The organism is Bradyrhizobium sp. CIR18 (assembly GCF_014198295.1).
Classification (GTDB): domain Bacteria; phylum Pseudomonadota; class Alphaproteobacteria; order Rhizobiales; family Xanthobacteraceae; genus Bradyrhizobium.
Genome location: NZ_JACIHF010000004.1, coordinates 55,456 through 169,489 on the forward strand (window position 1 = coordinate 55,456; position 114,034 = coordinate 169,489).

General features: G+C 63.5%; 111 protein-coding genes and 2 pseudogenes (2 of these 113 running past the window's edge). 37 read left to right on the forward strand and 76 right to left on the reverse strand.

The features are described 5' to 3' along the window. The 7 genes from GGD65_RS16130 to GGD65_RS16160 all read right to left on the reverse strand — a co-directional run. Positions 1–78, reverse strand: the 5' end (the start) of a protein-coding gene (locus GGD65_RS16130) for an aminotransferase (protein ID WP_183235899.1). 1,104 nt of this gene lie to the left of the window's left edge; the window shows 78 of its 1,182 coding nt (coding positions 1–78); its start codon is at positions 76–78; its stop codon lies beyond the left edge, outside the window. Positions 79–85: 7 nt separating this feature from the next. After that, the gene (locus tag GGD65_RS16135; RefSeq protein WP_008139644.1) at positions 86–412 is read right to left on the reverse strand and encodes a rhodanese-like domain-containing protein; all 327 of its coding nucleotides are present in this window, start codon (positions 410–412) and stop codon (positions 86–88) included. Between the two features lie 158 nt (positions 413–570). Continuing rightward, on the reverse strand, positions 571–2,499 hold the full coding sequence (locus tag GGD65_RS16140) for a potassium transporter Kup (RefSeq protein ID WP_018320944.1): 1,929 nt from the start codon (positions 2,497–2,499) through the stop codon (positions 571–573). A 140-nt stretch (positions 2,500–2,639) separates the two neighbouring features. Continuing rightward, on the reverse strand, positions 2,640–4,538 hold the full coding sequence (locus GGD65_RS16145) for a potassium transporter Kup (RefSeq protein WP_018320943.1): 1,899 nt from the start codon (positions 4,536–4,538) through the stop codon (positions 2,640–2,642). A 173-nt stretch (positions 4,539–4,711) separates the two neighbouring features. Beyond that, entirely contained in the window at positions 4,712–5,542 is an 831-nt protein-coding gene (locus tag GGD65_RS16150; protein ID WP_018320942.1) for a flagellar motor protein MotB, read from the reverse strand. A gap of 24 nt (positions 5,543–5,566) precedes the next feature. Next, positions 5,567–6,340: a motility protein A gene (locus tag GGD65_RS16155; protein ID WP_018320941.1), complete on the reverse strand. Its 774-nt coding sequence runs from the start codon at positions 6,338–6,340 to the stop codon at positions 5,567–5,569. Positions 6,341–6,553: 213 nt separating this feature from the next. After that, complete coding sequence (locus GGD65_RS16160; RefSeq protein WP_183235900.1) at positions 6,554–7,378, reverse strand: SDR family NAD(P)-dependent oxidoreductase; 825 nt, start codon at positions 7,376–7,378, stop codon at positions 6,554–6,556. 99 nt (positions 7,379–7,477) lie between these two features. Here GGD65_RS16160 and GGD65_RS16165 point away from each other — a divergent pair, with 99 nt between their 5' ends. Beyond that, the gene (locus tag GGD65_RS16165) at positions 7,478–7,771 is read left to right on the forward strand and encodes a hypothetical protein (protein WP_018320938.1); all 294 of its coding nucleotides are present in this window, start codon (positions 7,478–7,480) and stop codon (positions 7,769–7,771) included. 15 nt (positions 7,772–7,786) lie between these two features. Here GGD65_RS16165 and GGD65_RS16170 read toward each other — a convergent pair whose 3' ends face one another. The 4 genes from GGD65_RS16170 to GGD65_RS16185 form a co-directional block, all read right to left on the reverse strand. Then, positions 7,787–8,506: an RraA family protein gene (locus GGD65_RS16170; protein ID WP_028145264.1), complete on the reverse strand. Its 720-nt coding sequence runs from the start codon at positions 8,504–8,506 to the stop codon at positions 7,787–7,789. Between the two features lie 122 nt (positions 8,507–8,628). Beyond that, on the reverse strand, positions 8,629–9,513 hold the full coding sequence (locus GGD65_RS16175; protein ID WP_018320936.1) for a phosphatidylcholine/phosphatidylserine synthase: 885 nt from the start codon (positions 9,511–9,513) through the stop codon (positions 8,629–8,631). An 87-nt stretch (positions 9,514–9,600) separates the two neighbouring features. Continuing rightward, entirely contained in the window at positions 9,601–10,323 is a 723-nt protein-coding gene (locus tag GGD65_RS16180; protein ID WP_312017716.1) for a phosphatidylserine decarboxylase, read from the reverse strand. Positions 10,324–10,378: 55 nt separating this feature from the next. Beyond that, a complete protein-coding gene (locus GGD65_RS16185) occupies positions 10,379–12,337 on the reverse strand; it encodes an ABC transporter ATP-binding protein/permease (protein ID WP_183235902.1) in 1,959 nt (652 codons plus the stop codon). A 201-nt stretch (positions 12,338–12,538) separates the two neighbouring features. On the opposite strand from GGD65_RS16185, the gene GGD65_RS16190 reads away from it, so the two are divergent. Then, a complete protein-coding gene (locus GGD65_RS16190) occupies positions 12,539–13,144 on the forward strand; it encodes a TIGR00730 family Rossman fold protein (protein ID WP_026202462.1) in 606 nt (201 codons plus the stop codon). A 4-nt stretch (positions 13,145–13,148) separates the two neighbouring features. On the opposite strand, the gene GGD65_RS16195 is transcribed toward GGD65_RS16190, so the two are convergent. From GGD65_RS16195 to cysS, 4 genes are all read right to left on the reverse strand, one after another. Beyond that, entirely contained in the window at positions 13,149–13,526 is a 378-nt protein-coding gene (locus GGD65_RS16195; RefSeq protein WP_018320932.1) for a VOC family protein, read from the reverse strand. Positions 13,527–13,663: 137 nt separating this feature from the next. After that, the gene (cimA, locus tag GGD65_RS16200; RefSeq protein ID WP_183235903.1) at positions 13,664–15,271 is read right to left on the reverse strand and encodes a citramalate synthase; all 1,608 of its coding nucleotides are present in this window, start codon (positions 15,269–15,271) and stop codon (positions 13,664–13,666) included. A 178-nt stretch (positions 15,272–15,449) separates the two neighbouring features. Continuing rightward, positions 15,450–15,941 carry a GNAT family N-acetyltransferase gene (locus GGD65_RS16205; RefSeq protein WP_177236916.1) on the reverse strand — a complete coding sequence of 164 codons (492 nt, stop codon included), beginning with the start codon at positions 15,939–15,941 and terminating at the stop codon, positions 15,450–15,452. 115 nt (positions 15,942–16,056) lie between these two features. Beyond that, complete coding sequence (gene cysS, locus GGD65_RS16210; protein ID WP_018320928.1) at positions 16,057–17,439, reverse strand: cysteine--tRNA ligase; 1,383 nt, start codon at positions 17,437–17,439, stop codon at positions 16,057–16,059. Positions 17,440–17,731: 292 nt separating this feature from the next. Between cysS and GGD65_RS16215 the strand changes: the two genes are divergently transcribed. Beyond that, complete coding sequence (locus GGD65_RS16215) at positions 17,732–18,037, forward strand: hypothetical protein (RefSeq protein WP_018320927.1); 306 nt, start codon at positions 17,732–17,734, stop codon at positions 18,035–18,037. Between the two features lie 178 nt (positions 18,038–18,215). Further along, a complete protein-coding gene (locus GGD65_RS16220) occupies positions 18,216–19,397 on the forward strand; it encodes a DUF2865 domain-containing protein (RefSeq protein WP_183235904.1) in 1,182 nt (393 codons plus the stop codon). 216 nt (positions 19,398–19,613) lie between these two features. Here the strand turns inward: GGD65_RS16220 and GGD65_RS16225 are convergent, their stop codons facing one another. Continuing rightward, positions 19,614–20,519, reverse strand: coding sequence for a DUF2189 domain-containing protein (locus GGD65_RS16225; protein WP_183236117.1), 906 nt, complete (start codon positions 20,517–20,519; stop codon positions 19,614–19,616). A 532-nt stretch (positions 20,520–21,051) separates the two neighbouring features. Between GGD65_RS16225 and GGD65_RS16230 the strand changes: the two genes are divergently transcribed. From GGD65_RS16230 to GGD65_RS16250, 5 genes are all read left to right on the forward strand, one after another. Next, on the forward strand, positions 21,052–21,885 hold the full coding sequence (locus tag GGD65_RS16230) for a cytochrome c oxidase subunit II (RefSeq protein ID WP_018320924.1): 834 nt from the start codon (positions 21,052–21,054) through the stop codon (positions 21,883–21,885). 79 nt (positions 21,886–21,964) lie between these two features. Then, positions 21,965–23,743 (forward strand): cbb3-type cytochrome c oxidase subunit I, encoded by a 1,779-nt coding sequence (locus GGD65_RS16235; protein WP_018320923.1) that lies wholly within the window; start codon positions 21,965–21,967, stop codon positions 23,741–23,743. Continuing rightward, positions 23,740–24,444 (forward strand): cytochrome c oxidase subunit 3, encoded by a 705-nt coding sequence (locus tag GGD65_RS16240; RefSeq protein WP_018320922.1) that lies wholly within the window; start codon positions 23,740–23,742, stop codon positions 24,442–24,444. Before GGD65_RS16235 ends, GGD65_RS16240 begins: the two co-directional genes overlap by 4 nt. Before the next feature lie 14 nt (positions 24,445–24,458). Beyond that, positions 24,459–25,181, forward strand: coding sequence for a heme-copper oxidase subunit III family protein (locus GGD65_RS16245; RefSeq protein ID WP_018320921.1), 723 nt, complete (start codon positions 24,459–24,461; stop codon positions 25,179–25,181). A gap of 9 nt (positions 25,182–25,190) precedes the next feature. After that, positions 25,191–25,583: a cytochrome C oxidase subunit IV family protein gene (locus tag GGD65_RS16250; RefSeq protein WP_183235905.1), complete on the forward strand. Its 393-nt coding sequence runs from the start codon at positions 25,191–25,193 to the stop codon at positions 25,581–25,583. Between the two features lie 48 nt (positions 25,584–25,631). Here GGD65_RS16250 and GGD65_RS16255 read toward each other — a convergent pair whose 3' ends face one another. The 4 genes from GGD65_RS16255 to GGD65_RS16270 all read right to left on the reverse strand — a co-directional run bounded on the left by GGD65_RS16255 (position 25,632) and on the right by GGD65_RS16270 (position 29,842). Further along, positions 25,632–26,165, reverse strand: coding sequence for a putative immunity protein (locus tag GGD65_RS16255; protein ID WP_183235906.1), 534 nt, complete (start codon positions 26,163–26,165; stop codon positions 25,632–25,634). A 156-nt stretch (positions 26,166–26,321) separates the two neighbouring features. After that, positions 26,322–28,079 carry an NAD+ synthase gene (locus GGD65_RS16260; protein WP_179730977.1) on the reverse strand — a complete coding sequence of 586 codons (1,758 nt, stop codon included), beginning with the start codon at positions 28,077–28,079 and terminating at the stop codon, positions 26,322–26,324. A gap of 16 nt (positions 28,080–28,095) precedes the next feature. After that, on the reverse strand, positions 28,096–28,449 hold the full coding sequence (locus GGD65_RS16265) for a diacylglycerol kinase (protein WP_018320918.1): 354 nt from the start codon (positions 28,447–28,449) through the stop codon (positions 28,096–28,098). Between the two features lie 4 nt (positions 28,450–28,453). After that, positions 28,454–29,842, reverse strand: coding sequence for a class II 3-deoxy-7-phosphoheptulonate synthase (locus tag GGD65_RS16270; protein ID WP_183235907.1), 1,389 nt, complete (start codon positions 29,840–29,842; stop codon positions 28,454–28,456). 180 nt (positions 29,843–30,022) lie between these two features. On the opposite strand from GGD65_RS16270, the gene GGD65_RS16275 reads away from it, so the two are divergent. Both GGD65_RS16275 and GGD65_RS16280 read left to right on the forward strand, forming a co-directional pair. Then, a complete protein-coding gene (locus tag GGD65_RS16275; protein WP_183235908.1) occupies positions 30,023–30,919 on the forward strand; it encodes an alpha/beta fold hydrolase in 897 nt (298 codons plus the stop codon). Positions 30,920–32,362: 1,443 nt separating this feature from the next. Then, positions 32,363–32,530 (forward strand): hypothetical protein, encoded by a 168-nt coding sequence (locus tag GGD65_RS16280; RefSeq protein WP_018319998.1) that lies wholly within the window; start codon positions 32,363–32,365, stop codon positions 32,528–32,530. A 164-nt stretch (positions 32,531–32,694) separates the two neighbouring features. On the opposite strand, the gene GGD65_RS16285 is transcribed toward GGD65_RS16280, so the two are convergent. From GGD65_RS16285 to GGD65_RS16305, 5 genes are all read right to left on the reverse strand, one after another. Next, complete coding sequence (locus GGD65_RS16285; protein ID WP_026202291.1) at positions 32,695–32,958, reverse strand: hypothetical protein; 264 nt, start codon at positions 32,956–32,958, stop codon at positions 32,695–32,697. A gap of 202 nt (positions 32,959–33,160) precedes the next feature. Beyond that, positions 33,161–33,742: a TIGR00645 family protein gene (locus GGD65_RS16290; RefSeq protein ID WP_018319997.1), complete on the reverse strand. Its 582-nt coding sequence runs from the start codon at positions 33,740–33,742 to the stop codon at positions 33,161–33,163. A gap of 33 nt (positions 33,743–33,775) precedes the next feature. Beyond that, positions 33,776–34,411, reverse strand: a complete 636-nt coding sequence (locus tag GGD65_RS16295) for a TerC family protein (RefSeq protein WP_018319996.1) — start codon at positions 34,409–34,411, stop codon at positions 33,776–33,778. After that, positions 34,408–34,770, reverse strand: coding sequence for a hypothetical protein (locus GGD65_RS16300; protein ID WP_183235909.1), 363 nt, complete (start codon positions 34,768–34,770; stop codon positions 34,408–34,410). The genes GGD65_RS16295 and GGD65_RS16300 overlap by 4 nt, the downstream gene beginning before the upstream one ends. 2 nt (positions 34,771–34,772) lie before the next feature. After that, positions 34,773–35,246, reverse strand: a complete 474-nt coding sequence (locus GGD65_RS16305) for a tellurite resistance TerB family protein (protein ID WP_183235910.1) — start codon at positions 35,244–35,246, stop codon at positions 34,773–34,775. A gap of 499 nt (positions 35,247–35,745) precedes the next feature. Here GGD65_RS16305 and GGD65_RS16310 point away from each other — a divergent pair, with 499 nt between their 5' ends. The 3 genes from GGD65_RS16310 (at position 35,746) to GGD65_RS16320 (ending at position 38,071) form a co-directional block, all read left to right on the forward strand. Further along, complete coding sequence (locus GGD65_RS16310) at positions 35,746–36,573, forward strand: class II glutamine amidotransferase (RefSeq protein ID WP_183236118.1); 828 nt, start codon at positions 35,746–35,748, stop codon at positions 36,571–36,573. A gap of 19 nt (positions 36,574–36,592) precedes the next feature. Beyond that, positions 36,593–37,822, forward strand: a complete 1,230-nt coding sequence (locus tag GGD65_RS16315) for a carboxylate-amine ligase (RefSeq protein ID WP_018319992.1) — start codon at positions 36,593–36,595, stop codon at positions 37,820–37,822. A gap of 63 nt (positions 37,823–37,885) precedes the next feature. After that, positions 37,886–38,071: a hypothetical protein gene (locus tag GGD65_RS16320; RefSeq protein ID WP_018319991.1), complete on the forward strand. Its 186-nt coding sequence runs from the start codon at positions 37,886–37,888 to the stop codon at positions 38,069–38,071. A gap of 13 nt (positions 38,072–38,084) precedes the next feature. On the opposite strand, the gene GGD65_RS16325 is transcribed toward GGD65_RS16320, so the two are convergent. Beyond that, a complete protein-coding gene (locus GGD65_RS16325) occupies positions 38,085–38,393 on the reverse strand; it encodes a hypothetical protein (protein WP_246783299.1) in 309 nt (102 codons plus the stop codon). A 378-nt stretch (positions 38,394–38,771) separates the two neighbouring features. On the opposite strand from GGD65_RS16325, the gene GGD65_RS16330 reads away from it, so the two are divergent. Then, positions 38,772–39,911, forward strand: a complete 1,140-nt coding sequence (locus GGD65_RS16330) for a hypothetical protein (protein ID WP_183235911.1) — start codon at positions 38,772–38,774, stop codon at positions 39,909–39,911. 8 nt (positions 39,912–39,919) lie between these two features. On the opposite strand, the gene gor is transcribed toward GGD65_RS16330, so the two are convergent. From gor to rpiA, 3 genes are read right to left on the reverse strand one after another with little or no spacing between them, the layout of a single operon-like run. Then, complete coding sequence (gene gor, locus GGD65_RS16335) at positions 39,920–41,308, reverse strand: glutathione-disulfide reductase (RefSeq protein ID WP_183235912.1); 1,389 nt, start codon at positions 41,306–41,308, stop codon at positions 39,920–39,922. Between the two features lie 46 nt (positions 41,309–41,354). Further along, complete coding sequence (locus GGD65_RS16340; protein WP_092252385.1) at positions 41,355–41,897, reverse strand: DUF2059 domain-containing protein; 543 nt, start codon at positions 41,895–41,897, stop codon at positions 41,355–41,357. A gap of 2 nt (positions 41,898–41,899) precedes the next feature. Beyond that, positions 41,900–42,613 carry a ribose-5-phosphate isomerase RpiA gene (gene rpiA, locus GGD65_RS16345; protein WP_092253038.1) on the reverse strand — a complete coding sequence of 238 codons (714 nt, stop codon included), beginning with the start codon at positions 42,611–42,613 and terminating at the stop codon, positions 41,900–41,902. Between the two features lie 168 nt (positions 42,614–42,781). Between rpiA and GGD65_RS16350 the strand changes: the two genes are divergently transcribed. From GGD65_RS16350 to GGD65_RS16370, 5 genes are all read left to right on the forward strand, one after another. Continuing rightward, positions 42,782–43,456, forward strand: a complete 675-nt coding sequence (locus tag GGD65_RS16350) for an HAD family hydrolase (protein WP_183235913.1) — start codon at positions 42,782–42,784, stop codon at positions 43,454–43,456. A gap of 340 nt (positions 43,457–43,796) precedes the next feature. Continuing rightward, positions 43,797–44,816, forward strand: a complete 1,020-nt coding sequence (moaA, locus tag GGD65_RS16355; protein ID WP_183235914.1) for a GTP 3',8-cyclase MoaA — start codon at positions 43,797–43,799, stop codon at positions 44,814–44,816. Between the two features lie 169 nt (positions 44,817–44,985). Further along, positions 44,986–45,567: a TRAP transporter small permease subunit gene (locus GGD65_RS16360; RefSeq protein WP_092252375.1), complete on the forward strand. Its 582-nt coding sequence runs from the start codon at positions 44,986–44,988 to the stop codon at positions 45,565–45,567. A gap of 26 nt (positions 45,568–45,593) precedes the next feature. Then, positions 45,594–47,249, forward strand: a complete 1,656-nt coding sequence (locus tag GGD65_RS16365) for a TRAP transporter large permease subunit (protein ID WP_183231566.1) — start codon at positions 45,594–45,596, stop codon at positions 47,247–47,249. Positions 47,250–47,367: 118 nt separating this feature from the next. Further along, positions 47,368–48,657: a M20/M25/M40 family metallo-hydrolase gene (locus GGD65_RS16370; RefSeq protein ID WP_183235915.1), complete on the forward strand. Its 1,290-nt coding sequence runs from the start codon at positions 47,368–47,370 to the stop codon at positions 48,655–48,657. Between the two features lie 21 nt (positions 48,658–48,678). Here GGD65_RS16370 and GGD65_RS16375 read toward each other — a convergent pair whose 3' ends face one another. From GGD65_RS16375 to GGD65_RS16410, 8 genes are all read right to left on the reverse strand, one after another. Continuing rightward, on the reverse strand, positions 48,679–50,100 hold the full coding sequence (locus tag GGD65_RS16375) for an ATP-binding protein (protein ID WP_183235916.1): 1,422 nt from the start codon (positions 50,098–50,100) through the stop codon (positions 48,679–48,681). 1 nt (position 50,101) lies between these two features. Continuing rightward, positions 50,102–50,776: a response regulator transcription factor gene (locus GGD65_RS16380; RefSeq protein ID WP_092252367.1), complete on the reverse strand. Its 675-nt coding sequence runs from the start codon at positions 50,774–50,776 to the stop codon at positions 50,102–50,104. A 197-nt stretch (positions 50,777–50,973) separates the two neighbouring features. After that, positions 50,974–51,537: a MarR family winged helix-turn-helix transcriptional regulator gene (locus GGD65_RS16385; protein WP_183235917.1), complete on the reverse strand. Its 564-nt coding sequence runs from the start codon at positions 51,535–51,537 to the stop codon at positions 50,974–50,976. A 478-nt stretch (positions 51,538–52,015) separates the two neighbouring features. Next, entirely contained in the window at positions 52,016–52,366 is a 351-nt protein-coding gene (locus GGD65_RS16390; protein ID WP_179731000.1) for a hypothetical protein, read from the reverse strand. A 186-nt stretch (positions 52,367–52,552) separates the two neighbouring features. Next, positions 52,553–53,641, reverse strand: coding sequence for a TRAP transporter substrate-binding protein (locus GGD65_RS16395; protein ID WP_018319977.1), 1,089 nt, complete (start codon positions 53,639–53,641; stop codon positions 52,553–52,555). A 168-nt stretch (positions 53,642–53,809) separates the two neighbouring features. Continuing rightward, positions 53,810–54,898, reverse strand: a complete 1,089-nt coding sequence (locus tag GGD65_RS16400; RefSeq protein ID WP_018319976.1) for a TRAP transporter substrate-binding protein — start codon at positions 54,896–54,898, stop codon at positions 53,810–53,812. Between the two features lie 194 nt (positions 54,899–55,092). Next, positions 55,093–56,235 carry an Mrp/NBP35 family ATP-binding protein gene (locus tag GGD65_RS16405; RefSeq protein WP_183235918.1) on the reverse strand — a complete coding sequence of 381 codons (1,143 nt, stop codon included), beginning with the start codon at positions 56,233–56,235 and terminating at the stop codon, positions 55,093–55,095. A 129-nt stretch (positions 56,236–56,364) separates the two neighbouring features. Further along, positions 56,365–56,802 (reverse strand): VOC family protein, encoded by a 438-nt coding sequence (locus tag GGD65_RS16410; RefSeq protein WP_183235919.1) that lies wholly within the window; start codon positions 56,800–56,802, stop codon positions 56,365–56,367. 197 nt (positions 56,803–56,999) lie between these two features. On the opposite strand from GGD65_RS16410, the gene GGD65_RS16415 reads away from it, so the two are divergent. From GGD65_RS16415 to GGD65_RS16435, 5 genes are all read left to right on the forward strand, one after another. After that, complete coding sequence (locus GGD65_RS16415) at positions 57,000–57,872, forward strand: NAD(P)-dependent oxidoreductase (protein ID WP_183235920.1); 873 nt, start codon at positions 57,000–57,002, stop codon at positions 57,870–57,872. 235 nt (positions 57,873–58,107) lie between these two features. Next, complete coding sequence (locus tag GGD65_RS16420; RefSeq protein WP_183235921.1) at positions 58,108–59,508, forward strand: sodium:proton antiporter; 1,401 nt, start codon at positions 58,108–58,110, stop codon at positions 59,506–59,508. 150 nt (positions 59,509–59,658) lie between these two features. Beyond that, positions 59,659–61,254: a HAMP domain-containing sensor histidine kinase gene (locus GGD65_RS16425; RefSeq protein WP_183235922.1), complete on the forward strand. Its 1,596-nt coding sequence runs from the start codon at positions 59,659–59,661 to the stop codon at positions 61,252–61,254. 45 nt (positions 61,255–61,299) lie between these two features. After that, positions 61,300–61,503, forward strand: coding sequence for a DUF1289 domain-containing protein (locus tag GGD65_RS16430; RefSeq protein WP_026202286.1), 204 nt, complete (start codon positions 61,300–61,302; stop codon positions 61,501–61,503). 28 nt (positions 61,504–61,531) lie between these two features. Then, the gene (locus GGD65_RS16435) at positions 61,532–62,086 is read left to right on the forward strand and encodes a TIGR02281 family clan AA aspartic protease (RefSeq protein ID WP_018319969.1); all 555 of its coding nucleotides are present in this window, start codon (positions 61,532–61,534) and stop codon (positions 62,084–62,086) included. A gap of 337 nt (positions 62,087–62,423) precedes the next feature. On the opposite strand, the gene dusA is transcribed toward GGD65_RS16435, so the two are convergent. From dusA to GGD65_RS16515, 16 genes are all read right to left on the reverse strand, one after another. After that, positions 62,424–63,422 carry a tRNA dihydrouridine(20/20a) synthase DusA gene (dusA, locus tag GGD65_RS16440; protein ID WP_183235923.1) on the reverse strand — a complete coding sequence of 333 codons (999 nt, stop codon included), beginning with the start codon at positions 63,420–63,422 and terminating at the stop codon, positions 62,424–62,426. Positions 63,423–63,474: 52 nt separating this feature from the next. Next, positions 63,475–63,711, reverse strand: a complete 237-nt coding sequence (locus GGD65_RS16445; RefSeq protein ID WP_246783300.1) for a hypothetical protein — start codon at positions 63,709–63,711, stop codon at positions 63,475–63,477. 50 nt (positions 63,712–63,761) lie between these two features. After that, positions 63,762–63,944: a hypothetical protein gene (locus GGD65_RS16450; protein ID WP_092252105.1), complete on the reverse strand. Its 183-nt coding sequence runs from the start codon at positions 63,942–63,944 to the stop codon at positions 63,762–63,764. Positions 63,945–63,991: 47 nt separating this feature from the next. Continuing rightward, positions 63,992–65,107 (reverse strand): WD40 repeat domain-containing protein, encoded by a 1,116-nt coding sequence (locus tag GGD65_RS16455; RefSeq protein WP_246783301.1) that lies wholly within the window; start codon positions 65,105–65,107, stop codon positions 63,992–63,994. Positions 65,108–65,115: 8 nt separating this feature from the next. After that, complete coding sequence (locus GGD65_RS16460) at positions 65,116–65,424, reverse strand: hypothetical protein (RefSeq protein ID WP_018319964.1); 309 nt, start codon at positions 65,422–65,424, stop codon at positions 65,116–65,118. After that, the gene (locus tag GGD65_RS16465; RefSeq protein WP_018319963.1) at positions 65,421–65,870 is read right to left on the reverse strand and encodes a hypothetical protein; all 450 of its coding nucleotides are present in this window, start codon (positions 65,868–65,870) and stop codon (positions 65,421–65,423) included. The genes GGD65_RS16460 and GGD65_RS16465 overlap by 4 nt, the downstream gene beginning before the upstream one ends. Before the next feature lie 17 nt (positions 65,871–65,887). Further along, positions 65,888–67,954: a sigma-54-dependent Fis family transcriptional regulator gene (locus GGD65_RS16470; RefSeq protein WP_018319962.1), complete on the reverse strand. Its 2,067-nt coding sequence runs from the start codon at positions 67,952–67,954 to the stop codon at positions 65,888–65,890. Between the two features lie 103 nt (positions 67,955–68,057). Continuing rightward, the gene (locus tag GGD65_RS16475; protein ID WP_183235924.1) at positions 68,058–68,552 is read right to left on the reverse strand and encodes a hypothetical protein; all 495 of its coding nucleotides are present in this window, start codon (positions 68,550–68,552) and stop codon (positions 68,058–68,060) included. 175 nt (positions 68,553–68,727) lie between these two features. Beyond that, the gene (locus GGD65_RS16480) at positions 68,728–70,359 is read right to left on the reverse strand and encodes a molecular chaperone GroEL (RefSeq protein ID WP_183235925.1); all 1,632 of its coding nucleotides are present in this window, start codon (positions 70,357–70,359) and stop codon (positions 68,728–68,730) included. A 104-nt stretch (positions 70,360–70,463) separates the two neighbouring features. Continuing rightward, positions 70,464–71,300, reverse strand: coding sequence for a metal-sulfur cluster assembly factor (locus GGD65_RS16485; RefSeq protein WP_183235926.1), 837 nt, complete (start codon positions 71,298–71,300; stop codon positions 70,464–70,466). A gap of 5 nt (positions 71,301–71,305) precedes the next feature. Continuing rightward, positions 71,306–72,328 carry an amidohydrolase family protein gene (locus tag GGD65_RS16490; RefSeq protein WP_092252091.1) on the reverse strand — a complete coding sequence of 341 codons (1,023 nt, stop codon included), beginning with the start codon at positions 72,326–72,328 and terminating at the stop codon, positions 71,306–71,308. 122 nt (positions 72,329–72,450) lie between these two features. Then, positions 72,451–72,822 (reverse strand): MmoB/DmpM family protein, encoded by a 372-nt coding sequence (locus tag GGD65_RS16495; RefSeq protein ID WP_018319956.1) that lies wholly within the window; start codon positions 72,820–72,822, stop codon positions 72,451–72,453. Positions 72,823–72,828: 6 nt separating this feature from the next. Beyond that, the gene (locus GGD65_RS16500; protein ID WP_018319955.1) at positions 72,829–73,899 is read right to left on the reverse strand and encodes an aromatic/alkene monooxygenase hydroxylase subunit beta; all 1,071 of its coding nucleotides are present in this window, start codon (positions 73,897–73,899) and stop codon (positions 72,829–72,831) included. A gap of 61 nt (positions 73,900–73,960) precedes the next feature. Further along, the gene (locus GGD65_RS16505) at positions 73,961–75,001 is read right to left on the reverse strand and encodes a 2Fe-2S iron-sulfur cluster-binding protein (protein ID WP_092252087.1); all 1,041 of its coding nucleotides are present in this window, start codon (positions 74,999–75,001) and stop codon (positions 73,961–73,963) included. An 84-nt stretch (positions 75,002–75,085) separates the two neighbouring features. Then, positions 75,086–76,756, reverse strand: coding sequence for an aromatic/alkene/methane monooxygenase hydroxylase/oxygenase subunit alpha (locus tag GGD65_RS16510; protein ID WP_091960700.1), 1,671 nt, complete (start codon positions 76,754–76,756; stop codon positions 75,086–75,088). A gap of 1,133 nt (positions 76,757–77,889) precedes the next feature. Continuing rightward, positions 77,890–78,942, reverse strand: a complete 1,053-nt coding sequence (locus GGD65_RS16515) for an NAD(P)-dependent alcohol dehydrogenase (RefSeq protein WP_179731021.1) — start codon at positions 78,940–78,942, stop codon at positions 77,890–77,892. A 176-nt stretch (positions 78,943–79,118) separates the two neighbouring features. Between GGD65_RS16515 and GGD65_RS16520 the strand changes: the two are divergent. After that, positions 79,119–79,589: pseudogene (locus GGD65_RS16520) on the forward strand (MFS transporter); the annotation flags it as partial. Positions 79,590–79,650: 61 nt separating this feature from the next. Here the strand turns inward: GGD65_RS16520 and GGD65_RS16525 are convergent. Continuing rightward, entirely contained in the window at positions 79,651–80,163 is a 513-nt protein-coding gene (locus GGD65_RS16525; protein WP_018319949.1) for an Lrp/AsnC family transcriptional regulator, read from the reverse strand. A gap of 135 nt (positions 80,164–80,298) precedes the next feature. On the opposite strand from GGD65_RS16525, the gene GGD65_RS16530 reads away from it, so the two are divergent. The 5 genes from GGD65_RS16530 to lpdA are packed head-to-tail and all read left to right on the forward strand — an operon-like array spanning position 80,299 to position 85,510. Further along, positions 80,299–80,562: a hypothetical protein gene (locus GGD65_RS16530; RefSeq protein WP_157644358.1), complete on the forward strand. Its 264-nt coding sequence runs from the start codon at positions 80,299–80,301 to the stop codon at positions 80,560–80,562. Continuing rightward, entirely contained in the window at positions 80,559–81,818 is a 1,260-nt protein-coding gene (locus tag GGD65_RS16535; RefSeq protein WP_183236120.1) for a 3-methyl-2-oxobutanoate dehydrogenase (2-methylpropanoyl-transferring) subunit alpha, read from the forward strand. The genes GGD65_RS16530 and GGD65_RS16535 overlap by 4 nt, the downstream gene beginning before the upstream one ends. A 3-nt stretch (positions 81,819–81,821) precedes the next feature. After that, a complete protein-coding gene (locus GGD65_RS16540) occupies positions 81,822–82,835 on the forward strand; it encodes an alpha-ketoacid dehydrogenase subunit beta (protein ID WP_018319947.1) in 1,014 nt (337 codons plus the stop codon). Between the two features lies 1 nt (position 82,836). Next, complete coding sequence (locus GGD65_RS16545) at positions 82,837–84,108, forward strand: dihydrolipoamide acetyltransferase family protein (protein ID WP_183235927.1); 1,272 nt, start codon at positions 82,837–82,839, stop codon at positions 84,106–84,108. Positions 84,109–84,112: 4 nt separating this feature from the next. Then, on the forward strand, positions 84,113–85,510 hold the full coding sequence (lpdA, locus tag GGD65_RS16550; RefSeq protein ID WP_183235928.1) for a dihydrolipoyl dehydrogenase: 1,398 nt from the start codon (positions 84,113–84,115) through the stop codon (positions 85,508–85,510). A 182-nt stretch (positions 85,511–85,692) separates the two neighbouring features. Here lpdA and GGD65_RS16555 read toward each other — a convergent pair whose 3' ends face one another. The 7 genes and pseudogenes from GGD65_RS16555 to GGD65_RS16585 form a co-directional block, all read right to left on the reverse strand. Next, the gene (locus GGD65_RS16555; protein ID WP_244550579.1) at positions 85,693–86,139 is read right to left on the reverse strand and encodes a hypothetical protein; all 447 of its coding nucleotides are present in this window, start codon (positions 86,137–86,139) and stop codon (positions 85,693–85,695) included. A gap of 7 nt (positions 86,140–86,146) precedes the next feature. After that, positions 86,147–87,064 (reverse strand): DUF2950 domain-containing protein, encoded by a 918-nt coding sequence (locus GGD65_RS16560; protein ID WP_183235929.1) that lies wholly within the window; start codon positions 87,062–87,064, stop codon positions 86,147–86,149. After that, positions 87,061–88,764: a DUF3300 domain-containing protein gene (locus GGD65_RS16565; RefSeq protein ID WP_183235930.1), complete on the reverse strand. Its 1,704-nt coding sequence runs from the start codon at positions 88,762–88,764 to the stop codon at positions 87,061–87,063. The genes GGD65_RS16560 and GGD65_RS16565 overlap by 4 nt, the downstream gene beginning before the upstream one ends. Before the next feature lie 113 nt (positions 88,765–88,877). Further along, positions 88,878–89,879: pseudogene (locus GGD65_RS16570) on the reverse strand (ABC transporter substrate-binding protein). 87 nt (positions 89,880–89,966) lie between these two features. Next, the gene (locus GGD65_RS16575; RefSeq protein WP_049814963.1) at positions 89,967–91,859 is read right to left on the reverse strand and encodes a HAMP domain-containing sensor histidine kinase; all 1,893 of its coding nucleotides are present in this window, start codon (positions 91,857–91,859) and stop codon (positions 89,967–89,969) included. Positions 91,860–91,949: 90 nt separating this feature from the next. Further along, the gene (locus tag GGD65_RS16580; protein ID WP_183235931.1) at positions 91,950–93,182 is read right to left on the reverse strand and encodes an HlyD family secretion protein; all 1,233 of its coding nucleotides are present in this window, start codon (positions 93,180–93,182) and stop codon (positions 91,950–91,952) included. Then, positions 93,175–93,591 carry a hypothetical protein gene (locus GGD65_RS16585; RefSeq protein WP_049814962.1) on the reverse strand — a complete coding sequence of 139 codons (417 nt, stop codon included), beginning with the start codon at positions 93,589–93,591 and terminating at the stop codon, positions 93,175–93,177. Before GGD65_RS16585 ends, GGD65_RS16580 begins: the two co-directional genes overlap by 8 nt. Before the next feature lie 163 nt (positions 93,592–93,754). Between GGD65_RS16585 and GGD65_RS16590 the strand changes: the two genes are divergently transcribed. Both GGD65_RS16590 and ppk2 read left to right on the forward strand, forming a co-directional pair. Next, a complete protein-coding gene (locus GGD65_RS16590) occupies positions 93,755–94,207 on the forward strand; it encodes a hypothetical protein (protein WP_183235932.1) in 453 nt (150 codons plus the stop codon). A gap of 40 nt (positions 94,208–94,247) precedes the next feature. Then, positions 94,248–95,048 carry a polyphosphate kinase 2 gene (ppk2, locus tag GGD65_RS16595; protein WP_183235933.1) on the forward strand — a complete coding sequence of 267 codons (801 nt, stop codon included), beginning with the start codon at positions 94,248–94,250 and terminating at the stop codon, positions 95,046–95,048. A 54-nt stretch (positions 95,049–95,102) separates the two neighbouring features. Here the strand turns inward: ppk2 and GGD65_RS16600 are convergent, their stop codons facing one another. The 5 genes from GGD65_RS16600 to GGD65_RS16620 form a co-directional block, all read right to left on the reverse strand. Then, entirely contained in the window at positions 95,103–95,537 is a 435-nt protein-coding gene (locus GGD65_RS16600; RefSeq protein ID WP_183235934.1) for a hypothetical protein, read from the reverse strand. Between the two features lie 20 nt (positions 95,538–95,557). Next, positions 95,558–97,258 (reverse strand): aspartate:alanine exchanger family transporter, encoded by a 1,701-nt coding sequence (locus GGD65_RS16605; protein ID WP_183235935.1) that lies wholly within the window; start codon positions 97,256–97,258, stop codon positions 95,558–95,560. A 12-nt stretch (positions 97,259–97,270) separates the two neighbouring features. Further along, the gene (locus tag GGD65_RS16610) at positions 97,271–100,024 is read right to left on the reverse strand and encodes a decarboxylase (RefSeq protein ID WP_183235936.1); all 2,754 of its coding nucleotides are present in this window, start codon (positions 100,022–100,024) and stop codon (positions 97,271–97,273) included. 183 nt (positions 100,025–100,207) lie between these two features. Continuing rightward, complete coding sequence (locus GGD65_RS16615; protein WP_183235937.1) at positions 100,208–101,911, reverse strand: SulP family inorganic anion transporter; 1,704 nt, start codon at positions 101,909–101,911, stop codon at positions 100,208–100,210. Further along, a complete protein-coding gene (locus GGD65_RS16620; RefSeq protein WP_183236121.1) occupies positions 101,908–102,588 on the reverse strand; it encodes a YoaK family protein in 681 nt (226 codons plus the stop codon). The genes GGD65_RS16615 and GGD65_RS16620 overlap by 4 nt, the downstream gene beginning before the upstream one ends. Before the next feature lie 136 nt (positions 102,589–102,724). Here GGD65_RS16620 and GGD65_RS16625 point away from each other — a divergent pair, with 136 nt between their 5' ends. Genes GGD65_RS16625 through GGD65_RS16635 form a run of 3 tightly spaced genes read left to right on the forward strand, consistent with a single transcriptional unit; the run spans position 102,725 to position 105,924 of the window. Beyond that, the gene (locus GGD65_RS16625) at positions 102,725–104,413 is read left to right on the forward strand and encodes an aspartate:alanine exchanger family transporter (protein ID WP_183235938.1); all 1,689 of its coding nucleotides are present in this window, start codon (positions 102,725–102,727) and stop codon (positions 104,411–104,413) included. Between the two features lie 12 nt (positions 104,414–104,425). Beyond that, complete coding sequence (locus tag GGD65_RS16630) at positions 104,426–105,313, forward strand: S9 family peptidase (RefSeq protein WP_183235939.1); 888 nt, start codon at positions 104,426–104,428, stop codon at positions 105,311–105,313. Positions 105,314–105,336: 23 nt separating this feature from the next. Continuing rightward, entirely contained in the window at positions 105,337–105,924 is a 588-nt protein-coding gene (locus GGD65_RS16635; protein ID WP_183235940.1) for an invasion associated locus B family protein, read from the forward strand. A gap of 15 nt (positions 105,925–105,939) precedes the next feature. Here GGD65_RS16635 and GGD65_RS16640 read toward each other — a convergent pair whose 3' ends face one another. Further along, positions 105,940–106,308 carry a response regulator gene (locus GGD65_RS16640; RefSeq protein WP_283813677.1) on the reverse strand — a complete coding sequence of 123 codons (369 nt, stop codon included), beginning with the start codon at positions 106,306–106,308 and terminating at the stop codon, positions 105,940–105,942. A 195-nt stretch (positions 106,309–106,503) separates the two neighbouring features. Next, positions 106,504–107,127 (reverse strand): response regulator transcription factor, encoded by a 624-nt coding sequence (locus GGD65_RS16645; RefSeq protein ID WP_183235942.1) that lies wholly within the window; start codon positions 107,125–107,127, stop codon positions 106,504–106,506. Between the two features lie 308 nt (positions 107,128–107,435). Between GGD65_RS16645 and GGD65_RS16650 the strand changes: the two genes are divergently transcribed. Next, complete coding sequence (locus tag GGD65_RS16650) at positions 107,436–108,119, forward strand: helix-turn-helix domain-containing protein (RefSeq protein ID WP_018319926.1); 684 nt, start codon at positions 107,436–107,438, stop codon at positions 108,117–108,119. Positions 108,120–108,376: 257 nt separating this feature from the next. On the opposite strand, the gene GGD65_RS16655 is transcribed toward GGD65_RS16650, so the two are convergent. From GGD65_RS16655 to GGD65_RS16690, 8 genes are all read right to left on the reverse strand, one after another. Next, positions 108,377–108,856, reverse strand: a complete 480-nt coding sequence (locus tag GGD65_RS16655) for a potassium channel family protein (protein WP_183235943.1) — start codon at positions 108,854–108,856, stop codon at positions 108,377–108,379. 364 nt (positions 108,857–109,220) lie between these two features. Further along, positions 109,221–109,646, reverse strand: a complete 426-nt coding sequence (locus tag GGD65_RS40175; RefSeq protein WP_246783302.1) for a hypothetical protein — start codon at positions 109,644–109,646, stop codon at positions 109,221–109,223. Between the two features lie 70 nt (positions 109,647–109,716). Then, entirely contained in the window at positions 109,717–110,184 is a 468-nt protein-coding gene (locus tag GGD65_RS16665; RefSeq protein ID WP_312017710.1) for a transglycosylase SLT domain-containing protein, read from the reverse strand. Between the two features lie 262 nt (positions 110,185–110,446). After that, positions 110,447–110,932, reverse strand: a complete 486-nt coding sequence (locus GGD65_RS16670; RefSeq protein ID WP_183235944.1) for a hypothetical protein — start codon at positions 110,930–110,932, stop codon at positions 110,447–110,449. Between the two features lie 66 nt (positions 110,933–110,998). Next, the gene (locus tag GGD65_RS16675; RefSeq protein ID WP_183235945.1) at positions 110,999–111,514 is read right to left on the reverse strand and encodes a YbjN domain-containing protein; all 516 of its coding nucleotides are present in this window, start codon (positions 111,512–111,514) and stop codon (positions 110,999–111,001) included. A gap of 18 nt (positions 111,515–111,532) precedes the next feature. After that, the gene (locus GGD65_RS16680; RefSeq protein WP_183235946.1) at positions 111,533–112,522 is read right to left on the reverse strand and encodes a peptidyl-prolyl cis-trans isomerase; all 990 of its coding nucleotides are present in this window, start codon (positions 112,520–112,522) and stop codon (positions 111,533–111,535) included. Between the two features lie 53 nt (positions 112,523–112,575). Next, on the reverse strand, positions 112,576–113,175 hold the full coding sequence (locus tag GGD65_RS16685; RefSeq protein WP_409362743.1) for a hypothetical protein: 600 nt from the start codon (positions 113,173–113,175) through the stop codon (positions 112,576–112,578). A 2-nt stretch (positions 113,176–113,177) separates the two neighbouring features. Continuing rightward, on the reverse strand, positions 113,178–114,034 hold the 3' portion of the coding sequence (locus GGD65_RS16690; protein WP_183235947.1) for a putative porin. Its footprint extends 982 nt past the window's final position; the window shows 857 of its 1,839 coding nt (coding positions 983–1,839); its start codon lies beyond the right edge, outside the window; its stop codon occupies positions 113,178–113,180.

A 114,034-nucleotide genomic window follows, 5' to 3' on the forward strand; every position in this document is an offset into this window, starting at 1 on the left:
GGCCTGCGACATCGCCTCAAAGATGGTGACGGGAAGGTCGGCGAAGACCTTGTTCAGCGAAGAGCTCTTGGTCGTCATCGCGAGGTCAGCCACCGACCTTGCTGGGAAGCCCCGCCGCCTTCCAGCCAAGCATTCCGCCGGCCAGATGCTTGTCGTAAGGCAGGCCCGCCGCCTGCGCCGCGAGCGAGGCCGTCACCGAGCGTTTGCCCGAGCGGCAAGCGAATACGACTTCCTTGCCCTGGGGATCGGGGATCGCCTTGGGATCGAAGGTCGAGAGCGGAACCACGACGCCGTAGGGATAGGCCTCGGCTTCGACCTCGTTCGGCTCGCGCACGTCGACGAGGAGATAGCGGCCCTCCGCGACACCCTTGGAGACCTCGTCCGGGGTCAGATCCTGCACCTGGTTTGCCACATCATCCTCCAACGTCGCGCGTGCCAGCCGGACCTATCCCGGCCGGCGGCAACCTCGCCTCTCGGCTCACGAAAATCAAGCGCTACAAAGGCTTGAGCCGCGCGGCGCAAGTTAAAGCTAAATCGCAGCGACTTGAAGTGCGGCGTTGGTTCGGCCGCCTAGATCGTCACCTGCGTTCCGACCTCGACCACGCGGCCTGAGGGGATCTGGAAGTAGTCGGTGGCGTCGTTGGCGGAGCGGCTCAGCGAGATGAACAGCCGGTCCTGCCAGCGCGGCATGCCGGAATGGACGGCGGGCTTCAACGCTCTGCGCGACAGGAAGAACGAGGTCGACATGATGTCGAACTGCCAGCCCAGCTTGCGGGCGATCGCCAGCGCCTTCGGCACGTTGGGCGATTCCATGAAGCCGAACTTCAGCGTCACCTTGGAGAAGGTCGGCGAGATCTGCTCCAGCTTGACCCGCTCGGCCGGATCGATGCGGGGGGTCTGCGCGGTTTCGATGGTGAGAATGACGTTCTTCTCATGGAGCACCTTGTAGTGCTTCAGACTATGCATCAGCGCGGTCGGCGCGCTGAGCGGGTCGGAGGTCAGGAACACGGCGGTTCCCGGCACCCGCTGCGGCGGCCGCTTCTCCAGCATCGCGACGAGGTCGGCCAGCGGGAATTCGAGCTTGCGCGACTTCTCGAACAAGAGCCGGCTGCCGCGCCGCCACGTGTACATCAGGATGATCATGAGCGTGCCGAGCGCGAGCGGCACCCATCCGCCCTCGAATACCTTCAGCAAATTGGCGGCGAGGAAGGTCAGGTCGAGGAACAGGAACGGCGCAATCAGAGCGGCCGCGGTGAACGGCGACCATCGCCAGACCTTCCAGATCACGACGAAGCCCATCATCGCCGTCACCACCATGGTCCCCGTGACGGCGATGCCATATGCGGACGCCAGCGCACTGGAGGAACGGAACAAGAGCACCATCAGTATCACGGCGACCAGCAGCAGCTGGTTGATGCGCGGGATGAAGATCTGGCCGGAATGGGCTTCGGATGTATGGCGAATTTCAAAGCGCGGCAGCAGCCCGAGCTGGATCGCCTGGCGCGTCAGCGAATAGGCGCCGGTAATGACCGCCTGGCTCGCGATCACGGTGGCCATGATAGCAAGCAGGACCATTGCGCCCCGGATCCAGCCTTGCGGAAACAACTGGAAGAACGGGCTCACGATCGCGCCGGGATCATCCAGGACGAGTGCCCCCTGGCCCAGATAGTTCAGCGCCAGCGACGGCAGCACGACGAACAGCCAGGCGGTCTGGATCGGCCGCTTGCCGAAATGGCCGAGGTCGGCATAGAGCGCCTCGGCGCCGGTCACCGCCAGGAACACCGCGCCCAGCGTCACGAAGCCGATGATGCCGTGGTGGATCATGAACGACACGGCGTAGAGCGGGTTCAGCGCCAGCAGCACCTGCGGCTGCCGCATGATCGGACCGACTGCGGCGATCGCGATCGCCGCGAACCAGACGCACATGACCGGACCGAAGAACGCCGCGACGCTCGCCGTGCCGCGCGATTGCACGGCGAACAGGCAGACAAGGATCACCAAAGTCAGCGGAACAATGTAAGGCTCAAATGTGAGCGTGATGTCCTTCATGCCTTCGACGGCCGACAGCACCGATTGCGCCGGCGTGATCACGGCGTCGCCGTAGAACAGGGCGCCGGAAATGATGCCGAGCAGGACGATGGTGGTGCCGCCCGTGCCGACCGCGCGCTGGGCCAGCGCCATCAGCGCCAGCGTGCCGCCCTCGCCGTTGTTGTCGGCGCGGAGCAGGATCACGACATATTTGAGCGTCACCACGACGATGAGCGCCCACAGGATCAGCGAGAGCACGCCCAGCACGGCCGCAGGCGTCGCGAGCCCTTCGGTGCCCGAGGCCGCCGTCACCGCCTCGCGGAACGCGTAGAGCGGGCTGGTGCCGATGTCGCCGTAGACGACGCCGATGCTGCCGAGGGTCAGCGCACCGAAACGGGCGGTGGTGTGGGCCTCGCCATGGCCATTGGCCGCCGCCGTTTCCGGGGCGGAAATCACTACATCGCTTGTCATGGGAGAGCCCAGTGGCCTCTAAAATGCTTCACTGCACAACGGCGGAAGAGCGCGCGGCTTATAGTCCTGCGCTACCGGCATAGCCTAGCCCGATTCCGGGGCTTAGACATGCAAATTTGCATGACTGAGGCAGTTGCGTTCTAGATGGTGACTTGGGTTCCGACTTCAACCACCCGTCCCGTGGGGATCTGGAAGTAATCGGTGGCGTCGTTGGCGGACCGGCTCAGCGCGATGAACAAATGGTCCTGCCACAGCGGCATGCCCGACTGCGCCGACGCCTTCAGCGACCTGCGGGACACGAAGAACGACGTCGACATGATGTCGAACTGCCATCCCTGCTTGCGCGCGATCGCAAGTGCCTTGGGCACGTTCGGCTGCTCCATGTAGCCGAAGCGCAGGCGGACTTTCGAGAACTTGTCGCTGATCTTCTCCATGCGGAAACGCTCCGCCAGATCGACCCGGGGCGTATGCGCGGTCTCGATGGTCAGGATCACGTTGTGCTCGTGCAGCACCTTGTTGTGCTTGAGATTGTGCAGCAGCGCGGTCGGCACAAAGGAGGGATCGCTGGTCAGGAACACCGCGGTGCCCTTGACGATGTGCGGGGGCCGCTTCTCCAGGCTGCGGATCAGATCGTCCAGCGGCACCTCGATCCGGCGCGTCTTCTGGATCAGGATCCCGGAGCCCTTCCGCCAGGTCCAGATCGTTCCCGCCATGGCCACGCCGAACAGCAGCGGCACCCAGGCGCCCTCAAGCAGCTTCAGGAGATTGGCGCTGAAGAAGCTCAGATCGACGATGACGAAGGGCATGATCACGGCCGCAGCCGTGGCAGCGCGCCAATTCCACAATTTCCAGATCACGATGAAGCCCATGATGCCGTCGGCGACCATGGTGGTGGAGACTGCGATGCCGTAGGCCGAGGCCAGATTGCTGGGGGTGTGGAACAATAGCACCAGCAGCATCACGCCGATCAGCAGTAGCCGGTTCACCCGTGGCAGGTAGATCTGACCGGCGTGAGTCTCGGAGGTGTAGCGGACCTCGAAGCGCGGCAAGAGGCCGAGCTGCACCGCCTGATAGACCAGCGAATAAGCACCCGTGATCACCGCCTGGCTCGCGATCACGGTCGCGGCGGTCGCAAGCCCGACCAGCGGCAGCACCAGGCTCTCGGGCACCATGCGATAGAACGAGTGCTCGATCGCGCTGGGATCGGACAGCACGAGCGCGCCCTGCCCGAAATAGTTGATCAAGAGCGCGGGCAGCACGAAGAACATCCAGGCCGACTGGATCGGCTTGCGCCCGAAATGGCCGAGATCGGCATAGAGCGCCTCGCCCCCGGTCACCGCCAAGAACACGGCGCCGAGGGTGACAAGGCCAATCGTGCCGTGCGACAGCACGAACTGCACGGCGTAATAGGGATTGATCGCCGCCAGCACGGACGGATCGTCGGCGATGTGGACGGCTCCCATCACGGCGATGACGGTGAACCAGATCACCATCACCGGCCCGAAGGCCGAGGCGACCAGCGCGGTCCCCTTGCTCTGGACCGCGAACAGCAACGCCAGAATAAGGACCGTGAGCGGCACGACGTAATGCTCGAACGCAGGGGTTGCGAGCTTCAGGCCTTCGACCGCCGATAGCACTGAGATCGCCGGCGTGATCATGGAATCGCCGATGAACATGGAAGCGCCGACCACGCCGAGGGCGAGCAGGAACCAGCTCCGCCGCCCGAGCGCGCGCTGCCCGAGCGCCATCAGCGAGAGCGTGCCGCCCTCCCCGTTGTTGTCGGCGCGCAGCAGCAGCAGCACGTATTTGGCGGTGACGACGATCAGCAGCGCCCACAGGATCAGGGAGAGCACGCCGAGAACCATGACCCGCGAGACCGGCTCGCCATGGGCGGCGCCCCTGACAGCCTCGTGGAATGCGTAGAGCGGCGAAGTGCCGATATCGCCGAAGACGACGCCGATGCTCCCGAGCGTAAGGGACCAAAAGCCTGAAGTGACCGGCCCGTCCTGGGTCTCGGCCTGTGTGATGCTCGCCGTCATGAAGGTGGAAAACGCTTCTTCCCTGGAATTGATCCGGCGCCTTTTGACGCTTCCGGCGCGCCTGTCAATCGGCGCACCACCATAGCAGGCGCCGAGCTGGATGCTGTGACGCCGCAGCCACGCTCATCGCCAGCGCGACGACATGCCTCAGGTAAGATGGTAGCGCAAGGGGGTTAGGGCTTCAGATTCGGCGGCAGCGGCGGATCTTCGCGCATCAGGGTGATGGTCACCCGCCGGTTGGCCGCGAGCGAAGGATCGTCCGGAAACAGCGGCTGGGTGTCCGCCTTGCCGGAGACGGCGAAGATGTGCGACGGCGGCAGGCCCTCGCGTTCGAGGATCTGGCGCACGGCATTGGCGCGATCGGCCGACAGATCGAAGGCGCCGTAGTCGCTGCGGGTCGGCACGAAGCCGGCCGCGGTATGGCCGGCGATGGAGACGCGCAGCGGCGTGGCCTTGAGCGGGATCGCGAGCTTCTCGACCAGGCGGCGGGTGCGATCATAGGGCACCTTGGAGCCGTCGGCGAACATCGAACGGCCGTCCTGGTCGACAATCTCCAGATTGAGACCCTGCTTGGTCTCCTCGAACATGATGTGCTTGGACATCTCGGTCAGCTCCGGCATGTCCTGCAACGCCTGGCGCAGCGAGGCTGCGGCGAGCGCGAAATTGCGGTCGACCTTGATCTTCGCGCCCGACGTGCGGTCGCGATCCTCCTGGTCCGGCGTCGGCGTGTTGGAGGCATCCTCGGGCTGGATATGGTCGACGTTCTTCAGCCGCGGGCGGGTCGGCAAACCGTCGGACTCGACGATACCGGCATAGCGCGCTTCGCTCTGCACGCCGAAGGCGTCGCGCATCGATCCCGCGACGATCTTCAGCTTGTTGGCGTCCTGCGTCGAGAACGCCACGAGCATCACGAAGAAGCTCATCATCAGGCCCATGAGGTCGGCGAAGGTCACGAACCAGCCGTGACCGCCTCCATGGGCATCGCCGCGTTTCTTCTTGGCCATGTCTCAAATCCCGGCGGGCGGACTTTACGCCGGCACCGGCTCGCCCTCGGCGTGGCGATGCTTCTCCGGCAGGTAGGCCAGCAGCATTTCGCGCACCAGGGTCGGGCTCTTGGAGTCGCGGATCATCAGGATGCCGTCGATGATCAGCGTGCGGTTGGTCTCCTCGTCCAGCAGCTTGCCGTGCAGCTTGTCGGCGATCGGCAGACAGAACAGGTTCGCGACCAGCGCGCCGTAGAGCGTGGCGAGCAGCGCGGTCGCCATGAACGGGCCGAGCTTGGAAGGGTCGGTCATGTTGGCGAACATCTGCACCATGCCGATCAGGGTGCCGATCATGCCGAAGGCCGGAGCGCAGTCGCCGATGGCGCGATAGATCTTGCTGCCCTCGTCGAGGTGCATGAGGAAGTTGTCGCGGTCGCGCTCGAGATTGTCGCGGATGAAGTCGAGGTCGTAGCCGTCGGCGACGTAGCGGATGCCCTTGGCGAGGAAGGGCTCATCGGTCTCGACCTTTTCCAGACCCACCGGGCCCTGCTTGCGGGCGATCTCGGCGATGCGGGCGAGCTCGTCGACGAGGTCGTGCGCCGACAGGCGGCTCATGGTGAAGGCGAACTTGGCGCCGAGCGGAAGGCCGTGCAGGAGTGCCGAGAGCGGAAAGCGGATCATGGTGGCGGAGATCGAGCCGCCGAAGATGATGATCATGGCATGTTCGGAGATGAACATGTGAAGGTCGCCGCCCATGAAGATCATCATCGTGATGACGATGATGCCCGCAATGAGCCCGACGCTCGTCATGATATCCATGGGATACTCCAACGCGTACGCAACAACGGCCGTCCTGGCCGCTGGCGCGGCCCAACCCCGAACCGCATCGGAAACCCTAGAGTGCCGCCCTTAAAGCCGCGTAAAGGTTAAGTTGAGCCGGCGCGCCAGACCGGCGTAGCGCATCGGGATGAGGCCGGCTTTGCCGATGGCCGACACGAATTTCAACACTTTGCTAACCATGATTGCGGCGCGCTAGCGTGCCAGGCCCGTCAGCTTCAGGCTCAGTTCGCGCAGGCGCTTGCGGGCAGCTGCATCGTAGGCCTGCGGATTGGCACGCGCCTCGTTCATGCCGTTGAAGAACAGCCCGCTCTTGCCTGCGACATCGTCACCCTCGACGAGGCGCAGGATCGCCGCGCCGCCCTGCTCCACCGTCGAGATCGGCGTGACGCCGCCGGCGCGCACCATCGTGGTGTTCATGTAGGTCGCCGGATGCAGCGCATTCACGGTGATGCCCGCGCCCTTCAGTTCGTCCGCGAGATCGATGGTGAACATGATCTGGGAGAGCTTGCTCTGTGCATAGGCACGCGAACCGCTGTAGCCCTGCGTGATCATGACGTCATCGAAATCGATCGGATGCTGGCCGAGGGAGGCGACGTTGACGATCCGCGACGGCGCCGCGGACTTCAGCAGCGGCAGCAACAGATGGACGAGCAAGAAACCCGAGAGATAGTTTACGGCAAACCGCAGCTCGTGACCGTCGGCGCTAACTTGCCGCTGCGGGCCGTCGTTCTGCGAACCGATGCCGGCGTTGCTGACGAAGACGTCGAGACGCTGGTGATCGCGGATGAGCGCTTCGGCGAGCGCACGCGTACCCGACATCGACGACAGATCGGCCTGATAGAAGGTCGGCGCGGCACCGCCGGCTTTCGCGATCTCGTCGCTCAACACCTTCGCACGCTCCGCATCGCGGCCATGGATCAGGACCCTTGCACCGTCTTCGGCCAGCCGGCGCGCGACGTAGCGGCCGACGCCGTCGGTCGAGCCGGTTACCAGGATCGTCTTGCCATTCATCTTCATCGTGCGTCCTCCGGCTGCGGCCCTGCGCCACGGGGGCGGAACCAGGGATGACTGCTATTCTAGCCCTGCAGCATGCTCCATCGCGGGAGCCGTTTTGCAATGTTGACGCTGTTCAGTCTTCTCACCGCGCTGCCTGCGGTGTTGGCGCTCCACCTGCTCGAGCCGGAACTCGTTCTGCCGGCCTTCAGCCTCGTGCTCTTTGCCGAGGCCGCCTTCGCGGTGATCGCAGCGCGCTTGATCCACCTTCCGGACAATGCGGAGGACATCACGCTGTGGGACCTTGCAGGCGGCTTCACCCTGATCGGGTGCGCCGCTGCAGTGTTCGGCGAGCCGGATCAGGCCGCCCTGTTTCTGACGGAACAGGGGGGCCCACGGCCGGTGTCGCAGCCTTAGGCGGTCCATCACCCCTCAGTGAATCTCCGCCGAGCGCTTCAGCGCGGCCTTCAGCTTCTCGAGCGAGAAGTCGGGGCTGCGGGCGATCTCCAGGATCGGTGTCTCGCGGCGGCCGCAGAGTTCGGCGGCCTCCGGCAGCTTTGCGGCGATGTCGAGCGGGATCACGATCGCACCGTGCTGGTCGGCATGGATCAGGTCGTCGGACTTCACGGTCATGCCGGCAACGCGAACCTCGCCGCCAAAGCTCTCCGCATGCACCCAGGCATGCGACGGGCCGATCGAGCCGGCCAGCGCCTGGAAGCCCGGCGCCCATTGCGGGATGTCGCGGATCGAGCCGTCGGTGATGACGCCGAGACAACCGAGCGCCTTGTGCACGTTGCTCTGCACCTCGCCCCAGAACGCGCCGTAGCCGACGTCGGGACCGTCGATGTCCTGGATCACCGAGATGCGCGGACCATGGCCGGTGCCGACATATTCGTAGTATTCGATGCGGCGCCTGGACTGCTCTTCGGCCGGAAGCGAGGATTTCAGCACCGAGCGGATCGCGACCGTGCGGGCATAGCCGACGATCGGCGGCAGGTCGGGAAACGGGCAGACCAGTTGCTTGGTGGTGTAGCCGATCAGTCGGCGCTCGGGCGCCACGATCTCCATGGCATTGCAGATCGTCGGCGTGTCGTAGCGGCCCAGCGCTTCGAGGACGGAAGCGGGCAGCGGCCCGGTCGCTTTATCAGTCACGGCGTTCTCTCCCAGATTGGCGGTCGCTGTTGGCGCGATGCCGCCGGCACAGGGCGATATAGCCGAGATCAGGTCTCAACCCAACTCGGGGGGCCTCATGGCAGATATCCGCGCGTGGCCGCTCAGTGCAGCCGTCCGGGCCGGTCGTCGTCGTCGTTGGGCGGCTCCGACAAATTCGCCAGCGTCGGCGCCGACGGCGGCGAGGTGACCTCGCCTCCCGACGGCGCGGTGGCGTCCATCGCGCGGGCCTGGTCGCGATAGGATTTGTAGCCGAGCGGCAAAGCGAGAAGATACAGCACCGTGCCAATCGATAGTACGTGCCAGGGATAGGCGATCAGCAGCGCGATGAAGACGATCACCGCGACGAACGCCGGCAGCACCAGCTCCGGCGGCACGCGCATGCGCTTGGTCTTGCCGGAGAACACCGGCAGGCGCGACACCATCAGGAAGGCGATCAGCAGTGTGTAGGCGGCGGTCAACCCTGCGGGCCAGCGGCCGAGATCGAGGAACGCGACATAGATCGGCAGCAGCACGGTGATCGCGCCGGCCGGCGCCGGCACGCCGGTGAAGAAATTGGCAGCGAAGGCCGGCTTGTTCGGGTCGTCCATGGTGGCATTGAAGCGCGCCAGGCGCAGGCCGCCGGAAATCGCGAACACCATGGCGGCGATCCAGCCGGCATTGCCGAGTTCGTGCAGCTGCCAGAAGTACAGCATCAGCCCTGGCGCGACGCCGAAATTGACGAAGTCGGCGAGGCTGTCGAGCTCGGCGCCGAACTTTGACTGGCCCTTGATCATGCGCGCGATGCGGCCGTCGATGCCGTCGAGCGCGGCCGCGAACACGATGGCATAGACCGCGAGCGACATCCGCCCCTCGATCGACAGCCGGATCGAGGTCAGGCCGGCGCAGATCGCCAGCAGCGTGATGACGTTGGGCACCAGCATCCGCACCGGAATCGGGCGGAACCGCCGGCGGCGCGTATCGGGGTATTTGAAGTCATAGGGCGTCATCGCGGGTCCTCACCTCAAGGCGAGATATAGCAAGCCGCGTCCCCCTCCGCCATTGCGGCGGAAGGCCCCCACAGACCGACTTATTGGTTAATTGGCGCGGAAGGCGCGGCTGGGGTCGTCTCCGGAAAGGTCGGCCAAAATCGTCTCGCCGGCGATCGCGGTCTGCCCTTCCGAGACCAGCGCTTTGCTCCCCACAGGCAGATAGACATCGAGCCGGGAGCCGAAGCGGATCAGGCCGAAGCGCTCGCCGGCGCCGATCGCCTGGCCCTCCCTGACGAAGCAGACGATGCGCTTGGCGACGAGCCCTGCGATCTGCACCACGCCGATCCGCGCCGTCGCTGTCGAGATGACCAGCGAGTTGCGCTCATTGTCCTCGCTGGCCTTGTCGAGCTCGGCATTGATGAAAAGGCCGGGCCGGTAGGCGATGCGGTCTACCCTGCCCGCTATGGGAGCGCGGTTCACGTGGCAGTTGAACACGCTCATGAACACCGAGATGCGCGGCAACGGCCGGTCGCCGAGCCCGAGCTCGGCCGGCGGCAGCGCCATGGTGATCATCGAGACGCGGCCGTCGGCCGGCGACACCACAAGCCCCTCACGCACCGGCGTCACGCGGACGGGGTCGCGGAAGAACAGCGCGCACCACACGGTCAGGATCGTGCCGATCCACCCCAAAGGCGACCACAGCCAGAACAGGACGAGGCTTGCCAGCGCAAAGCCGCCGATGAAGGGATAGCCCTCCTTGTGGATCGGCGGGATCTGACGCTGGATCGAATCGAGAATGGACATCGGTATCTGCCGCTCGGGGTTAATGGCACGGGGTCGTCGCGCGGGCTTGTTTAGGCCAGAGTTGGGACCGGAGACAAGGTCACTCCGCCGCCGCGGGCGCCGTCAGGGCGTCGTTGACCGGTGGCGGCTCCCGGTTGGGTGCCTCGCTGGTATCGGCCATCTTGGCCAGCTTCTCGCGTGCCGCCTCGGCCTCACGCTGCCTGTTCCACATGCTGGCATAGAGACCGCCATGCGCGAGCAACTGGCCATGGGTCCCCCGCTCGGCAATGCGGCCCTGATCCAGGACGATGATCTCGTCGGCCCCGACGATGGTCGAAAGCCGGTGCGCGATCACCAGCGAGGTGCGGTTCTTCGCCACGCGGTCGAGCGCGCCCTGGATCTCGTGCTCGGTATGGGTATCGAGCGCCGAGGTCGCCTCGTCCAGCACCAGAATCGGCGGCGCCTTCAGGACGGTGCGCGCGATCGCGACGCGCTGCTTCTCGCCGCCGGACAGTTTGAGCCCGCGCTCGCCGACCTGGGTCTCGTAGCCCATCGGCGCCATGCGGATGAAATGGTCGATCTGGGCCAGCTGCGCCGCCTCTTCGACTTCAGCGTCATCGGCGTCCCAGCGGCCATAGCGGATGTTGTAGCGGATGGTGTCGTTGAACAGCACGGTGTCCTGAGGCACCATGCCGATCGAGGCCCGAAGCGAATCCTGCGTCACCGCGCGGATGTCCTGGCCGTCGACCAGGATCCTGCCGCCGGAGACATCATAGAGGCGAAACAGAAGCCGCGAGATGGTCGACTTGCCCGCGCCCGACGGGCCGACGATGGCAACGGTCTTGCCGGCCGGGACCTCGAAGCTGATGCCCTTGAGGATCGGGCGGGTCGGCTCATAGGCAAAGCGCACGTCCTCGAAACGCACGGTGCCGGCGGAGATGACCAGCGGCTTGGCACCGGCCGCGTCCTTGATCTCGGCCTCGCGGCCGATCACGCCGAACATCTTCTCGATGTCGATGATCGCCTGCTTGATCTCGCGATAGACCATGCCCATGAAGTTCAGCGGCTGGTAGAGCTGGATCATCATGGCGTTGACCAACACGAAATCGCCGACCGTGTTGGTGCCATTGCGCACGCCGATCGCGCACATCAGCATCGTCGCGGTCAGCCCCAGCGTGAAGATCACGGCCTGGCCGGTGTTGAGCACCGCGAGCGAGGTGTAGGTGTGGACGCTCGCCTCCTCGTAGCGCGCGACCGACTTGTCGTAGCGCTGCGCCTCGCGGGCCTCGGCGCCGAAATACTTCACGGTTTCGTAGTTGAGCAGCGAGTCGATCGCCTTGGTGTTCGCCTCGGTGTCGGAATCGTTCATCCGGCGGCGGATGCCGATCCGCCACTCGGTCGCGATGTAGGTGTAGTACATGTAGAGCGTGACCGTGATCAGGGTGGCGACCACGTAACGCCAGTCGAACTGCCAGAGCAGCACGGCCATCAGCAGCGAGACCTCGACGATGGTCGGGATCAGCTGCAGGATCACCATGCGCACGATGACCTCGATGCCCTCGCGCCCGCGCTCGAGCACGCGCGTCAGGCCGCCGGTCTTGCGCTCGAGGTGGAAGCGCAATGACAGCTCGTGCATGTGGACGAAGGTGATGGTGGCGAGCTTGCGCACCGCATGCATGGCGACGCGCGCGAAAATGCCGTCGCGCCATTGCGTCAGCAGCGCCATCAAGATGCGCATCACGCCGTAGCTCACGGTCAGCAACAGCGGCGAGGCGATCACCCAGAGGTGCCAATTGTCCGCCTGCACCGGCGCCGTGTTGGCGCCGGTCAGCGCATCCGTCGCCCATTTGAAGCTGAACGGCACCGTCAGCGTGATCAGCTTGGCAGCGAGCAGCAGCACAAGCGACCACACCACACGCATCTTCAGGTCGAAGCGGTCGCCCGGCCAGATATAGGGCCACAGATGCGCCAGCGTGCCCATCAGTGTCGCCCGCCCCGGTGCGCCGCCGGGAGGAGGATCGGGAACGTCGGCGCCGTCGAACGATTGAGGTTGGTCCATCAAAAAGCCTGAAAGCCCGCCGGATGCGGGCGTCGCTGCGATTAACGATTTTCGCACGTCATATAGAGCCTTCCCGATGCCAGCGCACCCCGCCAGATGGCGAATCTTCGATTGTTTGCCGTCATTTACCGGTAGATTTCCGGGTGATCCGAATCACCGATTGGGCTTGACGCCTCTTCGCTGCAATGCATCATGGCACCAATGAGCACTATTAAAACCGTCTGTGTCTATTGCGGCTCCGGCCCCGGAACCAATCCCCGCTTCACCGAAGGCGCCAAGGCGTTCGGCAAGGCGCTCGCCGAGAACAACGTTCGGCTCGTCTATGGCGGCGGCTCGCTCGGCCTGATGGGCTCGGTCGCGACCTCCGTGCTCGACCACGGCGGCACCGTCACCGGCATCATCCCGGAATTCCTGCGGATGCGCGAGAACGCGCTGACACGCGTACAGGAGATGATCGTCACCCCCGACATGCACGAGCGCAAGCGCTTGATGTTCGAACGCTCCGACGCCTTCGTGGCGCTGCCCGGCGGCGTCGGCACGCTGGAAGAGCTGGTCGAGCAATTGACCTGGAAACAGCTCGGCCGCCACGCCAAGCCGGTGCTGCTGGCGAACATCGACAATTTCTGGGAACCGCTGTTCTCGCTGCTGTCGCACATGCGCCAGACCGAGTTCATCCGCGCCGGCCTTTCGGTCGACATCCTCAAGGCCGATCGGGTCGAGGACATCTTGCCGAAGCTGAAGGCGGCCGCAGCCCAGATCGACGAGGCCGAGAAGAAGCTCGCCCCGGAAGTCGCGCGCAAGCTCTGACGTCCTACTCGCTTGGAAACGTCACCGCCTCGATCCGGTTACCATCGGGGTCGGTGACGAAGGCCGCGTAGTAGCGTACGCGGTCATGCGGACGGATGCCGGGCGCACCGTCCGAGGCGCCGCCGGCGGACAGCGCTGCGGCGTGAAACGCATCGACCTCGCTTGTCGTCTTCGCCCGCAGGCAGATATGGACGCCGCTTTCGGGGGCTACGGGCGGCATGGTCTCGCGTAGATTGATCCAGAATTCCGGATAGGCCTTGCCGAAACCGACCGTGCGCGGCCGCGTGACGAGGCGCGAAAGGCCGAGGGCGGCGAGCGTTGCCTCGTAGAATTTCGCGGCGCGCTCGAGATCGCTGACGCCGACGGAGATGTGGTCGATCATGCCCTGCCCTTTCCTCCCCCACTGTCATCGCCCGGCTTGACTGGGCGATCCAGTACTCCGAGCCGCGCGAGAGCAACCGAGAAGCCGCGGCGTACTGGATATCCCGCCTTCGCGGGGTATGGCAGTCGTCGTGGGACTTACGCCGGCGCGCCCGACTTCACGAGCTTGTAGATCACCGAATCCATCAGCGCCTGGAACGAGGCGTCGATGATGTTGGGGGAGACGCCGACCGTGGTCCAGCTATCGCCATTCTCGTCCTCGCTCTCGATCAGGACGCGCGTGACCGCGCCGGTACCGCCGTTGAGGATACGCACGCGGTAGTCGATTAGCTTCAGCCCCTCGATGTATCTCTGGTACTTGCCGAGGTCCTTGCGCAGGGCAACGTCGAGGGCGTTGACGGGACCGTTGCCTTCGGCAGCCGAGATCAGGTGCTCGCCGGCGACGTCGACCTTCACCACGGCCAAAGCGACGGTGACACGTTCGCCATGCGAATTGTAGCGCTGCTCGACATTGACGTCGAACTGCTCGACCTCGAAATAATGCGGCACCTTGCCGAGCGTACGGCGCGCCAGCAGCTCGAACGAGGCGTTGGCGGATTCATAGGCGTAGCCGGCCGCCTCGCGCTCCTTCAACTCCTCGACGAGACGCGTCAGCTTCGGATCACTCTTCTCGTAGGGAATGCCGGCGCGGTCGAGCTCGGCGATGACGTTGGAACGTCCAGCCTGGTCCGAGACCAGGACCTTGCGGTGATTGCCGACCATCTCCGGCAGCACGTGCTCGTAGGTCTGCGGGTCCTTCAGCACCGCGGACGCATGGATGCCGGTCTTGGTGACGAAGGCGCTCTCGCCGACGTAAGGCGCATGCCGGTTCGGCACCCGGTTGAGCATGTCGTCGAGCGTGCGCGAGACCTTGACCAGAGTTGCCAGCTTCTCGGCCGTGACGCCGATCTCGAAGGCGTCCGAAAACTCCGGCTTCAGCTTCAGCGTGGGGATCAGTGAGCAGAGATTGGCGTTGCCGCAGCGCTCGCCAAGGCCGTTCAGCGTGCCCTGGATCTGCCGCGCGCCGGCACGCACCGCGGCGAGCGAATTGGCCACCGCCTGCTCGGTGTCGTTATGGGCGTGGATGCCGACGCGGTCGCCGGGGACGTGCTTAGTAACTTCGGTGACGATGGCCTCGACCTCGTGCGGCATGGTGCCGCCATTGGTGTCGCACAGCACCACCCAGCGCGCGCCGGCCTCGAAGGCGGCCTTGGCGCAGGCGAGCGCGAAGCTCGCATCTTCCTTGTAGCCGTCGAAGAAATGCTCGCAATCGAGCATGACCTCGCGACCGGCGGCCTTCGCGGCCGCGACGCTGTCGCGGATCGAGGCGAGGTTTTCCTCCTTCGTCGTCTCCAGCGCGACGCGCACCTGATAGGCGGATGCCTTCGCGACGAAGCAGATCGCGTCGGCCTTCGCTGCCAAAAGCCCGGCCACACCGGGATCGTTCGAGACCGAGCGCCCGGCCCGTCGCGTCATGCCGAACGCCGTGAAGCGCGCATGGGCGAGCTTGGGCTTGCTGCCGAAGAACTCGGTGTCGAGCGGATTGGCGCCGGGATAGCCGCCTTCGACATAGTCGATGCCGAGGTCATCGAGCATCGCGGCGATGACCTGCTTGTCGGTGAGCGTGAAATCGACGCCGTTGGTCTGCGCGCCATCGCGCAGCGTGGTGTCGAACAGATAAAGGCGCTCTTTCTGTGCCGAGCTCATCACGAGCGTCCGTTCTTGTTACCTCCCCCCTTGTGGGGGAGGTCGACGATGCGCAGCATCGTCGGGAGGGGGGTGCCACACGGGTGGTCGGAGTGCGGGGCTACCCCCCTCCCCAACCCTCCCCCACAAGGGGGGAGGGAGCGGCGAGAGGATCGCGCTTGGCGGACACGCTCCTTGGTCATTGCCCCGCTCCGAGCGTCTTCTTCATGGTGGTGTTGGCAAGCCATTCGTCATTGATGGTGACGCTATTGCGCTGCTGGGCAGTGTAGCCGCGCTTGGCGAAAAAACCCTGCGCGGTGTCGCTGGCATCGACGTTGAGGCTCTGCGCGCCGCGGCCGCCGGCAAGCTTTTCCAGCGCATCGACCAGCATGGTGGCGATGCCCTGCCCGCTGACGGCCGGATGCACATAGAGCATGCGGATGTGGTCATTGCCGCGCAGCGAGGCAAAGCCAACCGGCGAGCCATCGAGCGTCGCGATCAGCGTCAGGTCTGACGCGAGGTGCTTGCCGAACTCTTCGCTGTCCGCCACCTCCATCCAGGCCTGCTGCTGCGCCTCGCTATAGTCGTCGCCAGTCAGCTCCTCGATGCTGGCGGTGAAGATCGCAGCAAGAATTGGCACGTCCGCCGGCAGGAACGGCCGCAAGCCGGGCTTTGGCAAAGTCTGTCCCATCGTCCTCACCACATCCCATAGAGCTTGAGAACCAGCGCCACGGCAGCCGCGAGCAGCGCGATCTTCAGCGCGATGTAATAGAGCCAGTGCCGCGGGAAAGGCGTGTCGGGCCGTTTCATCGCGCGACCTCCCACGTCGTTCCTTCCTTGGAGTCCTTGATCGCGACGCCCATTGCAGCGAGCAGATCGCGAATGCGATCGGATTCCTTGAAGTCCTTGCGGCTACGGGCCGCCGTCCGCTCCGCGATCAGGCGCTCGACTTCCCCGGCATCGACGCCGCTCGCCTGCTGCTTGCGTCCTTCCCACTGCGCTGCGCTCTCGGACAAGAAGCCGAGCAGGCGCAACGAGCCCGCCAGAGCGCCCACGTCACCTCCACGCAGGCCATGCAACGCCGCGATCGCCAGCGGCGTGTTGAGATCGTCGAGCAGCGGCTCTACCACGGACGCAGCCGGCTCGCCGGGCGCGACGTCGGCGGCAACGCGATACCAGTCGTCGAGCGTCTTGGCGCTCTCCTCCAGCGACTTCATGGTCCAGTCGATCGGCGAGCGGTAGTGCGTCTTGAGCATGTTCAAGCGCAGTACCTCGCCGGGCCAATCCGCGAGCAGCTCATGGATCGTGATGAAGTTGCCGAGGCTCTTCGACATCTTCTCGCTTTCGACCTGCAGGAAGCCGTTGTGCATCCAATAATTCGCCATGCGCTCTCGGTGGAAGGCGCAGCAGGTCTGTGCGACCTCGTTCTCGTGATGCGGAAACACGAGATCGATGCCGCCGCCATGGATGTCGAAATGCTCGCCGAGATGCTTCCAGGCCATGGCCGAGCACTCGATGTGCCAGCCGGGACGCCCCTCGGCCTTGATGCCGGCCGGTGACGGCCATGACGGCTCGCCCGGCTTGGACGGCTTCCACAGCACGAAATCGGTGGCATCGCGCTTGTAGGGCGCGACATCGACGCGGGCGCCGGCGATCATCTCGTCGAGCGATCGCTTCGACAGCGCACCGTAGCGGGGCAGCGAGGAATTTGCTGCGTTCATCGCCTGCGGCGAGAACAGAACATGGTCCTCGGCGGCATAGGCAAAGCCGCCCTTGATCAGCCGCTCGATGATCTCGCGCATCTCGCCGATATGCTCGGTCGCGCGCGGCTCGACGCTCGGCCGAAGCGCTCGAAGCGCATCGACGTCGGCGTGAAACTGCTTGCCGGTCTGCTCGGTGACCTTGCGAATGGCCTCGTTCAGCGGCAGGCCCGGGAAATCGCGCGCGGCGCGGTCGTTGATCTTGTCGTCGACGTCGGTGATGTTACGGACATATTTGACGTGCGCCTCGCCATAGAGATGGCGCAGCAGCCGAAACAGCACGTCGAACACGATCACCGGCCGTGCATTGCCGATATGGGCGAAGTCATAGACGGTCGGCCCGCAGACATACATGCGGACGTCTTTCGCATCGAGCGGCGCGAAGATGCGTTTTTCCTTCGTCAGCGTATCGTAAAGGCGCAATTCCATATGGATACCCGTCGGCTGTTGGCCGGGCGTCCAAGGCTCTCAATGTTTTTGAGAAAAGACGGCTCCAGCCAGCGAATCGCTAGCTCATAATCTCGCGGCAAATGGCGCAAATGGCGAGGAGACCGTTCATGCGGCCACATATGGGCTATGAGGCGGCCCCGCGTCAAGGGAGCCGCGGAAATGCCGTTTTATGTCCGCAAAGCGCGCAGCCCGCCGGGGTGGTTCGTGATCCTTAACTATTTGAGCCCATTCTGGAACCAGATTGTTCCCTTTTTTGCCTCCCGGTATTTTCATGCGATCCTTGCTCGCGCTCATTTTCAGCGCCTCGATCCTCGCGGCATCCGGTGCCCGCGCCGAGACCCGCGTCTTCATCATCGCCAACCAGGCTGACGGCTACGGCGTCGATCAGTGCCTGGCCAAGGGCGAGAAATGCGGCGCCTCCGTCGCCCGCACCTACTGCCAGTCACGAGATTTTGCCCAGGCATCAAGCTATCGCCGGGTCGATCCCGACGAAATTACCGGCTCTGTCCCCAAATCCGGCGCAAACTGCTCCCATGGCCACTGCGACGAATATGTCGCAATCACTTGCCAGCGCTGAATTCGCTCGGAGCTGGCGCAGCTTAGGCCCGGTCCATTGGCCCCCAAAACGACGTGACGATGCCGCAGGAAGCGGCTATTGGGAGGGCGCGCTTCGGCGCCCAAATCGCTTCGGCGTCCAAGTCGCCTCAGTCCAAGTCGCTTCAGTCCAAGTCACATTGGGCCATGACCTCGCTAGAATGGCGGATATGCCTGAATTCTTGTCCCTCTCTCGTGCTCGCTTGCTTCTTGCCTGCACCGTGCTCTTGAGCACGGCCGTGCTCGTCACCGGCGCCCTCGCGCAGGCCGGTCCGCCCGGACCGCCGCCTCAGCCCGGCCAGAACGGACTTGGGCCCAATCCGATGTGCGTGCGGTTGGAAGGCCAGCTCGCGGCGCTGGACCGCGGCGGCGGTGGTGACCCCGCGCGCGAAGACCAGATCCGCCGTTACCAGGATTCCCAGGCCAAGCAGCAGGCCGAGCTGGACCGCGTCACCATGCAGGCCAAGCGCATGGGCTGCGATTCCTCCGGCTTCTTCTCGCTGTTCAACGGCCAGTCGGCCCAATGCGGACCGGTCAACACCCAGATCCAGCAGATGCGCGCCAATCTGGACCAGATCACCGGCAATCTCGAGCGCTTGCGCGGTGGCGGCGGCTTCAGCGCGGAACGCGACAGTCAGCGCCGCTCGGTGCTGGTTGCGCTGGCGCAGAACAATTGCGGCCCGCAATATGCCAACGCCGTGCAGTCGCAGGGCGGCGGCAACTTCCTCAGCAATCTGTTCGGCGGCAACAACGCGGGCAATCCGCAAGGCGTGCCGCCCTCCGATCTCGGGCCGCAATCGGGCACCTATCGCACCGTGTGCGTGCGCACCTGCGACGGCGCCTATTTCCCGGTCTCATTTGCAACGGTGCCGGCGCGCTTCCCCGACGACGAGAAGACCTGCAAGGCACTCTGCCCGGCCGCGGAAGCCGTGCTCTACACCCATCGCAATCCCGGCGAAGACATGAACTCCGCCGTCTCGGTCAGCGGCCAGCCCTACACGGCGCTGCCGACCGCGTTCAAATTCCGCAGCGAGTTCAATCCGTCCTGCTCCTGCAAGGCGGCCGGACAGACCTGGGCGGATGCGCTCAAATCGGCCGACGACAAGGCCGCCGCCGAGCAGCAGGGTGACATCATCGTCACCGAGGAGAGCGCCAGGAAGATGCAGCAGCAGCGCCTCAACAAGGGCGCGGCTGCGAATGCCAAGAAGGGCGCAGCTCCCGCGCCGACGACGGCGAATGCACCGGCCGCGACGCCGCCGGCAGATACCGCCCCCCCTGCGAGCTCCGAGAACAAGCCGATCCGCTCGGTCGGGCCGACCTTCCTGCCGCAGCAGCAGAAGTAAATCACCTTTTGCTCAACAGTCATGCCCCGCGACCCGGCTACGCCAAGGCTTCGCCGGGGTTTGAGGTCTTGGCTCGCCGAAGCTTCAGCGTAGGCGGCAAGCGGGGCATGACAGTATTCCATGTCGACAGTTGGCGCGCACCGGCAGCGCCGCGGAGTATTGGATCATCCGCTTTCGCGGATGATGCCAACAATCAATGGGGCGCGATCGCCCGTCTCACTCACCCTCGCGGCTCCACGGGAAGAGATTGGCCGGAAAGTCCGCCGCGTAGCGCCTTCCCTTCCTGGGCGGCGGCGGCGCGTCCGGTGGATTCGGATTTGGCTCGACCACCCGCCGATAGAGGTGCCAGGTGGCATGGCCAAGCACCGGCAGAACGACAGCGAGACCGACGAAGAGCGGTACCGAGCCGATCACGAGCAGCACCGCGACGATGACGCCCCATCCGGCCATCGCGACCGGGTTCGCCGCTACTGCTCGGAGCGAGGTGCGGATCGCGTCGATCGCAGTCGCATGCCGGTCGAGCATCAACGGAAACGACACGACGCTGACGCACAAGGCCACAACCGCAAACAGGAAGCCGACACCGCAACCGACGATGATGAGCGACCAGCCTTCCGGTGTCGTCAGCACGCGCGTTGCGAAGTCGGGAATGCTTGCGGCCGCCGCATGACCGAAGATTGAGACATAGATTGCGTTCGCGACACCGATCCAGGCCCCGAACAGGACCAGCAGGAGCACGCCGAGTTCGACCATGGCGCCCAACGACGGTGCGCGCAGCACCTTGACCGCATCCCATGCATCGACCTCCTCGCCGCGCTCACGACGCCGGCTGAGTTCGTAGAGACCGATCGCGGCAAACGGGCCAATCAAGGCAAAGCCGGCGGCCAGTGGAAATAGTAGCGGCAGCACCGAATAGCCGAGAACCATCCTGAACAGGACGAGACCGAGAACGGGATAAATCACGCACACGACGATCGCGTGACTCGGCATCGCCTGGAAATCCTCCCAACCCAGGCGCAGGGCCTCGGTCAGATCGGACAGGCTGATCTTGCGAACGGGATAGGAGGCCGCTTCGCCGAATACGTGCCGCCTGATGATGTCGTGGGAGTACAGAGTGGCCATGAACGGACCCTCCCGTGCTGAAAATCGCGGTTTCGATAACACGCGCTTTCCAGCCACGCGTGTCCGCCTGATGAGCAGGAAACGCGATGGGTCGAGTACGGCAACCCAGGTTCAACGAACGAGCCTGGCCGGACGGAACCCGTCGCGACCTGCCTCGCAAAGTCTAGCGCTTGCGGCGCAAGGCTGCACTCACGGTTGGGTGAATTGTGCACTAGCACGGATTTGTGCGTTGCATCACCCAGACCCAACCTGCGCGCCTGATGCTCTGTCGGCTTTGCCAGCACGGCGATCAACCACGTCGGGGCACCTACATTGCGCTATTGACGCCGGGTTGGGCTGGTATCATTTTAGACGCAGACGCCCTTAGAGTTGATGGTCGCGAATATTCTCTTGATTTCGCGGCCAGTGGAATGGGCGAGGCAAGAGGCCGGCGATGGCATAAGTGCCAACCGAAAAAGGCCAGCCATCGCGACAGACATGAGCTCCGCCCTGGATTCGTATCCGTAGCCTTCGATGGCAAGGATGGATCAGGATGGCTGTCGCACTGATACTGCTTCTGGTCGCGATCGGCTCGGTGCTGTTTCACCTCTACAGCCCATGGTGGTGGACGCCGATCGCCACGAACTGGGCCTATATCGATCACACCATCAACATCACGTTCTGGATCACGGGCTTCGTTTTCGTCGCGGTCATCGCCTTCATGGCCTATTGCGTCTTCCGCTTTCACCACAAGGAGGGAAGACGGGCTGACTACAATCCTGAAAACAAAAAGCTCGAATGGTGGCTGAGCGTGGGAACCGGAATCGGCGTCGCGGCGATGCTCGCCCCTGGCCTCGTGGTCTGGCACCAGTTCGTGACGGTGCCTGCGGATGCCACCGAGGTCGAGGTGATGGGCCAGCAATGGCAATGGAGCTTCCGCCTTCCGGGCAAGGATGGGCGGTTGGGCACATCCGATGTCCGCAACATCGCGTCCGAAAATCCGATGGGGCTCAATCGCGATGATCCGCATGCGCAGGACGACGTCGTGATCGAGAACGGCGACCTGCACCTTCAACTGGGAAAGCCGGTCAAGGTTCTGCTCCGCTCGGTTGATGTCCTGCACGATTTCTACGTGCCCGAATTCCGGGCCAAGATGGACATGGTTCCGGGCATGGTGACTTATTTCTGGATCACGCCGATCCGAACCGGAACGTTCGACGTTCTCTGTGCGGAGCTTTGTGGCGCGGCTCACTATCAGATGCGGGCCAAGGTCATCGTCGACGAAGAGCGTGAATATCACGCCTGGCTGGAGCAACAGAAAACGTTTGCAGGATTGCCGCCTGCAAGCACCGTCGTGAAGGCGACATATCAATCCGGCGGCAAGTAGCAAGGCGCCGCCGCGAAGATGGATCGGGTGCGTGAGACCAACTCATCGCCCCCGATGGAAACGACCGAGGAGGTTTTCTATGGTCGATATTCCATATGAAGGGATCGCAGGCACTCCGCCTGCCGAAGTACCTGATGTCGAGCTCTATCATCCGAGGAGCTGGTGGACACGGTATGTCTTCTCGCAGGACGCCAAGGTGATCGCCATTCAGTACTCGCTGACGGCCTCGGCCATCGGGCTGGTGGCCCTGGTGCTCTCGTGGCTGATGCGACTGCAGCTGGGATTCCCCGGCACCTTCTCCTTCATCGATGCCAACCAGTACCTTCAGTTCATCACCATGCACGGCATGATCATGGTGATCTACCTGCTCACCGCATTGTTCCTGGGCGGCTTCGGCAACTACCTGATCCCGCTGATGGTCGGCGCCCGGGACATGGTCTTCCCCTATGTGAACATGCTGAGCTATTGGGTCTACCTGCTCGCAGTCCTCGTGCTGGCCTCGACATTCTTCGTGCCCGGCGGCCCGACCGGCGCCGGCTGGACGCTGTACCCGCCGCAAGCAATCCTCTCCGGAACGCCCGGGCAGGATTGGGGCATCATTCTCATGATGTCGTCCCTGATCCTGTTCATCATCGGCTTCACCATGGGCGGGCTGAATTACGTGGTGACGGTGCTCCAGGCACGCACCCGCGGCATGACGTTGATGCGCCTGCCCCTGACGGTGTGGGGCATTTTCACGGCAACCGTGATGGCGTTGCTGGCATTCCCTGCACTTTTCGTTGCCTCGGTCATGCTGCTGCTCGACCGCCTGCTGGGAACCAGTTTCTTCATGCCCTCCCTCGTCGAGATGGGCCAGCTATCGAAATATGGCGGGGGCAGCCCGCTGCTCTTCCAGCACCTGTTCTGGTTCTTCGGCCACCCCGAGGTCTACATCGTTGCCCTGCCCGCCTTCGGCATCGTTTCCGATCTGATCAGCACGCATGCACGCAAGAACATCTTCGGTTACCGCATGATGGTCTGGGCGATCGTGGCCATCGGCGCGCTCAGCTTCATCGTATGGGCGCACCACATGTATGTGAGCGGCATGTTCCCGCAATTCGGGTACTTCTTCGCCACCACGACGCTCATCATCGCCATCCCCACTGCGATCAAGGTCTACAACTGGGTGCTGACCCTGTGGCGCGGCGACATTCATCTCAGGGTGCCGATGCTGTTCGCCCTCGGCTTCATCATCACCTTCGTGAACGGCGGGCTCACCGGCCTCTTCCTCGGCAACGTCGTCGTCGACGTGCCCCTCTCGGATACCATGTTCGTGGTCGCGCATTTCCACATGGTGATGGGCGTGGCGCCGATCATGGTCGTGCTCGGCGCGATCTATCACTGGTACCCCAAGGTCACGGGGCGAATGTACAATGACGCACTCGGCAAGTTTCACTTCTGGGTCACTTTCCTCGGCGCCTACCTGATCTTCTTCCCCATGCACTATCTTGGACTGCTCGGGGTTCCGCGCCGGTATTTCGAACTTGGAGATACGTCGTTCATCCCGTCCTCGGCCCATTCACTGAACGCCTTCATCTCCGTGGTGGCCTTGACCGTCGGCTTCAGCCAGATGGTGTTCCTGTTCAATCTTGCCTGGAGCCTGTTCAAAGGTGAGGCCTCAGGCGGCAATCCGTGGCGGGCGACGACGCTGGAATGGCAGACGCCGGAGACGCCTCCGGGGCACGGCAACTGGGGCAAGGAGCTCCCGGTCGTGTACCGCTGGGCCTATGATTACAGTGTGCCTGGCGCCGCGGAGGACTTCATTCCGCAGAACCAGCCGCCGCACGCGACGCAGCTCATTCAGGGAGCTGCTTCGTGAGCGCCATCATCCTTTTCCTGGCTGTGCTTGCGGTGATCGCCGGGTGGTGGCTGTCGCAGCAGCGGCTGACGGCGAAGCCCTGGCTGGAGGAAGGCCCGGCTGGTGATTTCCCCGGCGGCGATGCCATGACCTGGCCGGCAGCGAAGGTCGGACTTGGCGTGTTTCTCGCCGTCGCGAGCGCATTGTTCGTCCTCTTCATCAGCGCCTACTCGATGCGCATGGACGTGGCGGACTGGCGGACGCTGCCCGTGCCGCGGCTGCTGTGGTTCAACACGGGCGTCCTGATCCTGAGCAGCGTCGCGCTGCAATGGTCCTACGTGGCCGCGCACCGAGACGACGCTGAAGGCGTCATGATCGGCCTGCTCGCGGGCGGCGCAGCTGCCGTGATCTTCCTCGGCGGACAGCTCCTGGCCTGGCAACAGCTCGGCGCGGCCGGATATTTCGTGGCGTCCAATCCGGCGAACTCCTTCTTCTACCTGTTGACCGCAGTGCACGGGCTGCATCTGACCGGTGGTCTGGTGGCTTTGGGCCGAACCTCGACCAAGATGTGGCGCGGCGCCGGGATCGCCGACATGCGCTTGAGCGTGGAGCTGTGCGCCATCTATTGGCATTTCCTGCTGCTGGTCTGGCTTGTGCTGCTCGGGCTTCTCACGGGCTGGACCGACGATTTCGTCAACATCTGTCGCCGATTGCTGAGCTAGGGAGGCGAGACCCGATGGCAGAGACCGTGCTGACAAATCCGGGCCATTCGACTGCGCGGCTTGAAGGCTGGCGCGGCATCGCCGCCGACTGGGCGTCCGATCAGCGCGCCTTCAAGAACGTGTCCTGGGGCAAGGCCATGATGTGGATCTTCCTCCTCAGCGACACCTTCATCTTCAGCTGCTTCCTGCTTTCCTACATGACGGCGCGCATGTCGACGACCGTGCCGTGGCCCAATCCCAGCGAAGTCTTCGCCCTCAATATCGGCGGCAACCACATCCCCCTGATCCTGATCGCCATCATGACCTTCGTGCTGATCAGCAGCAGCGGAACGATGGCGATGGCCGTCAATTTCGGCTACCGCCGCGATCGCGTGAGAACCGCAGCCTTGATGCTGGTCACGGCGGCGTTCGGCGCAACCTTCGTCGGCATGCAGGCCTTCGAATGGACCAAGCTGATCATGGAGGGTGTCCGGCCCTGGGGCAATCCGTGGGGCGCACCGCAGTTCGGCGCGAGCTTCTTCATGATCACGGGCTTCCACGGCACCCACGTGACGATCGGCGTGATCTTCCTGATCGCCATTGCGCGGAAGGTCTTGCGCGGCGACTTCGACGTCGAAAGGCGCGGCTTCTTCACCAGCCGCAAGGGGTATTACGAGATCGTCGAGATCATGGGCCTGTACTGGCACTTCGTCGATCTCGTGTGGGTGTTCATCTTTGCATTCTTCTATCTTTGGTGAGGTCGGCGCATGACAAACGCGGCGGTACACATGGAAGGACAGCTCCACACTCCGGCGCATGGCGCAGTCGCAACGGCAGCCGTTCACGCCAGCGGTCAACAGCACCCGATCAAGCTCTACCTCGTGGTCTGGGGCTGGTTGTTCGTCCTCAGCACGTGCTCCTACCTCGTCGACTATTTTGGCCTGCATGGCTATCTGAGGTGGTCGCTGATCCTGCTGTTCATGGTGTTGAAGGCCGGCCTGATCGTCGCCGTCTTCATGCACATGGCCTGGGAGCGACTGGCCTTGGCCTACGCCATCCTGCTGCCGCCGATCGCAGTGTTGGTATTTGTGTCGATCATGGTGCTCGAATCCGAATACACGCACTTCCTGCGGGTGCTGTTTTTCGCAACCCCGTCGTAGCGGCAATCTGAGTTCTCACCGCCATTACTTTGCGAGGTGGGCATCTGGTTACGCCAGCTCGCTGCGAAGCCTGCGGTCGATTGCGCGCAGCAGTTCGCCAACCCGCCCTCCACCGGACGGTGCGAGCGGGTAGCGGCGCAGAACCTCGACGAGCCCAGGCGTCGCGCGCCGGACGGCGCGCTCAACATAGTCGGCACCAACATCTGCAGCATCGCCCGCTGCAAGTTCAGTGGCCCGGGCTGCATGGGCGGGCGCGCCGAGAATGTGCCTGACCTGAGTCGATCGAGCCAAGGGATGGAGATAGGCCGCGGATGAGGCACACATCGCGGCGCGCGCAGCTTGGCTGGCTGCTGCATTTTCGGCTTCCTTTGCTGCCTTCAGCGCGGCCCAGGCAGCATCGCGCAAGGCCTTCACCCGCTTGCCTCCTCTTGCGAACGTCCGGGCGGTTTCGAGCGCATCGCACGGACGGGAATCTGCGGGATACGATTGCTCGAATATCTCCAGCACGTCCGCGGCATTTTCCGCCGCGTAGGCAGCGACCTCACGGAGATCCTCAATATCTAGGATGAACTCGTCTGCCATGCCTCACCTGCTCGACACACCAGCGCGGGGCCATCCCTATTGACGCGCTATGGCCGAAGTCGGTCGTCTCAATATCCGCCGCGGAGTACTGGATCATCCGCCTCCGCGGATGATGACAGCGAACCATGGGGCGCTATCGTCCTCACACCGAAAGCTTCACCCCTCGAACGCGTCGATCGACGCCTTGCTGCCGCGCGAGACCAACGTTTCGTCGACGGCGGGCAGCCCCTCCCCCTTGTCGCGAAAGCGGTTGGTGATGGGATAGCGGCGGTCGCGGCCGAAATTCCTGGGCGTCACCTTCACGCCGGGCGCGGCCTGGCGGCGCTTGTATTCGGCGACGTTGAGCAGATGGTCGATCCGGGTGACCGTTTCGCGATCGAAACCGGCGGCGATGATCTGATCCAGCGGCTGCTCGCGCTCGACAAGACGCTCCAGGATGGCATCGAGCACCTCATAGGGCGGCAGCGAATCCTGGTCGGTCTGGTTCTCGCGCAGCTCCGCGCTCGGCGGCCGCGTGATGATGTCGGGCGGAATCACCTCGCCCGCCGGCCCGAGCGCGCCATCGGGCTTCCAGCCGTTGCGCAGGCTTGCCAGCCGAAACACCTGTGTCTTGTAAATATCCTTGATCGGGTTGAAGCCGCCGTTCATGTCGCCATAGAGCGTGGCGTAGCCGACCGACATTTCCGACTTGTTGCCTGTCGTCACCACCATCAACCCGGTCTTGTTGGAGATCGCCATCAGAAGCGTACCGCGGCTGCGGGCCTGGAGGTTTTCCTCGGTGATATCGGGCGGCAGATTCTTGAAGAGGCCCGAGAGGATGGTCTCGAAGCCGGTCACGGCCTCCGCGATCGGCAGCACCTCATAGCGGATGCCGAGATGGCCGGCGAGCTCGCCCGCATCGGCGATCGAGTGTGCTGCAGTGTAGCGGTACGGCAGCATCACGCCATGCACTTGATCGGCGCCGAGCGCATCGACCGCGATCGCCGCGCAGAGGGCCGAATCGATACCGCCGGAAATGCCGAGCAGCACGCCGGGAAAGCCGTTCTTGGTGACGTAGTCGCGCAGGCCCAGCACGCAGGCGGCGTAATCGGCCTTGTCGCCCTCGGGTTGCTCGGCGACCGGGCCCGTGCAGCGCCAGTCGTCGCCATTTCTCACAAAGCGCAGCGTGACGATGCTCTCCTCGAACGCCGGCAATTGCGCCGCAAGCGAAAGATCGCCGTTGAGCGCGAAGGAGGCGCCGTCGAACACCAGCTCATCCTGGCCGCCGATCTGGTTGAGATAGACCAGCGGCAGGCCGCTCTCGGTGACGCGGGCGACCGCGACCGACAGGCGCACGTCGTTCTTGTCGCGGGCGTAAGGCGATCCGTTCGGCACCAGGATGATCTCGGCGCCGGTCTCGGCCAGCGTCTCGACCACGTTCTCGTAATCCTGGGACTCTTCCAGCCAGATGTCCTCGCAGATGGGAACGCCGATGCGCACGCCGCGCACGGTCACAGGGCCCGCCGCAGGGCCGCGCGAAAACAGCCGCTTCTCGTCGAACACGCCGTAATTCGGCAGATTGCATTTGAAACGCAGGCCAGCGATGCGCCCGCCGTCGAGCAGCGCGCACGCATTGTAGAGCTTGCCGTCCTCGACCCAGGGCGTGCCGACCAGCATGGCCGGCCCGCCATCGGCGGTCTCGCGGGCCAGTGCCTCGATCGCAGCGCGGCAGGCCGCCTGGAAGGCCGGCTTCTGCACGAGGTCTTCCGGCGGATAGCCGGCGATGAACAATTCCGGAAACAGCACGAGGTCGGCGCCGTCGGCGATGGCTCTCGCGCGCGCACTGCGCGCCTTGACGGCGTTGCCCTCGATGTCGCCCAGGGTCGGATTGAGCTGGGCGAGCGTGACCGCGAATGCTTTGAGACGTTCGGTCATGGCCGCCGCGCTCCGATCAGATAAATCCCAGTCGCTCGATGATGGCGATGATCCAGAACGCGCCTGCCATCAGCAGCGCGACGCCGACGGCCGCCGAGCCCATGTCCTTGACCCGCCCGATCTGCTTGTCGTGATCCATCGTCAGCCGGTCGGCCAGCTTTTCGATCGCGGTGTTGAGCAGCTCGACTGTCAGCACGAACGCAACCGAACAGACCAGCTCGACCGCGCGCATCGCGGTCGCGCCGACCAACCAGGCCAGCGGCAGCGACACCAGGAGCGCAAATATCTCCTCGCGGACGGCCTGCTCCGATCGGAACGCAAAGGCCAGACCGTTACGGGAATTGATCGTGGCCTTCCAGATCCGCAGCAAGATCCTAGAGCCCCGCTGCGGCCGGCATCGGCGTGGCCTTGCCCGCGCGTTCCTGCTTGAGGAGCTCGGCGATCAGGAAAGCCATGTCGATGGATTGCTCGGCATTGAGGCGGGGATCGCAGACCGTGTGATAGCGGTCGTTGAGGTCCTCGTCCGTGATGGCGCGGGCGCCGCCGATACACTCCGTGACGTCCTGCCCGGTCATCTCCAGATGCACGCCGCCGGCATGGGTGCCTTCGGCGGCATGGATCGTGAAGAAAGACTTCACCTCCGACAGGACGCGGTCGAACGGGCGCGTCTTGTAGCCCGAGGTCGAGGTGATGGTGTTGCCGTGCATGGGATCGCACGACCAGACCACCACTTTGCCCTCGCGCTTCACGGCGCGGATCATGTTCGGCAGATGCTCGCCGACCTTATCCGAGCCGAAGCGGCCGATCAGCGTCAGCCGTCCCGGCTCGTTGTCGGGATTGAGCACGTCGATCAGCTTCAAAAGCTCGTCGGACTTGAGCGACGGGCCGCATTTCAGCCCGATCGGATTCTTGATGCCGCGGAAATATTCGATATGGCCGTGATCGAGCTGGCGGGTGCGGTCGCCGATCCAGATCATGTGGCCCGAGGTCGCGTACCAGTCGCCGGTGGTGGAATCGACGCGGGTCATGGCCTGCTCATAGCCGAGCAGCAGCGCCTCGTGGCTGGTGTAGAAATCGGTAGCGCGCAGTTCCGGATGGCTCTCGAGATCGAGGCCGCAGGCGCGCATGAAGTTGAGCGCGTCGGAGATGCGGTCGGCCAATTCCTTGTAGCGGCGGGACTGCGGCGAATCCTTGAGGAAGCCGAGCATCCACTCATGCACGCTGCCGAGATTGGCGTAGCCGCCGGTCGCAAACGCGCGCAGCAGGTTCAGCGTCGCGGCCGACTGGCGATAGGCCATCAGCTGGCGCTGCGGATCCGGCACGCGCGCTTCCCTGGTGAAGGCGATGTCGTTGACGATGTCGCCGCGATAGCTCGGCAGCTCGACGCCATTGAGCTTCTCGGTCGGCGACGAGCGCGGCTTTGCAAACTGGCCGGCGATGCGGCCGACCTTCACCACCGGCACCGCGCCGGCGTAGGTCAGCACCACCGCCATCTGCAGCAGCACGCGGAAGAAATCGCGGATGTTGTTGGCGCCGTGCTCGGCAAAGCTCTCGGCGCAGTCGCCGCCCTGGAGCAGGAAGGTTTCGCCGGCCGCAACGCGGGCCAGCGCCTTCTTCAGGTTGCGCGCCTCGCCCGCGAACACCAGCGGCGGAAAGGTCGCGAGCTGCGCCTCCACGTCGGCCAGGGCCTTGGCGTCGGGATAGTCGGGCACCTGTAGCACCGGCTTGCTGCGCCAGGACTCGGGCGTCCACCGCTCGGACATCGCAATCTCTCCGTGAAGCAAAAAGCACAACCTGATCTAGGGGTTGCGAGGGCCGCCTTATACACAGGCTGGCCCCGCCCCGCCAGTTGTAAATCCAGTCGGCACTGCAAACCCTTGCGGGGAAAGCCAAATTCGCATTTGCTGGGAGGGCGAGGCAAACTGGCAGGATACCTTGCGCCCATGGACGCGGCACTGGACGACGTTTTCATCGACGAGATCAACTTCCCGGCGACCGACGGGTATGCCCTGGCCGGCACCCTGTTCCTGCCGCGCGGCACCAAGCGCCATGCCGTCCTGATCAATTCGGCCACCGCCGTGCCGCGCAAGATTTATCGGGGCTTTGCCTCCTACCTCGCCCATCGCGGCTGCGCGGTCCTCACTTACGACTATCGCGGCATCGGCGATTCCCGGCTGCCGGCGATGGTCGGCTACAACCAGCCGAAATCGCTGGTCGGCTTCAAGGCCTCGATGTCGGATTGGGCCGCGCTCGACGTCACCGCCGCGGTCAGCTGGATGCGGGAGCGCTACAACACCCTGCCGCTGGCCTATGTCGGCCATTCCTTCGGCGGCCAGGCGCTGGGGCTGATCGCCAACAACAGCGAAATCTCGCGCGCCGCGTTCGTGGCCTCGCAGGCCGCGACGTGGCGGCTGATGACATCGCCGGAGAAATACCGCGTCTTCGCCTTCATGAACCTCATCGGCGTCCCGCTCACCCACACGCTCGGCTACGCCCCGGGCTGGGCCGGCGTCGGGGAGGATTTGCCCAAGGGCGTCTTCCTGCAATGGGCCGAATGGGTCTCGAGCCCGCGTTATCTCTTCGATTCCAAGCTGCCGGCGCTGGAGAATTTTGCGAAGTTCAAGGGCGAGCTGCGGGCGCTGTGCTTCTCCGACGATCCGTGGGCGACGCGGCCGGCGGTCGAACTGCTCGCGAGCGGATTCACCGCGATCAAGCCGGAGGTGCTCAACGTCAAGCCGTCCGATGTCGGCGCCAAGACGATCGGCCATTTCGGCTTTTTCCGCCCCGAGCATCGCGACACGCTGTGGCGTGGCGTCGCCGAATGGATTCAGGGGGACTGAGACACAGCTTCGCGTCCTCGCGGCTTTTCTCGCCCGAGCTTTGACCAGTACCTTACCCTCTCATGAAAGAGGGCGCAGGGAAGGCCGGGAGCCGGTTGGCTCCCATCGACCGCCATGCGAAGAGCAGATTGCGTGTGCTTCATGCATAGCGGATAACAGGGCAACCGGAGCATCCCGGCCTTCCCTGCGCAGTGGCTTTACGGCTTATGTCGTACTCTCCCCGGGGAGCGTTGCACTATTGCCCCCGTCGCCTTGTGGATGACTGATGCGCGTGCCCGGTTGGACCGCCACATCACCGCAAGACTTGGCGCACAGACCCCGGGCGCCAGGACCATACGATTTTGCCGTACGCGGATCACACCGGTCGTGTGCGCCAGGTGTTTCGCTCACGGTTGCCCGCCCTGCAAAACCCTCAGCGCCGATGTGACCCACGTCCACCGCCACCCCGCCCGCGTTCGTGACGATCGCGATACGCCCCTCTTCGTTGGGCCGGGATGCAGCGACACATACGCGATTTCCGAATTTCGGTAAAGTGGAATATTTTTGGCAGCGCGCGTTGACCCAGGGCTCGCGTGTTTTGCCTGTCGGGCAACACAAGGCCTTGTGGATATCGTGCGGCCGCGGCTCGAGCGTTTCCGTGGAAACGCTGAAAGGCGTGCGATTCCCGGCGCGCAGCCGCATCTTCACCGACGAGGAAGCCTCTGAGCTGAAGGCCGTGGGACCGCCGGCGTCCGCCTTGAATTAGGGCGTGAACCCATAAATGTCGGCTCACCACCGTAAAGCGGAAGTCGCCACCTTGATCTACTGTTCGTGACCCAGAGCGGACACTACAACTACAAATTTTACCGCCGCTTGGCCCAGATAACTCGGACTTTCGATCGTTTGCGGCTGCTTCTCTCGCAGGTCTTCAATACCCGAGCGCGGAGGTTCCGAAGTTCTGCAAGTTGAGAGTTGAGCAACCAGACCCGTTGATTCAAAATGATCATACGGTCGCAAATCCGACCACGACTGTTCATTACGAGCTCCAAGAGCTGCAACTGCTGAAAATTACCGACATTTGTAAAAGGCGTTCACCGGGGATCTTAGCGTTGCTTCACGTAAAAGATGTGAAACGGCACATACGCGGCAGGAAAGGTATTTCACCTATCGAGTTTCTGAAGGCGTGCCTTAGGCACTAGTTGGCACAGAAAGGGCCACGACCGTGATGCAGGAGCAAGGTGATGTCACGAGCCTGTGGCATGTTCGTTGCACATTGGCGTCAACTGAGATTTCAGTGCTCAGTTAGAGAATAGGGCGCCGCCGGGACGCATATTTCAAGCCCGGCCGCGCCTCTTTTAACTGCTGCCCTGCTCTCGCGCCGTCATAAATCCGTAATTTTCAGGCATCGAACCTTGGCGCTGTCGCCCGATTTGCTTAGGAGTAAGGCCGCGAGAGGACCTGATCATGACCGACAATACGCAATACGACGACGCTAAGCGAAATCGCCTGCTCGAAGCAGCTCAGCAGGAGATGATCAAGTTCGAACGCAAAGAGAACGAGTTCCGCAAGAGGGATCGTGCCGAGAGAGCGGCGGAACTGCAATTGCCTCTGGAAAAGCTCAATATTCATTGATCACGTTGCCGGCAGTTTCCAGCCATGGTCCATCTAGCTCGGGTCGCGCCGTCGGATTCTGGCTACTGGTCGGATTCGACAAGCTCGTTAGCGGTTGAACTGCCAGCGCCCTGGCTGGCGGTAAACCGGACGTCAGGCGGACAGCCGATTAATGAGTACAGGCCCTAACGGATAATCGTCGTCAGGGACGAGTAGCGCCTGTTGGGCTTGGCCTCGCCCGGCGCGAACTGCGAGAACGCGTCGCTGACGCGGACCGCCGGCGGCGTGTCGGTCGCAAACCGAAACTCCTTCGGCCGCGGTGCGTAGAAGCTGGCGCGATAATAGGCGTCGTCGAAGCGCGCCTCGCCGACCCCGAACAATGCGTCACAGACGAGCAGGAGCGCGTAGACTCCCGCGACCGATGCGACGATCTCCCTTAGAATTGACATGCCGATAGCCCTGCCCTTTTGCGAGCAGGATGCAGATCGGTTCCAAAGGCCTGGTTTAAGGCGCCAGGCTTCTTGCCCGCAGGGTTTGCTGCTGCTGAGCGGTTTGCAGACAATTCTATCGATTGAAAAAGGAGCCCGCCGATCGGACGATCAGGCGGGCTCAGGATTGGCCGCTCGGGAGGTTATCAGACGGCCAGGTTCGTCAGCCGTGGCCGGCCTCCTTGCGATGGCCGTTGTCGCTGAGCCGGTCGACCCAGGCGATGCCGATCGCCGAGACGATGAAGGTCATGTGGATCAGCACCTGCCACATCACGCCGGTCTCGGTGAAATTGCTGCGCGTCGTGCCGAGATTGCCGGCCTCGATGAAGGTCCTGAGCAACGAGATCGAGGAGATGCCGATGATCGCCATCGCGAGCTTGATCTTGAGCACGCTGGCATTGACATGGCTCAGCCATTCCGGCTCGTCGGGATGGCCGGTCAGGTTCAGGCGGGACACGAAGGTCTCGTAGCCGCCGACGATCACCATGATCAGAAGGTTCGAGATCATGACGACGTCGATCAGCCCGAGCACGACCAGCATGATCTGCTGCTCGCTGGCGTCGAACGAGTGGGCGACCAGATGCCAGAGCTCCTTCAGGAACAGCAGCACATAGACGGCCTGCGCGACGATCAGGCCGACATAGAGCGGCACTTGCAGCCAACGCGAGCCAAAGATGAGCTGCGCAAACAGGCCTAGGCGCGGCGGCTCGCCTTGCGCCGAAGGTGCTTTGGGTTCGGACGTCATGAATTACTCCGGATTGCGGAAAGAGTTGTCGCCTCAGAGACTCGCGATGACAGGCGCGAGCTCGAGCGAGCCCCGATAGATCATCTCGAAGGCGACGTAAATGATGATGGCGAGGCCGACATAGGCGACCCAGCGATGCTTCTGGAGCACGCGGCCAAGCAGATCGGCGGCAACGCCCATCATCGCCACCGACAGCAACAGCCCGAAGACGAGAATGTAGGGATGCTCGCGCGCGGCGCCCGCGACCGCGAGCACGTTGTCCAGCGACATCGAGACGTCGGCGGCGACGATCTGCACCGCAGCCTGACCGAAGGTCTTTCGCTGCACGGTCGCACCATCCGCGCCGCCGCCATGGCTGAACGCCAGCTGCCCCCCATGCGACTGCTCGCGCAGCTCGCGCCACATCTTCCAGCACACCCAGAGCAGCAGCACGCCGCCGGCAAGCAACAGGCCGATGACCTGCAGCAGCTGGGTCGCAACGCCGGCGAAGACGATGCGCAGTACCGTGGCGGCGGCGATACCGACGATGATGGCGCGGCGGCGCTGTTTGGCCGGAAGTCCCGCTGCGGCGAGGCCGATGACGACGGCATTGTCGCCGGCGAGAACGAGGTCGATCAGGACGACTTGAAGCAGCGCAGTGAGCGCTTCGGGCGTGATGAATTCAGTCATGATCGATCATTTTTCGATGCGGATGGATCGAGCCAATGCGGCTTCTTCCGCTCGACCCAATCCAGGACCTTCGAACGTGAGGAGCGCAACGCAGGCACGTCCTCGGCAAGCAGCGCGAGACCGAGCGGCAGCATCCAGACGCCGAGGATCGGAAGGAAGGAAAGCACGCCGCCCACAATGAGGAGCGCGCCCGATGGAATTCTGACCCAGCGGTTCGACGGCTTGAGCAGATAGGTGACCGTGTCACCCATACGGGGCGGCAGCCGATCGACGAGCTTTTCGAGGCGCGGGTCGCCGCCGGCCATTTCGCTGGCGGGACTTGCGGCTTCACTCGTACGCTCGTGCGATGCTGCGCTCATGCTTACTCCTCTGTGGCCATCTGCCGTTCGGTGCGCCCTTGACCCGACGTGACCGGCTTCGCGCGCGGCAGCACCAGCGTCAGCAAGCGCAACAATTTGATCGCCTGCACTTCGTGGGGATGGACGTCCTCATCCGCCGCAGCCACCCGCTCCGACAGCTCAATCAAATGGGACGACAGCGGCAAGCTCGAAACCGGCCGCAGCGTGTCGATCACGACATTGGCAAAATCCGGTTCCTCGAGCCGTTCGGCGAGCTCATCGAACATCGCATAGAGCCGTTCGTCCGAGATGTGCGGCGCCAGCTTGCGATCCTTGATGAAACGGATCACCTCGTCGCGCTCGACCGGCGAAACCCGCCGGTCGGCAACCGCAACCAGCGCGCCCACGATCACCAGCGCAACCGCGGCCTGCTCGTTCAGGCTGGACGGTTCCGTGATTTCGATTTCGATCGGATTTGAATGCTTGGCGTCAGTCATCGTTGCTCCTCAATGTTGCGAAATGGCCGCACGGAGCTGCGATGGGGACGAATGGTCGGAGAGAACGTACAGAGGCCCGACGATCGGCCGATCCATCGCATTCGCGCGGGACAGGTCATCCGACATCACGAGGTTTGCCGACGAACGTCGGCGTCCTCGCCAGAGGGGCCCGGATTCTTGTTCGTGTCAGAGATAAAGGTGGGTCCGTCGGAATCAAGGCGAGATGACTGCGACCAGCCGCCGCATCGGTTCCGCGGTCGTGCACTTCGTTAAGCACGTCGCGCTCGGTGTCCCGGACGCGATGCAACGCGTAGCGCTGCTGCGCAGAGCCGGGACCCAGATGGCGCACCCAACCTTATGGGCTCCGGCTCAGCAGTGCGCCGCCAAGAGGCGCTGCACTGCGGCCGGGGCAGGCCCTCGGCGCCGGGAACATCGCCTCGGCGGGTGTGTTGGTGCAACTCAGCACGCATTGTCTGACAGGAAGCCGCAAGGAACTCCCATGTGCCGCTGGATCGCATACCGGGGCGAGACCACCTCGTTTGGGCCTTACGTCACCGAGCCCGAACATTCGCTGGTCGCGCAGAGCATCCGCTCGCTGCAATCCACCGCGGGCTCGAATGGCGACGGCTTTGGTCTCGGCTGGTACGGCGAGCATCCGGAGCCCGGCCTTTACCGCGAGACCCGCCCAGCCTGGTCGGACGAAAACCTGCGCTATCTCTGCCGACATCTGCGCTCGCATTTGTTCTTTGCCCATGTGCGCGCCGCCACCGGCACGGCGGTGACGCGGCAGAATTGCCATCCCTTTGCCTGCGGCCACTGGATGTTCATGCACAACGGATTCGTCGGGAGCTGGAATCGGCTGCGGCGCAAGGTCGAGGCGCTGATCCCCGATGCCTATTATCCATCGCGGCTGGGCACGACCGACTCGGAGGCTGTGTTCCTGGCGATGATGGGTGCCGGGCTCGACAGCGATCCGCTTCAAGCGACGCGGCGCGTGCTGCACGCCCTCGTCGGCCTCGTCAACGAGGGGCAGCTGCGCGAACGGCTGCGCTTCACCAGTGCGATCGCGAACGGCCGGGATCTCTATGCGTTTCGCGTTGCGGTCAACGACGCCGCAAACACGCTGTATTACCGGGAGGACGGCGGCCAGGTCATCGTCGTGTCCGAACCCTTCGACAAGGAATCGGATTGGTCCGAAGTGCCGCCAAATCACGCGCTGATCGCGCGCGCGTCCGAAAACGTGAAGATTGTTCCGTTCGACGTTGCAATTTCCGGTGAGTGCGACGCGGAACCCGCCCCCGTCAGACGGATTATCGCCCGCAGGTGATGCCTATGCCGGGTGGCCAATGACATCTACTTCAGACGTTTTGAAACTGCTGCGCCTCGATTCCTCGGGTGACAGGCAGCACCTGGTCATTCGCTCTGCCGGCGGCGGGGCCAAGGCGGCTGAGTATTCCTTCGGCATCGAGGAGGAGTACTTCCTGGCGGACCGCCGCAGCTTCGAGGTCGCCATTCAAACTCCGAACGAGCTGTTCGAATCGGCGAATTGGTCGACCGGCGGCCAGGCCATGCGGGAGATGCTGCAATCCCAGCTCGAGGTCGCCACCAACGTTCACGTCGACGTCAACGACGCCCGCGAAGAGCTTCGCTTCCTGCGGCGCGAAGTCGCGAACGTCGCCGCGCAATATGGTTTCGTGATCATGGCCTGCGGCACGCACCCGACCGCGGTCTGGCGCATGTCGCAGCCGAGCCCGAAACCGCGCTATGAGGAGATGATCGAGGATCTGCGCAGCATCGGCCACCGCAACATGATGTGCGGCATGCATGTGCACGTCCAGCTTCCCGATCCCGAGAAGCGCATGGCGGTGATGCGGGCGATGCTGCCGCATCTGCCGCTGTTCATCGCGCTGTCCGCGTCCTCCCCGTTCTGGAATTCGCACAAGACCGGGCTGAAGGGCTACCGTCTCGCCGCCTATTCCGAGCTGCCGCGCACCGGCCTGCCCGAACTGTTCGAGAGCCGGCAGGACTACGACGACTATGTCGGCGCGCTGCAGCGCTCCGGCGTCATTCCCGACGAGAGCCACATCTGGTGGGCGATGCGCCCGTCGATGCGGCACCCCACCCTCGAGCTTCGGGCGCCCGATACCTGCACCTTCGTCGACGATGCCGTCGCCATCGCCTCGCTCTATCGCTGCCTGACGCGCCGCCTCTATCTGCGACCGGATCTGTCCAAGGGGGTCACCGCGGTCGAACGCGCAATTGCGGTTGAGAATAAATGGCGCGCCCAGCGCTACGGCACCGATTGCATCTTCGCCTCCAGAGACGGACCGGTCACGATCTCGGAGATGCTCTCCCGAATCATCGACGACACTACCGAGGACGCCGACGCACTGGGCTGCGCCGCCGAGATCGAGCATTGCCGGGTCATTGTGGACCGCGGCAGCTCGGCCGAATTCCAGCTTCGCGCCTATCGCGAAAACGGCGACGACATCGCAGCCGTGTCACGATGGATCGCTACATCGACGATCTCAGGAACCAGCGCGCCGATCGGGCGCAGCGCTCCAGCGCCGTCATAGCGCCCGCGCAAGCTTCCCGGACGAGAACGTCATTTCTGAATTTGCTACGCCGTGGGGGAATGCATGACTGACATCGCCTGGTGCGCCGGTTGCGGCCACAGCCTGGTCCCGATCCTGTCCGAGAACGGCCGCGCGCGGCCAAGCTGCTTCTGGTGCGAGGGCGTCGACGCCCGGACCATGGAGATGGCAAAGTGGGCTGACAGCCCGGCCGGCAAGCCGGATCGGGCCGCGCCTCACGCTTTTGATTGAGCCGCCCTCTGCGTCAAACCCGCGCCACCACGCGCGGACGGAACACGGAATCCGCGGTCGGCGAAAGAGCCGTGACCGGCTTTCGCGTCGGCCGGCGCCGCGGGATGAAGAAATTGTTCACGAGGATCGGCTCGTGATCGCCGAGCGCGATCCGCTCCTTCGCGAGCAGGCTCATGACCGAGCGCATCTTGATGACTTCCTGCGCCACGAAGCTGCAATCCTCGTCGCGGTTGATCTGCTCATGCATGATCGCTTCGGCTTCGCGCATGCTGACGCGGAGCGCTCTGATGGTTCTGCGAATTTCGCTGATACGGTTGTCCATGGCTGCCTCCATCTCGGTCGCAGCATAAGAACAAAACGTGAACAATCTGTCAATCGCCGCCCTGCCCGGTCGCGACGTTTTCGCTAAATCCCCAAGGCGCCATCGGACCGATCCGGCACCGCCGCCGCTGCACGCGCACTCGCGGGGCTTGCCGACAAATTAGACAGGTCCCCTCACTGCGCCGGACGCGCGCATCCCCAGCACGCGTCCGACCAGCAGAACAAGCCGTCGATCTAACCTCCCGTGCAACCACCGGATTTTTCCTGAACGGGCACGCCGGCATCGCGGCGCCAGGCCCGCTTGCTGCTTCGCAAACCAACTGGCCCAAAATTCGCAATGACGGTGCAAGCGAAGCAACGGCGCAGAGCGGAGAACGTCATGAACGTGCATGCTGCGGGCGATCTCAAGACGACCGGCCTCACCCATCCGAATGGCGCGCCGCTCCGCCTCAACACGCAGGACTTCATCGCGATCGATCGCGATCGGAATGCGAAGTTCGAGGCGACGTATCGCCCGCAAGCGCTCTACAATCGCGCCAATGAAGGCTTTCACGCCAACAACGAAACCTTCCTGCTCCACGAAGTCGCGACCAATCTGCCGATCTACCGTCCCGACACCGGTCCCACCGACTTCCATCTGCATCTGCCGCCCGGCGGCTTTCAGCTCGTGCTGGTCACCTCGGGCGCTTTCACCTTCGACTATGACGGGCGCTTCTACAATGTCGGACCCGGCGCGGTGATGCTGCAAAGCGCGATCGTGCATCGCCAGCTGTTCTACACCTGGTCGGGTTTGCCAACCGAAGAGAATTTGAAGACGCCGCAGACGGTGGTGCCGGATCCGGTCTCGATGGGCTATTCGGGCAAATTCCTCGAAGCCTTCATCACCGATCCCACCACCTTTCCGAATCCCACCATCGTCGGCCCCGATCAGATCAACGAAGCCGAAACGCCGCGCGTGGCCTGGAGCCATCCGTTGCACGATCGCCCGGCCAATGCCGGCTTCTGGCTTCAGGATCCGCTGGCGCTGGATGCACTGTTCAAGCCGCTTGGCGACGGCTCGATCAAATCGGCGCTGCCGGTTTACGTGCGCGATATCGGCATCGAGGCGCCGAGCGGCCAGCTCGTCACCGGCCACATCATCGCAACAGATCCGCGCGGCCGGTCGCTCCTGCCGAAGAGCACATCGGCATCCGCGGACGCCGCCTCGTTCGCCAAGGGCGAGGTCGTGATCTATCGCGTCATTCGCGGCACGGCCGAATTCAGGAACAAGGCCGGCGAGACCTTCGAGCTCGCGGCCGGCGACGTCGTGACCGCAGGCAAGAGCTCGATCAGCCTCATTGCGGTCGGCGAGAACACGCAGGTGCTTCGGCTCGGCCTTCTCAAGGGTATCGACGACCTTCGCGGCTGGACGCCGACGCAGCGCGACGAGATCGACGGTCTCGCCGGCCAGATCATCACGCAGAAGGACATTCGTCCGCTGCGCACCGATGGCAAGCCTGTCGGATATCTCTACGCTTAGGAGACGCTCTACTCCGCGGCCTGGCGCACGTGGCGCGCGGTCGGGGTGCGCATGGTGACGAGCTCTTCGGCTGCGGTCGGATGCAGCGCGATGGTCGCGTCGAAATCAGCCTTGGTCGCCTTCATCTTCACCGCGATCGCGACGGCTTGCGTGATCTCGGCGGCGGCATCGCCGACGATGTGGCAGCCGAGCACGCGATCGGTCGAGCCGTCGACCACGAGCTTCATCAGCACGCGGGTGTCGCGGCCGGACATCGTCGCCTTGATCGGGCGGAACGAGGTCTTGTAGATGTCGACGTGACTGAACTGCGCGCGCGCCTCAGTCTCGGTGAGACCAACGGTGCCGACCTCGGGCTGCGAGAACACCGCCGTCGGGATGTTGGCGTGGTCGACCTTCACCTCGCGCTTGCCGAACACGGTGTCGGCGAAGGCGTGGCCTTCGCGGATCGCGACCGGCGTCAGGTTGAAGCGATGGGTGACGTCGCCGATCGCATAGATGCTGTCGACCGAGCTCCTGGAGAAATGGTCGACCGCGATACCGCCATTGTTCGGGTTGATGGCGACACCGGCGTTCTCCAGCCCGAGATTGGCGACAGCCGGATGGCGGCCGATGGCGAACATCACCTGCTCCGAGGCGATGCTCGATCCGTTCGACAGATGCGTGGTGAATTCATCGCCGTGGCGGTCGACCTTGCTCACCGTGCAGCCGGTGAGAATGGTGATGCCCTGCTTCTCCATCTCGGCACGAACGTGGGTCCGGACATCCTCGTCAAAACCGCGGAGGATGTTGTCGCCGCGATAGATCACGGTGACGTCGGAGCCGAAGCCGGCGAAGATGCCGGCGAATTCCAGCGCGATGTAGCCGCCGCCCTGGATCACGATCCGCTTCGGCAGCCTCGCAAGGTGGAACGCCTCGTTGGAGGAGATCACGTGCTCGATGCCGGGAATCGATGTGCCGTGGTTGGGCGCGCCGCCGGTGGCGATCAGGATGTATCTTGCGGTGATCTTGCGGTCGTTTTCGAGCAGACGCACGGTGTGCTTGTCCTCGATCACCGCGCGGCTCTTGACGATCTGCGCGCCTGACTTCTCGACATTGGCGGTGTAGGCCGCCTCCAGCCGCGCGATCTCCTTGTCCTTGTTGGCGATCAGCGTCGGCCAGTCGAAGCTGGCGGGCGGAACGGTCCAGCCGAAACCTGCGGCGTCCTCGAGCTCGTGGCGAAAATGCGAGCCGATCACGAACAGCTTCTTCGGCACGCAGCCGCGGATCACGCAGGTCCCGCCCATGCGGTACTCTTCCGCGATCGTCACGCGGGCGCCGTAGCCCGCCGCGATGCGGGCGGCACGCACGCCGCCCGAGCCGCCACCGATGACGAAGAGGTCGACGTCGAATTCAGCCATTGTCCACTCCGACCCCTGTCAGGAATTCCTGATCAGATAGTGTCTGTCAGATCTCCTTGCCACGCTTGCGCATCTCGGCGCGGAAGGCTCCCATCACGGTCTCGGCGAAGTTCTGGGCCCAGGAGTTCATGAAGGCCATGGACAGGCCGATGGCGCGCGGCTCGGCGTCGATCAGCTTCTTGCCCAGCGGCGACTTGTAGAAGGTGACGAGATCCTTCAGCTCCTGCTCGGTGAACTCGCTGGCGTAGATCTGCGCCATGCCTTCGCCGATCTCGTTCTGGCGGCCTTGCAGCTGTTGGGCGACGATCGGGGCGACCTCGTTGAGGTCCTTCTGGTAGTTGAGGTTCTGCTGGGTCAGCGCGATCTTGGTCTTCTCGACCAGACCAGGCACTGCGCCCGCGTACATCGCGGTGGCGTTCTTGATCTGCAGGATCTCCCTCGCCGCCGCGATCGCCGCAGGCGAGGCCTTGGGCTGGGCGGGTGCGGCGCCAGCCTTGGGCGCAGCCTGCTGCGCGGCGGCCGGGACGACCGAGAGGGCCAGTCCCACAGCGAGGGTCGCAGCCGGCAAAAATCTCAAAACGCTCTTCATTCCTAGTCTCCTTTCGGCTTACGCCGTTCAATCACGCGAATTCCCTCGCCGCCCGCCAGAACAGCCGAGCTGGCCAAGCCGATGAACAACCCATGTTCGACCACGCCGGGAATCGCGCTCAACGCGCTGGCGAGGCCGGCAGGATCCCCGATCTGTCCGAGCTGGGCATCGACGATCCAGTGGCCGCCGTCGGTGACGAAAACGTGGCCTTCCTTGGCCTTGCGGACTGCCATTTGCCCGGAAACGCCGCATTCGGCAAATGCCTTCTCGATCGCCCGGCGCGTCGCGCCGAGCCCGAACGGGATGACCTCGACCGGCAGCGGAAAGCGGCCGAGCGTCGGCACCCATTTGGTGTCATCCGCAATCACGATCATGCGATCCGAGGCCGCCGCCACGATCTTCTCGCGCAGCAGCGCGCCGCCGCCGCCCTTGATCAGGTTGAGCGCCGGATCGATTTCGTCGGCGCCGTCGATGGTGATGTCGAGATGGTCGATCTCGTCAAGCGTGGTCAGCGGCACGCCGCACCGCACAGCATCGAGGCGAGTCGCCTCCGAGGTCGGCACGCCGATCACCTTGAGCCCGGCGGCGACGCGCTCGCCGAGCAGCTCGACGAAATGCTTGGCGGTCGAGCCGGTGCCGAGCCCGAGCTGCATGCCGTCCCGCACCTCCTCGAGCGCGCGCGCCGCAGCCTGTCGCTTCAACTGGTCCATATTCACGTTTGCGCCCACCTCTCAAGTCTCGAACATGCCGCCGATCGTGGCCGCTTTCGGCGGCCTATGTAGCCTCGTTTTCCGCCGGAGAACAGGGTCTGGGAACCAGGCTATAAGCTGAACTTATGGCGCCGCCCCTTGCACTGACCTGACCGGGCCGGTAGCGCTTGGACCATGACCTCCCCTCACACCATCGTCTTCGATCTCGACGGCACGCTTGTGGATACGGCGCCCGACCTGATCACCGCGCTGAACCACGTGCTCGACCGCGAAGGGCTGCCGCCCGTGCCGATGGCCACGGCCCGCAACATGATCGGCGCCGGCGCCCGCAAGCTGATCGAGCGGGGGCTGGAGGCCGAGGGCCGCACCGTCACCCCCGCCGACATGGACCGGATGACCGCGGATTTCATCGCCTATTACGCCGATCACATCGCCGTCGAATCCCGCCCCTTCGAGGGGCTCGAGGCCGCGCTGGACCATTTTTCCGCGCAAGGCCATCGCCTCGCCGTCTGCACCAACAAGCTGGAATGGCTGTCGAAGCGGCTGCTGGACGAGCTCGACCTCAGTCGCCGCTTCGCGGCGATCTGCGGCGCGGACACCTTTGGCGTCCAGAAGCCCGACCCGACCATCTTTCGTGAAACGGTGGCGCGGGCCGGCGGTGCGGTCAAAGCCAGCATCATGGTCGGCGATGCCGGAACCGATGTCGGGGTGGCCCGCCGCGCCGGGGTGCCGGTGATCGGCGTCAGTTTTGGCTATACCGACGTGCCGATCGCCGAGCTGAAGCCGGACCGGCTGATCCATCACATGCGTGACCTGCCGGCCGCCGCCAGCAGCCTGATGATGACATGACCTCATCAAGATACTGATATCGCTACGGTATTCCGCGAGACCCCGCACTAACCATCCACGCAGCCCGCCGGTTGCCTGCCCCAGACGACGCTCCTAAGGTCCGGCCCGGGGTTATGTGGCGGTTTGTCGCAGACGAAGTGGATGGCTCAAGCGTCGTGTCATCGCGGTTGCGCTAGCCGGAGCCAGCCTATTGCGAGCGGCAAGTCTTGGTGGCTGCTCCGGCAGGCGTTGATCTACGTATACCACCCGATTGTCCTCGTCGCGTCCGATGCTTAGATTGGGTGCCGAGCACCGCTGAAGCCAAGGTGCACCCGTCGCCGTTAGTGACAAGGCCTCTCGCATGAACGGATCCGCCGCGCTGTCCACCCCGATGACCGATCCGTTCGGGCGGACCATCAGCTATTTGCGCGTTTCCGTCACCGATCGCTGCGACCTGCGCTGCTTCTACTGCATGTCGGAAGACATGACGTTCCTGCCCAAAGCGAACCTGTTGACGCTGGAGGAACTCGACCGGCTCTGCTCGGCCTTCATCGCCAAGGGCGTCAAGAAGCTGCGGCTCACCGGTGGCGAGCCGCTGGTCCGGCGCAACGTGATGACGCTGGTCCGCTCGCTGTCGCGGCATCTGTCGAGCGGCGCCCTGAACGAGCTGACGCTGACCACCAACGGCACCCAGCTGGCGAAACACGCAAGCGAGCTCGCCGATTGTGGCGTGCGCCGCATCAACGTCTCGCTCGATACGCTCGATCCCAAGAAGTTTCGCGAGATCACCCGCTGGGGCGAGATCGACAAGGTGCTGGAAGGCATCGAGGCCGCGCGCGGCGCGGGACTTGCCGTGAAGATCAACGCGGTGGCGCTGAAGAACCTCAACGAGGACGAGCTTCCCGACCTGATGCGCTGGGCCCACGGCAAGGGCATGGGCCTGACGCTGATCGAGGTCATGCCGATGGGCGAGATCGGCTCGGGCCGCATCGACCAGTACCTGCCGCTGTCGCTGGTGCGCGCGCGCCTCGCCCAGCAATTCACGCTGACGGATTTAGCGGAGAGCACCGGAGGTCCGGCCCGCTATGTCAGCGTCACCGAGACCGGCGGCAAGCTCGGCTTCATCACGCCGATGACGCATAATTTCTGCGAATCCTGCAACCGGGTTCGTATTACCTGCACGGGAACGCTGCACACCTGTCTCGGCCACGAGGATGCCTCCGATCTGCGCAAACCTCTGCGTGCATCCGATGACGACATGCTGCTTGCGGATGCGATCGACCGCGCCATCGGACTGAAGCCCAAGGGCCACGACTTCATCATCGACCGCCGCCACGATCGCCCCAGCGTCTCCAGGCACATGAGCGTCACCGGCGGCTAACTCCGTACAACTCCGGCCTTATTCCCCTTAACTATCAACAAACTTCCGATTGACTGGCGGCACGGCCGCTGGTTTGGTGCGGCAGCCTCATGCCTGCGCGGCGAGACAAGCCACGCGCCCGCTTCGGCGCAGTCAAGACGGCCGGGGCACCATCGGGGAGGACCTATCGTTGCAAGCGCTCCTGAAGCTGAGCCAAAGGATTGACGCGTTCACACGCTGGACGGGCAAACGCCTGGCGTGGCTGATCGTGGCCGCCGTCATCATCTCGGCGGTCAATGCGATCGTCCGCAAGACGTTCGACACGTCCTCCAATTCGTGGCTCGAGCTGCAATGGGTGCTGTTCAGTATCGTGTTCCTGCTGTGCTCGCCCTGGACGCTGCTCGACAACGAGCATATCCGCATCGACATCGTGAACAACACGCTGCCGAAGACGGTCCGCAACCTCATCGACGTGGTCGGTCACCTGTTCTTCCTCATCCCGCTGTGCATCGTCATGATCATCACCGGCGTGCCGTTCTTCCAGCGCTCATTCCATATCAACGAGCAATCCGGCAACGCCGGCGGTCTGCCGCAATGGCCCGCCAAATCCCTGATCATGATCGGATTCGCATTCCTGCTCGTTCAAGCCATCTCCGAGCTGATCAAGCGAATTGCCGTCATGCGCGGAATGATTCCGGACCCGCATGAATCCCAGGTGTCGGCGCTGGAGGCGGAAGTCGAGCATCTCGTCGAAGCGATCGAGAAGAAGTAGCCGTTGGCGACGGTTTAGGGGAAATCATGACCGCGTTTATCATCGCCAATATGGCGCCCATCATGTTCGCGTCGCTGGTCGTCATGCTCTTGCTTGGCTACCCCGCGGCCTTCTCGCTCGGTGCCGTCGGCCTGTTCTACGCCATCGTCGGCATCGAGCTCGGCGAGTTCCGCCCGGACTTCCTCCAGGCTCTTCCGGAGCGCGTCTACGGCGTGATGAACAACGACACGCTGCTCGCCATTCCCTTCTTCACCTTCATGGGGCTTGTGCTGGAACGGTCTGGCATGGCCGAGGACCTGCTCGATACCATCGGCCAATTGTTCGGGACCATCCGCGGCGGCCTTGCCTATGCCGTGATCTTCGTCGGCGCGCTGCTCGCCGCAACGACGGGCGTGGTCGCCGCCTCCGTGATCTCGATGGGTCTGATCTCGCTGCCGATCATGCTGCGCTATGGCTATGACCGCCGCGTGGCCGCCGGCGTCATCGCCGCGTCCGGCACGCTCGCGCAGATCATTCCGCCCTCGCTCGTTCTGATCGTGATGGCCGACCAGCTCGGCAAGTCCGTCGGCGACATGTACGAGGGCGCCTTCATCCCCGGCCTCGTGCTCGCCGGCCTCTACGCCGGTTACGCCTTCCTCGTCAGCATGTTCTTCCCGAAGGCCACCCCGGGCCTGCCGAAGGAAGCCATCGGCTTCCGCGAGGAGAGTGGCAGCCGCGGCCTGGTCTCGCTCGGTATGCTGTTCCTCGCGAGCTGCGTGTTCGGTTGGTTCATGATGCGCAATTCGAACGTGCATGGTGCCGATTACGTCGTGCTCAGCATGTTCTGCGGCATCATCTTCGCCTTCGCCGTGGCCGTGGTGAACTGGGTCATCGACAAGCTCACCGGCTTCCGTTTCCTCTCGAAGATGGCGCAGCAGACCACCTTCGTCATGGTGCCGCCGCTATTCCTGATCTTCCTGGTGCTCGGCACGATCTTCATCGGCATCGCGACCCCGACCGAAGGCGGCGCGATGGGTGCCGCCGGCGCCCTCATCCTCGGTGCCGCGAAGCGGCGGCTGAGCTGGGACCTGATCCGGCAGGCCACGGAATCGACCGCCAAGCTGTCGGCTTTCGTCGTGTTCATCCTGGTCGGCGCCCGCGTGTTCTCGCTGACCTTCTACGGCGTCAACGGCCACGTCTGGGTCGAGCACCTGCTCACCTCCCTGCCCGGCGGCCAGGTCGGCTTCCTGATCTTCGTCAACGTCTTCGTGTTCGTGCTGGCCTTCTTCCTCGACTTCTTCGAGCTGGCCTTCATCGTGATCCCGCTGCTCGGACCTGCGGCCGAGCATCTCGGCATCGACCTGATCTGGTTCGGCGTCATTCTCGGCGTCAACATGCAGACCTCGTTCATGCATCCGCCGTTCGGCTTTGCGCTGTTCTATCTCCGCTCGGTCGCGCCGAAGGAGCGATACACCGATCGCGTCACCGGCAAGCGGATGGAACCGGTCACCACGGGCCAGATCTATTGGGGCGCGGTGCCATTCGTCGTCATCCAGATGATCATGGTCGGCCTGGTGATCGCGTTCCCGTCGATGGTCATGCATTACAAGGGCGTGCAGACCAACATCGATCCCAGCACCATCAAGATCGAGGTGCCGCAGATCGAGCTGCCGCCGCTGGATCTCGGACCGCCGTCGAAGTAGCGGCGGACGCCCCTCGCCGTCGTGCTCCGCTCAAGCGGCGCATGACGCGCGACGGCGCGCGTGACAAGCACCGGAAACGGAGGCATACCGGGCCATCCTCAGCCTATGGATGCCGCTCATGCCCCGATTGCACCCTGCTCCCTCGGTCCTTGGCCCGTTGATCGCCTCGCTCTGGCTGACCTGTGCCGCAACGATGGTGCGAGCCGAGCCGATTGCCGATGTTCACGTGCTGGCGCAAAAGGAGCAGCAGCCGCTGCTCGACACGCTGCGCGATCTCGTCAACATCGAATCCGGCAGCAAGGACATCGAAGGCCTGAACCAGATCGCCGAGCGCGTTGCCGGTCAGCTCAAGCAGCTCGGCGGCACGGTAGAGATCCTGCAACCCACCGATATCTATAGGCTCGATGACACGCCCGAGAAGATCGGACCAGCCGTGCACGCCACGTTCAAGGGCACGGGCAGCAAAAAGATCATGCTGATCGCCCACATGGACACGGTGTACCTGAAGGGCATGCTGAAGGATCAGCCGTTCCGCATCGACGGCGACAAGGCCTACGGCCTCGGCATCGCAGACGACAAGCAGGGCGTCGCGCTCATTCTCCATACCGTGGCGCTACTGCAAAAGCTGAGCTTCCGTGATTACGGCACGCTCACGGTGCTCACGAACGGCGACGAGGAGATCTCTTCGCCCGGCTGGCGCAGCACCATCACCAAATTCGCCTCGGATCAGGACGCGGTATTCTCGTTCGAAGGCGGCGGAATGGATGGCACGCTGCGCCTCGCCACCAGCGGCATCGGCTCGGCCTATCTCAGCGTGCAAGGCAAGTCGTCACATGCCGGCGCAAGGCCCGAGGGCGGCGTGAATGCGCTGTACGAGCTCTCGCACCAGGTTCTGCAGATGAAGGACCTTTCCAAGCCGGAGCAGGGCCTGAAGCTGAACTGGACGGTCTCCAAATCAGGCACCAACCGCAACGTGATCCCTGCCGACGCCACCGCCCAGGCCGATGCGCGTGCGCTCAAGGTGTCCGACTTCGACGAGTTGGAGAAGGCGCTGCAGGACAAGATCAAGAATCGCCTGCTGCCGGACTCCAAGGTCGCCCTCAAGTTCGAGGTGCGTCGCCCGCCGTTAGAGGCGAATGAGGCCTCGCGCCGCGTGGCGGCCTACGGCAAGACGATCTATGGGGAGATCGGCATGTCCCTCAAGGTCGACGAGAAGGCGACCGGCGGCGGGACCGACGCGGCATTTGCCGCGCTGAAGACCAGCGGAGCCGTGGTGGAGGGCATGGGCCTGTCGGGCTTCGGTGCGCACTCCAACGACGCCGAATATGTGCAGGTGGGCAGCATCGTGCCGCGGTTGTATCTGGCCACACGCATGATCATGGATCTGTCCACGGGCAAACTGAAGTAGCGACGGCCTTTCTTCTCCCCTTCATGTCCGCTGAAGCCTTGGCGAGGTGGATGTTGGAGTAGGCAAGGAGACCGTCTTGTCCGCCAGCCGAAACCGCAGCGTGAACTCAGCCCCGCCCCCCGGAAGATTCTCCACCGCGACCGTGGCGGCGTGGTCGTCCGCCACCGCGCGCACGATGGAAAGCCCCAGTCCCGCGCCGTCGCTGCGGCGGCGGTCGGCGCGCCAGAAGCGCTGGAAGATCAGCTCGCGCTCGGCCTCCGCGATCCCCGGGCCGCTATCGCGCACGCGCACCGAACCGTCCTCGCGCACCTCGACGTCGACGGTGGTGTCCTTTGCCGTGAACTTGATGGCGTTTTCCGCGAGGTTGAAGACAGCGCGCTGCAGCATCTCCGAATTGCCGTGGATCCTGACAGGCGCGTCGGTACCCCGGAGCGCGATGTCCTTGTGCTGCGCGATCGCGAACGGGGCAATCGAGGCGACCACTTCGGCGCAGACGGCGCGCAAATCCGCAGTCTCGCCGGGATCGAGCACCAGGGTGTCGAGCTCGGCGATCTCCAGCAATTGCGCGACGAGGCGGCTCATGGTTTCGATGTCGGCATGCAGCGCCTGCCGTGCCGCGCGATCGTCGAGCGTCTCGATCCGCGTGCGCAGGATCGCGAGCGGCGTGCGCAATTGATGCGCGGCATCCGCCGTGAACTGCCGCTGCACCCGAAAGCCGCCTTCGAGGCGGTCGAGCGCCTGGTTGACGGCGGTGACGAGCGGCAAGATCTCGCGCGGGATCTGCTCCGTCGGCAGGCGGATGTCGGTGCGCGCCGGCCCGATATTGCTGGCTTCCTCGGAGGCCTTCCACAGCGGCGCGATCGCGCGGCGGAAGATGATGATGTCGGTGGCGAGCAGGACCAGCAGAATCGGGATGGTGATCCATCCCACGCGCCGGAAGAAATTCGACACGATGTCGTCGATGATGACGTCTCGGTGTGCGAGGTCCTCGGCGACCTGGATGCGGACCGTCTTGCCGTCGAGATCGCGGGTGACGGCGGCGCCGGAAATGCTCTCCGACGAGCGCGGTGCCGCGGTGGCGGCAGAGCGCCGATGCGAGGAGAACAGCAGCCGGCCCTCGGCATCGCGAATATCGTACTGATAGCGGCCATACGCTTCAGAATAGAGGCCCTTGAGACTGTCGGGCAGATTGAACGTCAGCAGGCCGCCCGGCTGGACAACGATGCGCTCCGCCAGCACCTCGGCCTGGGCGCGCATGGCATCGCGATGCAGCTGGTCGATCTCGGAATTGAGCAGCCAGAACAGCACCAGCGGCAGAAAGATCGCGACCACCGCGACCGCAAGGATGTGCAGGAACACGATGCGCCAGATCAGCGATTTGAACGTCGGAGACCTGCCATAGGACCCGGCATAGGATCCGACGTTGGATCCGGGCTGGGCCACGCTATTTCTCCACGTCCATGAGATAGCCGACGCCGCGGATGGTATGGATCACGACCTTGGCGCCGTGTTCGGCGAGCTGCTTGCGCAGCCGCGAGACATAGACCTCGACCGCGTTGGAGGCGACCTCGCCGTCCAGCCCGAAGATGTGGTCCTCGACGTTCTTCTTCGGCACCACCCGCCCCTGCCGGCGCAGCAAAATCTCCAGCACCGAGGTCTCGCGCGCGGAGATGATCCGCGGCTGGTCGTCGACGAAGATCTGGCGGCTCTCGGTGTCGTAGACGAGGTTGGCGAGACTGAGCGAGCGGCCGAGCAGCTGGCCCGGCCGGCGCAGGATCGCCTCCAGCCGTGCCACCAGTTCCTCCATCGCGAACGGCTTGGCGAGATAGTCGTCCGCGCCGCTGCGCAGGCCGCTGACGCGGTCCTGCAGGCCGCCGCGGGCGGTCAGCACCAGCACGGGGAGCGGTTCCATCTTGACGCGCAACTCGCGCAGCACCGACAGGCCGTCCCCGTCGGGCAGCCCGAGATCGAGGATCATCGCGGCATAGCTGACGCTGCTCACCGCCTCGCGCGCCTCGGCCGCGCTGCCGACGATGTCGCTCTGGTAGCCGGCCGCCGCCAGCCCGCCAGCGACGAGGCGCGACAGCTCGGCATTGTCCTCGACGATCAGAAGACGCATCGCATATCCGCCGGATACTCAGGTCACCGCACGCCTCGCGCGGCATCTTCGCTGTCTTCCATCATTCCGGACGCCTCGGCCAGCGAAAAAGCGTCCGGCCGAACCAGTCGTCTGTCAGGTTTGTGTAAGCCGACCAGGTGTGCCCCCAAAGGTGACCCAAAGGCAGGGGCCTGCGGACGTTCGTAGCGGCTATCCTCCTAGCCTCGTCCCTCGAAATAGGCGCAAAGCAGGGTCGTATCCTTTGGAGCTAAGGATTTCCGGAACAGCCGGCACTTGAAGTGACGATCCCTCCCCTCTCCGCTCTCGATCAGGAACATGCACCTGCCGCAGACGTCGGCGTTGTGACGGCGCTTGGCAACATCGAGCCCATCGAGGACGCGGCGAAGCGTATCGCGCAGCTGAGATCGATCGGGGAGCTCAAGTGTCACGAGCTGATCTCGAAGGATGTTAATTGGATCGCGCTCGAGGAACTTCTCGCCTTCGCCCGTGATGCAGAGTGCAATCGAGCGCTTGTCTTCTGCAGATGGCTTGCGAACCATCAACCCCTTGCTCTCGAGCACGGCGGCGATCTGCGATGCGACGCTGCGGGTCGTGCCCAGAAAGCTGGCAAGAGCCGTGGGCGTCCGCGAGAACCTGTTAGCGCGGGCGAGAAAGCGCAAGGCCATCCATTCCCGATCGTTCAGCCCCGCAAGGCTCCCTTCAAAAAGCCAGCTGTCGGCCGACTGGACCAGGAGCTGTAGAATTTCAATTGCCAGTTTCATTTGAGAAGTCCCACGGGAAACGGCCGCCCTTGCATCTCGATCAACGATCGAGAACCGCCGTATTCGGTGAATGCTGCATTCCCGTCGGGACTGGTTGAGTCCGGTATACCGTACCGTGAAGCGCGACCGGCGTGATGACACGCCGCGACTTCAGCCCGATTGCCGGATTCCGATAACTCGACCGTTCCGTAAAAGGAACACCGAAAAACTACGCAGCGCGTGGGCGTTGAATGACGCGAAATCTCTCGCGTCCGAACGCGATGGTCTCTCCCGGCGCACCGCTGGTGAGCAGGCATCAGAGAAGGGCGCGCTTGTCAGGTTCGTGTAAGCAATGGCGCTTCAGCGTGAAGGATGGAGAGAGCGCAGCGAAGAGCCGCCTTATGGATTGAACGCTCCGAACAGACACCTCCGGCAAATCTCAACGGAAGGCAACGCATGCAACGTTGTCAGAGTCGCATTCGTCTTCCACCTGGTGGCGCTAGCCTGACTTGGTATGGCTCTGCTGAAATGCTGCCCTGAGTTCGGCTAATTGATCGCTCGTTGCTCCCAGCAACGCGTCGGCCCCATCTGCAGGCAAGTCCGCATAAGCGATCGGCCGGTCGAACTGGCTCGCCGTGAAGTCGTACCTCTTGCCTTCGATCCGATTGTAAAAATGGTCGCCGGCCGGCAGTGGCGTCTTCAGCAGGTCGCCGCCGAAGAGTTCATGAACGAGCAGCGACGTGACGTTGCATTGTCCTGCGGCCGGATTGTCAGCCGTCCATTGGCTCGCGGTCGACCGCGACCACGCCTTGAGCAGCGCGCTTTGAACGGGCTCGGGATCGAAACTCATCGTCACGTCCAACGGCTGCCGACTATATTTCGGTTTATTCGATTTTTACATTTTGCCACTGCTTCAAGCCGCTGGCTACTGTGCATGGGGTTGTTTTTCAAATTTTGCGTCCGGCGCCGGCCAGGACGCACAAGAAAACGCCCCGGAGCTTTCGCTCCGGGGCGCTGCACCCAACCGGTGATGAGCTCAGCTCTGCGAGCGCCGCGCCATGAAGATGTCGTAGCCGACCTCTGCGACCTGGAACCAGGCGTAGCCGTCGCTCGTGAACTTGGCGAGGGAGTCGTGCACCTTCTTGAAATTGGCGTTGGTCGCGCCGACTTCGGCATGCAGCTCCTTGGCGGCCTTGTAGCAGGCATCCATGATCGACGGCGAGAAGGCGTGCAGCTTGGTGCCGCCCGCGAGCAGCTTCTTCAGCGCCAGCGGATTGGCGGTGTCGTAGCGCGCCATCATGTAGTTGTTGGCGTAGTGGCCGGCCTGCTCCAGCACGCTCTGGTAATATTTCGGCAGCGCGTTCCACTTGTCGAGGTTGACGAAGGCCAGCAGCATCGGCCCGCCTTCCCACCAGCCGGGATAGTAGTAGTGCGGCGCGATCTTGTAGAAGCCGAGCTTCTCGTCGTCATAGGGGCCGACCCATTCGGCCGCATCGATGGTGCCCTTCTCCAGCGCGGGATAGATGTCGCCGCCGGCGAGCTGCTGCGGCACCACGCCGAGCTTCTGGAGCACGCGGCCGGTGAAGCCGCCGATGCGGAATTTCATGCCCTTGAGATCGTCGGGCGTGTTGACCTCCTTCCTGAACCAGCCGCCCATCTGGCAGCCGGTGTTGCCCGCGAGCAGCGAGGTGACGTTGTAACTCTTGTAGAACTCGTTGAGGACATCGCGCCCGCCGCCCTGCATGTACCAGGCCTGGTTGATACGCATGTTGGGGCCGAACGGCACAGCCGAACCGAAGGTGAAGGTCGGATCCTTGCCGAAATAATAGTAGGACGCGGTATGACCGATTTCGCAGGTGCCGTTCTGGACGGCGTCGAGCACCTGGAGGCCCGGCACGATCTCGCCGGCCGCGAAGATCTGGATCTGGAATTTGTTGTCGGTCGCCTCGGCGACCATCTTGCACATCATCTCGGCGCCGCCAAACAGCGTGTCGAGCGACTTCGGCCAGCTCGTCGGCATGCGCCATTTGATTTCCGGCATCGACTGCGCGATCGCGGGAGCCGCGAGCGTGGCGGCGCCGGCAGCACCAAGTCCTGTGACCTTGATGAAGTCTCTTCTCTTCATGATTTCCTGCCCTGATGTACCAGTGATTGTGGGCCTTCTTGCCGAGGCTTGGCACCACCATGACGCAAGCCGCCGCCTAATTCCATCCCGATCGCACTGCGGCAAAGAAAAAGCCCGGCCTCCACTGGAGGCCGGGCTTTCCGGTCTTGCGACTTTAGGCCTAGGCGATCAGCCGCGCGTGCGCGAGCGGATCATGAAGCTGTCGTAGGTATATTCAGCCACCTGCCACCACAGATATTCGTCGGAGCGGTAGGCCTGCATCGCGTCGATCGACTTCTTGAAGTCGGGGTTCTTGGCCGAGATCTCCGCCCAGAGCTCGTTGGTCGCCTTGAGGCAGGCTTCCAGCACCTCGTTGGTGAAGGGACGAAGCTGGGTGCCGCCGGCAACCAGGCGCTTCAGCGCCGCCGGGTTCTGCATGTCGTAGCGTGCGGCCATCCAGGCGTTGGCGTTGGCCGTCGCGTTGGTGAGGATCGCCTGATAGTTTTTCGGCAGCGAATTCCACTTATCCAGGTTGGTGAAGGCATGGACGGTCGGACCACCTTCCCAGAAGCCGGGGTAATAATAGTACTTGGCGACCTTGGCGAAGCCGAGCTTCTCGTCATCGTAAGGCCCGACCCACTCGGCGGCGTCGATGGTGCCCTTCTCCAGCGCCGGATAGATGTCGCCGCCGGCGAGCTGCTGCGGCACCACGCCGACCTTCTGGAGCACCTGGCCGGCAATGCCGCCGATGCGCATCTTGAGGCCGGAGAGGTCGGCAACGGTCTTGATCTCCTTGCGGAACCAGCCGCCCATCTGGGTGCCGGTGTTGCCGCACGGGAAGCCGACGACGTTCGACTTCTTGAAGAACTCGTTGGCGAGCTCGTTGCCACCGCCCTGATAGAGCCACGAATTCTGCTGGCGCGCGTTGAGGCCGAACGGCACCGAGGCGAAGATCGCGAAGGTCGGATCCTTGCCGACGTAGTAATAGGACACCGTGTGGCACATCTCGACCGTGCCGCTGGAGGTCGCATCGAGCGCCTGCAGGCCGGGAACGAGTTCACCGGCGGCGAACACCTGGATCTGGAATTTGTTGTCGGTCATCTCGGCGACGTACTTCGCCAGCTGCTCGGCACCGCCATAGATGGTATCGAGCGACTTCGGGAAGCTCGAAGTCAAGCGCCACTTCACCTCGGGCGAGGACTGTGCGATCGCCGGCGAGGCCACAGCGGTTGCCGCCGCGCCTGCTGCCGACACTTTCAGAAAATCACGACGCTTCATCTTCAGGTCTCTCCTTGCTGGGGCGTTTCCCCTTAACTTCTCTTCTTGCCGCCGCTCATTCCGGCGACGCGTTAGGGCCGCGTCGAACCGAAGGGGCTTGACTGCCGTGGGCCTTTACCACGGAAGCCCCGCTTGCGGAACGCGACAATGGCATGACGGGGCTCTACGAAAGTCGCATGTCCCGGGCGGCCTCATCAGGCCGCCGCGATGACGCCCTTGAGCTGGTCCCGGACCTGCCCTGCAATGGCGCGGTAGATCGCCGCATGGGGACCATCCGGCTCGCTATCGACGACGGGATTGCCGGCGTCCGAGGTGGCGCGAATCGCCATGTGCAGTGGGATCTCGCCGAGGAACGGCACCTCGAGCTTCTCGGCCTCGTGCCGCGCCCCGCCATGGCCGAAAATGTCCGACTTGGTACCGCAATGCGGGCACTGGAAGTAGCTCATGTTCTCGACGATGCCGAGCACGGGCACGTTGACCTTCCTGAACATGGCAAGTCCCCGCCGCGCATCGATCAAGGACAGGTCCTGCGGGGTCGAGACGATCACCGCGCCCTTGAGCGGCACATTCTGCGCCAGGGTGAGCTGGGCATCGCCCGTGCCCGGCGGCATGTCGACCACGAGCACGTCGAGCTTGCCCCATTCGACGTCGCGCAGCATCTGCGTCACCGCCGACATCACCATGGGACCGCGCCAGATCATCGCGGTCTCTTCCTCGACCAGGAAGCCGATCGACATGATGGCGAGACCGAAGCGCCGGAGCGGAATCATTTTTCGCTCGTCGTTCAGCTCCGGCTTGTCGTGCAGGCCCGTCAGGCGCGGCACCGAGGGGCCGTAGATGTCGGCATCGAGCAACCCCACCTTGAGGCCGAGGTCGCGCAGACCCAGCGCCAGGTTCAGCGCGGTGGTCGACTTGCCGACGCCGCCCTTGCCGGAGGCGACCGCGATCACCGCGGCAACGCCCGGGATCTCCGACTGCCGCGCCATGGGCGATTGGGCGCCGCCCTGAGGCGGCGGCTTGTGGGCATGGACCGGCTGCACGCCCGGCGCGCCACGGCTGGGTTGCGGCGGCGGTGGAGGTGCGGAGCCCGGCTTGCGCTCGGCGGTCAGCGCCACCATGACGGTGGTGACGCCGGGAATGGTGCGCACAGCGGCCTCGGCTTCGGCCCGGATGGACTCCCAGGCCCTCGCCTCGGCGGCATCGACATTGATCGAGAAGAACACCTTGCCGTCGGACGCGCTGATCGGGCTCAGCACATTGGCATTGGTGAGCGCGACCCCGCGGGGGGATTTGATCCGGGCGAGAGTGTCGAGAACCTGTTGCTGCGTCACGCTCAAAGCGCATCTCCTGAACGGAGCATGATCCGGACCTGGAGGACGGCACCAGCGCCAAGCGTGGCGCGGCTTTCCGGCAAGGTCATGCTCGAGACTTTAGGATGCCCCATTAGAGCGGAAACGCCCAAAAGGCTACTGCCTGCCGATATCGTCAGCCTTTTCGGCGGGCGCCGCCCCCTGCTCCCTGGCAGCCTCGTAATTCAGCTCGATCATGACCCCGTTCGGGTCGTGAACGAAGATCTGCCAGAGGTCGCCGCCGGGCACCTGGCGGGAGTCGAACTTCATCCCCTTGGATGCCAACCGCTGCTTCATGCCGTCAAAGCCGCGGCTGACGAAGGCGACGTGGTGGACAACGCCGGAATCCGGCTTTTGTGGCTCGGAGGTCGGCGAAATATCGACGAGATGCACCACCGGCTTGCCCTCGCTGTACATCCAGGCGCCGGGGAAAGCGAAATTCGGCCGGGCGCCTTTTTCCAGGCCCAGCACGTCCTCGTAGAAGCGGACGGTCTCGGCCAGATTCCGGGTCCGGATGTTGAAATGATCGAGGACGCCAACGCTCACGCCGCCCATGCTCTCGCTCCCTTTTTCGAAGTCCTTTTGGTCCCGCCATCCTAGCACAGGGGGGCGCCAAACGAAGCCGTTGCCCTCCGCCCTTAACGGTTTATGGTGCGCCTCCGGTCCGCCCCGCAGCGGAACTCCGAGGGCGCCGCCAGGCGCCATCGCCCGGATACAACCGTAAAACTCAAGCTACGGACAAGGTACCACACATGGCTAAAATCGCTTTCCTCGGTCTCGGCGTCATGGGCTTCCCCATGGCCGGACACCTCGTGAAAAAAGGGGGCCATGAGGTCACCGTCTACAACCGCACGGCGGCCAAGGCGAAGGAATGGGCGGACAAGTTCGGCGGCAAGACCGCGGCGACCCCGAAGGCCGCCGCCGAAGGCCAGGATTTCGTGATGTGCTGCGTCGGCAACGACAATGATCTGCGCGCGGTCACGATCGGCGCCGACGGCGCCTTCGCCGGCATGAAGAAGGGGGCGACCTTCGTCGATCACACCACCGCCTCCGCCGAGGTCGCACGCGAGCTGGACGCAGCCGCCACCAAGGCCGGCTTCAAATTCGTCGATGCACCGGTCTCTGGCGGCCAGGCCGGCGCGGAGAACGGCGTGCTGACGGTGATGTGCGGCGGCGCGCAGGATGCCTATTCCGGCACCGAGCCAATCATCACGGGCGCCTATGCGCGGATGTGCAAGCTGCTCGGGCCCGCCGGAAGCGGCCAACTGACGAAAATGGTCAACCAGATCTGCATCGCCGGTCTGGTGCAGGGTCTCTCCGAGGGTATCCACTTCGCCAAGAAGAGCGGCCTCGACGTCGCCGCGGTGATCGAGACCATCTCCAAGGGCGCCGCGCAGTCGTGGCAGATGGAAAACCGCTACAAGACCATGAACGACGACAAGTACGATTTCGGCTTCGCTGTCGAATGGATGCGCAAGGACCTCTCGATCTCTCTGGCTGAAGCCCGCCGCAACGGCGCCACGCTGCCGGTGACGGCACTCGTGGACCAGTTCTACGCCGAGGTCGAAAAGATGGGCGGCAAGCGCTGGGATACGTCGAGCCTGCTCGCGCGTCTGCAACGCTGACGCTCTGCTGCGGCCTCATCGGCGGTCGCGCAGCATCCGGGCATCGGCGCGACCTCGGTCGCGACGATGTTTCGGTTAAGCGGGCGAGCCGAAACAACTATAGCGTTCGGGGGAAGCCTTGCTTAGCGTAATCGCCGCCATTCTGGTCCCTGCCCGTGTCGGCGTCGCGCCGGAGCTTCGACGGGGACGCACCGAGGTCGCCGGGCATGGGACCCATCGGCGGCGCTCTCGCCTCATGACCAGCCTGCTCTTCGGTGCCGTCCTCCTTCTGGCCGCATCACCTTCACAGGCGCTGGCCGCATCGCTCGATGGCGCCAGCCTTCGCCCACAATGGGCGCTCCCGTTTGCCGGCATGCTGCTGTCGATCGCGATATTCCCGCTCGCAGCGCCCCACTTCTGGGAGCACCACCAGGGCAAGATCGCCGCGATGTGGGCTGCCCTGATCGTGCTGCCGCTTGCAGTCTGGTACGGCCCGCTTCCAACCGTCCAGGCGCTCGTTCATACCGCGCTGCTGGAATATATCCCGTTCATTCTGCTGCTCCTCGCCCTGTTCACCGTCGCCGGCGGAATCGTGGTGCGTGGCAATCTTCACGGTTCCCCGGTTCTGAATACACTGCTGCTCGCCATCGGCACTCTGATTGCGAGCGTCATCGGCACGACCGGCGCGTCGATGGTCATGATCCGGCCGGTGATCCGCGCGAACGACGACCGCCGCCATAACGCGCACGTCGTCATCTTCTTCATCTTTCTAGTGTCCAACATCGGCGGCTCACTCTCGCCTTTGGGTGATCCGCCGCTATTTCTGGGGTTCCTGCGCGGCGTGGACTTCTTCTGGACGACGACACATCTGTTCCCTCAGACCACGTTCGCGGCCTGGATTCTGCTCGCCCTCTTCTTTTGCATCGATGCCTATCTGTATCGCAAGGAAGGCCGCGTCAAACCCGACCCAACTCCCGACAATCCCTTGCGGATCAGCGGCGGCCTCAATTTCGTTCTGATGGGCGTCATCATCGCTGCGATCCTGTTCAGCGCCAAGTTCGACCTCGGCGGGTTCGACATTCTCGGCACGCACCTTCAAGTGCAGAACCTGCTCCGCGATGCAGTCATGATCGGCGTCGTGTTCGTATCACTAGCTGCCACGTCAAAAGAGGATCACGACGCGAACGGCTTCTCCTGGGGCCCCATGGTCGAAGTGGCCAAGCTATTCGCCGCCATCTTCATCACCATCATTCCCGTGCTTGCGATTCTCAACGCGGGCCGATCCGGCGCGTTTTCCTCCGTCGTGAACATGGTCACCAACGCCGACGGCACGCCGAACAATGCCGCATATTTCTGGTTGACCGGCCTGCTCTCATCCTTCCTCGACAATGCACCGACCTATCTGGTCTTCTTTGAGCTTGCGGGAGGCGACGCCCAGCATCTGATGACGAATGGCGCCTTGACCCTTGCCGCGATCTCTGCAGGTGCCGTGTTCATGGGCGCAAACTCCTACATCGGCAACGCGCCCAACTTCATGGTTTACGCGATCGCGCGATCCGGCGGCATCGCAATGCCGGGCTTCTTCGGTTACATGGCTTGGAGCTCCGCGCTGCTGCTGCCCGTATTCGCATTGGTTACGCTCGTCTTCTTCAGGTGACGCGACCGCGGAACGAGGCCGAACCGGCCGGAAATTAACGCCGGGTTAACGTAATTCTTTAGCTCCTTAAGTCACCTCTTAAGGATTTGTTGCCAGAGATAGACAATGCAGAAGGCCCGCGTCCGGCGTGGGCAGGAATCGTGTTGCTTGATGAGTAACCCCGCTGAAAAGCCTGAGGTTGTGCAGCTTCCGGCCGAGCCGGTGAGCGCTCCATCGGCGAGCAGCCGAAGGGCTGCGGCGCAGCGGGTGCGCGAGGCGCGGGACAAGTTAACTTCGACCAGCGGAACCCGGCCGTCCTTCGACGCCGAGATGCTGCGTCAATACGCTCAGACGCGACTGTCGGCTTCCTATGTCGTGATGCTGCTGGTGGTCGCGACCGGCGTGCTGTTCGGCCTGTGGATGCAGCCGATCCCAGCCGCGGCCTGGACCGCCGGCATGCTCTGCATCCACAGCGCCATGACCCGCAGTTGCCGGCGCTTCCTGACCGAGCCCGCCTCGCCCGCGGCGACGCGCGCCTGGCGGACGCGCTTCGTCGTGCTCGACCTGCTCTATGGCCTGTGCTGGATGGCGATCCTGATCCATCCCGTGCTCGACATGGTCACGGAAACGCTGATGATGTTCGTGATGCTGCTGGTGATCGCAGTGTCGAGCATGCTCGCCGCCAATCTGCCGATCGCAGCCCTCGCCGCCACCGCGCCGGTCGCGGTCGCCATGGCGCTGAGCTTCGTGATGACCGGCTCGCTGGACAATTACATTCTGGCCGCGCTCGCGCTCGCCGCCGAAGGCTATTTCGTGCTGCTGGCGCACCGCCTGCACTCCTCCACCTTCGCCACGCTGGAAGCGCGCGCCGAGAAGGACGCGCTGATCGGCGAGCTCGAACAGGCCAAGGCGATCTCGGACGAAGCACGCCACCGCGCCGAATCCGCCAACGTCGCCAAGTCGCGCTTCCTTGCGCAGATGAGCCACGAGCTGCGCACGCCGCTGAACGCCATCCTCGGCTTCTCCGAGGTGATGAAGAGCGAGATTTTTGGCGCCCATGCCGTGCCGGTCTACAAGGAGTACTCGGCGGACATCCATAATTCCGGCGTGCACCTGCTCAACCTCATCAACGAGATCCTCGACCTGTCGCGGATCGAGGCCGGCCGCTACGAGCTCAACGAGGAAGCGGTGTCGCTGGTCGGCATCGTCGCCGACTGCCATCACCTGATGAAGCTGCGCGCCTCCAGCCGTGGCATCACCATCCACGAGGTGTTCGAGCAGGCCATGCCGCGGCTGTGGGCCGACGAGCGCGCGATCCGCCAGGTCGTGCTCAACCTGCTCTCCAACTCGATCAAGTTCACCCCGCAAGGCGGCGAGATCTGGCTCAAGGCGGGATGGACCGCCTCGGGCGGACAATATCTCTCGGTGCGGGATTCCGGCTCCGGAATCCCTGAGGACGAGATCCCGGTCGTGCTCGCCTCGTTCGGCCAGGGCTCCAACTCGATCAAGTCCGCCGAACAGGGCGCCGGTCTCGGCCTGCCGATCGCCAAGAATCTGATCGACCTCCATGGCGGCACGTTCACGCTGAAATCGAAGTTGCGCATCGGCACCGAGGTGATCGTCACCTTCCCGCCGGAGCGCGTGATGAGCGCGCTGGCGCCGCTGTCGGATGATTCCCCGCCGCTCCAGCCCGAGAGTTCCGTACTGCCCGAGGAGAAGCGCCGGCCGCGCCACAAGCCGATCATGAGCGCAGGCACAGGCTCTTAAACCAGATGCTTGCAGACATGCCCGACAATCCCCCACTATGTCCGAATGAGCAAAGAAACGCCGTGCGTCGCCGTCTGCATGATCGATCCCAGGACCAAGCTGTGCTTCGGCTGCGGCCGGACCTTGCCCGAGATCGCGCGCTGGCACGCCATGGAAAGCGCGGACCGGCTCGCGGTCATGGCGCTGTTGCCGGCACGCATGACGGAAGCCGGACTGGCGCCGATCGCGGCATCGCCGAAACGCACCTGACCGGCCTGCCCGCCTGCGGAGGCGCGCGATGATCCGCTTCCTGCTTGTTCTCGTCATGCTTGCCGGCACGGCGGGCGCGGTCGTCGCCTATGGCGATCCCGATCAGATCGCGCGCGCCAGCCACAAGGTCTCCCACATCTTTCGCGCGCAGACGGCAACGCCCGCGCCTGCCGTCCAGATCCCGCGCGGCCAGGGCGGCGAATTCGCGCTGCGTGCGAAGATCAACGGTGTCGCGGCGCCAATGGTGATCGATACCGGCGCGACGTCGGTGGTGCTGACCTGGGAGACCGCGAAAGCCATCGGGCTGCCGCTCGAGATGCTCGAATACGATGTCGACCTCGAAACCGCGGGCGGCCATACCAAGGCAGCCCGCCTCACGCTCGACCGTCTCTCCGTCGGCCATCTCGTCGAAAAATCGGTGCCGGCCCTCGTCGTCCAGCGCGGGCAGATGAAGACCAATTTGCTCGGCATGAGCTTCCTCGACCGCCTGGAGAGCTGGGGGGTTCGCGCCGACAAGCTGATGCTGACCGGCTATCCCGAGCTTCAGAGCAGCCATCGCCGCTCGCGTACGGCGCTCGACTAGACCATCCGCAAGAACCGTCGCAGGCGCCAACGACCTCGCTTCACACGGGCCGCGACTTAATCCCTGCGCGATGCGTGCATGCCGGTTGGTGCGGCGAACAGAAAACGCGAAAACAACCCCATGCACAGTAGCCGATGCTTGTGCGATCAAGGACTTACGCGGGACAACGATGGGCGCCTCCCCGGAGTTATTGGATGCGTCGGGGCAAGGATATTGGTGACACGTCGGGCAAAATACCGGCAGAAGGGCAACATCGCGCAATCCGCCAGAGTCGGTCCGGCCGTCCGTCAAGCGGTGGCGCGTCAACTCATCGGCCTCTGAACCCGCAGGAATGCGACTAGGCCGCGGCTTCCTCCGCAGGAGCGCGCGCACCGACGCGCGCGATCGCATCGCGCAGCACCTCGGGACCGGCGCCTGCTTTCACCCCCTGCTCGGCCAGATGGCGGCGGAAGGCCCGCGCGCCGGGCACGGCGTGGAATGCGCCGACGAAATGCCGTGTGATCGCATGCAGCCGCGTGCCGCGCGCGAGCTGCTGCTCGATATAGGGCATCATCGCCTCGAGCGCGTCCTGCATGGTCGCGTGCGACGTCGCCTCGCCGAAGATTTCGTGATCGACGCCGAGCAGCCGCCACGGGTCCTGATAGGCGGCGCGGCCGAGCATTACGCCATCGACATGTTCGAGATGTGCTCTCGCTTCGTCGAGGCCTCGAATGCCGCCGTTGATGATGACAGGCACGTCAGGCATTGCGCGCTTGAGCCGATAGACGCGCTCATAGTCGAGCGGCGGGATGTCGCGGTTCTCCTTCGGAGACAACCCGTTGAGCCAGGCCTTGCGGGCATGCACGATCAGTGCGTCGCAGCCGGAGGCGACCACCGCGCGCGCAAGCGCATCAAGGGCGACTTCCGGATCCTGGTCGTCGATGCCGATGCGGCACTTCACCGTGACGGGAACCGCGACAGCGCGTTTCATCGCCTCGACGCACCTCGCCACGAGTTCCGGCTCCGCCATGAGGCAGGCGCCGAAGCGGCCATCCTTCACGCGGTCCGACGGGCAGCCGACATTGAGGTTGATCTCGTCATAGCCGAACGTCTCGCCGATCCGTGCAGCTTGCGCCAGTTCGCGCGGATCCGAGCCGCCAAGCTGAAGCGCCACCGGATGCTCGACCGCATCGAACCCGAGCAGCCGCTCACGGTCGCCATGAATCACAGCGCCGGTCGTCACCATTTCCGTATAGAGCAGCGCCCGCCGCGTCAGGTGGCGGTGGAACACCCGGCAGTGCCGGTCGCTCCAATCCATCATGGGGGCGACGGAAAAGCGATAGTCTTGCGATTTCAATCTGTTACCTGGTCCTCTTGCGGTCCATTCCCGTTATACTATTTCCGTGAGATTAGTATAGCCGCGAGGCGCGTGCGAAGCTGTCCGCGACGTTGGGAAATTCGGCTTCCGTCTTGTACCCGCACAAGCGCCGGAATTCGCTCGACCAGGTCCACCGCGCCTTGGCGTGCATCGCATCCCCCTCATATAGGATCGCATCCCACAATCCGATGCCACAATGCAGCGACAGCGTCTCGAGCCACTCGGCCTTGTGGACGAGTTCGTTGTCCCGAATAAGCCCCTTCAACATGCTGCCCCCTTGACCCTTCGATTAGATTTCGCGTGCAGTTAGATGACCTGTCACTGCGTTGTTGCGCTACTCTCGAAGGGCTTGTTTTCGGCGATGAACCTCGCCGCCAACACCAAGGCCCCCATCGAAAACTCCTTTCCGTGCGCGGCAATCATGCGCTCGGAGAGCTCCGCCAGTTCCTTGAAGAAGTGATCCTTGCTTGTGGCTTCGCTTCGCGCTTCGGTGGCTGTCATGAACTTGCTCCTGGAGCTCGCGGCAAGGCTCGTCGCCCAGCTCGCCGTTACTTGAAGATTTGCGGCGGAAACGTCACGATTGCCGCCTCGCCGCCATATGTCCCGATGGCAAGATGCTGGCCGTCGTCGGACCAGCAGACGGTTTGGACCGCGCTCCGGCCCGGCGGTTTGACGACCAGTTCGTCGGGTTCGCCGATCCTGGCAACGACGACCCTGCCGTCGCTGTATCCTGCCGCAACCAACGGACGTCCCGGATGCATGTCCACTGCCTCGACAAGGACGAAGCCACCGCGGCCGGTGCCAACGCTCTTCGGCTGTTCGCCACCGTCGTCGAGACTGGAAACGTCCCATGCGATCATGCGGTAGGCTCCGCTCGTCACAAGAACGCGGGAGTCTGCACTCCACGAAAGAGACCGGACGCTTGCAGGATAGCTCGGAATCCGAGCGGCGCGCGCATCGGAAAGGCGCAGCAATGCGATACCTCCTTCGGCGACGGACATTGCCAGCCAGCTTCCATCGGGACTCCATGCCAAGCTGGAGATGAAGCCGAAAGCCATTGTAGCGGTGGGCTCAGGTCGGGGTCCGAAGGCACGCACAAGCAGACAACCGTCAGCTCCTATCGCGAAGCTCCGACCGTCTGGCGAGACGGCGATCGCGGATGAACGCCCTCCCGCACGCTCCTGAAGCCATCCGACGTCGCCGTTGGAATCGCAGTATATGACCGACCCGTCGGAAGCCGCCAGAATACCGCCGGCATGCACCGGGGCAACGAGATCGATCGGGGCCGCTAATTTTGCGGCCTGTCGCGTGACGCCGGATGCCGACACGTGCAGCAACTGACTGCCATCGCTTGCGATGAAGCCCTCCGGCTCGATCGAGGCGAGATGAAGTGAAGCATCGCTGATGACGACTTTCGTCAATGGCGGGACCGGATTCCGCCGCGGTGAGATCGTCGATCGGCCGCCGTCCAAGGCCATACGATAACGGTCTTTCGGCGGTTCGCTGTCGGCCAGCGGAGCGATGGCCAGAGAGCCATCGGCAAGCGCGAACGCCACTGCCTGTCCCGCAGCGTCGAACGCCGCGTTCGTAACCGGCGCCCCCATGGTCCAATGCCGACCAAGCAAGTCATAGAGCGTAGCCGTCTCAGCTTCCATCGTGTCCATCGGTCGTCTCACCTGCCGGTCGCAATACACCTGTCGAGTTCTTCAAGGCGTCGTTCCAGCGCGGCGCATTGGGCGTCGCATGTTGCCATTCCGGCCCTTGCTTCCTTCAAGCGCTCGTGCGCTTCCTCGATAACGTGGCCGAATGCATGCGAATCGCCCGTCGCCGCGATCTCCTGCTCAATCCTCTGAATCTCGAATTCTGCTCCACCGGCAAGCTGACGGTTCAGAAGGTTCCACGATTGAGCGGCCGACATCTGCTGAACGACGAGCAACCGCTCCTTCAGCATCTCGACAAGAACCTCCGGATCGACACTCATGCGCTCGGCTCGATTTGATCAAGGATCCGCTGGAGACCCCGGGCATCGGATACGAAGTGTTGCTGCGCGTCATTGACGTAAGATTGGAGCGAGTCCCACAGATCGACCCTCAGCAACCGCGCCGGATCGCCCGTCATCGTCTCGATGGCCTGAAGACCGAACTGATGCCGCAAGCCGATCCCCTGCAATACGAAATCCGATAGCTCACGTGCATGCGTTTCGACGAACGGCCGCAGCAGCGGATGTACGCCGTAGCTCATGCCGCGCTTTGCGAGCTCGGTCTCGATGAACAAGATGAAATGCCGCACCAGCAAACTCTGGCTTTCGCCAACCAGGTGCACCACGAAAGTGACGTCGCGGTCAGCGCGCGCAAGGATCTGCGAGGCCAGCGTCGCCGCGGGGGCCGGACCTTTCCCGCCCTTTTGCTCATCCCAGACAGCCGCCATGAAAGGCTCTCCGATCGCTAGGTCCGGGAACGGTATTGGTGCAATTTGCGGTACAGCGTAGCGCGCGAGAGCCCCAGCTTTTCCGCGGCAGCCGCAATATTGCCGCCGGCGTTTGCGACGGCCCTCTCGATGGCACGCCGCTCCATCTCGTCAAAGCGCGCGATCTCGTCGCCCTCCGATCCCGTCGCGCCGTTCTCCGACTGCACCGACATCGAGGGAGGTTGAGCCGGCGTGACCTCCACGAAATCCTCTGGCAGGTCCCTGGGCGTGACGATGCCGGTTATCGTCATCAGCACCAGGTTCTCAATCAGATTGCGCAGCTCGCGAACGTTTCCCGGCCAGGAATAGCGGCGCAGCAGCTCCATCGTGGCCGCCTCGAAGCGCAGCGGCTGGGTGCTGTAGATCGTAGCGAATTGCCTGTTGAAGTGATCGATCAAGATCTCGACATCGCCCAACCGGTCGCGGAGCGGCGGAATGGTGAACTTGACGACACCAATCCGGAAGTACAGATCTTTCCGGAAACGTCCCTCGGCCACTTCCTGCTTCAGGTTCCGATTGGTCGACGCCACCAGCCTGACGTCCACCGGGCGCGCCTTGCTGTCACCCAGTCTGTACACCGCGCGCTCTTCCAGCACACGGAGCAGGTAAGGTTGCAGGTCCATCGGCATCTCGCCGATCTCGTCCAAGCTGAGCACGCCGCCATTGGCAAATTCGAACCGCCCGGGCCTTCCCTCGCGCGTAGCGCCGGTATAGGCGCCCGGCGCATGCCCGAACAATTCGCCGCCGAGCAACTCTTTCGAAACCGCACCGCAATTGAAGGCAACGAAAGGCTCCTTGCCGGTCTTCTGACTGGCGGCATGAACCAAGCGGGCGAAGAGTTCCTTGCCGACGCCCGTCTCGCCCTCGAGCAGGATTGCTGTCCGGCCAAGCGCCGCCCGCTCAATTTTCTGCACCACCTCAAGCAATGCCTCGCTACATCCGACGATTGCTTCCTTTGCCGATATCAGGGCGGCGCGAGTTGTCGGCGACATCTCGGCTGCAGCAGGATTTGTCCGCGGCTTCGAAGCAAGCACGAGCATTGCGCCTTTCACGACCCCGTCGACGATTAGTGGCTCGATCCGCTGCTCACGCAGCTCCTCGGGCAACCCCTCGGCCAGGTCTTTTCCCAACAGGCCTTCGCGACTTGGAAGAATCTGTGACCCAATGCTCAACTCACGAGACTGCGCGAGCCGACGCCAGCGAGCCGACGCCATGTCGTTGTGATGGACGACCCGACCAAAGCGATCCAGGATCACCACGCCGTCGGCACTGCCCATCCCCGGCATTCGAGAGATGCTCGCCTCGAGGAGCAGTATTCTCTCGAGCCGGATCTTTTCCGAAAGGGCAAGCTCGATATGGTTGGCCGCGATCACCGCCAATGCGACGTTGTGTCGGTGAAAGATCGCCTGGGGTCCGGAAAAATCGATGATGCCGATGATGCTGCCGTCGATCGGGCTGCGAATGGGACTGCCGACGCAGGTCCAGGCCTTGATGCCTTCGGAGAAGTGCTCCGCCGCGTGGACATGGACCGGCTTGCCCGTGACGAGCGCCGTGCCAATGCCGTTGGTGCCGGTCACCGTCTCTCCCCAGTCGGCGCCGACTTCGAGGCGAATATCGTGTCCCGCATCGATCGTCCGCTGGTCGCCCCCGACATCGAGCACGACGCCGTTCCTGTCGGTGATGACCAACATCGTGGCCGCATCGCCGAGGACATCCGCCACCCGGCGAAAGGTCTGAGCGCTGGAGCCGAGCAGGTCGTCGTTCTTCAGACGCAGCTCATAGAGATCGTCCGGCGAGGCGATGAGACCGCTACCCTTGCAACGGGCATCGACGCCCGATTGGATGCTGCGCTGCCACGACTCCTCGATGACGCCTCGCACCAGCGCGTTCTCGCGCTTCGCGTCCCCGAACGTCAGGAAGTTTTCCCACGCCCTGTTGGTCTCTCGTTCATCGTAGGGCCGCCCCTGCTCCGCATCAGTCGCGTCCGGAACTTTGTAGCCTTCCAGGGAAAACGGCGGCTTAGCCATGAACGTTTCCGTCAGCATTGGGGCACCAAATCTGAATGGGCAAACAGCAGCTTGATCGGCAGAAACGACATGAGCCGGACCCGATCGAGATCGATATCCCGCAAGGTCCAGGTCGTGAAGACTATTCGATGCTTCTGGCGATCGCGTCCAAGCCGAGACGATTTGAGATGACCTGCTCCAGCTGCGCCTCCGACGTCTCATCGGGGACGCTCACGCCTTCCAGGTCGACCAGGACCTTGTACAACTCGTCGTCCAGCGGATCGAAGATCCCGTTCTCGCGCGTCGCCAGCGCGAAGCGGCGCGATCGGCCGCTGCCGCGCAGCTCGCCGACAAAATGGAGTTGCCGGCCCGAAGCGAGATCGGCGATCACGACGCGGCCATTAAAGCTGATCCGCAGATAGGGCTCGAGCTCCTTTGGCCGCGCCGGAGACGTGGACCAGAGCTTGCCGGATGGCTCAGGCTGTGAAGGAGGCTTCGGATTGCGCAACTCCTGCCAACGCCCGAGCGTCAGATGATTGGCGAGCGAGTTGATGGTGGTGCGGTTCTTCTGAAGGAAGTCCTTCGCCGCCACCTCTTCGCGGTGCGGACCGTCGCGTTTGGAGATGATGTAGGCCATGTCCCGCTTCCTCCTGCCCGGCTAGTCGGATGTCCGTGGAGGCTTGTTACACGCCTCCTTCGGCTCATGCCGGAGCTTCCAAGATTGTACCGCGTTCCGGATCGTTGTCACCTAAGATATCCCGACCGCTCAAGCCTGAAGCGGTGCGGCGGAACACGAGGTGCGTGCACACGCCTCATGCGCGGCCAAGCTTCTCTGCTCCGCCGCCGAGCGCCGGTCCCTGCGTCGGATCGGTGTATTGCGGCACGTCCGCAACCAGCGTGTTGGTAGTCAGGACCAGCGTGGCGACGGAGGCTGCGTTTCGAAGCGCGGTATACGTCACCCTGACGGGGTCGACGATGCCGGCCGAAACCATGTCGATGAAAACGCCGTTTGCGGCGTCGAATCCAACACCCGTCCGCGAGCTTTGCAGCTCGGCCACGACTTTCTGCGCATCATGCCCCGCATTCCGCGCGATGAAGGCGGCAGGACGCGACAAGGTCTCACGTACCAGCCTGATGCCTTCACCCAGATCGCCATTGATGTTGCCGAGCGTGCGCGCCACCACCGGCGCGCACTGCGCCAATGCCGTGCCACCACCGGGCACGATGCCCTCCTCGGCCGCGGCCCGCGCTGCGCTCAGCGCATCGTCGATCAGCTGGATCGTGCGCTTCTGCTCGACCGGCGTGACGCCCCCCGCAAAGATAACCGCGGTTCCGCCCGACAATTTGGCGAGGCGCTCCTTGAGCTTGTCCTGCTCGATGTTGGGCGGTGCCAGATCGTGCTGCTTGGCCACCTGCTGGCGCCGCGCCGCAATCGCCGCATCGTCGCCACCGCCGCGTATGATGACCGTTTCACGCGCACTCGCCCGCACCTGCCGCGCGGTGCCGAGATCGCCGATGCCGATCTCCTCCAGCCTGCCGCCGAGCTCGCGGGCAATGACCCGCCCGCCGGTGATGATGGCGAGGTCGTCCATCATCGCCTTGCGCCAGTGGCCGTAGTCTGGTGGATTGACCACGAGCACCTTGCCGCGGTTGCCATCGCCCAGCAGCGTGACGACGACCTCCGGCGCGATCTCCTCAGCGACGATGACGAGCGGCCGTCCGGTCGCGGCCACCATCGCGCGGACCGGTGACAGTTCGCCCGGCGTCCTGATCTTCAGGTCGGTCAGGAGAATGTAGGGCTGGTCCAGCACCACTTCCATCTTCTCGACGTCCGTCACCATATGGTGGGAAATGTAGCCGCGGTCGAACGACATGCCTTCGACGACCTCGAGCGTCGTGCTCGTCGTCAGCCCGTATTCGGAACTGATGATGCCGTCCTTGCCAACGCGCTCGACCGCCTCGGCGATCAGACCGCCCAGGTGAGCGTCGGTCGATGCGATCGTCGCCACCGCCTGCAGGGTCTTGCGATCCGTTACGGCGACCGCCGCACCCTTCAGGGTCTCGACCACGACCTCGACGGCCCGGTCGATCCCCTTGCAGAGATCGACGGCCTTGGCGCCTCGCTCCAGGGCCACAACGCCGCCTTGAATGAGGCCGTTCGCGAGCACCATCGCCGTCGTCGTACCGTCGCCGGCGACTTCGTTGGTCTGCATCGAGACCTCGCGCACCACCTGTGCCCCCATGTTCTCGAACCGGTCCGGCAGTTCGATCTCGGAGGCGATGGTCACGCCGTCTCGCGATACGATGGGCGTGCCGATCGGCCTATCCACCATCGCGTTCATGCCCTTCGGACCGAGCGTCGATTCGACCGCGGCGGCGAGCTTCTGGACCCCGCGCGCGAGAGCACGGCGAGCTTCGATGTCATGCAGCAGAACTTTTGGCATTGCGCTTCACTCCCACGTGGTCGTCTCTTGGTCATCGGCTCGGGCGGGCTTGCTGTCCGCTCCGTCTATTGGCGCTCGCAGGCGCTTCGTGTAGCGGCCCAGCCTCACACAAGCGCGGCGGAATGTGTCTTTGTGACCGTCGGCCCGACTGACTGTGCGGCACAACCACTGCCGCAGCCGCCGCATGGCCCGGGCGTCTGGCTCGACCGATCCCCATCGACCTCGCGATAGCGGACCGCAAGAAGCCCTCTGCACAAGGAGCTGTTGAACTCCATGTTGATACGCACGCCTCGCAACCGCTGCAGATACGGGACCATTTCGTGTCGCTTGATGGTGCATCCATCGTAGGTGACAAAGGCGCGATCGCCGGCGAGATTGGCGAGGTTCCGCTCGACCAGAAGCTCTCGATAACGCGGCTTCTGGCGGGCAATTTCCTCCGAGTCGAAGTTGATCGCGTCAAACGTGCTCAGATCCATCCGGCAGATCGCCGGATCCTCATAACCCAGCCCTCGCAATGCCAGTATCATGGTCTCCTGGCGCCGCTCGAATGCCTTGCGGCGAAATTTCTCCCGCAGCTCGTCAAGCGACCCGCCGGCCGCGAAGTCCTTGAGCGCATCACCAAACGACATGCCCTCGCGGACACCCTTGTTGATCTCCTCGGCGACCATGTGATCCCGAAGCCGCGGACGGGCCTCGCGAACCCACGGCAGCGAGGATACCGCCCGGCGCATGTCATCGGCCATCAGGAAGGCGAAGTTCGCCGAACACCAATAGGTCGGCAGACGAAAGACGATCTCGACGCCGTCGTCATGACCGACGGAGACTTGCTCGACAAATCCGAGCTCGGTAACCGACTCGTCCAGCTCGGGATCCGTCACCATCGCAAGGCGCTCCCACACCTCGCCGGTCTTACGATCATGCTGATGTTGGAGCGCGCTCATGATGTCTACTCCGCCGCAGTCGCATGAACCTGCTGCGCAAGCTTCGCCTTCTGTGCCTCGACGTCGACGCCATAGAGGCGCGCCGCATTGAGGCCCAGAATCTTCCGCTTCGCCTGGGGAGTGAGGTCGACGCCGTGCTCCTGCTTCAGGTCTTCCGGCAGCTCGAAGTTCCAGAACTTCTCGACCAGCCAGCGAGGCGTCCAGATCGCGTAGTCGCTGCCGAAGAGAATCTTGTCCTCACCGACCCAGAACAGCAATTCGCTGATCACCTCGGCAAAGTAGCGCGGACGGCCGTGGATGAACGGCAGCGCCACCGCCAGGCCGCCATAGACGTTGGTCTCCTGCACGGCGATCCAGCAAAAATCGTCGAGTCGCGGCAGGCCGCAATGCTCGATGATGAAATTCAGCCCCTGGAAATCGGTCGCGGCATGGTCGACGTCGTGAACATCGAAGGCATCCTTGTCCAACGGAATGATCGTCGGCCCCTTGTGGACGTGGATGTTGGTGATCCCCAGCTTCTGGCAAAGCTCGAAGCAGCGATAGGCGTTGGGATCCGTAAGCTTCCACCCGCGCGAGTCGCCCTTCCACTCGGCCGTATAGAGCTTGACGCCCTTGATGCCGAACGTCTCCTTCATGTAGTGGATGTACTCGAGAGCCTTCTCGCCATCCCGCGGGTCGAAGGCGCCGTTGACGATGAAGCGGTCCTTGTACCTCTTCGCCATCTCTGCATTGCGATCGATGGTGTTGAACCCGTTCTTGTAGAACTCGGTCAGGTAGGTCGACTGAACGACGGCCATGTCGTCCGGACCATCGACGAACAGATCGTGGTACATCTGATCGGCACTGTATTTCTCGAACTGCTCCTTCGGCCAGAGCTTGTCCTTCGGACTGAGCGAGGTGTGATACGCGTAGAAGCAGTCGATGAACTGCTTGCCGTGGATGTTGAGCTGGTTTGCCGGACTACCGTCCCAGAAATGGGTGTGGCCGTCGATAACGAAAACTTCCTCGCCGCTGGGAGTGATAAACATGGTGATCTCCAGGAATCCTTGGTTAGCTCTATTCGATCAATCGATGCGCAGTCGTCGCGCTGGAACGGTTCGAGAAGAGGTGGGGCCACGAAGCGGCCCCACCCAGTCAGGGAGAATGGAGCTCACTCGATGTATTCGAAGACCTCGTCCATGTTGCCGAACAGCGTCACCGTATTGTCGTCGATGCGCACCATCCGGCCGTAGTGGGTCGAGGTATTCACCTCGAAGATCTCGGCCGTCATTTCCTTCCCTAGGATTTCGCTGATCTCGTCCATCTTGAAGATCAGCTTGCCCTCGCCGTCGATGCGGATCAGCGCGGGTTGGTAGGTCACGGTAACGTTCGGCTTCTTTCCCATGAACTCGGCAATGGCTCGCGCCTCGACGCTATCGTTCATGGTGACGCCGCACTGATGGGAAATCGTTTGCTCGAAGCGAAGATCTCCCATCTTCTGGAAGATGTTCTGGTTGGTCGCAGACCTGGAGACGACGGACATTGCAATTTACTCCTTGGGAAGGGTGAGGCCGAGCTCGCCGAGAATCTTCTTGATGCGTTCGACCGACTGCGCACGGGCATCGGCGTATTGCACCGGCTTCGAGTGCGGTTGCGACCAGATCGGCTGAAGGCCGGCCGCCGCCTTGTTCGCCAGCGCCACATGCTTGTTCACCCACCCCTGGAACAGCTTCTTGTTGTGGGCGGCATGCTGATTGTCGGTCACCAGGAGGTGCATCAGATCGATCGTGTTGGCGAGATTTCGCTCGTAATCCGCCTCCGCAGACGAAATCACCGGCGGCGTGATGAAATCGCCGTTCGACGAGGCCACCTGCATCAGGAAACCGCTGCGGAACAATTCGCCGACGAGTGGCTCGAACACGATGTTCGTGGCGAAGTACTGCTCGAGATAGTCGGGCGAGCCCATGATCGATTCGATCGCTTCCCGGGTACCTTGCCAGCCCTTGTCTTCGAGCCAGGCGCGCTTGCCTGCCGCGTCGTCGAAGCCCGGAACGTCCATTCCGATCTCGGCCAGATAGAGGGTGATGTCCTGGGAAAGGCGGAGCTTGTACGACGAGTTGGTCAGCGTCGCGTTGTTGATCATCTGGGTGTAGCCGTAGCGCTGAGCCTGCATCAGCGACGTGCCGAGACCGAACTCGGCATGCTTCCAGGCGCCCAGATGGTTTTGCAGGATCTTGATCCAGGCCTTGTCGAAGCTCTTCGGTGCGCCGGACTTGCGGCCGTTGGCGATCACCGCCTGGACCATCGCCTCGATCCTGGACTGCCGCTGGTAGTGAGTGCGCTCCCACTCCTGGTCGGGGGCGCGGAAGGCGTGCCAGTTCGAGCTGAGCGCCGCCGTGTTGTCCTTGGTGTAGGCACCCTTGCCGTTCGGAAAGGCGATGATCCAGTCCTGCAACAGGTAGCGTTCCGGGTCGGGTTGGACGTCGACCGTCACGTCCTCGTAGTGCGTGGCTCGCTTGCTGCGCGGCTCGAAATACCGATATTTTCGGCTATCCGAGTCCGGGAACACCGCAGAACCTGCTGCACCGGATTTGGCTGATTCAGTTTGAACGGCAGTCATGGTCGTCTTCCTCCTCCTGTTGTCGGGCCTTAAGATGGTTCGCTCGGCGGTCAAAGCCGCCCTAGTTGTTGGCTGGCGTAAACTTGTCGAAGAAGGTTCGGTCTGACTCGACGTCGTTCATCTGCAGTACCGGCGTCAACGCCTCGATCATCGGCGATGGTCCGCAAGCGTAAACGTCGACGTCTTCGCCATATCCGGCGCTGCGAAGGTGCGATCCGACCGCTTCGTGCACGAAGCCCTTCGCTCCACTCCAGGCCGTATCGTCCGCTGCATGGGAAAGAACGGGGACGAAGGTGAACTCCGGATGGTTGGCTGCGAGCTCGGCGAAGCGATCGAGATAGAAAAGGTCGCCCTGCGTCCTGGCTCCGTAGAAGAAGCGCACCGGACGAACTTCCCCGGAGCTGATGTGATCATGCAGGATGGACCACAGCGGCGACATTCCGGATCCACCGCCGACCAGGATCATGGCTCCCGTTTTGTTTTCTCGTCGGAAGCATGTCCCGTAGGGTCCTTTGATTCCGACTTCGGTTCCGACGGCGAGATCTCCGTCGAGTCGCGAGGAGAAGCGCCCGTTGGGATACTTCTTGATGATGAACGCGAGTTTTTGGCTTTCGCCCGGCGAATTTGCCATGGAAAACGAGCGCGTAATCGTCTCTGGTCCCGGGAGCGTGATGTCGACATATTGACCCGCCCAGAACTTCAGAGGTTGCTCCAGTGTGATTTCGAGGCGGCGGATGTCATGGGTCAGCGCAGAGACGTTCGTAACGGTGCCCGTGAAATCCTTGACCGGAATCGACTTCGACAGCACTTCCTCGTCATAGTTGAGGAGCTCCACCTCCAGATCCGAGTACGCCAAGGTCCGACAGAGCAAAATGTAGTCCTGGCCACGCTCCATCTCGTTCAGGGCAAACGTCGAGTATTTCTTCAGCTCCACGTCCCCACCAGTAAGAACGCACTTGCACGCCGAGCACTGCCCCTCCTTGCAACCATGCGGCAGCGCGATCCCTTGACGAAACGCAGCGTCGAGAACGGTTTCGTTCTCCTCAACCTCGAACTCTATGCCTACCGGTTGCAGGCGAACGACATTAGCGGGCGCGCCCATAGGGGCCTCCTCAAACGAACGCTTTCATTTCTTCCGGGGAGCGATCTGGAAGGAGCCGGCCGCAGCCGGCCCCTTCCGTCTCACTTAGTTGCAGGGATTGATCGTGAATCCCTTGCGGTAGTCGGCAAGATGAGTCTCGCGGTCGGCCGGGCTCATCTCCCGCAGCGTCTGCAGCGGGCTCTTGAGGATGTGGCCGCGGACATCGTCGAGCGTCCACATTTCCTTCTGGTCGAACCGCAGATGCGGCTGGGCGACCAGCGTCTTGCCGTCCGTGCGCACGAAGCCGAGATCCTTGATGGCGTCGGCGATATCCACGTTGTGGTAGACGCTCTCCCACTCGCGACGGCCGCTGAACCGTCCCATCGCCGGGGTCGGACGTCCCTGGTACTCGCCGGCGAAGGCTTCGACCGCCGTCCAGCGATCGAGCTCATGGGCGAAGGTGTGCAGCTTGCCGTCGATCTCGTCGGTGACCATGTCCTCACGGATCAGGCATGGAACGAGGCAGGACCAGCAACGATGCGGATAGACGTAACCGACATCGCTGTTGAACAGGATGTTGGTTTGGCCGCGATGCGACAGCTTCTCGTACCATTTCCAAAACTCGCCGAACTGCGCGTACCAGCCCGGATATTTGTGCTCGAACCACTCGAAGTCCTTGTCGGTCTGGGCCTCGATACGCCAGAAGTTCGCCGACCAGCCGACCGCAAAGAACTGAGCGACCTTGTGGACGTAGTGCTTCTCGGTCAGCCGCTTCCAGGCGGTCTGCACGTCGTCATGATGGATCTTGATGCCGTACTTCTCGAGGGGCAGCATATAGGTCCGGTAATAGTCCTCGAAGATCCAGCGGTGCCACATCTCCGCATACGACTCCTTGTTCTTGTCGCGGTTCGTGGTGCCGTATTCGATGAACGTCCCGATCGCCGCGTCGACGATGGCATGGTTCTGCCAGAAGGCATACCGCATGTCGCGTTCGAGCAGCAGGTGGTTCTCCGGCTCCTTCAGCATCGACATCAACATCGAGTGGCCGTTGCCGATATGGCGGCTCTCGTCCGACTGAACCGAAAGGAACACCGTTGGCAGCGCATAGTCGCCGTTGCGCGCCGCCTCCGACGGCATGGCGACGAACAGCGTGTTGGTGAACGCCGTCTCGGCGACGACGGTCAGGTAGACGTTCGCCGACGTGATGGCGTCACCGGTGATGAAGCCTTCACCGAACTGGCGACCGATCGTGGTGGCGTAGCACTTGCCGAACGCCTCCTCCGTGATATCGAAGCCGGCCGGGTCGATGTAATTCTCCATGTACCATTTCTTCAGGTTCATCTGGATGGTCGAGTGACGGAATTCGTCGACCATCTGCATGGTGAAGCCAGTACGGAGATCTTCGCCGGGTGCAAGGCGTCCGACCATCGCCATGGACCGCGCGGCGGAGATTTCCGGGAACGGGATGATCGCCAGGAACAGCTTCATCCACTCGACCCAACGTGGCTCGACATTGCGGAACATGTCGCCGCGAAGCGCGGCATCGAGGGCGCCGTAGACGCGGTTGTCCTTTTCCTCCTGCATCGGGAAATAGGAGCGAAGGACCTGCTTCATCGGATCCTTCGGCGCCTTCGTGATCTTGTAGTCGGTGGGGAAGGTCATCGCTTCCTGGACGTAGGACGGATTCCATCCGAGATCTGCAATCTTCTTTGCAGCCTCACCGACAGAAATGCCGCGCTGGGCGGTGATCTTGTTGAGTGTTAGCGTTCCAGACATCTCGTCTTTCCTCCTGATCGGGTCAGAAACCACATCGATATTCCGCCTGCCTGGACCTTCGCGGACCGAGCAGTGCTTACCCGTGCGTTACGGGCCACCTCGCGACCGTTTGCACGGCCGGACGTTTGATATCGGCAAGGGTCTCAGGATGACTGTGGAACGCCTCAGGGATGATCAGGAGCGATCTTCGGACCCAGCCGTCTTCCGATCGCAATTGAGTCAGCCCGCGCGAGGTTCGCCCTCAGCTTGACATCCCCTTCCCTCGTTCTTTTCGCGGCTCGCCCCGGACGGAGCAGTCAGCGTTGTTGTGCCAAACAGCTTTGCAATGGGCGTGCCAGCGCTCGCTTGCCCCGCCAAATCGATTTCTGACTGCCGGAGGTGAGGATCAGCACTGACGGAGACGTCGCGGCTCCCGGTTGGCGAGCCGCGGAAATGCAAACTGCGACAAGAGTTGCAAAATGAGAATCGGAGCAACGCGGAGACCGCCACTTCGCGGCGCAATGTTTGCGCTGCAGCAGCGCCAGAATTCCCCCGGGCAATACGTTGGGCGCTTTGGGAATTGAACACAGCTCCTCGATGCGACAGACTCTTTCGCGTTGAAGGCCGCGCATTGCCGGAGACCGGTTCGTTGCCTGCCCACTCGGACTAGCGATAGCCCTCAAAACCGGCCGCCTGGCTTGATTGCCTGACCTTCTCGATCCAGCGTTCCGTATACTGGGCGTAGCAATCATGATCGCAGAAAGGGAGCCCGGTGCTGAATTCTCTCAGATAGTGAGCGTGAATGGGCTCTGAGCAAGACATGCAGAACGTCTTCAGCCACGGTGTTCTGCCATTGACGAGGACGAACCTCATACGGCGTTCCTAAGCGATCATATCGATATGAGATTGACAACGATGCAGATTGAGACGATGGCGCACAATGAGACTCCGGAGATCAGACCACTGTCCACCTTTGCGGTGTTTGCACTGCGATATGAGCTTGTGTGAGCCCGATCTGATTGGACTGCTGCAGCGCGTGACGCGGCCGGGGCTCCGGTGACGGCGTCAGACGACACCACGCGAGCATGACGATGGCCGCTCGCTCGATCCATCGCGAGGAAATGCATGCTCGCGATGGATGATGCAGCTATCCTTCAAGGGATCAACACGGCCCGTCCATGAATTTTGCCGGCATTGAGATCGTGCAAGGCCTTATTGGCGTCCGCAAGGCGATACTCGGCCGTGGCAAGCTCAACCAGACCTCGGTCCGCAAGGGCCATCAGCTCGGTTAGTTCGGCCCATGTGCCGACCAGATTGCCGATAATGTTCTTCTCGGTTATCACCATGTCGACTGTCGGCACCCGAATGTCCTCGCCGTAACCGACGACGTAGTAGCTGCCCATCGGACGGGTCATTGCCAGGCCCTTCGACGTCGTGCCCTTCTCGCCGACGAAGTCGATCACTGCTTCCGCACCGTTTCCACCGGTCAGGCCCAGAACGGCTTCCACTTCGTGGCCGTCAGCTTTCACGAGATGATCGGCGCCTGATTTTTCGGCCAGTTGTAGCGATGCTTCGGACTTGTCGACGACAATAATGTCGGCCGCACACATCGCTTTGAGGCACTGGATTCCGATGTGGCCCAACCCTCCCGCACCGATAACAACGCAAGATTCGCCTGGCAAAAGGTGACGCGTGGCCTTCTTGACAGCGCGATAGGCGGTGAGGCCTGCATCAGCGTATGGCGCGACATCCTTTGGCGCCAAAGTCCGTGGCAGCGGGACGATGTTGCGTTCTGAGGTGCAAAGGAACTCTGCATAGCCGCCGTTGCAATCGAGGCCTGGGAACGTTCCAGGACCGTGCATGTCGAATCCTCGGCGACAGGCGAGACACGTCCCGCCGCTGATCTTCGGATGGACGATGACAGGATCGCCCTTCTTTAGTCCCTCGACTTCCTTGCCAACCTCTTCGATCCAGCCTGCATTTTCGTGCCCCATAATGAGGGGAAGCAGCTTGTCACCGCTCGGATCCATGTGCGGCTTCCACACGCCTTCGACGATGTGAAGGTCGGTTCGGCATACGCCCGCACCACCGATGCGGACGATGACGTCCGTTGATTTTGTCAGCTTCGGATCAGGCACCTTCTCTTCCCCGACCCAAAGGTCGTTGGAAAGTTTCTCGTCGTAGGCTCTCAATACTTGGGCTCTCATTTTCTCCTCCGTGCCCCCGGCGAACTTCGGTGCGCCGTCGGGTCATTCGAGCCTCAGCATTTTTTGTGCCAGTAGATTTATGTCGCGGCGCCAACAGCCATTGTCCGAGCCGCGGGTGGACTTTGCTGCGCGGTTGTTTCATCATGGATGAACAGTGACGTCCGCGCTGCAACGCAAAGGCTATCGCGCTGAGCGCGATCTATTTCGGCTTCGTCGGCGCTCTCTACGGCATGCAGTTCTGGCTGCCGCAGATCGTCAAGGCGTTCGGGTTGACCAACGCCCAGACCGGCTTCGTCACCGCGATCCCGTATCTGTTCGGCACCATTGCGATGATCCTGTGGGCGCGGCATTCGGATGCCACCCGTGAGCGAGTGATGCATGTCGGCGCGCCGCTGATCCTGACCGCAATTGCGCTCGCCGTTTCCTCCTATCTCACCGATCCCACCATGACGATGGTGGCGCTGACGGTGGCTGCCGTCGGCGTATTCTGCTGCTTTGGAGTGTTCTGGACCCTGCCGACAGCCTGGCTTTCGGGAACGGCGGCGGCCGGCGCGATCGCGCTGATCAACTCGATCGGCAATCTCGCCGGCTTTGGCGGTCCTTATCTGATCGGCTGGGTCAAGGAAGCGACAGGGCAAACCTCGACCTTGGGGTATGGGGGACTCAGCGTCAGAAGCGATTAGGCGCGACGGAGTGCCTGATCCTTTACTAGACCTGGACCGAGGTCAGCTTCTTCAGGCAGCGCAGCGCAAACGACGACCGGCTGTGGCGGATGCCAGGGATGCGATAGAGCTTTTCGCGCAGGAAGCGTTCATAGCCGGCGGTGCTTTCGACCGCGACCTTCACGATGTAATCGTAATCGCCGGTGGTGAGATAGGCCTCGATCACCTCCGGCAAATTCGTAAGCAATTGGCCAAAGCGCTCGAGCATCTCCTCGTCGTGGCGGTCGAGCGTCAGCTCTATGATGACCGTTTCGGGCAGGCCAAGCTTGTCCTGATTGAGCAGCGCGACGTAGCCATCGATATAGCCCTGCGTCTCCAAACGCTTCAGCCTGTTCCAGCATGGCGTGGTGGAGAGTCCGATTCTGTCGGCGAGTTGCGCCGTCGTCAGGCGCGCATCCTGCTGCAAGGCACGCAGGATCTTGCGATCGATCTCGTCGAGCCGAAGTGCATCCTTGCGCGGAGCTTTGACAGGCCCTCTGGCACGTCCGGTCGATGCCATACCAAGAATCCTATTCTTGCTTTGCTATTCATATTTGGAAAATTCTTACCGCATTTTTAGACTACACCCAGATCAAAAGGACGACAATCCTGGCTTTTGCCAGTACGATGTGCTTACCAAAATGAGACGCATGCGGTGTTTGTTCTCGAACTGCAGACCAGCAATATGCACGCCGCACTCGGCCGCCTGCTCGACCAGACCCGTGTCGCAGGGCTGCCGCTTGCTGCTCTCAGTGCGCGGGCGGATGCGGATGCCTGCCGCATCTCGGCTTCCATAGACATCAATGACCGCGACGTCATCGACCGGCTCGTTCGGCGCGTTGGTGCGTTATTCTGCGTCGATGCAATCGAGGTGAGAGGTGAAAGCCAATGCCCGACCCCAACCTCATCCGTGACATGATCCCGCAAGACGGGGCGGCTCCATCCGCCGAGCATCCGCCACTGAGGCTGCACGTGCCGGAGCCCGCGGTTCGCCCGGGTGGCACGCCCGATTTCTCCAACATCCGCATTCCGCGCGCAGGCCAGGTCAATCGTCCCGACGTCGACGTGGATGCCGAGACGATTCGTGATCTCGCCTTCTCGGTTATCCGCGTGCTCAATCGCGACGGCGAGGCCGTCGGTCCCTGGGCAGGTGCGCTCTCCGACAACGAACTGCTCGAGGGCCTGCGTCACATGATGACGCTGCGTGCGTTCGATGCGCGCATGCAGATGGCGCAGCGTCAGGGCAAGACCTCGTTCTATATGCAGCATATGGGCGAAGAGGCTGTGAGCTGCGCCTTCCGCAAGGCGCTCAATCCGGGGGACATGAATTTTCCGACCTATCGCCAGGCCGGGCTTTTGATCGCCGGCGGCTACTCCCTGGTCGAGATGGCCTGCCAGATCTATTCCAACACACACGATCCCCTGAAGGGGCGCCAGCTGCCCGTGATGTATTCCTCAAGGGAGCACGGCTTCTTCACGATCTCGGGAAATCTTGCCACCCAATACATTCAGGCGGTCGGCTGGGCGATGGCCTCGGCGATCAAGAACGACACGAAGATCGCGGTCGCCTGGATCGGCGATGGCGCAACGGCCGAATCCGACTTCCACGCGGCCCTCGTGTTCGCTTCGACCTATCGCGCGCCGGTCGTGCTCAACATCGTCAACAATCAATGGGCCATCTCGACCTTCCAGGGCATCGCGCGAGGTGGCTCCGGCACGTTTGCGGCGCGCGGCCTCGGCTTCGGCATTCCGGCTCTACGCGTCGACGGCAACGACTACCTCGCCGTCCACGCGGTTGCGAAATGGGCGTGCGAGCGTGCACGCCGCAATCTTGGCCCGACCCTGATCGAGCACGTGACCTATCGCGTCGGCGCGCACTCCACCTCGGACGATCCCGCGGGCTATCGGCCGAAGACGGAGTCCGAAGCGTGGCCCCTCGGAGATCCCGTGATCAGGCTGAAGAATCATTTAATCGTGCGCGGCGCCTGGTCGGAGGAACGGCACAAGCAGGCCGAGGCGGAGATCATGGACACAGTGATCGCGGCGCAGAAGGAGGCCGAGGGCTACGGCACGCTGCATTCACCTCAGCATGCCTCGGCGCGTGACATGTTCGAAGGCGTGTTCTCGGAGATGCCGCCGCACCTGCGACGGCAACGCCAGGAAGCGGGAGTCTGAGCGATGCCGCGCAAAACCATGATCGAGGCGATTCGCGAGGCCATGGATGTGATGATGTCGCGCGATGACGACGTCGTCGTGTTCGGCGAGGACGTCGGCTATTTCGGGGGCGTGTTTCGCGCCAGCCAGGGCCTGCAAGCGAAATACGGAACGAGCCGTTGCTTCGATACCCCGATCAGCGAGCTCGGTATCGTCGGCATCGCAGTGGGCATGGCGGCTTACGGCCTGAAACCCTGTGTCGAAATACAGTTCGCCGACTACATGTATCCGGCTTACGACCAGATCGTCTCCGAGGCCGCGCGGTTGCGCTATCGCTCCAACGGTCAATTCACCTGCCCGCTCGTGGTGCGCATGCCGACCGGCGGCGGCATTTTTGGCGGCCAGACACACAGCCAGAGCCCGGAAGCTCTGTTCACGCATGTCTGCGGTATCAAGACGGTCGTGCCGTCGAACCCACGGGACGCCAAGGGCTTGCTGATCTCTGCGATCGAGGATCCCGATCCCGTGATCTTCCTCGAACCGAAGCGGCTCTATAATGGTCCATTCGACGGTCATCACGACCGGCCGGTAACGCCGTGGTCGAAGCATGATCTCGGCGAAGTCGACGACGGACATTTTGCGATTCCGCTCGGCAGCGCCGCGATCCGCAGGCCGGGTGAGGCCGTCACCATCCTCGCCTACGGGACGATGGTGCACGTCGCCGAGACCGCCGCGACCGAATCCGGCATCGATGCCGAGATCATCGATCTTCGCTCGCTGCTGCCTCTCGATCTCGACACCATCGAAGCCTCGGTCAAGAAGACCGGACGCTGCGTCATCGTGCACGAGGCGACGCTGACCTCTGGCTTCGGTGCTGAGCTCTGCGCATTGGTCCAGACACGATGCTTCTATCATCTGGAAGCCCCGATCGTGCGTGTCGCCGGATGGGACACGCCCTACCCGCATGCGCAGGAATGGGACTACTTTCCGGGCCCTGCGCGTGTCGGCCGCGCATTGATCGAAACGCTGGAGGCTTGAGATGGCCGAGCGCGTGGTCAGGCTGCCCGACGTCGGCGAAGGCATTGCGGAAGCAGAGCTCGTGGAATGGCACGTGAAGGTCGGCGATGTCGTGCGCGAAGACGCCGTGCTCGGTGCCGTCATGACCGACAAGGCGACGGTGGAAATTCCCTCGCCGACGGACGGACGGGTCATCTGGCTCGCCGGCAGTGTGGGCGACGTTCTCGCCATCGGCTCGGACTTTGTTCGGCTGGAGGTGGACGGCAAAAGCGCGCCAGCGGCGGAGGCAGTGAAGTCGGCCTCGTCCACGGCAAGCACTTTGGCCAAAAAGCCAGACGTTGCCGCATGCGCCCCGCGCATGGCGCGCGAGCCGCCCAACATGCTGAAGTCGCAGCCCTCTGCGGCGCCACCCCACCACGCAGGCGATCGGCCTCTCGCCGCCCCCGCGGTTCGGCTCCGCGCGCGGGAGGCAGGCGTCGACTTGCGTCAGATCCGCGGCACGGGTCCCGCCGGGCGGATCACCCATGATGATCTCGACGCCCATCTCGCGCGCGGCCGCACCGGAACGACGGCGACCCCGTATCCAACGCAAACCGCGGTCACCGACATCAAGATCGTCGGCTTGCGACGCAAGATCGCAGAGAAGATGTCCGTTGCGAGCTCGCGCATTCCGCACATCACTTATGTCGAAGAGGTCGATGTCACCGCGCTCGAGGATTTGCGCGCGAAGCTCAACAGCCAGAAGCAGCCGGGTAGACCCAAACTGACAATGTTGCCGTTCCTGATGCGCGCCATGGTGCGCGCGATCGCCGAGCAGCAGCATCTCAATGCCCATTTCGACGACGAGGCCGGGATCGTTCACCAGCACGCAGGCGTTCATATCGGGATCGCCACGCAAACGCCGGCCGGCCTCGTGGTCCCCGTCGTCCGGCATGCGGAAGCGCGCGACCTCTGGAGTTGCGCCGCCGAGGTGGCACGGCTCGCGGAAGCGGCTCGGAACGGCAGCGCCACCCGCGACGAGCTCACCGGCTCGACCATCACCATCACATCGCTCGGCGCGCTGGGCGGGCTCGCGACGACGCCCATCATCAATCATCCGGAGGTCGCGATCATCGGCGTCAACCGTATCGCGATCCGTCCGCATTGGGATGGCGTCGCCTTCGTGCCGCGTCAGATGATGAACCTGTCGTCCAGCTTCGACCACCGGGTCATCGATGGGTTCGATGCAGCCCAGTTCGTGCAGCGGATCAAGACACAGTTGGAGACACCCGCCATGATCTTCATTGACGGGTAGGATGATGACCGAAATCACGTGCAAGCTCCTTGTCATCGGCGCGGGCCCTGGCGGCTACACCTGCGCGATCCGTGCCGGCCAGCTCGGCATCGATACGATCATCGTCGAGGCCGAGAAGCCGGGTGGAACCTGCCTCAATGTCGGCTGCATTCCTTCCAAGGCCTTAATCCATGCGGCCGGTGAGTATGAAACCATTGCGCGCGCCGCGGCGGGCGAGAGCGCACTGGGCATCACCACGGCGAAGCCGTCTCTCGACTTCGCCAAGACCATCGCCTGGAAGGACAATATCGTCCGACGTCTGAACGGCGGTGTGGCTGGTCTCTTGAGAAGGGCCGGTGTCAGGCTCGTGGCCGGCTACGCTCGCTTCCGCGACGGCAAGACCGTCGAGGTCGAAACGCAATCCGGCCGGCAGGTGATCCATGCCGAAACGGTGGTGATTGCGACAGGCTCCGAGCCGGTCGCCCTGCCGTTTCTCCCCTTCGGCGGCCGGGTGATCTCTTCGACCGAGGCATTAGCGCTCACCGAAATCCCGAAGGAGCTTGTCGTGGTCGGCGGCGGGTACATCGGTATCGAGCTCGGTACTGCATTCGCGAAAATCGGCACGGCCGTCACGGTCGTCGAGGCCGCGCCACGCATACTCCCGCAATATGATCGCGATTTGAGTGAGCCCGTCGTAAGGCGCCTGACCGCGCTCGGGGTCACGGTTCTGACCGACGCAAGGGTGAAAGCACTCGAAGCCAATGGCACGGCGCTGGCGATCGAGACCGCCAATGGTGAGCAGGCTTCGCTCGCAGCCGACAAGATCCTTGTTACGGTCGGCCGCAGACCCGTGACGAGCGGCTTTGGCCTCGAGCAGCTCGATCTCGATATGGACGGACCTTTCATTCGAATTGACGACCGATGTCGCACCTCGATGCACGGCATCTGCGCGATCGGAGACGTCACGGGAGAGCCGATGCTGGCGCATCGCGCCATGGCGCAAGGCGAGATGGTAGCCGAGATCGTTGCCGGCCGCCGTCGCGCCTGGGACCGGGTTTCGATCCCGGCGATCTGCTTCACTGACCCCGAGCTCGTCACGGTCGGCCTGTCACCCAACGAGGCGAGCAGCAGGGGATTCGACGTCAAGACGGACCTCTTCCCGTTCAAGGCCAACGGCCGCGCATTGACGCTGGATCGGGAAGACGGCTTCATCCGGACGGTCGTGCGAGCCGACAATCACCTCCTGTTGGGTATCCAGGGCGTCGGCGCCGGCATCGCCGAGCTTTCGGCAGCCTTCACTCTTGCGCTGGAGATGGGCGCGCGGCTGGAGGATATCGCCATGACCATCCATGCGCATCCAACCCAAAGCGAAGCCTTTCACGAAGCTGCGCTGAAGTCGCTAGGACATGCGATTCATATCTAAGCACAGGCGCCACCTGCGCCGTAGAGCTGCCACCTGGCGCCACAACGTGTGCCCGGTCACTGGTCATCGAGGAAGACCAAGGACGATCAAGCATCAGAGAACATGGTCCCATGTCTCAACAGATTGTGAGCTGCCGCTACCACGATGTTGCTGCGGCAGGACCGGTTTCCTCGATTGTCGTCCTATCGCAGAGAGATCGTGATCTGACTGATATTGGCCGCCAGTTCGAGTCCCGCCTTGGGGCCTTGCAGCACGATCGTCACGCCCTTTTCGTTGCGGAGGTGGGCGCCGCTGACGCCGCCGACCAGAGCAAAGCCGCCGCCGACCGAACTGTAGGTGCCGGCAAAGTCGCCGACCTCGCGGATCCCGGAGGCCCAGCCATCGAGCCGGCCGACCGTCGCGCCGACCGTGATGCCGAAACTCAGGCCGCTGATCCTGAACGGATAGGACTTGCCACGATAGGTCAGCACTCCATTTCCGGCGCCGCCGCCGACCAGAAGGCCGGCCTTGACGATCTTGGCCCTGACGTGACCGGACGCCTGCGCCAAGGCCGGGGTCGCCGGCATGGTCAGTCCGATTGCCAACAGGAGGAACGCTATCAGGCCGAGCCTGCGCCGGCGCATGGACATGCGCCATTCAGGGTTTTGCGGCATCGACCTTCTTCCAAGTCTCATCGGGATCGAACAGCGTGGTGCGCTCGGCGACAAACGCCGTGCGCTTGCCGAGATCCTTCTGGTAGACGGTGCCAGCGTGATTGACCAGGAAGGTCATGATGCCCGAATTGCCGTACTCCGCGGGCCACGCGATCAGGGCGAAACCACCAATCATCTTGCCCTTGACCACATAGTCGAGCGCGCCGCCGGGCGCATCGCGGCCCTGCCCCTTGAGGATGCGGAAATAGTAGCCGTGATAGGGCGCAGGTCCGACGTCGCCCGCGCGATAGCCCTCCTTCGAGGCCTCGGCCGCCAGCGCGCCAAGCGGGCTCGGGTCGCTGTCGTCGCGCCAGAACAAGCCGTCCTTCTTGCCGGGCGATGAGACGATGCGCTGCGCATAGACGCCGGCGCCCTCACCGCGGTCCTTGTCGGCGTATTCGTTCTGCGCGTCGACAAAGGCGAGCGCGGTCTGGATCGCGTCGAGCTCGTTACGGCCGATGCGACGGCGCAGCACCTCGATGCGTCCCTCGTCGGTGTCGAATTCCCAGCCGGCCTTGGTGTTGACCAGCGGAATCGGGAACGGGAAATCGTCCGGCCCCAGCATCAGGGTCGCCGTCTTGTTGCCCTCCGCCTTGATGCCGTGCTTGGCGTCATACATCGACGTGAAGCGCTGGCGGATGTCGTTGTCGGCGATCTCGTCGCCGGACGAGACGATGTCGTCTGCGGCGCGGCCCAGCACTTTCAGGATATCGTCTGGTCCGTTCTTGACCGCGGCTGCAAGCGCTGCCGCTGCATCTTCCGGCGTCTTGAAGGATTGCTGCGCCTGCGATGCTGAGCCGAGCAGCGCCAGCGCCACGAGTCCCGGCAACATCGCGCGACGGAGTGATTTCGAGCCGGTCATGGCGTCACCTCCGCAGGGATCTTCGCGCCGCCGGCGAGCCAGTCGCCATAGCTGCGGAATGTCAGTCCGAGTTTTTCGTAGCGAACCCGCAGATATCCATCGCTGCCGCGGGTCACGGCGGCAGGCATCACCTGCTCGACCTCCTGCGCCATGACGCCGACATAGGCCTTGTCGCCGCCGATGTAGCTGAAGCGATAATAGCCGAGGCCGTTCGCGAGATGGCCGAGCAGGACGATGTCATGCTTCAACGCGATGTCGGAGCGCCGGCCACCGCCGCCACCGCCACGGAAGCCGCCACCGCCGCCTCCGCGGAATCCGCCGCCGCCACCGCCCCGCATTGCCATTCCGCCACCGCCGCCGCGGCCGGCCATGCTCGGTCCGCCGCCGCCACCGCGCGGCATGCTTGCCATGCTGGATCGTCCGCGCGCGGACGCCGCCGCGGCCGAGCGGCCGGAGGAGACGTTCATCGCACCGCCGCGATTGCCGCCACCACGGTTGGCTGCCGCACCGCCGCCGGCGCGGTTGGCGGCCTTGGCACGGTCGCCGCCGCCCTTGTTTGCAGCCTTGGCACGGTCGCCGCCGCCCTTGGCACGATCCGCGGCTCCAGCGCGATCGCCGCCGCCGGGCCGATCGCCGCGGTTGCCGGCACGATCACCCGCACGATCTCCCGCCCGATCACCGGGACCACCACGATCACCAGCGCGGTCACCGGCGCGATCGCCGGCCCGGTCTCCAGCACCTTGGTTGGGACGCAGCACCTGGTTGCCGTCACGGCCGCGGAAATCCATCCGGTCCGACACGCCGGCCTTCAGGTTGTTGTTGCCGAAACGCTGCTGAACGTTGCTGTTGTTATAGCGTACGCCGCCGCGATGCGCCGGATTGTGCTGCCAGCCGTTACCGATGTTGGTGGTGCGATGATTGACGTAGACGTTGCGGTTGCCCCAATTGCAGCCGCCGCCCCAGTAATTGCCCCAGCGCCCGATCGCCCAAGCCGTGCCGAAAGCGAGACCCGCCGCAACCACGCCGGCGCCGATATAGGACGGGTAGCCCCAATAATACGGCGGATACTCCGCATAGGGCCAGCTGCCATAGACCGTCGCCGGATCGTAATACGGCACGTACATCTCCGCGGGATTGGCCTGCTGGATCACAACGACCTGCTTGCCTTCCTGCGACTGGACACTGACCTTCTGCTGCTTGGTCGTGACCAGCTTCTTGTTGTCATAGGCCTTGTTGCGCAAGCGCTGGATCGCATCCATCACGTCAGGCTGCTGGGCGAGAAAGGCATCGCCGAGCTTCTTGGTCCAGTCGAGCTGATCGCTCATCATGGTCAGGACATCGGCAGTGCTGGCCAGCGCCTTGATGCTGTCGTCCCAGGCCTGCTTCTCGACCTCCGTCTTCAGCGCATCGCCCTTCAGGGTCTTGCGTTCCTTCAGCCAGCGGTCGGCCTGCACCACCTCCAACGGATAGGTTGAGGCGGCAAGCACATTGGCAAGGAGCTCGTCTGGATACAGTGCGATCGGCGCCACCAAGGCCTCGAGCTGCTCCGGCTTCAGAAGCTCGGCCGTCGGCGCAGGCGGAGGACCCGGCTGCGCTTGCGGAGACGGGGCCGCAGGCGTCGTGTTGGTTTGCGCCGTTGCGGCGAACGATGTCGCCATGACGACCGCAAGCGCCATCAGGGTCTTGCCGCAGCGAAACATTGCATCCTCCCTTGCACTTCCAGGGTGGGACGATCGGGCCGGGACGCAGACGTTTGTTGATCGAGATCAACGAAACGAGGCCCTCGTGGCTGCTGCAGCGCGAGAGCCATGCGTCATTCGATCAGTTCGGCGTCCATCAGCAGGCGGGCCGGCACCGTCAGCCCGAGGGCATTGGCCGCCTTCATGTTGATGACGAGCTCGAACCTGGTGGCGAATTGCACCGGGAGCGATCGAATCTCGGCGCCGCGCAGGACGCGATCGACGTAGCCGGCGCCGTCGCGAAATTGCTAGGTGAGATCGGCGCCATACGACATCAGCCCACCGTTCACCGCGTAGAAGCGGACCGCGAAGATCGCGGGCACGCGGCGCTGCGCCAGCAGTGCGATCGTCATCGCGCTCTGGGTCCCGAAGAAGCCGCCATCAGGGAGCACGACGAGGCCGCCGCCGTCGCGTGTCGCGGTCTCGATGGCCGCCGCGATCTCGGCCCCGCTCCGGACACTGGCACCGGTGACCTTGAGACCGAGCCGGTTTTCCATCTGGTGCGCCGCCTGAAGATAGAACGGCGCATAGGGCGACGATTCCGGATTGAACAGCAGCGCCGCGTGGCTCATCCCCGGCACCATATCCTTCAGCAGACCGAGCCATTTCCCGCTCATCGAGTGCTCATAGAGCGAGAAGCCGGTGAGATTGCCGGTCGGCCGCGCCAGATTGGCGACGAGGCCGGTCCCGACGGGATCGGAGAGCCCGACGAAGACGATCGGAATTCGCTGCGTGGCATCGCGCAGCGTCCGGGTCGTGCCCGTGCTGGTCGAAAGCAGTACGTCCGGCCCGGCGGCAATGAGCTCGAGCGCCTCCAATTGCTGGCGTGCCGGACTGGGACCCGGCCAGCGCACCTCCAGGCGATAGTTCTGGTTGGCGATCCAGCCACGATCGGTGAGCCCCTGCTGAAAGGCATCGACACGCATCTGCGCGCCGGGATCGCCGGCGACATTGCCGGTCAGCACGCCGACGAACGGCGCTCTGTCCTGGGCCCGGACCAAGACCGGGAACGCCGCCGCGGCACCAACCAGCGACATGAACTCACGGCGTCTCATGGCCACCGACACTCCCCACATGCGCACCCATCCCGGTCATCGCGCAATTGCGAGAAGGAAACTGCTTCGCCGATCCCGTGAGCTTGATCAAAATCAAGACACCGGCGATCAGTGAAGGATCGGAAGACGGATCGTGAAGAGCGCGCCGCCCGCGGCCTGGTTTTCGGCAGAGATCGTGCCGTGATGGGCCTCGATGATGGTTTTGGCGATCGCGAGCCCCATGCCCATACCCTGGGGCTTGGTCGTGAAGAACGGATTGAACACGTTCGCAAGGTCGGAAGCGGCAATCCCGGGACCAGTATCGGAGACCCGGATCTCCGCTTCGTTGCCGACGCGCAGGGTCGAGACGCTGACCTGGCGTTTTCCGGGATCTGCGTCGAAGATCGCATCCATCGCGTTGATGATCAGGTTGAGAACGACCTGCTGAAGCTGGATCGGATCGCCTCTGACATGCAGGTCGGCCAGGACAGGCGTGTAGATCAATGTGATCCGGCGTCCATCGGCGACGGCCCGCACAAGGCCGATCGCTTCACGGACCATATCGTTGAGCTCGATGTCCTTGACCTCGAACGGCGTCTTTTTCAGAATACTGCGTAGCCTGCGGATGACTTCGCTGGCCCGCTGATCGTCACGCCGGATGTCGGCGAGGATCTGCCGGATCTCGTCGATGTCGGGCGAAGCGGCCTTCAGCATCAGCTCCGCAGTCTCGGCGTTGGTCAGGATGGAGCCGAGCGGCTGGTTCAGTTCATGGGCGATCGACGTGGTCAACTCGCCAACGGCCGAATAGCGGTTGGCGTGAGCGAGCTCGGCCAGACGCTGGCGTGACTCGACTTCGGCGATCTGGCGCCGACGGCGCTCATGCAGCATCCCGCTGATCAGGCCGGCCTGCACCAGAATCACGGACGCGATCAGCAGCATCTGCCAACGATAGCGCTCCCAGATGCTCTGTTCGCGAAACATGATTTCGCTGCCGGGAGGCAAACGGCTCTCGCTGATGCCCCAATGCTGCAATTGGCGCCAATCATATCTCGGCGCGGCGAATCCGATCGGCTCGTAACTGATGCTCGCTGGTTTCGCGCCGCCGAGAATGCCAATCGCCGCACTGACGGTCCTGGAACTCGTTTCCGCGATCATATGCATCGGTCCCCCGACAGTGCCGTCACCGAAGAACGGCTCCTGGTAGGAGAAGATCGGGGCATTCGCGGCCGCGTACAGGCTGCGCAAGGCGATGTCGCTCTCGTGGACGACCCCAGCCGCATCGACCGACATCAGCCCCCAGAACAGCGCGGTGTGCGGCGGCAGCTTTGAAGCGCGCTTCAGGATTTCGTCGAATGACAAGTCCGAGTACCAGACCAGCTCGACCTCCTCGCCCAAGGGTTGCAGTTCCCGCTTGACCTCCTCCACCCAGAACTTCTCGAGCGGCGAGGCACCGATCACGACCACAATCGACTTTGTGTCAGGCAAAATCTGGAGAACGTTGCGGAACGCGGCCATGAAATCGTTGCGGATCGCCACGACGACGTCGTTGTCGCTGAGATCGGCGCGATTGATCAGCCGATGCTCGACCGCGGAGAGAATCAATGGCACATCAGGGAATAATCTTCCGCGGTATTTCTGCGCAAACCGGGCCGCAGGCGCGCCGATGCTCAATACGATGTCGGGCATCGCTCCCTGGTACAGCGATTGCAGATAGTCGACGAAAGGTGCCTCAGGACCGGGATTGTTGAAGCGCGCGGTGAGCAGCGCGTGCTCCTGTATATCGAGTGGCCAGGGCGATTGCCGTTCGAGCTTGGCCTTGATGTCGCGCGCATACTCGCTCCACGGCCGAAAATCACGGCCGAATGAATGCAATACCAGGACGCGCTTCAGCTCGCCGCGGAGACTCCGCTCGACTGCACCAACTCGCCCGGCGGACAGGCACACGGCGAAAAGCAGCGCGAGACAGTATAGCGCCGTCACGGCCCCTGGCCTGACCTTGGAGATGGACGTGCGCCCGCTCATGCTCCATCCTTGCAGCTCCAGCAACTGCTGTCGCGGCAATTCTAGCGGGAATTGCACCGCTGCGACAGGCCCCGGGGGCGGCTTCACAGCTCAATGCCCGCTCAGCACCAGCGTCTGGATCGGCAGCAGCAGCGCCTGGATGCGCAGCAGCAGCGCGTGCACCAGGCCGACACCGTCGACCACGTGCAAGGCGATCTTCCGGCTGGTCGAAGTCCCCTTGGCCGAGATCTCCTCGTGGTTGCTGGTATAGGCATTGACGACGCAGCTGCTGCCCGGCGTCACGCCTTCGAGGCCACCTTTGTAAAGCGGCTCCAGGAACACCAGGATGGTGCCGGGGCGGACGGCGTTCTGCGGATCGACCAATTGCTCCCCGGATCGGAATTGTCCGGCCGCGATGTAGTCCTGGACTGTCGTGATCACCATGGGGATGATCACCCATGGCCTGGAGATGCAGGTCGCTTCCGCCACCATGCCCTCTTTCATCACCTGTGCCTCGATCTGGCCGAACCCGGCCTGCAGCATCTTGCGGCCGGCCCCCTCCGGGATGAGAACGCCTGCGGGCCGCATGAGTTGATTGACGACGTCGCCGGGACGGATCAGGAATTGCTCGACGCGCCCATCGACACCGGCGCGGACCAAGGTCTTGTCGATATCCACCTGGGCCTGGTCGAGCGCGGCCTCCGCGCTGGCCTTCTGCGCCGGCAGCAGGATGGAGACCTGCATTGATACGGATTGCTTCGCGGCGGTCGCGGCATCGATCCCGGATTGACGTTGGTCGACCAAAACCTGGAGCTTGTCGATATCACGCTGCGGAACGATGCCGGGATTGCGGCGCTGGAGCTCGGTCTTGACCTCGAGCTCGTCCTTGGCCTGCTGATAGTTCGCCTTCGCCTCCCCGATCTGCGCCTCGGCCTTGACCACGTCGGCCTGCGCCGTCTGCATGGCGGCATCGACCTCCGCAACCTTCCGCCTGGCGGTTTCGAGCGCGGCCTGCTGCTTCGAGGCGTCGAGCGTGAACAGCACGTCGCCCTTCTTCACCGGCTCGCTGAAGCCAACCTTGACCTCGGCAACGCGGCCGGAGCCTTCGGGCAGGATCGGCACGGTGCGAAAATAGAGCGTCGCCGATGACGTCGAAGGATGGAAGTAGAAGATCATGGTGATCAGCGACACCGTAAGCATCAGGCAGCCGGTGATGCCCCAGCGCAGCTCGTACCAGACCGAGAAGAAGGTGATCTCCTTGCCGAAACGCTTGCCCTGGGCGTAGCGGCGATAGAGATAGTCCGGCAGGATCGTCAGCAGCGAGCAGAACATCAGCTCAAACATGGCTGTGCTCCTTCTTTGCGGCTTCCGGCTTCTGTGCGGGAGGCGTCGCGGCCTCCGTCCGGATCTCTTCGCCACCGGCGGCAGGCGCGGCCTCTGCAATCTTCTCGACCGACCCGGCGATGCTACGCAGCGGGGTGCCGAAATCGGGAAGATCGATCAACGCGAGCAGGAGGCCGGCGACCCAGAAAATATGCATGTGCGTGAACAACGAGATCAGGCCCAGCACCGCGACGAGCTCGAACTGCAATTTTTGTGATTTGTGCGCCATCCGCTCGGGCAGGCTGTGCAGCTTCCAATAGAGCGTACCGACCCAGAGCACGGTCCCGATCAGGAACAGCCCCATCACAACCATCAGCGTATCGGTCCCGCTCCCCGGCGCCAGATAAAACGGCAAATGGTGCGGAGCCATCGGATGAAGCTGGTCGCTCAAAGCGTCTCTCCCGATCAAATGCGCATGTGCGATATTGTGTTCGGCAGGCCGCGGTTTGCTTGATTTGAATCAAGGGAACACCCTCCGCCCGACCCTAGCGTTTCCTGGATGCTGATTGGATAACCATCAGGAGCCGCAAGCCATGACCGGCCTCGACGATCTCATCCCCAACGCCGCCCAGATTCGGAAGGAAGCCGCCCTCAAGGAGGCCGAGAAAGCCGAGGAGTATGTCCGCCTCGCCGCAGCGGTCGAAGCCGAGAAGCGCGCGCTGATCGAGCGGCTCAGCAAACCCTCCGGCAAGAGTGAGGAGGAGAAGATCAAACTCGCCTCGACCATCATCCAGCGTGCGGTGCGAAACGGCCTGACGGAGGTGCTGGTCTATCGCTTCCCCAACTCGCTTTGCACCGACAGGGGGCGCGCCATCAACCAGATGGAAAAGGGTTGGGAGACCACGCTGACCGGCATCCCCAAGGAGATCTTCCAGCTCTGGACCGATTATCTGAAACCGCGCGGCTATCGCATCGCCTACCAGATCATCGAATTCCCGGGCGGCGTGCCCGGCGATATCGGCGTGACCATCTCCTGGGACGATTAGTTCTGGGGCGATTGACAAGCTCAGCAGCGAGAGGACCGGCATGGCCAAGGATGCGCCCGCGGAGCGAATGAAGCGGAAGGACTATGAGAAGGAGCTGGAAAGGCTCCAGGTCGAGCTCTGTCACCTCCAGGACTACGTGCGGGCGAACAAGCTCCGGGTGATCATCGTGTTCGAAGGCCGTGACGCTGCCGGCAAAGGCGGCACGATCAAGGCGATCACCGAGAAGGTCAGCCCGCGCGTGTTCCGCGTCGTGGCGCTGCCGGCGCCGTCGGACCGCGAAAAGACACAGCTCTTCTTCCAGCGCTACATGGAGCAGTTTCCGGCGGGCGGCGAGATCGTGATCTTCGACCGGAGCTGGTACAACCGCGCCGGCGTCGAATATGTCATGGGCTTTGCTACGCCCGCCGAGCACCAGCGCTTCCTCTCCCTCTGCCCGCAGATGGAGAGATACGTCATCGACGGCGGTATCATCCTGATCAAGATCTGGCTCGAGGTCGGAATGGACGAGCAGGAGCGTCGCTTCCACGCCCGGATCGATGATCCCGTGCGGCAATGGAAGCTGAGCCCGATGGACCTGGAATCCTACCGGCGCTGGTACGACTATTCGCGAGCTCGCGATCTGATGCTCAAGCAGACCAGTACGAAGGAAGCGCCGTGGTACATCATCCGCTCCGATGACAAGCGCAAGGCGCGGCTGAACTGCATCGCACATCTCCTCGGCGCGATTCCCTACAAGCGCATCAAGAAGGACAAAATCAAGCTGCCGAAGCGCTCCGAGAAAGGCCGCTACAACGACCAGGCCGGCCTGAAGGGGATGAACTTCGTCGCCGAGCGGTATTGAGACGCGAAAAGGGCTGCCGGTGAGGCAGCCCGATTGCCCTGATTGCCCTCCGGATCACTTCAGGCGGATCGTGACACCGCCGACGGCAGCCGACACTTCCGCGCCAACCCTCGGACCGCTGAGCTGAAGGATCACGCCGTTGGCGTTCTGCAGCTGAACGGCGCCGGCGCCTGCGGCCACGGCTCCGCCCGCTCCTCCCACCGCATAGGAGCCTTCGATGGATGCTGGACCCTTCAGATTGAGCGCCCGGCCGACGAACTTCGTGGTCGAGGCCCCGACGGTGAGGCCGACGCTCATGCCGGAGACGGTGAAGGGATATTTCTTGCCCCTGAGGAGCAGAACGCCCTCGCCGCCCCCGACACCGACGATGAAGCCGCCCTTGGTGAAGACGACGGCGACCTCGCCGGTCTCGGCACGCGACGGCGTGCTGAGACCGGTCAGGGCCACAATCGAGGCAACCAGGGCGACGCCAACGGCAAGTTTCTTCATGACTTTCTTCCCCCTCTTGATCATTGCGCAAGGATCATTGCGAAGTAGCCGAACACGGTGAGCAAGATGCCCGAGACGGCATAACCGACCGGGAATCCGATCCAGGGCACGGAACTCTGGATCTCGACCGCGGCCTCGCGGGCCGGGCCGGAGTGCGACCGCGCACCGGCGACGCCGCCCATCAGCACGGCCGGGTTGATCTTGAAGACGTGGAAGCCGATCGCCCAGACGATGAACGGCGGAATCGTGCAGGCAATGAAGCCGACCAGGAATATCTTCAAGGCGACCGCACCCGTGAGCTGCGACAGCAGTCCCGCGCCGGCATTGACGCCGACGATGGCGACGAAGACCACGAGGCCGAGATCCTCCAGCACGTTGCGCGCCGCGTTCGGCGTGTTGCCGAAGAAGCGCAGACGCGACACGATCGACGACACGATCACACCCGATAGCAGCAGACCGCCGGCGTTGCCGAGGCCGACTTTGGCGCCGAATGCCGGGAATTCGATCTTGCCGATCAGGAAGCCGATGATCATGCCGACAGCCAGCGTCAGCAGATCGGTCGAGGTGTTGGACCGGGCGATGCGGCCCCACATCTCACCGAGCTCGTTGACGGCAGACTTCAATCCGACCACGGAAACGATGTCCATCCGCTCCAGCTTGGTCTTGAGACCGGCCGGAACCTGCACACCGCCGCGTTCGACCTTGGTGACCTGCAGCTGGCCGGCGATCGCGGTGTCACGGAAGGACTCGAAGGTGCGCCCCACCATCTCCTTGTTGGTGATGAGGATGTCCGCCTGGTCCATGGGAATGCCGAGCGTCTTGGCATCCGAGACCTCCGGACCGATCAGGCCCATCTTCTCGGTGAGATGCTCGGTCGAGCCGCCGAGGGCGACGATGTCGCCCTTCTGCAGCACGAGGTCGGCATCCGCGCCTTGCGGCTCGCCGTTCCGCCCGACATTGACGATCCGGTATTCCGGATTTATCGCGCGGAACTTCGCGATGCTCATACCGACCGTCGCCGGGTTCTCCAGCCGGTAGGCCCGCAGACCGAACTGACGATAGCCGGTCAGGCCGCCGCCTTCGAGATCCTTGACGCCGAATTCCCGCTCGTACTGCTTCGCGGCGGCCCTGGCGTCGACGCCCCACCAGCGCGGCAGGTATTTGCAGATCAGGATGATGCCGACGGTGCCCCAGATGTAGGTGATACCGTAGGACAGCGCGATCATGCCTGAAGCATCCTCAGGCTTCATTCCCTCGGGCAGCTTGACGACGCCCGACGTGACGGCCTGCTCGGCCGAGCCGATCGCCGCCGACATGGTTTGCGATCCCGCCAGCATGCCACCGGCTGCGCCTGGCGGAAGCGAGAACAGTTTTGCGCCGATCACCACCAGCGCCAATCCGATCACGCTCGATACCACGGCCAGGATGCAGAACTTCAAGCCGTCGCCCTTCAGGCTGTTGATGAAGGACGGCCCGACACGCAAGCCGACGCCATACATGAAGAGATAGTAGAACAGGCTCTTGGCGAAATTGTTCAGCTCGAGCTTCACGCCGTAGGTCGACGACCACACCGAAACGCCGGCGCCGACCACGATGGCGCCGGCAACCATGCCGAGGCCATACCCCTTGATGCTGGCCCGGCCGATATAGACGGCGAGGCCGACGACGAAGAACAGCAGCAGGTACGGATTCTGCTGCAGGAACGTGAAAAAGCCCTGCATGTTCGATCCCCTCTAAGATGCCGCTTTCAACTTCGGTGTCGCGGCGGGCCTGGGCTTGCCGATCTTCGCCAAGGCTTCGGAGCGCACGAGCTTCAGCCCTTCCTTGGCGTCGTAGCCGTGGATCTCCTTCACATCGAGCTTGCGCATGAAGTCGATGGTCTCCTGCGTGATGACCTGACCGGGCACCATGATCGGGAAGCCCGGCGGATACGGGATCACGAAATTGGCCGAGACGAGCTCTGGTCCCGACTTGAGCCGGCGATCGATCTCGGGATCGTTGAGGCGGATGTGCTCGCAACCCGCCACGTCGTAGGCAGCGTAAAAGCCGCTGCGAATGTCGCCTTCATTGGTCTTGCTGCCGGCATCGCCGCGGAAGCTCGGGTGGAAATGCGAGAAGTTGGGCAGATCAGGTACGTCGGTCATCAGGCTCTTGACCCGTGCCTCGAAGGTCTTCTTCGCATTGACGCCGCCCTGCGCCAACCCGCGATCGACCTCGCCCGCGATCTCGGCGAGGACGCGGATGAGATGCGCGACGTCGCTGCGGGTGTTGTTGATGTTGGACTGGACCAGGACCGAGTTGCGCGAGGTCTTGTTGACCTGGATGTTATACTCATTGGCGAGGATACCCTTGAACTGGGTGCCGTCATAACCGGCCATGCCGCACACCAATGTCATACGGGTCGGATCGAGGCAGAACTCGTCCTCATCCAGGCTCTTGAGGGTGTTGACCCAATTCACGCCCGCGGCGAGATAGTCGTTAAAGCCGCTCTGGCGATACTGGGCTGGCACCATGGCGTCGGCGCCGAGGATGCGGAAATATTTCGAGATCAGCGGGTTGTTGTTGACCGCCTGGCGAATGGCAAGCGCGATCTCCATCGCATTGGCCACGAGGCCGTAACCTTCCAGCTCCATCTGCCGCCTGGAGATATCGAGGCTGGCGATGAGTTGCTGGTTCGGGCTGGTGGAAGCGTGGGTGAACACGGCCTCCTTGAACTGCTGCTCGACCGTGTGGAATTCGACGTCCTTGACCGAGAGCATGGAGCCCTGCCGGATCGCCGACATCGACTTGTGGGTCGAGTTGGTCTGGTAGACGCGCAGGCGGATCTGCCTGGGATCGGGAATCAGCCGGGTCTTGAGCAGCATCTCGTCCGACGGGTTCTTGCCGAGCTCGGCCTGCTGCTTCTCATAAGCCGCGACCGACTTCGGGTCGTGCATCCACGCCTCGATCTCGTTGGCCGCCCCCATGGCGGTGCGGCGGCGCAGGAACGGCGAGAAACGCGCGAAGCCGAACCAGGCCTCGTCCCAGAGGAAGATCAGGTCCGGCTTGATAGCGAGACATTCCTCCATCACCCGGCGGGTGTTGTAGATGTGGCCGTCGAAGGTGCAGTTGGTGAGGTCGATCATCTTGACGCGGTCGAGCCGGCCGTCGGCCCTGGCGCCGAGCAGCGCCTGTTTGATCGTCTTCAGCGGCACCGCGCCGTACATCGAGTATTCCGTCATCGGGAAGGCTTCGACATAAAGCGGCTGCGCACCCGCCAGAACCATTCCATAGTGGTGCGACTTGTGGCAGTTGCGATCGACGATCGCGATGTCGCCCGGCGCGAGCAGCGCCTGCACCGCCATCTTGTTCGATGTCGACGTGCCGTTGGTGACGAAGAAGACGCGGTCAGCGCCGAGCGCCCTCGCCGCTTTCTCCTGCGCCTTCTTGATGTTGCCGGTCGGCTCCAGCATGCTGTCGAGGCCGCCCGTGGTGGCGCTGCTCTCGGCCAGGAACAGGTTCGGCCCGTAGAATTCGCCCATGTCGCGGATCCAGTCGGACTTGAAGATCGACTTTCCGCGGGCGATCGGCAACGCATGGAACGTGCCGATCGGACGCTGCGCATATTTCTTCAGATTGTCGAAGAACGGGGTGTCGTAGCGATCCTGAATGCCTTCGAGGATGGACAGATGCAGCTCGAGAAGCTCCTCGACGGAGTAGAAGATGCGGCGAACGACGTTGGCTTCAGGGTTTCCAGCCAACTCCTCGACGTCGCGGTTCGAGATCATGTAGAGGTCGAGCTCGGGACGGACGCGCTTGATGATCTGGGCGAGCCGGAGCGCAGAGGCGTCGGACTCGTCGTTGAGGCCGGCCGAAGCCGTGATCGAGCGCAGCACGGGTGCATTGTGGCGCGAGCGCAGCCCGAAGCCTTCGTTGATGATGACGGCCGCGATATTGGGATTGAGCATGGTCGCGCAGAATGCATCTTCCAGGCTGCCGACGATGACAGGCTCATAGATGAAGCCATCGATTGGGCGCCGCAACTTGCGCCATTCGGCGGCGAGCGCCGGCCACTGACTTGACGATACGCCAGTCACGATCAGGGTTTCGAAATAGGGCCGGCGTGCCGTATGCGCACCGAACGTCGGTGGCACCAGCTCGGGCGCGTCGCCATTACCATCATCCTTCGCGCTCCAGTCGCCGGCATGCTGGCGGAAGGATCGTGTCGTCAGGGCTTGGGTAATCCGCGTCGCAAGGGCGAGCGTCGTTGCCCCATCGCCTGCGGAGGCCGCTTCCCGCAGTGCCGCCATCAGCTGCAGCCCGGGATAGCCGTAGAACTCCTCCGTCACCGAGAGCTCGGCCAGTGCCGCATCGTAGACCGCCCGATTGCCGACGCGAGCCCACGCCTTCGCGGCCTCCACGAGGTCGCGCCAGTCATCAGCCCGCGCGCCGGGCCCGGAAAAGAACTGATCGATCCGCTTTTGCGTCGGCTTGGTGTCCTTGGACATGTGTCTCTCCCGATCCTCGGCGGTGCCTTGATGGTCACTCGATGGTCATTTGATGCCAGTTGGGGCGAAGCTGAGCGTGATCGTGAGTTCGGCGCCGCTGGCTCCATTGATCCAAGTCAACGGTCGGACGCATTCTGGCGAGACCGTCGGCCGCAGCGGTCATTCGCATTGCAACACGCCCGCTCAGGCCGTCCGCTGCGCCGTCACGGCCTGCTCGTCGCCGAGAACGCTGTCGAGCGATCGCAGCCACTGGCTGCTATTCGTCCTCTCCGCCAGCCCTTCCGCCCGCAAGAGGTCGCGGAGCTGCGCGTGCGCGCCGACGATGGAGAAAATGACCTTTCGCGCGGCGAGCTCGTCGTAGAGGTCGTGCAGCATGCCCGCGCCGGCGAGGTCGATATAGGGCGAGGCCGAGAGGTCGCAGACCACCAGCCGGATCTCGGGCGAGCGCCGAAGCGCGATCAGGACGGTTTCGAGGATCGTCTCGGCGTTGATGTAGAGCAGCGAGGCTTCGGGCCGGAACGCGATGACGCCGATCAAGGGCTCGACGTCCGCGTGCCTTGAACTGTCCGAATAACGGCCGCTGCCGGGCAAGCGGCCGAGAAACGCGACGTTTGGCCGCGAGGCACGGGCCAGCAGCAAAAGGATCGAAGCGATCGACGCCAGCAGTACGCCTTGCAGGATTCCGAGCAATAGCACGGAGACTAGCGCAATCGTTGCGGCGTAGAAGTCGATCCGGCTGACCTGCCACATCCGCACCAGCGCGCGAACGTCGACGAGCTTGTAGACGGCGGCAAAGACGATGGCTGCAAGCACGGCCTTGGGCAGGTTGGTCAAGAGTCCCGTGAAGAACAGAAGGCACAGCCCGAGCGTCACCGAGCAGATCACCAAAGCGAGCGGCGTCCGTGCGCCGGCGCTGTCATTGACGGCCGATTGCGACAGCCCGCCGGCAACCGGATAGCCATGGCCGAAGGCGACGACGAGGTTCGCGGCGCCCAGCCCCAGGAACTCCTGCCGGACGTCGAGGGGATAGCCGTGCTTGGCGGCGAAGCTGCGGGCGGCCGAAACGCCCTCGATATAGGCCAGCAGGATACACCCTGCGGCGAGCGGGAAGAGATCGTCGAAGTCCAGCAGGCCGAGCGTCGGAACGCCGAGGGCCGGCAGCCCTTCCGGTATCTTCCCGGTGACGGGCACGCCGAGCGCCGGCAGGCCGAGCAGCGTCGCCGTCCCGATCGCGAGCGCGACGATGGTGATGCCGACCGGCTTTCCCGGAAGGAGCCGCTCGCCAAACAGGAGCAGCAAGAGCGCGACAGCGCCAACCGCGAGCACGAGCAGGTTGACGGTCCCGAGCTGGCCGGCCAGCGTGATGGCGCGGTCAAAGAAATTGTGGCCGCCGCCAACAACGCCGAGCAGGCTCGGCAGCTGGCTCATGATGATCGTGAGCCCGGCACCGGCCTTGAAGCCGACCAGGATGCTGTCGCTGACGAGGCGGACCAGCACGCTCAGCTTGAACAACCACGCGATGAAGCACAGCACCGCCACTGCAAAGGCCGTAAGGCTCGCGATCTGCGCATAGCGGATCGCATCGCCTCCGGCCAGCGCGCCGACGGTGCCCGCGATCATCAGGGAGATCGCCGAGGTCGGCCCGATCGCAAGTTGCCGCGACGCCCCCAACAGCGCGTAGCCGAGGCCGCCGAGCATATAGCCGTAGACGCCGATCTGAGGCGGCAGGCCGGCCAGCGCGGCATAGGCGAGCGAGACCGGGATGGCGTAAGCAGCCAGCGTGACGCCAGCGACGGCGTCGGAGGAAAACCACTCTCGGCGGTAGGCGCCAAGCCAGGCGGCCGGCGGGAAGAACCGTATCCATCCAGGTTCGGACGGCGCACTCATTGGACCGCCCTCTGATGCGACGCTTCGCAGCGCAGCAAGACGACCAACAGCGCGACCACGGGAATGCCGAGCGCGAGGTCCGGAATAGCCTTGGTGGCGAAGGCGCCCAGCGCGGCGCCCAAGCCGAACACGGCGCACAGGGCGAAGAAGATGCCCGACCGACGCAGCGTCCCCAGCGGCGCGCCTCCGGAGGCGGCCAAAAAGACAGCCTCGATCGCCTGGCGCATGTTGCCCGTGATCATCACCGTGCTGCAAACAACGCCCTCGACCCTGGTGAAGATCGCGGTCTGCATCGCGGCGACGAACGAGATGCCGAGCGTTCCAGCCAGATCCGGCAGCCTGTTGTGCAGGATGCTGATCGCGATCAGCAGCAATATCTCGAGCAGGGTGCTGATTGCGCTGGCCCGCTCGCCCGCAGCGCGGCGCAGCCAAGCGGCAATCACGATACCGGCGGCAAAGGCGAGAAGCGGCGGCACGAAGTGAAACGCCTTCGTCCAGTCGCCGGCCGTCGCATAAACCCAGAGGAAGATCAGGTTAGCCGTCTGGGCATTCGCCATGACGCCGTGGACGATCCAGGTATAGGCGTCGATATAGCCGCCGACGAAGGCGAGCAGCAGGACGATCTCCACGGTTTCGTCGCGGCGGATCGCACCGGCCGCGAAGTCGAGAGCGCTCATGTTGATGATGCCGGCTGTCGCGAATTCCGCATCATCCGATAGGCGGTGCCTTGCCGCTCGCAGGGCTTGATCTGGATCAAGCAATGCCCGCGATTTCCCGACTGAGATCTCGGCAAAGCGCCGGGGGAGATGCGACATGGATACCGTCAGGTGGATCATCTCCACCGCTCCCGAGATCTTTCTGCTGCTGGCCGTCGCCATCGGCACGATCCTCGGCCGAGTCCGGATCCGCGGCTTTGCCGTCGGGACCACAGCCTGCATCCTGATCGTTTCCGTGCTGCTCGGACAGCTCGGCAGTTTTGCGTTCCCGCCGCTGCTCCGCGTCATCCTGTTCAGCCTGTTCGTGTTCACCATCGGCTACCGGTCCGGGCCCGAGTTCTTCGCCTCCTTGAGCGTCCGCACGCTCGCGCAGGTCGCCATGGCGCTGGTGCTGGGCGGCACGGGTCTGGTCGTCGTCCTGTTGTTTGCTCACGGCTTCCGGCTCGATCCCGGCACCGCCTCCGGGATTGCGGCCGGAGCCTTGACGCAATCGTCGGTCATCGGCACCGCCTCAGGCGCATTGGCCCAGCTCGGCCTGCCCAAGGATGTGCTGAGCCAGCAGGAGGCGAACATCGCGGCGGGCTACGCCGTGACCTACGTGCTCGGCTATATCCTGACGCTGCTGTTCGTCCCCTTCGTCGCGCCGAAATTGATGCGGATAGACCTGAAGGCTGAGGCAAAGAAGCTCGAGGCGGAGCTTGCCGGCGGCGAACCGCCCAAAACCGAAAATCTCTCTTATCGCAAGTTCCAGGCCCGCGCCTATCGCGTGACCGCGGGCGCCGGGCGCACCGTCAAGTCGATCGAGGAGGAACTTGGCAGCCGCACGGTCGTCGAGCGCATCGTCCGCCAAGGCGCGGACATCGAGCCACGTTTGGAGACCGTGCTCGAGGCCGGCGACGACATCGTCATCGCCGGCCGCACTGCGGTCATCGTCGCCGCCAAGCCGATCATCGGCACCGAGATCGACGCCGACGAAATCTTGAAGGCCGTCCCGGGCAACGTGCTGGAGGTGCTCGTGGACAATCGCCATCTCCACGGCCGCTCGATCCAGGAGATCGCGGCGCGTGTCGGCACCGACGCCCGGGGCGTTTTTCTACGCGCCCTCACCCGCATGGGCCGCGAGGTTCCCTTGAGCGCGGACACTCGGATCTATGTCGGCGACGTCATGACGCTTGTCGGCAGCACGCGCAATATCGAACGTGCAGCAAAGGCCATCGGCCAGATCCTGCGGTCGGGTGATCGCGCCGACATCGCCTTTCTTGCCGCCGGCATCGCCGCCGGCCTGCTCGCGGGGCTCGTCAGCTTCAGGATCGGCGGCGTCGCGCTCACGCTTGGCGGTGGCGGCGGCGCGCTGATCGCGGGCCTCGTCTGCGGCTGGCTACGGTCGCGCAAGCCGACCATGGGCGCATTGCCGCCGGCGGCGCAACAGACCCTGAGCGATCTCGGACTCGGCGGCTTCATCGCGGCGATCGGGCTCGGCAATGGCGCTGCGGCCTGGGCCGCGATCCAGGCCCACGGGCTGCTTCTGGTCGGCATGGGTCTCGTCATCACGCTCGTGCCGCTGATCGTCGCGACGCTGTTTGCATTCTATGTGCTGCGCATGAACCCGGTCGTGACCTGCGGCGCACTGGCGGGCGCCATGACCGTCGATGCCGCGGTGACCGGCACGTGCGAGGTGGCCGAAAGCCAGACCCCGGTCCTCGGCGTCGCCGTGCCCTATGCGGTCGGAAACGTGGTGCTCACGGTGCTCGGGCCGATCATCGTAGCGGCAACCTACAGCGGATGACGGAGATCCGTGATGCGGCGACCGGCCAGATCGGTGCTGGGATGTTTCGCGACCGTATTGTTCGCTTGGGTCGCCTTCGCCGCGGCCGCGCGCGCGGCGGATGACGTCCGCATCCAGGAAGAGATATGGGCGCTGCCACTACCGCTTCCGATGTTCGCCTATCTGGTGCGTCCTGTCGGCGACGGCCCCTTCCCGCTCGTGATCATGAACCACGGCGTCTCGCTCAACCCGACCGACCGCAGCTTCTTTCCGTTGGTCGAATTTCGCGACGCCGCCCAATGGTTCGCAAGGCGCGGCTACCTCGTGGTGGCGCCGGTCGGCTCCGGCTATGGCGCAGTCGCCATCGACATTCCCGAGCGCGCGATCTACGGACCGTTCTTCTCCAAGATCGGCAAGTGCAGCAATCCCAATTTCCGCGACGCCGGGCTCGCGGTCGCCAAGGTCGACCTCGATATCATCGACTATCTGGCCGCCGAGAAGCGCATCATCCCCAAGGACGTGATCGTGATCGGGCAGTCCGCCGGTGGCTGGGCCTCGATCGCCTTGTCGAGCATGAACCCGCCGCAGGTGAAGGCCATCATCACCTTCGCTGCGGGTCGTGGTGGACGCGTCGGCGGCAAGCCGAACAACAACTGCGGCCCCGACAGGCTGGTTGAGGCCACCGCGGATTTCGGCCGCACATCGCGTGTGCCGATGCTGTGGATCTATATCGAGAACGACACTTTCTTCGGCCCCGAACTGTCGAAGCGCATGCATGCGGCTTTCACCGCCGCCGGCGGCCGGGCCGAGTATCACCTGATGCCGCCGTTCGGCAATGAGGGCCATTTCTTCATCGGCTCGAGGGATGCCATCCCGCTCTGGTCGCCACTGGTAACGACGTTCCTCGACGCGCTGAAATAGATGCCGGATCCGTAGGTGAAATCATGCCCAATGCCCGCGACTGCCTTGCCATTCTTCTGCTTATCACCATCGCCGGCGCCACGGCAGCGCCCGGCCATGCCGCACCGAAGGGCGCCCAGGGCGAGAAGCCGGCGGCCGAAGTCGCCACACGTGGTCAGCGTGAAGCAAAGGACATCAGCTACGGCGGTTGGCAGAAGCTCTGCTTCAAGGCCGGCGGCGCGCCCACGCTGTGCCGGACCTCGATCACCGGCCAATTCGCGACCGGACAGACGGCCGTGCGCGTCGATCTGATCGAACGCGAAGACGCCGCCACGGCCCGGCTGCAACTGTTCGTGCCTGTCGGCATGTACCTGCAACATGCACCCAGGTTGAGCGTCGACCAGGGCGCGCCTTTCCGCCTGCCCTACACCTGGTGTCTCACCAATCTGTGCATCGCCGCCGATGTGGCGGCGCCGAAGATCATCAGGGAGATGGAGTCCGGCAAGACCCTGACGCTCGAACTCGTCGATTCGAACCTCCTGGCCATGACGACTTCCATTCCGCTGGCGCAATTCGCCTCCGCTCACAGGGGAACGCCAGCCAGGACGCTCGAGCAGCATATCGACGAATAGCGGCCGGTGTCGATCTTACGAGATGCCGGCGCGTTCGACGGACTCGATCAGTGACTCGCCCGTAAAGGGCTTGATCAGATAGGCGATGCAGCCGGACCCAAGCGCCGCAGCGCGGTTCGCGGGGCTGTCGTTGCCGGTAATGTAGATAACCGGTGCGGTGACGCCCTGCTCAGCCAGTCTTCGCCGTACGTCGATGCCGGATTTTCCACCAAGATCGATGTCGAGGACGATGCAGATCGCGGTGTAGAATTTGCCGTGCTGGAGCAAGGCCCTCGCGGAGTCGAACAGCGTGGCGTCGAAACCGTGCCCACGCAGCAACCTGCTCAGGCTGGTCCGCATGGACCGATCGTCATCGACGACAAAAACGGACGGACATAGCGGCAAGGCGATCTGCCTTTCGGGAGATGAACGAACTGCGAGCGCTGTGACGGCGGTGGGATACTGCACACGCTTGCTTTGCGTTGCCGACCCGGCGCCTGTGCATCATTGCGCACGCCTCGCCGTGCACTGTCAACACGCCTCGATATTGTCCTTTAGGGCAATCACACCGTGGGAACCGGGCTTGCGGTGACGAAGCAGCTAATGCTCGTTCGTACCGAGCATTCCGAGCCGTTCCGCGATCGAAACGAGTTCCGCAAGCGAATGAACCTGCATCTTCTCCATCACCTGATGGCGGTGAGCTTTCACGGTGCGTTCGGTCGTCCCGAGTTCATGCGCAATCTGCTTGTTGATCCGGCCGCGCACGATCAGATTGAACACCTGTCCCTCGCGTTGCGTCAGCGTGGCCAGATGAGTCCGAAACGTCTCCAGCTTGCTGCGCTGGGCGCGCGCCGTCCGCTGGCCCGCCAGAGCGCGCTCGATCGCATCGATCAACTGCTCGGAGGATATCGGCTTGGTCAGAAAGTCTTCCGCACCTGCCTTGATCGCCCGCACGGTAGTCGGCGTGTCTGCATGCCCCGTCAGGAAGATGATCGGCAGCGTCGAGCCGGACGCGATCAATCGCGCCTGCAAATCGGGGCCGCTCAATCCTGGTATGCGCACGTCGAGTAGAATGCATCCGGCCTGCTCGGGATCCAGCGCAGACTCCTCCAACTCCAGCGCCGACGCATAGGTCGCGACCTCATAGCCCGCGAGCTTCAGACGCCGTGCGATCGCAGTCCGAAAGGACTCGTCGTCATCAACCACGTGAACGAGACCCGACACCTTCAACCTCTCGCCCAGTTCCAGCGAGGACCATTGACGTCCTCTCGCTCGACAAAGTCAGCTTCAACAGTTTGAGAACCGAAATATCTGCTTGCAATGAGCCAAATCCCCGCAGCGGCAGCGCTTTCTCATTCTGCGCACCAAGCGCCAGAAGCTGTCCCTTGGTACAATGCACCTAGGGACAATGGATTGAAATACTGCCTTGGGCGTAAATCAACCCGGCGGGAGCGGGACAGCGCGGCGCATTCCCAGCAGCGAAAATTCTCGTCGAACGGACCAAATTCGGCGATGAGCTGAGGACTTGGCCTATGTTTGTTCGCATCACAACCGATTCCGCACTGCGTCCCAATTCCCTCCGTGACCTCGGCATGACCAGCGATTCAAATGCGCTCGTCAGTTTAAGCGAATTTTCGTACAGAAAAGGCACCGAGATTTACGGTGAGAAAGAGCCCGCCGAATATGTCTATCAGGTCAAGGCGGGCGCGGTGCGAAGCTACAAGCTGTTGTCCGATGGTCGCCGGCAGATCGGCGCATTCCACCTCATCGGCGACATCTTTGGGCTCGAGAACGGTGGGGAGCATCGATTCACGACGGAAGCGGTCATCGACACCACGGTGCGCCTGATCAAGCGGCAAAGTCTTGAAACGGTGGCCGAGAGCGATGCCATGGTAGCCAGAAACCTGCTCAGCATGACCACGAACAACCTCCAGCATGCGGAAGACCACATGCTGTTGCTCGGCCGCAAGACCTCGCTGGAGCGGGTCGCGGCGTTCCTGCTCGAAATGGACAAGCGGCTGACGGCCGCGGGCGTCATCGCGCTCCCGATGTCGCGACGCGATATTGCCGATTATCTCGGCCTCACGCTGGAGACCGTCTCACGCGCTCTGTCGCGCCTGCACGAACTCGGCATCCTCGGCTTCATCGGCAACACCCAACGGCAGATCGTGTTGCTCGACCGGAACCAGCTCGCCAGCCTCGATCTGCAGCCTTGATCTTGGTTCGACTTGCACCCGGATCAGCGTCTACTAGACGGCGCGTGACGCGTCGTCGATAGAGATCGCGCGACCTCCAATCGCCGGTGACGATGATTTGAACGCCCATGCAAAGCAGCAGGAATGCTGACAGTTTCGTCACCGGTGCCTCCTCACCGAACAGGCGCGCCATGAAAGCGAGCCCGTACGGGTTGATGATCGCGAACAGATCGCCCAAGCCGAACAGGAAATCGGCGATGAGTCCCGATCCCGTCACATTATCCACGCCGCTCCGTTGCGATGCTCGGATTACCCCGAACCGGTCCAGATGCCTTGACGGCTTCGAGATGGTCGAGCGTCTTGCGCAGGACCTCGAACAGCACGGCCGCCGACCATCCAAACAGCAGCACCCCGTTCATAGCTGTCAGTGGGCCAATGAGCCGCCACTCGCGAACGGGCGTGACATCACCGTAGCCGAGAGTTGTATAATTGACGAAGGCAAAATAGAGCAGTCCGTTTTCGACAATTGCCGCGCCGACAATGCCGTAAGTCGCGGCCCACACGAGGACTTCGAGTGTGTGCGCGACCATCAGCACCACGGCGGTGGCCATCATCACGCCCATCAAGTGCGATCCCGGCCGCGTCGTGTGACGCAAACCTGCGCTGCGGGCTATACCGACCGCGACGACGGTCACCAGTGCGTGCAGCCCGATACCGACCAGGCTAACAAGCGTGCCGACGAGAAATTGAAGCATCATAGCGCCCACCGCATTGCAACTGGCTGGTCCTGGTCTTCGATCACCGAGTTCCGAAACGACTGCGTCGCCACAGCTGCATCAGGTCAGCTGCTCGGCCATGCGTAGCTGGGCGCCGCTGGCAAGCGTCGTGATTGATCCACGTCAATGGTGGATCGCATCATGGGGCCACGGAAAAGCGGTGAGATAACATGCGGACCCTATAGTCGTTCAAGTCCACCCCGGGAATAGCAGAATTCATGACTGCGCCGGGCCCGGTAAAAGCATCCAAAGCAGCTCGGCCGCGGGATTCTGATTGCTTCGTCAGCAAACCGCCGCGAGAGCAGACGCCGTCGGAGCACATTCCGGTAACAAGCCTTGGATCCCTTCATCGATGCCCGATCGGCGAGGAGAACACCGGCGGTGGCGGCCGGTAGGGAGTGGTGGAAACGCCGAAGTTCCGGCCATATTGCTGCTGAACACCGGGGATGTTGACGACCCCGAGCTTGGGGTCAGGCGACCTGGCATCGATGGGCGGCAGATTGATGCTCGGATTGACCCGATCGACCTCCCTCCTGAGCTTCTGGTTGAGGCAGTCCATCGATCGGCTGGATCCGATCTCCACCTCTACGCACCTGTCTGGCGCGGCCGGCGCGCGGCTGCCGGTGGGCGAGGCCGACATGCGGCCATCAGGAGCGATCCTGGGGGCGCTGTTTCCGATTACGATCGGCGGAAGAACGTTGACCTGCTCTTCGGCCACGGCTTGTGACAGGAGACAGGCCGTCAGAACGAACGAAGGCGCTACCAGCCGCATCGCGATCTCCTCTTCCAAAGAGTGGGCGCGAACTGGCTCACCCCGGACAATCCGTTCGTGCGCACGGCCCCTATCGCCCTGCCCGCGCCTGCGCAACGAGCGCGCTGAGCTGGGTGTTGAGCGCAACAATATTCACCGTGCCCGTTCGCGACAGGCCCAGACATTTCCGCCCGCAGCCGCGGCCCGATGGAGCCGGCTCGCCAAACGTCGGCACCGGAACACTGGCGGTCACGCGAAAGCCGCGAGCGGTGAGCTTGGAACGCACCGCCATGCAGTAGTTCACCGAAAGGAATGAGAAGCGCGTTTCGCCATGGCCGGCGCGATATTTCATCGCGGCGGTACAGAGGTCGCCGCCGGCGAGGCGCCAGGCCTTCGCAAGATAGACGACACCGTAATGGATGTTGATCTCGGGCACGGCCAGATCGGCCAGCGTGCCGGAGAAACCGAGCATGCGTGCCGTCGAGGGCAGGATTTGCATCAAGCCGACTTCGCCGACCCCGCCGACGGCCCCAGGATCATATCCGCTCTCCACAGCCATCACCGCCTCGGCGATCTCGGGCGCGAGACCGGCCTGCGCGGCTCAGGGCGCGATAACGCGAACCCGCATCGGGGGCTCGCGGTGGCAGCGCTTCGACCGCAGCGTGACGAGCGTCGACCGTTTTCGGTGCCGAGGTCGTCTCGGCGCGAGCGCCTGCCGGCAACAATTGGGCGAGCAGAAGTAATCCCGGGACCAAAGCCGTCGACGGCAACGACATCATTGACCGCGCCAAGCCAGCGCTCCCGTTGCGGGCCGACATTTTCTATTTCTCCTGCTGCAATCGATCCGTCGCCCGCAGCGAGAACCGCAAGTGCAGCGGTTGCAGCATCTCGGGCGGTGGCACACCAACATTTCCTCCGGTCAGCAAGGCCCGAAGCTCGACGGAAGCCTTGGGGTGATCGAGCCCGTCAAACTCGACGCGATGCAGCCGACCGTCCGACGATACCCAAGCTCGCAGAACGAAGGTCACAGGCGGCGCATCGCCGCCTGTGACGCGGCGGTCCAGGTACTCCTGGAAATGCCGTGCCCTTTTGTCGTCGGACGCCAGTCGCTGCTCGATCTTCTCCTTCAATTGCCCTGCGAAAGCCTGCCAAGCCGGCGGAGCTGCATCGGCCGCACGGTAGTCGCTCCTGTCCGCGGCAACGGGCGATGCGTCGACGCCAGCTCCGGCGGCAAGCAAACCGGCCGCCGCAGCCAGCGAGCCGGCGATTCTATTCCACCACGTTGCGCGGAATTCACGGTGGGCCATCGTCAACATGTCTCGTTGGACTTGCGCGCGAACTCTTTCCGAACGCCTCGGGGACATCGCAACGAGCTACTGAAGAGCGGCCGCCGGGCCGCTGACGTCGGCGTTCTCGTATCCCGCTGCCTGTTCGACCGGCGCCGTCGTTCCCTTCCTGGCCGACAGCTCGCGAAGTTCATCGCGCAAATAAACGATCAGCTCCTGGACCAGGCGATCCCAGATGTCGATCTGCGCGCGCAGATGGTCCGCGGTCACGCCGCCCGCGACCGAGACATCCAGGGAAAGCACGAGGAACTGCTGGCTGAGTTGAAGACGCGCAAACCGGCGCGTCGCGTTCCAGCGATTGACCAGATCGAGTGGAAGCTCGCCCTGAACCTGGAGCACCGCAGTAAGGGCTGCATCGACGAAACTCTCCGCGTCCGCGAGCCAATTCCCCGGACGAATGTCGAAGGTCAGACCGCCAGTTGCCGAGCGGAGATAGGTCAGATTGACCACGGGATCGGTGAGCTCCTCCACGCGGTAACCGACCTGTTGCAGTGCTGAACGCAGATCATTGAGCGTGAGCTTGACGATAATTGTATTGGACATTGCTAACTCCACTGCGACTCATTTCCGGGAATTGTCGAGCAAACCCGAAAGGGCAAGCTCGTTGAGAATGGGCGGGTTCTGCTTGAGCAATTCAGCGAGATAGGCCCGCCGCAGCGCGGTGGCCCGCTCGCTGCGCATCTGCTGCACCAGCTGATCGCGCACTTCGGGCAAGGTCCGGGTGTAGGCGGCCTTTGTGTCGATCAGCTTGATGATGTGCCAGCCATCGTCGAGCCGGACGGGCTCCGAGATCGTATTCCTGGCCAGTCCCTGCACCTGCGCCTTGATCTCCGGCCGGATCTGGTTTTCGGCCACCCAGCCGAGATCGCCGCCGCCTTTTGAATCGCTATCCGCCTGTGCAATCGTGCCGAAATCGGCGCCTGGCGCCTTCAGCTTCGCCTGGATTGCCTCGATCGCCTTCTTCGCTTTGTCGTCAGCTGCCTTGTCGCCCTCGGCCGCTGCGACGAAAATCTGCGCGAGGTGGAACTGACGAGGCACCAGCAAGGCGCCGCGGTTGGCGTCGTAGACCTTTTGGACCTCGTCCTCGCTCGGGAAGCTCTCTGGAGGCGTCGAGACCGATTGCAGATAGATCTCGACCACGGCGTTCTCGCGCACGCGATCGAGCTGCGCCGCGACTTTGGGCAGCTGATCCCACTTCTTGGCGATCACCTCCTGCAAGACCAGCCGGTTGGCGAGCAGCATGCGAACCGCCTGACTCAGCAGCGCCGGGTCTTTTGCGAGCGCCGCCTGCTCGCGCGGTCCCAGCGCGCCGACATAAGCGCGGAGCTCCTCCGCCGAAATATTGGCCTCGCCGACCCGGGCGATGACGTCATCGCCGCCGGTCGTCCTGGCGGAAGCAAGCCCCTGGGTCGACGGTGCGGGGGTCGCCGACGTCGGCGCTGTTGCGGCGGGAGCCGCCGGCTTCGGCTTCACCGCGGGTTGAGCCGGACGTTGAGGCGCCGGCGCGGTCTGGGCAAATGCCGTCTCCACCGACAGGCCCAAGATCGCCACGGCAGCTCCGACAACAAGGGTCGATCTCGACGATCGGATAACGTTGGGACGGTTCATGGTGTTGCCTTCTGGTCAAGCAGCTTGTCGACACTTTCCTGGACGAAATTCTGCGCGCCGACGCGGCCTAGACCCGTCAGCGGCTCGCTTGCGACTGCGGCGTCGCCCAGTGTCAGGCTGCGATATCGATTGAGAATGTCGCGGCCGACATTGACGAGTTGCACGTTCTTGGCCTGGCAGCTCTTGGTGCTGGCCTTGAAGGCCGCCGCCTCGCCTTCGAACTTGGCACGCTCTGCGTCCTTGGTGCGGGCGACGGTGGCGGCCTCCTCGTAAGCGACCTTCCACTTCTCCAGCGTCTGGTTGCGCTCCTCCAGACGCTGATTGAATTCATCGACTGCTTCGCGATGCTGCTTCTGAAGCTGCTTCGCTTCCGCCTTGGCCGCATCGATCTGCGCCTTCAGGGCCGCCTTCTCGCGGTCAGCGTCCGCGATCTTCGCCTGCAGCGCCGTGCGCTGGTCCTCCATCTGCCGCGCCTGTGCGATGGCGCTGCGCAGCGCCTCGCGCAAGCGGTCGGTCTCGCTTTCGGCATGAACCTCGCCACAGCACATCGCGGTCGCGATTGCGGCCGCCACGAGACCGGGAATCCGGGAAAGCATGATCAGAACCTCGCGTTCAGATCGACTTGCAGGACATCGACGGCGTAAGGCACGCCCGCGATGTTGTTCGCGCTCAGCCAGCGGACGCTGGCCCACACGTCATCGCTGAGTCCGACATTGCCACCGACGAAGTAACCCTTGAGGTTGGTGCCGCCGAGCCCGAAATCGGAATCAACGAACGCGTCGATGGTCGCGTCGGATTGCAGATATTTGTAACCCGCATGCACGTTCCAATCCCAGAGATGCTTGATCTGCCTATGGCCGACGGTGACGCGGCCGAGCCATCCCTGATTTCCGCCGTTGAAGGCACCTGGCACACCGGCCGCGACATCGGGCCCGCGGTTGTTGACGGCATATCGATTCATCAGATTGCGGTCGAACGCGCTGTTCCAGACGTACTCGCCGTCGAGCACGATATGCACCGGGTGGAAATGGCCGAGATCGAACTGTACGCTGCCGACGACAGGCCGATACTGCCCGACCAGACCAAAATATTGAAAGAGCGGCGGCACGGCCACCGCCGGGTCGGAGACGATATTGCGCAGCGTCGTATAGGTGTTGCCCTTCTGGGCGAACGAGGGCCGGGTCACATCGCTGTCGCACAGATCCGACGATGACTGCACCAGACAGGGGCTGGAGAAGCGTCCCTGGACATTGGAGAAATCGTAATAGGCGGCGGCGACGCGCATCGACGTTTCGGAGCTGAGGCGCGCCGCCACGCCCGCCTGGCCGCCGAACAGCCATTTGTCGTGGCTGGCGAACTTCGTGACCCCGCCGGTGTTCGCATCGAAATTGGCACCGATGTTGAAGTCGGTATTGTAGATCGGGAACGCACCGGCTACCGCGAACGGCGTGACGT

Coding starts and splice junctions, on each gene's coding strand:
- GGD65_RS16140 (WP_018320944.1), bottom strand. CDS start 2,499: ATGACAAGCGATGTAGTGATTTCCGCCCCGGAAACGGCGGCGGCCAAT.
- GGD65_RS16145 (WP_018320943.1), bottom strand. CDS start 4,538: ATGACGGCGAGCATCACACAGGCCGAGACCCAGGACGGGCCGGTCACT.
- GGD65_RS16150 (WP_018320942.1), bottom strand. CDS start 5,542: ATGGCCAAGAAGAAACGCGGCGATGCCCATGGAGGCGGTCACGGCTGG.
- GGD65_RS16155 (WP_018320941.1), bottom strand. CDS start 6,340: ATGGATATCATGACGAGCGTCGGGCTCATTGCGGGCATCATCGTCATC.
- GGD65_RS16160 (WP_183235900.1), bottom strand. CDS start 7,378: ATGAAGATGAATGGCAAGACGATCCTGGTAACCGGCTCGACCGACGGC.
- GGD65_RS16165 (WP_018320938.1), top strand. CDS start 7,478: ATGTTGACGCTGTTCAGTCTTCTCACCGCGCTGCCTGCGGTGTTGGCG.
- GGD65_RS16175 (WP_018320936.1), bottom strand. CDS start 9,513: ATGACGCCCTATGACTTCAAATACCCCGATACGCGCCGCCGGCGGTTC.
- GGD65_RS16185 (WP_183235902.1), bottom strand. CDS start 12,337: ATGGACCAACCTCAATCGTTCGACGGCGCCGACGTTCCCGATCCTCCT.
- GGD65_RS16190 (WP_026202462.1), top strand. CDS start 12,539: ATGAGCACTATTAAAACCGTCTGTGTCTATTGCGGCTCCGGCCCCGGA.
- GGD65_RS16195 (WP_018320932.1), bottom strand. CDS start 13,526: ATGATCGACCACATCTCCGTCGGCGTCAGCGATCTCGAGCGCGCCGCG.
- cimA (WP_183235903.1), bottom strand. CDS start 15,271: ATGAGCTCGGCACAGAAAGAGCGCCTTTATCTGTTCGACACCACGCTG.
- GGD65_RS16205 (WP_177236916.1), bottom strand. CDS start 15,941: ATGGGACAGACTTTGCCAAAGCCCGGCTTGCGGCCGTTCCTGCCGGCG.
- cysS (WP_018320928.1), bottom strand. CDS start 17,439: ATGGAATTGCGCCTTTACGATACGCTGACGAAGGAAAAACGCATCTTC.
- GGD65_RS16215 (WP_018320927.1), top strand. CDS start 17,732: ATGCGATCCTTGCTCGCGCTCATTTTCAGCGCCTCGATCCTCGCGGCA.
- GGD65_RS16220 (WP_183235904.1), top strand. CDS start 18,216: ATGGCGGATATGCCTGAATTCTTGTCCCTCTCTCGTGCTCGCTTGCTT.
- GGD65_RS16225 (WP_183236117.1), bottom strand. CDS start 20,519: ATGGCCACTCTGTACTCCCACGACATCATCAGGCGGCACGTATTCGGC.
- GGD65_RS16230 (WP_018320924.1), top strand. CDS start 21,052: ATGGCTGTCGCACTGATACTGCTTCTGGTCGCGATCGGCTCGGTGCTG.
- GGD65_RS16235 (WP_018320923.1), top strand. CDS start 21,965: ATGGTCGATATTCCATATGAAGGGATCGCAGGCACTCCGCCTGCCGAA.
- GGD65_RS16245 (WP_018320921.1), top strand. CDS start 24,459: ATGGCAGAGACCGTGCTGACAAATCCGGGCCATTCGACTGCGCGGCTT.
- GGD65_RS16250 (WP_183235905.1), top strand. CDS start 25,191: ATGACAAACGCGGCGGTACACATGGAAGGACAGCTCCACACTCCGGCG.
- GGD65_RS16255 (WP_183235906.1), bottom strand. CDS start 26,165: ATGGCAGACGAGTTCATCCTAGATATTGAGGATCTCCGTGAGGTCGCT.
- GGD65_RS16260 (WP_179730977.1), bottom strand. CDS start 28,079: ATGACCGAACGTCTCAAAGCATTCGCGGTCACGCTCGCCCAGCTCAAT.
- GGD65_RS16270 (WP_183235907.1), bottom strand. CDS start 29,842: ATGTCCGAGCGGTGGACGCCCGAGTCCTGGCGCAGCAAGCCGGTGCTA.
- GGD65_RS16275 (WP_183235908.1), top strand. CDS start 30,023: ATGGACGCGGCACTGGACGACGTTTTCATCGACGAGATCAACTTCCCG.
- GGD65_RS16280 (WP_018319998.1), top strand. CDS start 32,363: ATGACCGACAATACGCAATACGACGACGCTAAGCGAAATCGCCTGCTC.
- GGD65_RS16285 (WP_026202291.1), bottom strand. CDS start 32,958: ATGTCAATTCTAAGGGAGATCGTCGCATCGGTCGCGGGAGTCTACGCG.
- GGD65_RS16290 (WP_018319997.1), bottom strand. CDS start 33,742: ATGACGTCCGAACCCAAAGCACCTTCGGCGCAAGGCGAGCCGCCGCGC.
- GGD65_RS16295 (WP_018319996.1), bottom strand. CDS start 34,411: ATGACTGAATTCATCACGCCCGAAGCGCTCACTGCGCTGCTTCAAGTC.
- GGD65_RS16300 (WP_183235909.1), bottom strand. CDS start 34,770: ATGAGCGCAGCATCGCACGAGCGTACGAGTGAAGCCGCAAGTCCCGCC.
- GGD65_RS16305 (WP_183235910.1), bottom strand. CDS start 35,246: ATGACTGACGCCAAGCATTCAAATCCGATCGAAATCGAAATCACGGAA.
- GGD65_RS16310 (WP_183236118.1), top strand. CDS start 35,746: ATGTGCCGCTGGATCGCATACCGGGGCGAGACCACCTCGTTTGGGCCT.
- GGD65_RS16315 (WP_018319992.1), top strand. CDS start 36,593: ATGACATCTACTTCAGACGTTTTGAAACTGCTGCGCCTCGATTCCTCG.
- GGD65_RS16320 (WP_018319991.1), top strand. CDS start 37,886: ATGACTGACATCGCCTGGTGCGCCGGTTGCGGCCACAGCCTGGTCCCG.
- GGD65_RS16325 (WP_246783299.1), bottom strand. CDS start 38,393: ATGGACAACCGTATCAGCGAAATTCGCAGAACCATCAGAGCGCTCCGC.
- GGD65_RS16330 (WP_183235911.1), top strand. CDS start 38,772: ATGAACGTGCATGCTGCGGGCGATCTCAAGACGACCGGCCTCACCCAT.
- gor (WP_183235912.1), bottom strand. CDS start 41,308: ATGGCTGAATTCGACGTCGACCTCTTCGTCATCGGTGGCGGCTCGGGC.
- GGD65_RS16340 (WP_092252385.1), bottom strand. CDS start 41,897: ATGAAGAGCGTTTTGAGATTTTTGCCGGCTGCGACCCTCGCTGTGGGA.
- GGD65_RS16350 (WP_183235913.1), top strand. CDS start 42,782: ATGACCTCCCCTCACACCATCGTCTTCGATCTCGACGGCACGCTTGTG.
- moaA (WP_183235914.1), top strand. CDS start 43,797: ATGAACGGATCCGCCGCGCTGTCCACCCCGATGACCGATCCGTTCGGG.
- GGD65_RS16365 (WP_183231566.1), top strand. CDS start 45,594: ATGACCGCGTTTATCATCGCCAATATGGCGCCCATCATGTTCGCGTCG.
- GGD65_RS16370 (WP_183235915.1), top strand. CDS start 47,368: ATGCCCCGATTGCACCCTGCTCCCTCGGTCCTTGGCCCGTTGATCGCC.
- GGD65_RS16380 (WP_092252367.1), bottom strand. CDS start 50,776: ATGCGTCTTCTGATCGTCGAGGACAATGCCGAGCTGTCGCGCCTCGTC.
- GGD65_RS16385 (WP_183235917.1), bottom strand. CDS start 51,537: ATGAAACTGGCAATTGAAATTCTACAGCTCCTGGTCCAGTCGGCCGAC.
- GGD65_RS16390 (WP_179731000.1), bottom strand. CDS start 52,366: ATGAGTTTCGATCCCGAGCCCGTTCAAAGCGCGCTGCTCAAGGCGTGG.
- GGD65_RS16395 (WP_018319977.1), bottom strand. CDS start 53,641: ATGAAGAGAAGAGACTTCATCAAGGTCACAGGACTTGGTGCTGCCGGC.
- GGD65_RS16400 (WP_018319976.1), bottom strand. CDS start 54,898: ATGAAGCGTCGTGATTTTCTGAAAGTGTCGGCAGCAGGCGCGGCGGCA.
- GGD65_RS16410 (WP_183235919.1), bottom strand. CDS start 56,802: ATGGGCGGCGTGAGCGTTGGCGTCCTCGATCATTTCAACATCCGGACC.
- GGD65_RS16415 (WP_183235920.1), top strand. CDS start 57,000: ATGGCTAAAATCGCTTTCCTCGGTCTCGGCGTCATGGGCTTCCCCATG.
- GGD65_RS16420 (WP_183235921.1), top strand. CDS start 58,108: ATGACCAGCCTGCTCTTCGGTGCCGTCCTCCTTCTGGCCGCATCACCT.
- GGD65_RS16425 (WP_183235922.1), top strand. CDS start 59,659: ATGAGTAACCCCGCTGAAAAGCCTGAGGTTGTGCAGCTTCCGGCCGAG.
- GGD65_RS16430 (WP_026202286.1), top strand. CDS start 61,300: ATGAGCAAAGAAACGCCGTGCGTCGCCGTCTGCATGATCGATCCCAGG.
- GGD65_RS16435 (WP_018319969.1), top strand. CDS start 61,532: ATGATCCGCTTCCTGCTTGTTCTCGTCATGCTTGCCGGCACGGCGGGC.
- GGD65_RS16445 (WP_246783300.1), bottom strand. CDS start 63,711: ATGTTGAAGGGGCTTATTCGGGACAACGAACTCGTCCACAAGGCCGAG.
- GGD65_RS16450 (WP_092252105.1), bottom strand. CDS start 63,944: ATGACAGCCACCGAAGCGCGAAGCGAAGCCACAAGCAAGGATCACTTC.
- GGD65_RS16455 (WP_246783301.1), bottom strand. CDS start 65,107: ATGGACACGATGGAAGCTGAGACGGCTACGCTCTATGACTTGCTTGGT.
- GGD65_RS16460 (WP_018319964.1), bottom strand. CDS start 65,424: ATGAGTGTCGATCCGGAGGTTCTTGTCGAGATGCTGAAGGAGCGGTTG.
- GGD65_RS16465 (WP_018319963.1), bottom strand. CDS start 65,870: ATGGCGGCTGTCTGGGATGAGCAAAAGGGCGGGAAAGGTCCGGCCCCC.
- GGD65_RS16470 (WP_018319962.1), bottom strand. CDS start 67,954: ATGCTGACGGAAACGTTCATGGCTAAGCCGCCGTTTTCCCTGGAAGGC.
- GGD65_RS16475 (WP_183235924.1), bottom strand. CDS start 68,552: ATGGCCTACATCATCTCCAAACGCGACGGTCCGCACCGCGAAGAGGTG.
- GGD65_RS16480 (WP_183235925.1), bottom strand. CDS start 70,359: ATGCCAAAAGTTCTGCTGCATGACATCGAAGCTCGCCGTGCTCTCGCG.
- GGD65_RS16485 (WP_183235926.1), bottom strand. CDS start 71,300: ATGAGCGCGCTCCAACATCAGCATGATCGTAAGACCGGCGAGGTGTGG.
- GGD65_RS16490 (WP_092252091.1), bottom strand. CDS start 72,328: ATGTTTATCACTCCCAGCGGCGAGGAAGTTTTCGTTATCGACGGCCAC.
- GGD65_RS16495 (WP_018319956.1), bottom strand. CDS start 72,822: ATGTCCGTCGTCTCCAGGTCTGCGACCAACCAGAACATCTTCCAGAAG.
- GGD65_RS16500 (WP_018319955.1), bottom strand. CDS start 73,899: ATGACTGCCGTTCAAACTGAATCAGCCAAATCCGGTGCAGCAGGTTCT.
- GGD65_RS16505 (WP_092252087.1), bottom strand. CDS start 75,001: ATGGGCGCGCCCGCTAATGTCGTTCGCCTGCAACCGGTAGGCATAGAG.
- GGD65_RS16510 (WP_091960700.1), bottom strand. CDS start 76,756: ATGTCTGGAACGCTAACACTCAACAAGATCACCGCCCAGCGCGGCATT.
- GGD65_RS16515 (WP_179731021.1), bottom strand. CDS start 78,942: ATGAGAGCCCAAGTATTGAGAGCCTACGACGAGAAACTTTCCAACGAC.
- GGD65_RS16525 (WP_018319949.1), bottom strand. CDS start 80,163: ATGGCATCGACCGGACGTGCCAGAGGGCCTGTCAAAGCTCCGCGCAAG.
- GGD65_RS16535 (WP_183236120.1), top strand. CDS start 80,559: ATGATCCCGCAAGACGGGGCGGCTCCATCCGCCGAGCATCCGCCACTG.
- GGD65_RS16540 (WP_018319947.1), top strand. CDS start 81,822: ATGCCGCGCAAAACCATGATCGAGGCGATTCGCGAGGCCATGGATGTG.
- GGD65_RS16545 (WP_183235927.1), top strand. CDS start 82,837: ATGGCCGAGCGCGTGGTCAGGCTGCCCGACGTCGGCGAAGGCATTGCG.
- lpdA (WP_183235928.1), top strand. CDS start 84,113: ATGACCGAAATCACGTGCAAGCTCCTTGTCATCGGCGCGGGCCCTGGC.
- GGD65_RS16555 (WP_244550579.1), bottom strand. CDS start 86,139: ATGTCCATGCGCCGGCGCAGGCTCGGCCTGATAGCGTTCCTCCTGTTG.
- GGD65_RS16560 (WP_183235929.1), bottom strand. CDS start 87,064: ATGACCGGCTCGAAATCACTCCGTCGCGCGATGTTGCCGGGACTCGTG.
- GGD65_RS16565 (WP_183235930.1), bottom strand. CDS start 88,764: ATGTTTCGCTGCGGCAAGACCCTGATGGCGCTTGCGGTCGTCATGGCG.
- GGD65_RS16575 (WP_049814963.1), bottom strand. CDS start 91,859: ATGAGCGGGCGCACGTCCATCTCCAAGGTCAGGCCAGGGGCCGTGACG.
- GGD65_RS16580 (WP_183235931.1), bottom strand. CDS start 93,182: ATGTTTGAGCTGATGTTCTGCTCGCTGCTGACGATCCTGCCGGACTAT.
- GGD65_RS16585 (WP_049814962.1), bottom strand. CDS start 93,591: ATGGCTCCGCACCATTTGCCGTTTTATCTGGCGCCGGGGAGCGGGACC.
- GGD65_RS16590 (WP_183235932.1), top strand. CDS start 93,755: ATGACCGGCCTCGACGATCTCATCCCCAACGCCGCCCAGATTCGGAAG.
- ppk2 (WP_183235933.1), top strand. CDS start 94,248: ATGGCCAAGGATGCGCCCGCGGAGCGAATGAAGCGGAAGGACTATGAG.
- GGD65_RS16600 (WP_183235934.1), bottom strand. CDS start 95,537: ATGAAGAAACTTGCCGTTGGCGTCGCCCTGGTTGCCTCGATTGTGGCC.
- GGD65_RS16605 (WP_183235935.1), bottom strand. CDS start 97,258: ATGCAGGGCTTTTTCACGTTCCTGCAGCAGAATCCGTACCTGCTGCTG.
- GGD65_RS16610 (WP_183235936.1), bottom strand. CDS start 100,024: ATGTCCAAGGACACCAAGCCGACGCAAAAGCGGATCGATCAGTTCTTT.
- GGD65_RS16615 (WP_183235937.1), bottom strand. CDS start 101,911: ATGAGTGCGCCGTCCGAACCTGGATGGATACGGTTCTTCCCGCCGGCC.
- GGD65_RS16620 (WP_183236121.1), bottom strand. CDS start 102,588: ATGAGCGCTCTCGACTTCGCGGCCGGTGCGATCCGCCGCGACGAAACC.
- GGD65_RS16625 (WP_183235938.1), top strand. CDS start 102,725: ATGGATACCGTCAGGTGGATCATCTCCACCGCTCCCGAGATCTTTCTG.
- GGD65_RS16630 (WP_183235939.1), top strand. CDS start 104,426: ATGCGGCGACCGGCCAGATCGGTGCTGGGATGTTTCGCGACCGTATTG.
- GGD65_RS16635 (WP_183235940.1), top strand. CDS start 105,337: ATGCCCAATGCCCGCGACTGCCTTGCCATTCTTCTGCTTATCACCATC.
- GGD65_RS16650 (WP_018319926.1), top strand. CDS start 107,436: ATGTTTGTTCGCATCACAACCGATTCCGCACTGCGTCCCAATTCCCTC.
- GGD65_RS16655 (WP_183235943.1), bottom strand. CDS start 108,856: ATGATGCTTCAATTTCTCGTCGGCACGCTTGTTAGCCTGGTCGGTATC.
- GGD65_RS40175 (WP_246783302.1), bottom strand. CDS start 109,646: ATGCGGCTGGTAGCGCCTTCGTTCGTTCTGACGGCCTGTCTCCTGTCA.
- GGD65_RS16665 (WP_312017710.1), bottom strand. CDS start 110,184: ATGGCTGTGGAGAGCGGATATGATCCTGGGGCCGTCGGCGGGGTCGGC.
- GGD65_RS16670 (WP_183235944.1), bottom strand. CDS start 110,932: ATGGCCCACCGTGAATTCCGCGCAACGTGGTGGAATAGAATCGCCGGC.
- GGD65_RS16675 (WP_183235945.1), bottom strand. CDS start 111,514: ATGTCCAATACAATTATCGTCAAGCTCACGCTCAATGATCTGCGTTCA.
- GGD65_RS16685 (WP_409362743.1), bottom strand. CDS start 113,175: ATGCTTTCCCGGATTCCCGGTCTCGTGGCGGCCGCAATCGCGACCGCG.